The organism is Corynebacterium segmentosum (genome assembly GCF_900637825.1).
GTDB lineage: Bacteria > Actinomycetota > Actinomycetes > Mycobacteriales > Mycobacteriaceae > Corynebacterium > Corynebacterium accolens.
Genome location: NZ_LR134408.1, coordinates 1,728,475 through 1,843,817, shown reverse-complemented (window position 1 = coordinate 1,843,817; position 115,343 = coordinate 1,728,475). Strand labels below are relative to the sequence as shown.

Genomic DNA, 115,343 nt, shown 5'->3' with positions numbered 1-115,343 from the left:
TCATCTTCGGCATGGAGTGGCTGCTCGCGGCGTATTTGCGCAGTAACTTAATCGCCCGCATGAAGCGCGGTTACTTAACTACCCAGCACCTCAACCAAAAGTAGTGGCCATGCGCACCGTCTATCTCGTCCTCGCGGCCCTGGCTTGCATTGCCGCGGTCGCTGCCCGCGCAGCCACGGGCGCGCCGTGGCTGCCGCTAGTAGCGCTCATCATTGCCGCCGTATTTTTGGCCCTTGCCCTGCGCGCTAATTTTCAGCGGGCAGAAGAAGCCACCATTGATGATTTAGATAAAGAGCAGCGCGCAGAGATTAAGCGTTTGCTCGGCAACGGTCAGTTCGGCACGGCGGTCAACCAAGTGCGCCTGTGGTTTCGGGGTACCTCGCACGAGCGCGCGACGGAGATAGTCCAGCAGCTTACTTAATGCTGCCCCCGCTTATAGCCCTCGGTCGTGGACGAGTTGTGGGTATTCGGTACAGTATGGGGCATGACTGAACGTACATTGATCCTCATTAAGCCGGACGGCGTAAAGAACGGCCACGTGGGCGAGATCATCGCCCGCATCGAGCGCAAGGGCCTCAAGCTGGCCGAGCTGGACCTGCGCGTGGCTGACCGCGAGACCGCAGAAAAGCACTACGAAGAGCACAAGGACAAGCCATTCTTCGGCGAGCTGGTGGACTTCATCACCTCCGCACCGCTGATTGCCGGCGTTGTTGAAGGCGAGCGCGCCATCGAGGCATGGCGCCAGCTGGCCGGCGGCACCGACCCAGTCTCCAAGGCCGCACCGGGTTCCATCCGCGGTGACTTCGCACTCAGCGTGGGCGAGAACATCGTGCACGGCTCCGACTCCCCAGAGTCCGCAGAGCGCGAGATTGGAATTTGGTTCCCGAATCTCTAAGTACTGAAGCTAGCTAGATTTCAAGGAAGCCCGAGCGTTAAGCTCGGGCCTTTTCCTTTATAAAGGGATTTATTAAGGGTCTAAAAACGTTGATTGGCTCACAGAATTGCGGGCATATTAGCTCAAAGTTTTATAGTTAGTGGCTCTTTAATCGAAGGAGAGTAACTTGCACAGTGCGGTGAAAGCTTGTTTTTGCACTTCATGGGTGACGGTGCGGCCAGTTTGCCGTTTGGCTAAGAGGCCAGCATCCCGCAATTTTGCAAGATGGTGAGACACCGTCGGCTGGCTGAGACCGGATAATGTGGTCAGTTCGGAAACGCTCATCGGGCCGCAGCCTTCATCGCACAAGATGGATAAAAGACGAAGTCGGGCGGGATCTGCAAGTACCTTGAATTGCTGGGCAAGATGCACGGAATCGGCCTGGTCTAGGGGGCCGTTGCTGAGTGAACAACATTCGTTGATGTGGGGATTTTTGGTCGTGCCGTGCGAAGAAACCATGCCTTCAGTATATGGGCGTTTGCCTCATCTATTCATATTGACGAGCATCGATATGAACGGTTACAGTAGTGCAGAATACAGTGCTACTTGGGTCAATAGAGGAGACGGTTATGGCTACATCACAGCAGCCGCGTTTGGCTTTTCTCGATCGCTTTCTTCCCGTGTGGATCATCATAGCTATGATTCTTGGCCTGCTTATAGGCCATTTTCTTCCAGGCATTGGAAAGGCGCTCTCAGCTTGGGAAGTTGGAGGTATTTCCCTTCCAATCGCTTTAGGGCTGCTGGTGATGATGTATCCACCGCTTGCTAAAGTGCGCTATGAAAAGACCCGGGAGATTGCCACTGACAGACGGCTGATGACCGTGTCGATCGTCTTGAATTGGCTTGTGGGTCCAGCATTCATGTTCGCACTGGCCTGGCTATTCTTGGCGGATCAACCCGAGTTGCGCACGGGTCTTATTATTGTCGGCCTCGCCCGCTGCATCGCCATGGTCTTGGTGTGGTCAGACCTATCCTGCGGTGACCGAGAAGCCACGGCAGTATTAGTAGCAATCAACTCCGTTTTCCAAGTTGCGATGTTCGGTGTCCTGGGGTGGTTCTACCTGCAGATACTGCCGGGATGGCTGGGCCTTGATACCACCTCTGTCGAATTTTCTTTCTGGTCCATTGTTACTTCGGTGCTCGTATTCTTAGGAATTCCGCTTTTGCTCGGGGTTATCTCCCGAGTATGGGCCGAGAAAACTAAGGGCCGTGAGTGGTTTGAAAACCGTTACCTTCCCGCTGTGTCTCCTTTAGCAATGATCGGTTTGCTGTACACAATCGTCTTACTGTTCTCCCTGCAGGGAGAACAGCTCGTGGAGCAGCCGATAGCGGTGGTTAGGGTAGCGGTGCCTCTGATGCTGTACTTTGTCGGGATGTTCTTTCTGGCTTTGGGCGTAGCTAAAGCTGCCGGAATGAATTATGCACAGTCTGCCTCAGTGGCCTTTACCGCAGCGGGAAATAATTTTGAGTTAGCCATCGCGGTGTCCATCGGTACCTTTGGTGCCACCTCTGCTCAAGCGTTAGCCGGTACTATCGGACCCCTCGTGGAAATTCCGGTTTTGGTTGGCCTGGTATACGTCATGCTCTGGATTGGCCCAAAGTTGTTTCCTGGAGACCAAAGTTTGCCAAGTTAGCGTTTGCCAATTTGATAGAGGCAGCGCACGCCAGTAGGGGTGAGGCTGATGCGCCAGCTTTCTACTTTTGATCGCAGCCCAATATTTTCTACCTTTACTAGCCCATGCTTTTTTAGTTCCTGGAGCGCATCGGACAGGGGATCTAGCTCCACCTGCATCAGGCGGGACAAGGCATTGGTGGTGGTCGTATTGCCCTGGACGGCCCCGGCGGTGACGAGGGCGGTGAGGATATCGAGGTGGGCATCGGCAAGCTGCATGGCATGATCTGTGACCCCTTCTAAGGGATCTTCAGCCACGATGCGCTGCATGCGGCGGCGGCCAATGCGGAAGGACTGGGAATCCATGGCCCACAAACCCAGTGGAAATGCGAACGCCGACACCGCGCCGGTTAAGATACCTTCCACGGGTGGGGCCAGGGAAATGTCCGGCAACCAGCCAGCCGCGGATAGCGGGGCCATGGCCAGCGGTAGAGCAATTGGAATTACTGGCGCCCAATAAGCAATGGCGGGGTAATCGCCCTCGAGGTAGACATCCTGGCTAGCCCCAGTGGAGCGGGGATAGTGGCGGATGAGGGGCACTAGTCCGATGACCGCAAAGACCGCAAAAACGGCGGCGCCTATCAGCATGTAGCTGGCCCCCGTTTGAGCAAAACCGAGGGCAAAGCCGGCCGGAACGCCGCATAAGCACGCCTCTTTCGGCGTAATTTCATTGCGTTTCCGGTACTGCGATAATTTCCGGGCGGGAAGTGGTGCCAGTTCTGCCATAAGTTCAAACGTATCATCGCCCACAGCCTGCTCGCCCCGCCAAGATTCTGTGACACAATGGAACTCACGCGCAGCGTGCGCATAATTTCATAATCCTACAAGCTTTAACGCAGTGCGTTTATCGTGGCTATTCGTGCGGCAGCGGCGCGGTCCTTTTTGGGGCTGTGCCTGCGCCCGAGTGGCCGACGCACCATACAATCGAAGTACAGGAGTAAGCCCAACTAATGGCGGCACAGAACTCTCAAGAAACAACTGAAAACCTCCAGGCAGCCGCGGCTTTGGCCCAGCGCATAGACCCGAGCGAGCTCAAAGATAAAACCCGCGTGTATGCCTTGGCCAAAAAGCTCGGCTTATCGTCACGCCAGCTGGTGGCCCAGCTTAAGGACATGGGCCTGAACAAGACCGCGCAGAGCTCCATTACCCGCGCGGAAGCAGGCGACCTTTTTGCTGCTCTAGCCCGCCATGAAGGGGGCTCGGATGCGGAGCAGCCTGCAATCGCGGACGAGAACCCAGCAGAAGCAAAGCCCGAGGGCAAGGCCAAGACCACCAAGCGTGCTCGTCGCACCCGCAAGGCCACGAAGAAGGCCGCGCCCGCGGCAAAGGAAAAACCGGCGCGGGCCGATGCCGCGGAGGCAGATAGCGCCCCGGCTGAAACCACCGCAGCCGATGCGGAAGAGGAAAAGAATCTGCGCTACCGCGTGCGCAAGAACGTGGATAATGAAATCTCCCAGATTGAGGAAAAAGTCGATGCATCGCTGGTAAAAAGTGCATTGCCGGATGTAAAGCAGGCGCCGGACCGTCTGCCGGATCCTGAGCCGGCGAACGCGCCCGCGCGCGCTGAAGATGATGCCCCTGCCGACGCTGACGCTGCCGGTACCAGCGAGGCGACGGGGACCGTGGATCCCGCCAAGCTGCATGAGGTGTTGGCAGAGGCCGGCGAAGACTTCGACGATGATTACTATGCACCGCGCATAGTCCCGCGCGCGGAGACCGACGACGATTCCGCCGCGTATGACTTCGCGCCGCTGTTTATGCCGCCGCAGCAGCAGGAAACCGAGGAGCTTGGTGAGGACGAGGCTGCGGACATGGCAGCTATCGCTGAAGCCGCAGATGCGGCGGATCCTGCCGAAGATGCCGAGGCCGACGAGGCCGAGGCAGGCAATAAGGCGGCGCGCGGGGGTTCCGACAAGCGCCGACGCGGTCGCCGCGGTACCTCCCGCGGGCGCGGCGGGAACGAGAATTCCAAGAAGGATGCGGCGGACAAGGAGCCTGAGCTTATCGATGAGCCCAAGGCCATCCGCGGCTCCACCCGCATCGAGGCGCAGAAGCGACGCCGCGCAGAATTGCGCGAGAAGGGCCGCGAGCGCCAGCACATCGTCTCCCAGGCGGAATTTTTGGCGCGGCGCGAGGCCGTGGAGCGCACCATGGTGGTCCGCGATAAGCAGCGCGAGGACGGCGCGGGCGTCGTCACGCAGGTTGGCGTGCTTGAAGATGACCTCTTGGTCGAGCACTTCGTTACCACCGAGTCCCAGGCCTCCCTCATTGGCAATATTTACTTAGGCCGCGTGCAAAACGTCTTGCCGTCCATGGAGGCGGCGTTCGTGGACATCGGACAGGGCCGCAATGGCGTGCTCTATGCCGGCGAGATTGACTGGCGCAAGACCAAATTGCATGGGCGTTCCCGGAAGGTAGAAAACACCCTGAAATCCGGCGACCAGATCTTGGTGCAGGTGGCAAAAGACCCGATCGGCCACAAGGGTGCGCGCCTGACCACCCGGATTTCCTTGGCCGGGCGCTACCTCGTCTACGTTCCAGGCGGGCGCAGCGCCGGAATTTCGCGCAAGCTGCCGGCACCAGAGCGCAAGCGCCTGAAAGACATCCTGGGCCGCGTGGTGCCAGGCGATGGCGGCGCCATCATCCGCACCGCTGCCGAAAACGTTCCCGAAGAGGCCATCGCAACAGATGTGCAGCGCCTGCATAACCGGTGGGAAGATATTTCTGCCCAGGCCAAGAAGGAAAAATCCTCCAAGGGCGCTAAACCGGTCACGCTCTATGAAGAGCCGAATATGCTCATCAAGGTTGTCCGTGACCTCTTCAACGAAGATTTCCACCGCCTGATCGTGGATGGGAAGCGTTCCTTTAATACGGTCAATGCCTACGTGGAATCCATGGCCCCGGACCTTGCGGACCGCGTGGTGCGCTATAAGCCGAAGGACCGCGGCGGCCAGGACGCCTTTGCCGCCTACCGCATTGATGAGCAGCTGCATAAGGCGCTCTCGCGCAAGGTGTGGCTGCCATCTGGCGGCACCTTGGTCATCGACCGCACCGAGGCCATGACTGTCATCGACGTCAACACCGGCAAGTTCACCGGCTCCGGCGGCAACCTGGAAGAGACCGTGACCCGCAATAACCTGGAGGCGGCCGAGGAAATCGTGCGCCAGATGCGCCTGCGTGATCTGGGCGGCATGATTGTGGTGGACTTTATTGACATGGTCCTGCCGGAAAACCAGGACCTGGTTTTGCGCCGCCTGAAGGAGGCCCTGGGGCGCGACCGCACGCGCCACCAGGTATCCGAGGTCACCTCCCTGGGCTTAGTGCAAATGACGCGCAAGCGCTTGGGCACCGGCCTGGTAGAGACCTTTTCCACCGACTGCGAGCACTGCCATGGCCGCGGCATCATCATCCACGAGTACCCGGTTGATGAAGCAGAAGACAACCACTCCGGCCACCACTCGCACGGTTCCTCTAAGAACCATAAGAAGCCTGAGCACGATCCCCAGCAGCACCCGGCTGCCGTGGCCATGCACGAGCACGACGACGAGGACGAGCGCGCGGAGAAGAAGAGCCAGAAGGGCCGCAAGGGCCGCAGGAATGCCACGTCCCAGCCGCAGAAGTATCAGAAGACGGACGCACCGCTCTACGGCAACGAGGACGAGCAGTCACCGTCCCTGGAGGAACTGGTGGCCAATGTCGTCGTAGACGATGAGGCCGGCGACTCCGAGCAGAAGGATTCCCAGAAGCGTGCCGACGACCGCAGCCGCGGACACCGCGACGACAGAGGCCGCGGCGAGGGCAAACAGAAGAAGCGCCGCCGGGCGCAGAAGAAGTCTGAGGTCTCTGAAATCGAGGCCATCGCCTATGCCGCGGCGGACAACGCCGCCGAAAGCGATGAGGTACAGGAATTTAATTCCTATGTGCCCGATGGACAAGAAGCACCGGCGAAGGAGAACAAGCGCACCCAGCGTGGCAAGAAGCCGCGCCGGGCAACGCGGACCTCGCCCGCGTCCCGTCGCGCGCAGGAGCAGCCGAACAAGCGTCAGCAGGCCGCTGAAGGAAAGGCTGAAGAGAAGAAGGCGGTAGCTGCCGGTTCATCGGAGAAGACCTACGAGGAGGCAGTAGCCGAGTTTGAGGCTTCTCCGCGTCGCAAGCGCCGCACGCGCGGGAATTCGCGTTCCGATAATCGCCCGCGCCCAGAGGATTTTGCCCAGCCGCAACAGGCGGAATCCGCGGAGTCCTCGGATGAGGCACGGCGTGACGATGCGGCCCAGCAGGGAGGCGAGCAGCAGCAGTCCCGTGGCAAGGCGCGCGGGCGCGGTCGGCGCCGCAGCGTGCGCACCCAGCCGAACTCCCGCCGGGCAAATGTGCAGGCCTCGCACCGGGCCAACGCCCAGGAGGCACAGCACGGCGATAAGCGTAAAAACTCCTCGCGGACAGCGGAGCAGCGCCACGAGAATATCAGTGGTGGGAAGAAGAACTCCCCGGCGCAGGGAGGCCGTCGCGGCAAGCGCCGCGTGGTGCGCACCAACCCGAGGGACAAGGCCACCTCACACAACGCGGGTGACCCAGCGGCTACACCTGTTCAAGGGGAGAAGGATTCCCAGAAGGCTCGCGCCCCGCAGACCGAGACCAAGGTTATTCGCCGCGGAAAGAAGCGCGCGGTGAAAAAGACCGGGGCGCCAGCAGCGGCTGCGCGACAGGAACGTGCTGGGGAAAAGGCGTCTACCAACGCGCCGGAGACCCCGCAGACTGGCGCTAAGGATGCGGGCCGGCGGCGGCGCCGCGTAGCACGGCGGGCTACGTCCTAGCGCACCGCCACGCGGGTACGACGTGCGTGGTTTGTATTTTGTACCCGCGGCGGGGTAGTCTTTGACAGTCGCTGTTTAGAACTCTCGGCGCTGGATCAGCCCACAATTGCCGCCCGGTGATTGCGGAAATGTTCGCGCGAGGTCTGAACGCAATATGTAAGTGTCCATTCGGATAACGGCCTGGATGCCGTGTCCGAGCGAGTTTAGATAAGGGGTAACCCTCTATGTACGCGATCGTCAAGACCGGCGGCAAGCAGTACAAGGTTGCTGAAGGTGACCTCGTCAAGGTCGAGAAGATCGAGGGTGAGCCAGGCTCTGCCGTGGCTCTCACCCCGGTTCTGCTCGTCGATGGCGCCGCTGTGAAGTCCAAGGCCTCCGACTTGGAGAAGGTTTCTGTTTCCGCGGAAATCGTTGAACAGGGTAAAGGTCCAAAGATTGATATCCTGAAGTACAAGAACAAGACTGGTTACAAGAGGCGTCTGGGTCACCGCCAGCCTCTGACCACCTTGAAGATCACCGGTATCAAGTAAGCCTTAACCGGGCTGCAATTCATCCCCGAAGGAGGGAAACGACATGGCACACAAGAAGGGTGCTTCCAGCTCCAGCAACGGTCGCGATTCCGAGTCCAAGCGCCTCGGCGTCAAGCGCTTCGGTGGTCAGCAGGTTAACGCCGGCGAGATCATCGTGCGTCAGCGCGGCACCAAGTTCCACCCAGGTGAGAACGTTGGTCGCGGCGGCGACGACACCTTGTTCGCACTTGCTGCTGGCTCCGTGAAGTTCGGCATCAAGCGCGGCCGCCGGATGGTCAACATCATCCCGGCTGAAGAGGTTGCAGCAGAAGCTACTGCTTAACCTTTAGAACTTAAATCCCGAGTCCTAGGGCAATCGAGCCCTATAGGACTCGGGATTTTTGCGTCCGAAATTGCCTAGCTCTCTAACAGGCGATGACGCAGGTATAGCGCCGGCGATACCTAACGCGATATCACGATGGGCGAGGGGCTAGGCTATGATGTATGTGATGGTGGCTGCCTTGAGCTATGGCCCACCCGCGGCATGTTTAATGGATAGAAGCGACACGTTATTCCGCGTAACATGCCTAAAGAATTGCGCCGAACCGTAGTGGATTGTGCACTGTGGTGGGCGGAACCGTAATCGGAAGGACACGTCGATGGCTCATTCTGCCTCGTCTCTGCTTCGGTCCCTATCTTCAGTACTCGTACGCATTGTGGCATTCGTACTTAGTATTGTCATTGGGGCTTCTTTTTTGGTAATACCCCAACTGACAACACCGCACGCAGCGGCAGCCGAAGGCTCTAATAGGAATAGCTCGGATGGCACCAACTTTGGTGATTGTTCCTTCCGTACAGGCACAGGCAATGTTGAACAATGGGCGAATCAGATTTGCTGGCTTGATGTCAGTGATATGACGAGGCCGGGGCGCGTCACCCAACATGTTGGGGACTACACCATTACGTTTGACTTGGCGATTTCGTCGAAAGATCCAAGTACATCAATCTCGGCACAGACTAATCCGACCTGGGGTGAAGCTATTTTTGGTAAACCCGGCTTTTTCCAGAAAGCAACTGGGAACATCACCCAAGATGTGCTGCAGATGGAGGGGGGAAAGGACCCATTTACCCGTTTTACATTGAGCAATATTAAGGTCGAGCGCGCTGGTGTCGAAGGATCCTTGTCTAACTACCGCTTTGCCGTCGCGGATGCTGAATCTACAGGTGGACCTGGCATTGGTGAGATGATCAGTGTGGACGGTGGCGCCGGCAGTAAAGTCACTGCACCCACGGAGTTACGCCAAGATAGAGAACGAAAAGCCTGTGAGAGACAATTCGGCGAAGGCAACGAGCCAACGGCGTGGCGGGAATGGGGACCCATTGCTGATGGTCGTTACAGAGGATTCGTGTGTCACTCGAGAGTCGGTGGTGCGCACTCGTCTTGGGTCGTCGGGGTAGATAATCCAAAGACTATGCAAATCAGCATGGGTTCTCGCACGCCGGGTAAGCAGGCTGTCGCTATCGGCGTGTCCCTCAATCGGCTGAGTTTTAATGGGGAACAAGATCTAGCAAAGGTCGATTCTTCTTACGAGGAAGCGGCGACACAGGTATCTCGGAACGCCGATTACCATGCTTTCCTCAGCGATAGCAATGTTGAAACTGATATCCCGGTCAACGCAGGTGGATCCGGCACGGTGATGCGTCGGCTTGACGAGAATGGGAACATCACGGGCCGGATAGGATTCCGTTCTCAACTTAATCCGACGGACAAGGCGTTTGACCGTTATGAGCCCGTTTGGCGTTGTACGTTGACCAATTCCGATGGCGGCGCCCAAACCTTTCAAATCAAGGCCGGAAATGTGCCGCCTGATTATGATTTAAATAAAGACACCGCAAACGGGCAATCGACATTACTACTGCCGGAAAAAGACAATCGTGTACCCAATTGTTCGGTTTCCTGGCAGCCCAAGTATTCGCCAGCTGCGTTAACCCTAAGTAAAAAGGTAAATGGTTCCGCGGCAAACTTTAGCGATATTCAGTCCCGTAAGTTTACCTTGCACTACTCGTGTAAAGCTCCGTCCGGATTTGAAAACGCCTATCCAGAAGTGAAGCTGGAAGATGACGTTGAATTAGAGAGCGGAACCTCTGAAGTAGTTAGGTCTTTGCCGGAGGGCGCGTCTTGTACCGTGAGCGAAAAATTTGCCGAGGGCCAAGAGGTGCCTCCGGGGACCGATTTTAGCCTCTCATGGAATGGTCAAAAAGCTACGGGTAATCCGAATTCTGCGGTCAAGGTGGAACTTAAGCCGGATAGGAAGAATCCCAGCAGCCCTGCCTCCGGACAGGCTGATGCAGTAAACACCTACGATTATCAAAAAGCTTCACTAAAGCTTAGTAAGCGCATCACCGGTGAGCCAGTAAATGATGGCAAGGTTGGCGGTGCCTTTAAATATAGCGTGCGTTGTGAAGGCACGAATATGGGTCAGCGGAATGGAACGCTGGATCTCAGCAAGGCTAAGCCGGAAAATTCCGCGGTCATCCCGGACCTGCCCGTCGGAAGGGAGTGCATTCTAGAATTCTCGCCTGAGGTTTCTAAGGAGCAGAACCAGACGATCTCCGTTGATAAACAGAGTGCCACTTTGAACGGGCAACCCATTGAGACGGATGAAAACAACTACTATCACTTCTGGTTAGAGGAGAAGGGTAAAACGAAGGAGCTCCGTGAAGAGACGGAGTTCGGGTACAAAACCTTCCCTTTGGTCATCCAAAAGCAGGTTTCTGGACTAGCTGCCGGCAATAAAGACGTACAAGACCTCGATTTCCAGGTGAATTACCGCTGCGAGGTAGGCGGAAAGACGGTTAAAGAAGGAAAGGTTAGCCTTTCCCACAATGGTGACGAAGTATCCATTGATGGAATCAGAGCCAACGCCGATTGCTACGTCTGGGAAGACGAGCCAACTGGAACTACAACGGCCGACTTCAAAGGCGCAACGATCAGCTCTACAGATGCCAGCGGTAATGTAAAAAAGCTGAGCAACGCAGACGCACAAAATGCCGGCATTCTTACCATGCGCCAAGTATCAGGCGATAGCCGGAACTTGGTCACCGTGACGAATAAATTCGACTCAAAGCTCGGGGCGGTGACCCTGCGTAAAAACGTTGAATCCACGGTAAACAACGCGACCCTTCCAGGTTCCTATACCTTTACATATCGCTGCGGACCGCGGAACGTCTACGAAGGTAGCGGCGATGATGCGCAAATCCGGACCGTCAACCTCGAAGGTAAAGTCACTGTACCTGCTAACGGGGAGGCAACGTTGGTCTCGGACAATCCGCGGCTGAATGATAAGAATGGCAAGCTGGGTGTGCCCTATGGCAACGAGTGTAGCTTTGTGGAAGAGACACCCCAGGTCAGCGGTGGAATCAACTTCGAGACCGATACTGAACCAGTAAAGGTTTCCGTTGATGCTGAAGACAATACTGCGACTGCAACTAACAAATTCACACCTGCCGGCCAAGGCCTAAATATTTCCCTCCGTTCTACCGGGCGCGAGTCATTGGCCCCAACATCGTGGAATTACGATCTGCGTTGCGATAACGGCTACTCCGCTAAACTTGATTTAGCTCTAGGAAAGAGCGCAAACATTGCGGCGAATGACGTTCCTTTGGGAACGGAATGCGAATTAGTTGAAGAAAAAGACTCTGCAGAGCGTACGTCCGATACTGGGGAAACCTATCCCATCGGTATCGATTCAGACTATCGTTACGCCGCCGATGAAGGCGAGCCTAAAGAAATAGGCAATGGGGAAAAGTTCACCATCGGTGAACAGTCCACCATTCAAATTCACCACGATTATCATTTCTTGCAAGCTACGGTTTCGAATGCCAAAGAAGTTAATTTTGATGATCCCAATAATCTGATCTCGCAAGCTAGTCGTGACGCTAAGGTGGCGCAGGATTTCCCTGCCGAGCTAAGATGCACCAACCCGGATGGTACGACTGGCGTGCACGTGACCTCGACGATCAAGGTAGGCAAGAGCGAATCAGCAAAGATTAACGTGGGTTCGCACTGCACAATCTCCGAGCCGAAAATCGATCCGGAGGTCGGTGTCTCCCTAGAGCAGAGCATTAATCTCAATGGAGATACCAGTGTGGGCGGTTCTAGGGACTACACGTTTAGCAACCCAGATAATGTAAATGTCACGTTCATCAACACCTATAAGCGTCAAATCTCGGACCTTAAGTTGAATACCAAGGCGTGGTTGCCAAACCAGAGCATCCGCGATCAGTATTCGGCTGCCGGTAAGAATGTTGCAGATATCTTTAATGAGCACAACTACAATTTGGTGTGCCAAGAAGCTGGTGCTGCCGGCGGTGGTGACCCCCTGTTTAGCCAAACGGTAACAGTCAAGGGTGAGGGAGATGCCACGTTCACCGGGGTTCCTGTAGGCGCCGATTGCCATATAACCGGTGATCGATTCGGTCAACTGGACTTGGATATCAACGACGGGGAACACGATAATAAAGCGTTCGTCCGGCCATCCCATGTGGAATGGACTACCCAGCAACAAGCCGGAAATGCGGTGGAAGACAAGGAACTGAAAGATGAAAAGTCGACCTCGCCCTCTTTCAACATCTCGGGTGAAGACGACGAAAACCAAGTCCGCCTTGTAAATCACTACGAGTACGAGACCGCCAAGGTGAAGCTCAGCAAGGATCTTGTAGGCCGCGAGGGCAATCTGAAGGAAATTCCAAACAACTATGAAATGAACTTCACTATGCAATGCGAGGCTGTGGGCTATAGGACCAGTATAATCGGTGATCTTTCATTCCTTTCGCAACACCTGCGGCCTAAATCTGCATCTGTAATCCCGTCTTCTATCACCAAGAAGCAATTCCACGATGCTGGTACGCAAGGGGAAAATAGCGTCCTTTCCTTCAACTCTGACGAGGCCCTAGTTCCCGCAGGAGCAACGTGCCGAGTAACGGAGCAAGATGCCTCCAATACCCCGGCGGCACTGGAGATCAGCCCGGAAGAAAAGGACATCGAAAAGAATGCCCCTAATCCTGGTGCGGATAAAGCAACGGATCTTCACTTCATCAATAAGGTAGAGCGACGTACGGCACCTGTGAATCTGATTGTCCGGAACTCTGGATATCTTGAGGGAGCTAATCCTTCGGGATATACCGCAACTGTGGTTTGCAAGGATCCGGCGGCAACGACAATCACTGAGAATTTCCCATTAGCCGATACCAGTGCGACGGAGTTGCCGCGAACATATGAGGCTCCTACGGGCGGTCGTCCCCTGCAACTTCCTGTTGGCGTGGACTGCACGCTGCAACTAGGCGGCGATGCATTTGCGGAACGCGGCCAGCTGGAAGCCACGGCGGGCAGCCGCACGCCATTGACCCAATACGCTCGATGGGCCGCTGACCAACGAGAAATTCCAAACAGCTCGTTGTCGACTATTGCTGCTAAGGACGTCAAAAAAGACGATAAGAAACGTGAGTACACGTTTAAAACCGCGGCAGAGCGTTCATCCACTAGTGAACCCATGGTGATCGGTGCAGATATTTACCATCCGCGTGCGCATTATGACGTCAAATTCACTAAGAACGCCTTTGGTGGTCCTGCACAGGACGCAGAGTTTACATTCCGCCATTCTTGTAGCGATCCCAATGACCCAGATGCGTCCAATGGGGAATTTACGTTGAAGTCTGGTGGCGAGCACACCATTAAGAACGTTCCTGTGGACTCCGATTGCCAGGTCAGCGAGATCAACGATGGAGTAGAAGGCAACGATTCCATTTTCAGCCTTGGTGACACAGGCGATCGAATCACTGCGTTGCCAAACCCCTCGGGCGGTTCTCTCCCAGGCGGAGCGCCTGCCGATGCCGCCGAGCAAAACAACGGCGAAGCAACGAGGTCGATCGCATTTAATGTCCAGCCGGTCGAAGATGGCACTGACACGAGCCGTTCCGGTGAGCGGTGGTCAGTAGTGGCAAAGAATGAATTTGCCGGATTGAATGTGGAAAAGTCCATTGAGGGTACGCCCTTGGGCAAGCTCACGGGTGATGTATTCGATACCACGCTGCTTCCGGCAGATGCGAAGACCATGCCCATGACTTATAAGGTCACCAATGATGGTGTATTCGATCTGGAAGGCCTGCAGGTCAAAGACCAATCCTTGGCGGGATTGCACCTTTTAAAGGACGGCAAGTCCGTGGAGGTTCCGCAAGACGGCGTTATCCCGCAGGAGATTTGCTCCCCGCCGGAAGCACTCAAGGTGGGTGACGAATTTAGTTGCAGTTTCGAGGTACAGATACCGGTGGATGATGATGAAACTTATCGGTACCCAGATACGGGAGACTCCACCGTGACTGTGACTGCGCAGGTACAAGGACAAGACGGCGTTCATTCTGCTTCTGGTTCCGATACACAAGGTGCACTGCGCCCATCTGGGCTTATCGCGGGCCTACTGCCCGAAACGGGTATGCAGACCCTCGTATGGATCCTCATCCTGGGGCTTGCGCTTCTTGGATTTGGACTGTGGCGTTACCTGCGTCAATCTGACGATGAGGACGATTCCCCAGAAGAGTCCTAGCAGGACTAATCCTTGGCACCCAGCAGGGTGGTGGGTCCTTGCTAATTAAGGCATAGCGGTCAAGGTGAAGCTTTCATCTTGACCGCTAACTTTTGTATTTATTCTTTATTCAATAACTATCTTTTAGCAGGTGAAAAGTTCGCTTCTCCAATTGTGTAGTGGGCTATCACCGGCATATACTTTTACACTGGTTTCATTTTCGCGCTGACCGGCTCCCTTGAACTTCGGCTCAGTAATTCTCTATGAGAGGACCCCCTTACTAATGTCTCGTATTGCCTCTAAGACCTTAGCGGTCGCTCTTGCGGCAGGATTGGCCGCAGCCACCCCAGTTGCATTTGCTGCTCCCGGTGACGGTGTATCGGTACTGGCGCAGGGAGAAAATACCCGCGCCTCTATTAATGCAAACGCAAAGGGCTCCATCACCATCGATAAACACTCGGGTGATCCAGTTGGAGACGACAATCTGAGTACGGACACCGCTCTTAAGGGGATGAAGTTCAAGGTCGAAAAGGTCAAGATGACCGATAATCTGGATACCGCCGCCGGCTGGTCTGAGGCGAAAAAATTGGTTGAAGCCGGAGCAGAGAACGCACCGCTTGACCAGGGATTTACGGCGCAGGAAAAGGTTACGAATGATTCGGGCCAGGCTGAATTTACGGATTTGGCCGTCGGTATGTACAAAGTGACTGAGCTTCCTAGCGAAACCAACACTAACTACACGATCGGCGCCCCGTTCTTGGTCACCGTTCCTTTAATCGGGGATGACGGTGCGGTGAACTATAACCCTAAAGTTTCCCCGAAGAACCAGCTGATTCAGCCAAAGAAGAGCGCCGAAAATGGAAACGCCAACGTTGGCGATAACATTTCTTATACCATTGAAGCTCCGGTACCTGCGGGTGACGTTGACCGCCAAGGAAACCGCAATATCCCGCATTTCGAGATTACGGATAATCTCAATGAGCACCTTGCTTTCGCGGACGGTGCAGAGGGCGTAACCGTGAGCGCTAAGGGAGTAAACAACCTCGTTCGAGGTGAAGACTATACCGTCACAATTACCGGAGAGAACAACAAAAACCTCTCGGTGAAATTCACTGACGCTGGGCGGGAAAAGCTTGCCAAGGCTCGAGCCACGAACGCTGGTCTCTCTGTGCAGGTAAAGTTCAACGCCACGGTCCTGAGTATCCCCGCCAACGGTAAAATTGAAAACCTTGCTCACTTGGACTTGAACGGCAACGATCAAGATCCCGGCATCCCCACCACGCCTGGCGGGGACAACTCAGGGAACAATGAAGGCGCGACGACGACGCACTACAACGACGTGTCGATTATGAAGACGTTGAACGGTCAGTCTACTGAGGATGAAGCCACCGGTGCTGGCGCAGAATTCCAGGTTTTTGAGTGCACCGAGGACGGTGACAAGTGGCAGGTATCTGACCAAGCTGATCCTATTAAGGGCGCCAATGCAGGAGGTACGGCTGTAGCCTCTGCAACGCTGACAGCGGCTGAGCCAGTACAGGGCGAAGCAGCAAAGGCCGATGGCTACTTCCTGCAATTCGATGCGAATAAGGAATATTGTGCCGTTGAGACTAAGGCTCCTCAGGGCTACCTCATCAACCCAGATCCGCACCACCTTGCCCCGTCTGATCAAACGCGCGGTGAGGGTGAAAATACTCGCGTGATTTATACCGCGACTATTGATGACGTGAAGGACAATATCTGGGGCAAGCTGCCGGCTACCGGTATGCGGACGATGCTGATCATCCTCGGCCTCGGCGCGCTCTTGTTCATCGGCGGTGCCTACTACCAGCTGAAGCGCCGCAACGCCTAAGACAGGCAAGTGGCTCATACCCGCGTGCCTCGCCCGTAAGGGCAGGGGCGCGCGGTTTGGGCGAGTGGCGGGAGGCGAAACGTAGAATGTCGTTCTCCCTGCCTAGCAGTGGATTCTGCGTAGTGGAAGGTTGTTGAATTGCGCGTGCGGCGAGTGCGGCAGATTGGTGCCGCGGTGATAACGATGGGGCTTATTAGTGGCCTCTCGTTTCAGCCGCAGCCGGTACCGGAAATGCCGGGAGGATCCGGCATTTCGGCGGTCGCACATGCGGCATCGCGGAGCAGTGACCTTCATATCGATCTCAAGGAATCCGTGGGTGAAGAATGGTTCCAGGATATTGGGGACCGTGAACTTGAGCTGCTATTGATTAAAGATGTACACATTAATGACTTGCCGCAGCTCAACGTGCCGCAGTTATTGCGCGATAATCCGGATCGTTTTATCTCGATGGCGAAGAAAACCACCTCTGATGGGGAAGCGACTTTCAAGGGCGTAGAACCTGGTGTGTATCTCCTCAACGTGGCGGATAACAAGGGCACTAAAGACTCCCGGGTATCGTATGCGCCATTCGTCATCGCCGTATCAGGTGACGGTAAGGCGCATAATATTGAACTCAAGGCGCAAGTTCTTAACACAGAAATACAACCGCGGACATCGTGTAGCGTCGCCGGAGGTCGTTTTGCGGTCGCAGCTGGCGGCCGGATTGTCTACGAGATTTCTGGGTCCGCGCCGAATGTCAGCGCTGATGGAGAGATTAAGCGCTATGAAGTGACTACCACAGTGTCGGTAGGCCATAAAGCAGAAAGCCTTGCGGTGGACTCGGTGCGAATCGTGGGCGCCGGCAAGCAGCTCGAGTTATCTGCGGATCAGTACCGCGTAGAAAACACCGGGACTACGGTGAAACTAGCTTTTAAGGATTCCGCGCTGCAACAATTGGCAGATCTTCGTAGACTAGATCCTTCAACTGTGGTGAAAGCCAGCATCGCAGTTCGTGCAGAGGCTGATGCAGTGGGCGAGCTTAGCGCCACTACAACGATTCTTACGGATGGCATGGACGCGGAACGGCGCCCAGTTGAAGTATCCGATGCCGCGAGTCTGCCCGTGGTGGCATATTCGGAGTGCATGAAAGGCACGGATTCGACGACACCTGCCGTCCCATCTGGTGGGCAGTCGCTTCCTTCTTCGGCCCCAGGTTCCTCGTCGGATGCTGGATCCGGTGAACCTGAAGCGAATGGTTTCCCGCCTCTTCCAACAGAAGATGGGCACCAGGGGCCCTTATCTGCCGCGGAAGGAGATCCAGATTCTTCCCAAAAAGATGGCAAGCATGGCAAAATTCTAGGCAGTTTGGCATCTACCGGTGCATCAGTGATCGGCATCGTCGCACTAGGAGTAGTACTCATCCTTGGAGGCCTCATTGTGCTTGCGCGGCGGCGAAAAGATGACGAAGATTCCAATCAGCACGTTGGACCAGAGGGAGGCAACTCGTGACCACGACCGTTGAAAAGCCGTTGCCCGCTGAGAATAAGAAGAAAAAGAAGAACAACGCGGTGTCCATCATTGCGCTCATTCTCGGCGCACTGTTGCTGCTGTATCCGGTGGTGTCTACCTTGGCCAACCACAATAAGCTGATGCGGCAGACCGAAGCCTATAGCGGCAAGGTCGAAGATCTAAGCCAAGAGGAAAAAGACCGCCAACTTGCCCGCGCACGCGAATATAACGAGCGTCTGCTGGCTGAAGGCCCACACGCTCGTCCACCGGTGGATAGCGATCCAGGCATGGAAGACTATATGTCCCAATTGAATGTGGACGGTCCAACCAACATGATTGCCCGCATTCGCATTCCGCGCATCAATGTGGATTTGCCCGTCTTCCACACCACTGCGCCGAAGGTGCTTTACGATGGCGCCGGGCACATGTATGGCTCCACGCTTCCGGTTGGCGGTGATGGAACGAATGCGGTGATCTCTGCCCACACGGGCATGGTCAATGCAGCGATGTTTGATGAGCTTCCGCGTTTGCAAGAAGGTGATGAGATTTTCATCGAGGTCATGGGGGAGCGCCTCCGGTACAAAATGACCGGCAGGGAAGTAGTCAAGCCTGAAGCTTATGATGCGGTGACGTATGAGCCCGGCCACGATAAGCTCACCTTGATTACGTGCACTCCCTATGGTCTTAATACCGATAGGCTGCTTGTCCATGCCGAGCGCGTACCGCTAGAGCCAGGGAACCCAGAACCTGATACTGCTGGATTCGGCTGGTCGTGGTGGATGATCTTGGTCATCGCGATCATCTTGCTCACCGTGCTTATTATCCTGTGGAAGAACTACCGGCGGCGCAAGAAGAAAAAGCAGCAGGAAGCTCAACAAGCATCTGCCGAAGGCGAGCTCTAAAATTCCGCGCATCGTGGATAGTGGGGTGGAGCTGATAGACTTTAGTATCTAATTGATAGCGAAGAGAGGCTGTTCATGGCACGTTTTATTGACCGCGTCGTCTTGCACTTGCAGGCTGGCGACGGTGGGCATGGCTGCGTGTCTGTCCACCGTGAGAAATTCAAGCCTCTGGGTGGACCGGATGGCGGCAATGGCGGCCATGGTGGCGACATCATCTTGGAGGTCTCAGAGCAGATCCATACCTTGATGGATTTTCACTACCGGCCGCATATTAAGGCCGAGCGTGGCGGCAACGGCGCCGGCGATATGCGCAATGGCGCGCGCGGTGAGGACCTGATTTTGGAGGTTCCCGCGGGTACGGTCGTGCGCACGGAAAAGGGCGAGACCCTAGCGGATCTCACCGTGCCGGGCACGCGTTTTGTCGCGGCTGAGGGCGGTTTCGGTGGCCTGGGCAACGCGGCGCTGGCGTCCAAGAACCGCAAGGCGCCGGGCTTTGCACTGCAGGGCGAGCCGGGGCAGGCCCATGATTTGGTACTCGAGCTGAAATCCATGGCGGATGTGGGGCTCGTCGGATTCCCTTCGGCGGGCAAGTCCTCATTGATTTCGGTGCTCTCTGCTGCCAAGCCGAAGATCGGTGATTACCCGTTTACCACCCTGCAGCCTAACTTGGGCGTAGTGGATATGGGCGATAGCTCCTTTACCATTGCCGATGTCCCCGGCCTTATCCCTGGCGCTGCCGATGGCAAGGGCTTGGGGCTGGACTTCCTGCGTCACATCGAGCGCACGGCGGTGCTAGCCCACGTGGTTGATACCGCGTCCATCGAGCCGAGCCGCGATCCGGAATCCGATATTGAGGCGCTGGAAAATGAGCTGGCTAAATACCAGGAGGCGCTAGAAAGCGATACCGGCTTGGGGGACCTGCGCGAGCGCCCGCGCGTCATCATCCTGAATAAGGCGGATGTCCCGGAGGCGGAAGAACTGGCGGAGTTCGTCAAGGATGACCTCAAGGAAAAGTTTGGCTGGCCGGTATTTATCATCTCTGCGGCGGCGCGCAAGGGCTTGGATCCGCTGAAATTCAAGCTCATGGAAATGGTCACCGAGCACCACAAGGCACAGCCCAAGCCTAAGCGGGATGCTTCGCATACCGTGATTCACCCCAAGGCCCAGGCGCATAAGAAAAACACCGGTAGCTTCGCGGACTTTAATGTGCGCCCGGATCCAGAGGTGCAGGGCGGATTCATCGTGGAAGGCGAAAAGATCGAGCGCTGGATTACCCAGACCGACTTTGAAAACGATGAGGCCGTGGGCTACTTGGCAGACCGCCTGGCCAAGGCCGGCGTGGAAGACGAGCTGCACAAGCAAGGCGCGGTGGAAGGCTGCCCCGTGACCATTGGCGGGATTACCTTCGAGTGGGAGCCGATGACCGGCGGCGATCCCACCATGGCCAGCCGCGGCGAGGATGCCCGCCTGAAGGGCACCAACCGCGTCTCCGCGGCGGAGCGCAAGCGCGCCTCCCAGGCCCGGCGTGGCTTGGTCGATGAATTCGACTACGGAGACGAGGAAGAGGTCACCCGCGAGGGCGCCAACCGCGACCGCTGGCAGGGTTAGCCACCGCGCGAGTGGGGAAGTGGGGCCTCGTCCGCTGGGGCGAGTGCCCCCACCCCGGGCATAATGTGCTGCGCACATGGGGGAAATACGCCCCAATGAAGGGGACTCGTGCCGGAAGCTTTGTACACTATTGAGTTATGTCTTCTGATCAACAGAAAGAGCCCATTCTTCCGCTCCCCGTAGAGCCTTTTGATGGCCCTACCGCTGATACCCCGTTCCCTGAAGCCCTCGATGAAAACCCGATAGCCTCTGGGTTTGAATCCGAATTGCGTAACTCTATCGCTGAGGCCAAGCGCGTCGTTGTCAAGATTGGTTCCTCGTCGCTCACGGATGAGAATTTCCGCGTTTCGCAGGAAAAGATCGATCACATCGTGGATGCCGTCCACGCGCGCATGGGGCGCTCCGATGTCATCATCGTTTCCTCCGGTGCGGTTGCTGCTGGCATGGGCCCGCTCGGCCTGCACCAGCGCCCCACCGACCTGGCTACGAAGCAGGCCTCTGCGTCTGTGGGCCAGGTGCACCTGGCCTATGAGTGGGGCCGTTCCTTCGCGCGCTACCAGCGCACCATCGGTCAGGTGCTGCTTACGGCGTCCGATGCCGGGCACCGCGACCGTGCCCGCAACGCGCAGCGCACCATTGATCGCCTGCGCCAGCTGCGCACCATCCCCATCGTGAACGAAAACGACGCCGTGGCTACCTCTGAGATGCACTTTGGCGATAACGACCGCCTGTCGGCCTTGGTCGCCAACTTGGTGGGCGCGGACGCGCTCTTCCTGTTCTCTGACGTCGATGGCCTCTATGACAAGAACCCGGCCGAGCCGGATGCGAAGTTTATCGATGAGGTGCGTACCGGTAAGGATCTCAAGGGCGTTGTTGCCGGCGATGGCGGCAAGGTCGGCACCGGCGGCATGGCCACGAAGGTCTCCGCCGCCCGCCTGGCCACCCGCGGCGGCATTCCAGTGCTGCTCACCTCTACCGATAATATTGGGCCCGCGCTTTCCGATGCCTCCGTCGGCACCGTCTTCCACACCCGCGAGGAACGCCAGCTTTCGGCCTGGAAGTTCTGGGCACTCTACTGCGCCGATACCGGCGGAGCCGTGCGCCTGGATGAGGGTGCGAAGGAAGCCGTGACCAAGGGCGGTACCTCCTTGCTTGCCGTGGGTATTACCGATGTCCGCGGTGAATTCAACAAGGGCGAGATCATCGATATCTTGGGCCCGAAGGGCGAGGTTATCGGCCGCGGTGAGGTCCGCTTCGATTCCGAGGAATTGAACGCGATCAAGGGCATGCAGATGAGCGAGCTGCCAGAAGATAAGCGCCGCTCGGTCGTGCACGCGGATTACCTTTCCAACTTCGCCTCGCGCATCTAGCCGCGTGCCGTACGCTGGTTCCCATGAAGTATTTTATGGGACCAGAAACCTGGCAGCCTATGGTCGATGACTTAAGCGCTGCCGGCCACGAACGCGTAGAAAACCTCGAAGACGCAGAGGTCTATGTCAATACCACACCCAGCCCGCGCCGCATCCCAGAGATGCCGGACAATATCGGCTGGGTGCAGCATTGTTTTACCGGCGTCAACCAACTCATCGATGCCGGGTTGATTACCCCTGAGGGATTGCCGTGGTGCAATTCCGCCGGCGCCTTTGCCAAGCCGGTGGCCGAATGCGCCTTGGGTCTCCTGCTCTCCCAGGCCCACCAGCACAAGGCCTTTACACAGGCCGGCACCTGGTCGGTGGCCAAGGAGCTGGATGAAGCGCAGGAGTGGATCTACGACCAGCAGGGGCCGAAGAAGGTGGCGATTTTGGGCGCTGGGGGCATCGGCAAGCAGCTCATTGCCTTGCTCAAGCCCTTTGGGGTCCACATCACCGCCGTGAATCGCTCCGGCCGCCCAGTGGAGTGCGCCGACGAGGTGGTGGCCATGGATGACGCCGCGCACGTGTGGGGCGAGGCCGATGTCATTTTCTGCATCCTGCCCGCCACGGCGGAAACGGAGGGGCTTATTGATGCCGCGAAGTTCCGCGCCATGAAGCCGTCTGCGCTGTTTATTAACGTCGGGCGTGGCAGCACCGTGGTCACGGATGATTTGGTGGATGCCTTGCGCGAGGGCGAGATTGCCGGCGCCGGTTTGGAGGTTGTGGACCCAGAGCCGCTTCCCGATGACCACCCGCTGCTCTCCCTGCCCAATTGCACCATGACCCCGCATATCGGGGCGACGAAGCACGTGGCGCAGTATCACATGGGCGATATTTTCAATGCCAATGCCGCCGCGTGGGACAAGGGTGAGCCCATGCCCACCCAGGTGGACCCAGAGGCGGGATACTAGAAAAATCAAAAGCCACGGACAGCGATGGCTGGGTGCGTCGTGTGTGTACCGAAGAAAGGACGTACCGCCCACTGTCCGTGGCAAGTGAAAATAAAAGTTCAACTCGTTGAACTACTGCTAAACTAACACTTATCCAAGGACGACGCAAGCACGATTATGAAGATGGTGGATATGCACCTAGAAGAACTGCCTACCCGCAGCCAGGATTATCTTAAGGTTCTGTGGGATTTATCGGAGCACTCCGGTGGCGCCCCGGTAGCGCTGAAGGATGTGGCGGCGCGCCTGGAACAAAAGGTGCCCACCGCCTCCGAGGCGATTAAGAGGCTCGCCGCCCAAGGACTGGTGGAGCACGAGCGCTATCAGGGCGTCTCATTGAGCCCTGCAGGCCGTGAACTGGCGATGCAGATGGTGCGCCGCCACCGCCTATTAGAAACCTTTTTGGTAGAGACCCTGGACTATTCCTGGGACGAGGTGCACGAGGACGCTGACCGCCTCGAGCACGCCTGCTCCGATCGCTTTATCGGCCGCATCGATGCGCTGCTGGGATCCCCCGACCGCGATCCGCACGGCGATCCCATTCCCGATATTGGCGGCGGGATCGAGGATCTTGGCACGCTCACGCTCGCCAGCGCCCCGCTTGATGCGCCCGTGACCGTAGAGCGCGTCTGCGATGAGGATCCAGGCTTGCTGCGCTACCTTGACCGCTTTGGGGTGGAGCTGGGCAACGAGCTGCGCGTAAGCGATAGCGTGGCCGGGTTATTGACGGTGCAGACCGAAGGCGGCGAGATGTCGCTGGCGGAGGTGGCCGCCCGCGAGATCACAGTCCGCCTGGCCTCGACTAAATAACGCGCGGCGCCATCCCGCGCCGCGCGCTAGGAAATCGCCTTATAGGCCGTCATGCTGGCGAGGTAGAACACGCCGGCCACAATGGCGATGGTGCCGCCGGCCGAAAGGCTCAAGTGCGCAGCGATAAAAAGCCCGGCCACCGCGATGGTGATGCCGATGATGCCCGCCCCGATAAGCAGCGCCTCCGGGCGCGATACCCACGGGCGCAGGCCCGCGGCTGGAGCCACGAGCAAGGCGATGGACAAGATGGTGCCGACGGCGGGGATGACGGCGGCCATCGTCAAGCAGATAAGGCCGAGCGTCAGGGCATCGTAAAGCCCGCTATGCGGGGACGTGGTGGGGTCGAAATACGCCTGGAAGAGGCGGCGCCGGCAGGCTAGTACCGCCAGCAGGCAGATAATGACCAGGCCGGCTGCGACGGCGACATCGCGGTGGTTGACCGTGGTAAGCGAGCCCACCAGGAAGCTATCGACGTGCAGCGGCAGCGGCTGGAACCAGCGCAGCAACAAGATACCCATCGCAAACCCCAGAGTGAGCGTGGTGCCCGCCGCAGCGGTGGAGGAGACGCCGTGCACCTTGCCCAGGTAATGCATGAAAATCGCCAGCGGAATGCAGACCGCCACGGAGCCGAGCATGAGCCCATCGCTCAAGTTGGCACCCAGCGCATTGGCCACGACGACGCCGAGGACCGCGCCGGGAAAGGTGCCGTGGGAGAGGCTCTCAGCAAAAAAGACGCGATTGCCCAACACCATGAGCGTACCTACCAGCCCGGAGAGGCAGCCTACCGCGATGGCTTCGAAGAATGGCAAAGTTAAGACACCCATATGCGCCTGCCTAAAAGTGCGAGCGGAACGGTCAGGGACAGCGACAGCGCGACGATGGCTTGCGGGGAAATCTGGTGGGAGGTCACCGAAAGCATGAGCCACAGGCCCACGCATACGGCGACTACCGCGCCCACCAGCGCCCACAGGAGCATCTGCAGTGGGGTGCTAGCCAGGACGCGCCCGACCAGGCCCGGGACCACCACGAAACCCAAAACGAGCAATACGCCGATGGCGGAGCTCGCGGCGACGACGATAAGGCCCACCGCTACGTTGGCAGTGACATCGATTAGCCCCACGCGGATGCCGGTGGCGCGCGCGGATTCGCGGTCAAAGGCGACGGCTACTTGCGAGCGCCAGGTGGCCAGAATGAGCAGGGCGGCAACCACGCACAAGATGATCGAGGGGATCATGCGGTCAGTGGTGATATCGAGCAAGCGGCCAAACATAAGGGCCTCCAGCTGGCCGGAGCGATCCCCCACGGCGAGGCTGATGACCACGCCGATGCCATACATCAAGGTCAGTACCACCGCGGTACCGGATTCATGATCGTGGCCATCGCTGCCGGAATTCAGGCGCGCCAAAATGAGCACGGCGACACCCGCGGCGACGGCGGCACCGGGCAAGATGCCGGGAAAGCCCGCCACGGCCAGGCCGATGACGATGCCCGGGAATACCGAGTGGACCAGCGCCTCGACGCTAAATTCCATGCGGCGCAGGTTAACCATCACGCTGACCACTGCGCCGGTCAAGGCCACGCACAACAAGAACAGGGCGGCGCGCTGCATATAGGGAGCAGTAAGCAGAAGCGTCACATGTCCCCCTGCAATACCGACGTGGCCTCCAGGTAGCGCTCGACTGCATCCTCGGTATCAAGGACTTCGCTGTGGCCGTCCACGATGAGCATTCCGGCATCGCAGGCGCGCTGCGCCAAAATGGGATCGTGGGTGGAAATGAGCAGGGCAACCCCGCTTTCCTTGAGCTTGGCGATGATCCCTAAAAGCACCTGCCTGCTATCTTGGTCCAGGCCATTGAAGGGCTCGTCCATGAGCACCAGGTCCGGGTGGGCGGCCAGCGCGCGGGCGATAAAAATGCGTTGGCGCTGCCCGCCCGAGAGCTTATCCCAGCGGGTCTTCGCCTTATCCGCCATGCCGACGAGCTCGAGCGCCTGTGTAATCTGCGGGCGCAGGCGGCGCATGCTGCCCATGCGCTCCCACCACGAGGCCTTATTGAGCAGGCCCATTTCCACGACCCGGCCGGCGGTGACGGGAAAGGTGGGATCGCAGGTGTGGTGCTGGGGAACATAGCCCAGCGTCGCCGTGCGCTGATGCTCGCCGCGCAGCGTAGCAAGGCCGGCGATGGCCTTTAAGAGAGTGGATTTACCAGCACCATTAGCCCCCAGCAGCGCGATGGCCTCACCTTCGTGGATGGTCAAGGAGACATCGTCCACGATGGTGGTGGTGCCATAGCCGCAGGAGGCATGGGAAAGCTCTAAAAGCGGTGTACTCATCGTGCGTTATCCAGGCTTTCTGGCAGATCGGCCGCTTCACCGTCCCAGGCATCTACCAAGGTGGTGACGTTGTGGATGATGGAGCCGATGTAGGTGGCGCCGTCGCTATTCGGCACGCCCAAGGAGTCGCCGTACAGGGCGTCATCATCCATAATGGCCTTGACGCCTGCGGCGCGGGCGATGGCCTCGATGGACTTAGAGTTATTGGAGTTTTCCGCGAAGATGGCCTTGGCGCCGGAATCGCGAACCTCCTTAGCGGCATCCTCGATGTGCGAGGAGGTGGCGTCCTGCTGGTTATTGAAGTCCGTGAGCGCGGAGCCGATGAACTTCACGTCATAGTCGTTGGAGAAGTAGCCAAAGGCATCGTGCGAAGTAAACAGCACGCGGTCCTGCTCGGGGACGGTCTCTAGGGACTCGGTGACCCACTTATCCAGCTCGTCGAGCTGCTTGGTGTACTTTTCGCCGACTTCCTTCACGGATGGCTCCTTATCGGCCAAGGCATCCACGATGTTTTCTACCTGGATCTTGGCGTTCTTGGGGGAGGTCCATACGTGCGGGTCGTGGGTGAATTCTAGTTCCTCGCCGTCCTCACCGGGGAAAGGCCACTCGCGCAGGTCTACCTTGTGCTTGGAGTTGTCATCGCCGGCGGTGACGATGGTCTCGCCGTCAAAGCCGGAAGACTCCACGGCGTTATCGAGGAAGTGCTCGAGATCGACGCCGTTTTTAAAGAGGAAGTCCGCATCCGCCATGGCACTCATCTGCTGCGGGGTCATCTCGTGCTCGTGCGCGCTGGCATTCGGCGCCAACAGGCAGGTGAGATCGAGGGTGGTATCGCCATCGCCCTCGGTGGTTTCCTTGCCGCTGGAATCCACCTTGTGGAGCGTCATGCCACCCTGGGCAATCTGGGTGAGGTAATCGCAGATCTGCGTGGTGGTGGCAACGGCCTTGATGGTCTGATCGTCGCCCGAACCGGAGCCCGCGTCGGAACCGTTGCCGCCGTCGTTCGTGCTGCAGGCGGCGAGGGCGACCCCGCTCAGGGTCAGCATCAGGCCCAGCTTGGCCACGTTCTTTTTCATGAGTGCTCCTTTTGTGCAGTGAAACCTATCAAGCAAAGAATAAACATACCCAAGTAACTATTTCAAGGAATTGAACAATTGGATTTGTAGTTGTGAGCTTTACCGCACTCTCGGGTGCGGGTAGAGGGGGTGGTTTTCTCTGCGTGGCCTGCCTAATTTAGGCAAAGCGTGAGGTACACGGCGGGCGGCTGAAAAACTCGGGCGGGTACGTTACTCTGGTATGACATGAGCAACACTGAACGCGAAGAAGTTCTGTCCAAAGCCCGTGCTGCAAAGGACGTTGCGCCCGTCGTGGCGCAGCTGTCCACGCCGCGCAAGAATGAAATCTTGCAGCGCGCAGCCGAAAATCTCATTACCCACACCGATGACATCCTTGCTGCCAACCAGCAGGATATTGAGGCCGGCCGCGAACGCGGCATGTCCGATTCCCTGATTGACCGCCTGACCTTGGACGCCGCCCGCGTCGAGGGCATTGCCGATGGCCTGCGCCAGGTCGCTGGCCTGCAGGACCCGGTAGGCGAGATCCTGCAGGGCCGCACCATGGATAACGGCATCCAGATGAAGCAGGTGCGCGTCCCGCTCGGCGTGATGGGCATGGTATACGAGGCCCGCCCGAACGTCACGGTCGATGCCTTCGGCCTGGCGCTGAAGTCCGGCAATGTGCCGCTGTTGCGCGGTTCCAAGTCCGCGCGCAACTCCAATACCAAGCTGGTGGAACTCCTGCAGGACACCCTCGCGGAGTTCGATCTGCCGCGCGAGGTGGTCCAGCTCCTGCCGTGCGAGACCCACGATTCCGTCCAGGACTTGATTACCGCGCGTGGCCTGGTGGATCTGGTTATCCCCCGCGGCGGCGCCAAGCTCATTGAGGCCGTGGTTACCGGCGCTACCGTTCCGGCCATTGAGACCGGTACCGGCAACTGCCACTTCTACATCGACGCTTCGGCCGATATGGACAAGGCCATCGACATGGTCATCAACGGCAAGACCCGCCGCACCTCGGTCTGCAACTCTACGGAGTGCGTGCTTATCGATGCCGCGCTTGATGATGCCACCAAGCTGCGCATCGTCCGCGCCCTTCAGGATGCAGACGTCACCGTCCACGGCGACGTGGACGAGCTCGAGGGCTTCGGCGCCACGGACGTCGTCCAAGCCACCGAGGAGGACTGGCGCGAAGAGTCGCTGTCCATGGATATCTGCGCCAAGGTAGTGGACGGCGTCGACGGTGCCATCGCGCACATCGCGGAATTTACCACCGGCCACACCGAGGGCATTGCGGCCCAGGATGCGGACGTTTTGGTCAAGTTCGGCAACGAGGTCGATGCCGCAGCCGTCATGCTGAATGCCTCCACCGCCTTTACCGATGGCGAGGTCTACGGCATGGGTGCAGAAATCGGCATTTCCACCCAGAAGCTGCACGCCCGCGGCCCAATGGCCCTGCCGGAGCTGACCTCTTCCAAGTGGGTCCTCCAGGGCACCGGCCACGTGCGCCCATAAGAACGTGCGCCTTTTAACTCGCTTTCGCGCCGCCGCTGGTGTCCTCACCATTGCCGCCACGGCGGCGCTTGGCGCGTCTATGATCACCCCTGTTGCGGCAGCGGGGGAGAACCACCCGCAGGCCGAGACCTGCCCCGATTACGTCTTCCTTGCCGCGCGCGGCTCGGACCAAAACGAGGAGCACGGCGAGTACTTCGGCCCGCAGCACTACTCGGAACAGGGCGCGGAATCCAATGGCTATGAAGGCCCCAACCTTGCCGCGCTCTTCCACTTGGTAGAACAACGCCACCCCGGTGCGATGGATAATGCCTACGTGCTGGCGCTGGATGCGGATGCGTATCCCGCCTCGATGAACCTGCCACCGCTGGCCCAAGAGGGCGAAAACCTGCGCCCGCTGCAGCTGATGCGCCGCCTCGGTGGGGTGTTGCTGGAACACCCCTTACACGAGCTGGTCTATCAGGTCACTGTCGGGTTTGTGCAGAGCCTGCGCAGCGGCATGAACAACGCGCCGCGCGTGGTGGAGAAGTACGAAGAGGAAACGGGATGCAGCCCGCGCTATATCACCGCTGGGTATTCGCAAGGGGCCATCATCGCCACCAGCGCGGAGCGCTACCTCGCGTCGCAGGACAAGCTCGCCGGGGCGATCTACCTGGGCAATCCCTTGCGGCGTCCCGGCGGCATGGCCGGGCCGATTCCGCGATATCTCATTCCTCACAGTGCCGCACTGCCGGCCGATCGTCGCATCGATTACTGCCTTGCCGGCGACTTCGTCTGCGATCTCAGCCTGCGCAACGCCAAAGATGCCTTGGCCACCAAGGCCGCCCACCACGCTTCGTATTTCCGCGATAGCAAGGGCGATGCGGCAGTGGAACAGGACAATGCCCGCGTGGCCGATACCGTGGCTGGCTGGCTTAACTCCCCAGCAGGGTAGCGGCTATACTCTCCAGCCATGACCAATTCCCAGCGTATTGGGATCATGGGCGGCACCTTTGATCCAATCCACAATGGCCACCTGGTCGCCGCTAGCGAGGCGGCGCACCGCTTTGCCCTCGATACCGTAGTCTTCGTTCCCACCGGCCAGCCGTGGCAGAAATCCTCCCGCGAGGTCACCGCCGCGGAGCACCGGTATTTGATGACGATGGTTGCCACGGCTTCCAACCCGCGCTTTACCGTCTCCCGCGTGGACATCGACCGCAAAGGCCCTACCTATACCATCGATACCCTGCGCGATCTGCGCGAGCTTTTCCCGGGCGCCGAGTTCTACTTCATTACCGGTGCGGATTCCCTACAATCCATCATGAGCTGGCATAACTGGGAAGAGATGCTGGATATGGCGCACTTCGTGGGCGTCACGCGCCCGGGCTACGAGCTGAGTACGGACATGCTGCCGGCCGGCTCGCGGGAGGATATCAACCTTATCGATATCCCCGCCATGGCCATTTCTTCCACGGATTGCCGCGAGCGCGCCGCCCAAAACCGCCCGGTGTGGTACCTGGTTCCAGATGGGGTGGTGCAATACATCACCAAAAATAATCTCTACTCGGCGCAGCCGGATAAACCTTTATAGTTCAAGTTTGGGCACAATCGCGGCGAACGTGCAAGAATAGACAGCTAAAAGACACTTCCTCACCAGACGCGAAAAGGGAATTTTTATACATTGTCTATTTCTGATCTCGCCCGCCGCATGGCGGCAACCGCGGCGCACGCCGCACAGGACAAGCTAGCAAGCAATATCGCGGCAATCGATGTCTCCGATGTCCTCGCCATCACCGAGGTTTTCGTGCTGGCTTCTGCCGATAATGAGCGCCAGGTCGGCTCCATCGTGGATGAGGTGGAGGACCAGATGACGGCCCAGGGCTTCGAGCCGCAGCGCCGCGAGGGCAACCGTGAAAACCGTTGGGTGCTTCTGGATTATGGCAATATCGTCATCCACGTGCAGCGCACGGACCAGCGCGAGCACTACGGCCTCGACCGCCTCTACCACGATTGCCCCTTGGTGGAGATCGAGGGCATTGAGCCTCCCGAGCGCCCCGGCGATTGGACCAATGGCGTTAATCCGCGCACCGTGGATTCCATTGATGAGCTGCCATTGGCGCAAAAGGCCCCTGGCGAGGACGAGGAGCTTTAACCCCACCATGAGCCGCCGCCTGATTCTGATCCGCCACGGACAAACCACCTACAATGCCTCCGGCCGCATGCAGGGCCACTTGGACACTGAGCTTTCCGATGTCGGCTATGAACAGGCCCGCGCCGCCGCGCGCCTGCTCCGGGATCAGGGCGTGGTAAAAATCGTCGCCTCCGATTTGCAGCGCGCGCGAGAAACCGCGCGGGTGGTGGCAGAATCTCTCGGCTTGGACTTTTCTACGGATCCCCGCCTGCGCGAGACCAATTTGGGGCAGTGGCAGGGCAAAAGCTCTGCCGAAGTGGATGCGGAATTTCCCGGCGCCCGCGCCATCTGGCGCCATGACCCTACCTGGGCCCCGCCAGAAGGCGAGTCCCGCGTGGACGTGGCGCGGCGGGCTCGTCCGGTCATCGACGAGCTCATGCAGGAATTTTCCGGTTGGGATGATGGAGCCGTGCTCATCGTCGCCCACGGTGGCGCAATTTCCGCTCTCACCTGCCACCTGTTGGGCTTGGATCACGGCCAGTACGGCATTTTGTCCGGTCTGAAAAATACCCACTGGTCGCAGCTGACCGCCCGCCCGGATTTCAACCCGGAAACCCCCGTGACCTCCCTGGAATTCACGCCGGAGACGGTGGCGAGCGCGCAATGGTACTTCGACGGCTGGAATATGGGTGGCGAGGTCACCGGTGATGGAGGGGCAGATATCTAGTGACCGTTCGCGTCATTACTGACTCCGCGGCCAGCCTGCCCCCAGAGATTGCTGCAGAACTCGATATCACCGTCATTGACCTGCACGTGATGGATAGCGAGGACAAGGGCGGAAAACTGCGCACCACCTCGGGCCTGTCCTCCCTCGAATTGGCCGCGGCCTACGGCCGGGAAATGGAAAAGGCACAGGATGATGGCGTGATCGCCATCCACCTGTCCAAGGAGCTTTCATCTACGTGGTCGGCGGCGGTGGCTGCGGCAGGGGTTTTTCCTGATACGGTGCGCGTTATCGATTCCGGCTCGGCCGGCATGGTCATGGGCGCGGCGGCGATGGCGGCTGCTACCAAGGCGGCACAGGGCGCGGCGCTGGAAGAATGCCACGCGGCGGCGCTCGACAGCATCGAACGCGCGGCTACCTGGGTGTACCTACATTCCATGGAGGATATGCGCCGCTCAGGCCGCATGTCTGCCGCCACCGCCATGTTGTCCACCGCGCTTTTAGCCACCAAGCCGATCATGTCCATCGTGGACGGCAAGCTGGAGCTGGTGGGAAAAACCCGCACGCAAACCAAGGCCTTTACCAAGGTGGTAGAGATCATCGCCGCTCGCGCCGCCGGGGAGCCCGCATTCATCGCCATTCAGCACAACCAGGCCAGCGAAGCGGCAGACAAGCTGCAGGGCCTCTTGCGCGATGCCCTTCCAGAGGGCACGTCCTTTATCACCACGCCCTTAACCGAGGTACTCGCCGTGCACGCTGGTCCCTCCGCCATCGGGGTTTCTGCGGTATTTAGCTCCTAGTCCCTCGCACGCACGCGCGAAGCTGGCCGGCCTGTGGGCCCCTGATTGTGGATAACCGCCCCGCCTCAGCCCGTTTGGTTGCGTCCCGCAACGACTTATCCACAGCGCCTCCGCCCACATCCCCGCACCGCACGCGGGGGCTTCCTAGCCTGTGAGCTATGGCGTCTCCCAAAATCAGCGAACGACTCCGCGAATTTACCCAACCCACCGGCGAGGAAGAACTCCTCCGCGTCGATTACCCGCGCCCGCGCGTGCGCATCAGCCGCTGGCAGGCGTGCGCGGTAGCCATCATGGTGGTGGTGGGCGTCATTATTTGGCTGGGACTGAGCTCCCGCAATTCGGATGAGTCCGGCATGCCCGAACCCGCGGCGATGGAAAGCACTACCGCCGAGCCCAGCGAGATCGTCGTATCCGTCGTCGGCGAGGTTGCAGCGCCCGGCCTGAAGACCCTCGAACCCGGCGCCCGCGTCGCCGATGCCCTCGCGGCCGCCACGCCCTTGCCGGAGGCGGAGACCATGACGCTCAACCAAGCGCAGCGGCTTGCCGATGGCCAGCAGCTCCACATCCTGCCCCAAGGTGTTCCGCCAGACCCCGCGCTTGCCGATGCCCCCACCGCCGCACCCGCCGGCGGCGATAAAGTCAGCCTCAATTCCGCGACCGCCGCCGAACTCATGAATCTTAACGGGGTAGGGGAGGTGACCGCTGAAGCCATCGTCTCCTTCCGCGAAGAGCGCGGGGGATTTAAGGACGTCGAGGAACTCCTCGAGGTCAGCGGGATTGGTCCCGCCAAATTTGCCAAGCTCAAAGATGACGTGCAGCTGTAGGCAGAAGAGGCCACGCCGCGATGAAAGAACTCCGTCTGCTGCCCGGCGCCCTGACCGCATGGGTGGCGGTCATCGCGGTGCTGGTTTTCGGGCAGGGGTGGGCCGTGGCGTGCATCGGCAGTGTCGTAGGAATATGCCTGCTCGCTCGGCACTGGGGCCAAGCTATTTTTTGTGGCGTGATCGCCAGCGCCGCCGCCTTCGTAGCCGCCGTGCGGCAGGCGCGAGCGGCCGCCTTCGATTTCGGCCGCGAGATTACCGGCCGCGTGGTCACCGCGCCGACCCAAACGAGCACCGGCGGTTGGTTCATCCGGCTCGATGTCCCAGGCTACCCCGCGCAGCTTCCGGTATTTAGCCCCGAACCACTGAGCGCACCCGCCGGAACGCAGGTCACGGCCGCGGTACAGCTTTCCGAGTCCGACCAACCCGGAGTGGGAACCGTGATAGCCAACGCCTCCCACCTGCGTATCGACGCGCCCCCTTCGGGCTTGGCCGGCTGGGCCGCACGGGTGGCCGATAACTTCCGCGCGGTCGTACTAGAGGCGGTAGGCCCGAGCAGCCAGGGGCTTATCCCAGGCATGGTGCTTGGCGATACCTCCCTGCAAAGCCCCGCCGAGCGCGAACTCTACATCGATACCGGGCTATCGCACCTCAGCGCCGTATCTGGTGCCAATGTGGCCATCGTCTGTTCCTTCGCCGCCATCGTTTGCGCCGCGTGTGCCGCCGGACCGCGCACTAGGGTGGCGGTGTCCTTGGCCGCGCTAGCCACCTATGTCATCTTGGTGGGACTTGAACCGTCGGTGCAGCGCGCAGCCGTCGCCGGGGTAGTAGGCCTGCTCGCGGTGCTGCACTCTTCCACCATGGAACCCATCCACGCGCTCAGCCTCGGCATCCTCACCCTCCTTTTCGTGGATTCGGACCTCGCGGTGCATTTTGGCTTCGCGCTATCGTGCGCGGCGACCTTCGGCATCGTCATGCTAAGCCCGCTTATTTATTCCCATCTAGCGGTCACCGGCTGGCCCGCCATCTTTCTGCGCGCTATCGCGGTGGCGATTGCCGCCGATATCCTCACTCTGCCGCTTATCGCCCTCATGTCCGGCGAGGTATCCGTCGTCTCGGTCCTCGCCAATGTCCTAGTAGCGCCCGGCACCGCACCCATTACCGTGGTAGGGCTGCTCGCGGCCATCGCCGCGCAGCTAGGACCCTTGAGCATTATCGCCGCGGGATTATTAAAACTCATCGAACCCGCAGCGTGGTGGATCAATACCATCGCCCACGGCGTGGCCAGCCTGCCCGTGGTCACCATCACCGCCCACCCGCTATTTACGCTTCTCGCATATGGATGGGTCATCGCCGGGCTGCTCTATCACCGGCCATGGCTGACCTTGGCGGGGGTTATCGCTTGTCTGGGTCTGCTTGCCGCCTAGCGCTAAAATGATGGACATGCCTCCCGTACACCTCATTCTCGGCGACGATGAATTCCTCACCGAACGCGCCCGCCACACCATCCACAAGGCTGCGGCCGAAGGCGAGGCCTCCCGCCCCGAATTGATGACGCTCAAGGCCTCCGAGGTATCCGAGGGCGAAATCTTAGAGGCCACCAGCCCATCGCTGTTTGGCGATAACCGCGTCATCGTCATCACGGACTGCGAACGCGCCGGGAAAGAGGTAGTCGATATCATCCTGCGCGCCTGCGTCAATCCCGCGCCGGGCATGACCATGGTGGTGGTCTATTCCGTGGCCGCGAAGACGCTGAAGAAAAAGAAGAAGGCGCCCGAGCTGGTGGCGAAGCTGCGCAAGATTGCGGAGGTGCACGAGGTCTTTTCGCTCTACCCCAATGAGCTAGGCCAGTGGGCCACCCGCGAGTTCGCCTCCCACGGCGTTCGCCCCACCCCGGATGTCGTGCACGCGGTTCTCGACGGCGTCGGCTCCGACCTCCGCGAGCTTGCCTCCGCCATCTCTCAGCTCGTGGCCGATACGGGCGGCAACGTCACGCAGGAAGCGGTGCGCAATTATTACGTCGGCGTGGCCGAGGTCGCCAACTGGGACATTGCCGATGCCGCCGTCGCCGGCCGCGTCGAGGCCGCCGTTTCCACCTGCCGACGCGCCCTCCAGCTCGGCGCCAGCCCCGTGGCCATCGCCGCGGCCTTGGCCAATAAGGTAGGCGCCATCGCGCGCCTATATTCTGCCCGCGGGGACCAGTACACACTTTCCAGCCAAACAGGGCTTGCCCCGTATGTGGTGAAAATGACCCAGCCGGTGGCCAGGCGCTGGACTGCCGATGACATCACCGCCGCCGTCATCCTCGTCTCCGAACTGGACGCCGCCGTTAAAGGCCAAGGTGGTGAGCCCGAATTCGCCGTTGAGGCGGCCGTAAAACGAATCGCGGAATTGGCACGTTAAGCTAGAGTCCATGTCTGAGGAACAAGTGCAAGAATTCGCCGGTCGGCTCTTTGACATGGCGCGGGAGGGAAACCCGGATCTCCTGAATTACATTGACCAGGGCGTCAATATCAATCTGGTCAACCAAGACGGCCAGTCTTTTCTCATGCTTGCCGCCTACCACGGCCACGCGGAACTCGTCACCGCGCTAGCAAGTGCCGGCGCCGACGTGAACTTGCTCAATGATCGCGGCCAATCGCCCCTGGCAGGTGCGATCTTCAAAAAAGAAGACGCGGTTATCGATGCCCTCCTAAACGCCGGCGCCTCCGCTACCGCCGGCCAGCCAACTGCCATCGATTCGGCCCGCATGTTTGGCCGCGAGGACCTGCTCAGCCGCCTGGAAGGCGAGTCCGCGCAGTGAGCTGGACTTCCTTTTTCACCATTCTCCTGATGAACCTGGTGGGCGTGGCCTCGCCAGGCCCAGATATCATCCTGGTCACCCGCTATGCCACCAAGTCGCGCCGCCACGCCATCGCTGCGGCCGCGGGCATTCAAATCGGCGTGTTCTTCTGGTGCGGTGCCACCGTCTTTGGCGCGGCCGCCCTCCTGACCGCCTTCCCCGGGATCTTAGGCGCGGTCCAGGCCATCGGCGGCAGCTTCCTCGTCTTCATGGGATGGCGGGCGCTGCGCAGCGGCCTCGAACAGCGCACCAACCCGCCCGTAGATTTGGAGGACGCCGAGGCCAAGCTGGGGCGGCTGCGCCACTCCTTCAAGATGGGGCTGGCAACGAACCTGTCGAACCCGAAGATTGTGCTCTTCCTCGCCGCCATGATCGCCCCGCAGCTACCGGCATCCCCGCCGCTGTGGCTGGCCATCGCGCTGACCCTGGCGCTGGCACTCTCGGCCTTCGCCTTCTTCCTCGTGGTGGCCATGGTGATTTCTACGAATGCGGTGCGCCGCAAGCTCATCGCCGCGGGCCCGTGGATCGATATCGGATCGGGCCTGTTCTTCATCATTGCCGGACTCGCGCTCGTGGTCGCCGGAGTGCAGCAGCTCGTGACTTAAAGCCCGGGCAGGGTTTCAGTTTCGCCTTCTGCCACCACATCCAGCGCCCACTGGATCCACTGCGCCACCGTCGAGGCCCGCCGCCTCGCCGTGCCAGCGCCCAGGCCGAGTCCTTCTATCGCCGCCGCGATCTCGTGCGCCTCGGCCACCTTCCCACGCCGCAGGCTGACCTCTAGCGCCTGCCGGAATACCTGCCGCGCCGCCAACGCGCGCAGGAGGGCAGCGTTGCGCCCATCGCGCCGGGGCTGTGCGATGGCCTTTTCGCCGCGAGGGGTGAGCTGATAGTGGCCATCGGCAAGCGCCAGCAGCCCGAGGTAGCAGGCCGCATTGGCGTAATAGTCTGCCTGGCGCAGATGGAAATCGTACTGCTCGGCGATGTCCTCCTTGCTCATCGGCTGCTGCGCGATGAGCTCCACCAGGTTGACCACGCGCTCAAAACTATTGGCCTGCGGGAAGGGAATCCCCGCCGGCTCCGGCTCGGCATCGACGGAGCCAATGATGCCCAGCGCATCCTCCACGTTGAGGTGCGAAGCGCTCAAGGCGTAGCGGGCGTGGTCGACCAGCGCGATGCTGCGAAAATCCGCGGGATCGCTGAAATCGTACCGGTACAGGTGGAAAATCCCATTCGAGTAGACCAAAAAGACCGGCACCACGGCCTTGGATAGCCATTGCTGGAAGCGCCGGTACGGAAAATACAATTGCCGGATATTGAAGTCCTCGGAGATGTGGTTTTTCGCCTCCACCAGCACCAAATGCTCGAGCGATTCGAAGCCGCCGTCGATTTCCATCTGCGCGCGGTCGACCTTGACTTCCAGCCCCACATCCGGCACCGGAATCGTCATCTCCAGCGACGACATGCGCCCCGCGACGGTGGCCTGCAATGGTTCGCATCCCAGGAAGTGCTCGAGCATGCCGCTTGCCGATGCCACATTCAACGCCATCGATTCCGAGTTCACGCTTTCGATATCGAGGGTGTCAAGGCCCGCGGGCATGTCCAGCGTGCGCACGGAACCCGCCCCGGCGTGGGTCGGGTCCGGGAACCGTTCGTACAGGTCCAATGGCCCGATGAAGTATTCGCTGCGGCTCACCGGGAGAATACCCAAACCCAGTTCTTTGAAAATCCACGGGCGCGAGGTAGAAAAATCGTGCTTGGCCATCAGCCGCGGCTCCCGGCCAGAAAGCTCTTTTAGTTCTTTGGCCGTGAGGTAGAAGTATCCATTTTCTTCCAGCTCCTCGCCACACCCCGAGGCCAGAATGCGCAGCCATCCCCAATCATCGAGGCCAAGCTTTTCGCCCTCGGGGACACCGAACAGCGCGCGAAGCTCCCGTTGTTCCTGGGTGCTCGGTGCTTTACTCATGGCCCACCTCGTAGTTGCGCACGAGCACTTCATCTACCTTGCCGCGGCGCGATCCCACGGAATTGATGGCGCGGGTGGCCGCAACGGTATCGATGGAAAAATCCGCGTAGAGCTCGCGGATAAACTCCGTGGCGGAATTGGACAGGAGGAACTTCACCCCGCGGGCATCGAGATCATCGCACACCGCCTTCAAGCGCTCTTGCTCCGCGCGGTCAAAACCGCCTTTTTGATAACCGGTAAAGGAACTGGTGACGTTGACCGGGTCATAGGGCGGATCGAAATAGACAAAGTCTCCTTCACCAGCACCTGCCACCGCCGCGGCGAAATCGCCCTGCGTGAAGGTAATGTCATTGTCCCGAAAATACTGGTGGACCCCGCGCAGCGTATCCGCATCACAAATTGTGGGGTTCTTATAACGACCAAAAGGCGCATTGAATTGCCCCGCGGAATTTACCCGGTATAGGCCGTTATAGCAGGTTTTATTTAGATACAGCGTCCGCGCGGCGCGCTCGGTGGCAGAAAGCGCCGCGAACCGGTCCGCATCCCGGTCCACCGCGCGCAGCTGGTAGAAAAAATCCGCGTCGTTCGGATAGGTCGAAACCAGGCTGATGAGCTCGTCGACGCCTTCGCGCACTACCTCATATAAATTAATCAGCTCCGAGTTGAGGTCATTGACCCGCGCAGAGGCCGGGGTGAGCGAAAATAAAACCGCGCCGCCGCCGATGAAGGGTTCATAATAACGCCGCGGCGTCCCAGCGGGCAGCGCGGCGTGAATATGCGGTAAGAGCTGGCGTTTCCCGCCGGCCCATTTCACCAGAGGCTTGACGTTGTTCATTGGTGACTTATCTTAGCCGCCCCCGCAGACACGAACACCATCGCCCTTTCGAACATATTAGCCCATAAAGGTGTACTTCGGCGTGCTGAAGAGTATCGGCCTGCATGGGGAGAGCTGCCTGGGCCCTGCTTCCGGCGCTAGCACCCGCTCGCGGGAGAAGCCCAGCGCCCCTGCCTTCCTGTGCCGCGCGTCCTGCGTGCTCACATGTGCCGGCGCTTCGGCGCAAAATATCCCTGCGATTGACTGTCTACGGGCCGAGAATTCCGCGTTGACATGCGGGAACCTCAGCGCTTTGTGGTGGTTAGGGAAGCCTAGCAAGGGTCGGTTTTTCTTGGCAGGGAGAAAGACTATAAGGTGAAGAAAAATCCCATGTTTAAGGGGATTGAATAATTGGGTTTCCCACGGGTTCGTGGGAAAGAGGGGAGAGAGTATGCCGCGCATTTCAGAAATCCGCGTCGCAGCACTGCGGCTCGTCATTGACCACGGGTATGACGGGTTCACCATGGAAACGCTTGCACAAGACGTAGGGATATCGCGGCGCACCCTTTTTAACTACGTCAAGGATAAGGAATCGGCGGTTCTGGGCCCGGAGGTTTCGGAAAAGTTCGACCAGCAATTGCAGAACTTTGCCGCTGGCCTGCCCACGGGTAGCCTGCGGGAGGATTCTGCCATCATGGCGAATGCGGAATTTGATCACGCCGTGGGTAACGATCATTTCCCGGAGATTTCCCAATTGACCGCCCAGGCGCTTTCCCAAGACGGGAAGTTATTGTCTATGTATTGGCGCCGAAACGAACGCGTCATGATGCACATCCGCCGGGCATTGCAAGCGCGCGAAGGGTGGAAGGCCTCGGATCCTAGGCTCATTCCGACGGTCAATATCATCCACACGCAGTTTCAAACCGCCATCCAGACTTTCGTGGAAACCCATGGCCGGACATCTTTGTCGGTGGCCTACGCGGATGCAGGCAAGATCTTCGAGGCTTACTTCGACGATGACCTAGCCTAGGTCTATCCGACGCAACAAAACCGGCGCAATAAAAATCCCCCGAACAAGCCGCTGCACACAGGCAGCGCTTTGCTCGGGGGAGACAAGAAGGCTAGTTACTAGTCCATCTTGTTGAAGGCGGTGGCCAAACCGGACTTCTTGTTGGCAGCAGCGTTGCGGTGGAAGACGCCCTTGGAAACGGACTTATCCAGCGCACGGGAAGCAACGCGCAGCTGCTTTTCTGCTGCAGCCTTGTCGCCAGCCTCTACGGCCGCACGGAACTTGCGGATCTCGGTGCGAACCGCGGAACGCACGCTCTTATTGCGCTGACGAGACTTTTCGTTGGTCAGAACGCGCTTCTGCTTGGACTTGATATTAGCCATGAAAATACCTCTTGATAATCGAAGATGATTGATTCAGAAACAAACCCGCCGGACGTGTCCCGCGAATCCCCTCGCTAAGAACGAGGAGAGCGCTCGGCGCTGGTATTCGAAGAGCGAACCCAAGGTCCTGCCCGCCCCGACCAACGCGCCCGGAAAGTAAGTAACTTGCACATAGTAGCAGCGCAACCGCGCATCGGCCAAGTTTGCGGGCGCCGCGCCGCAGAACTACGCCCAGTGATAGCGCGAGCGCAAGCGGTTCGCAATCCTTTCAAACCTGCGTTCTGGAAAAAGGATGCCCTGTCGGCGCACCTGCTCCTCGGAAACCTCTAGTAAACGGTCCAAGCGCACCCAGCAATTGCGCCCAGAGGCGTCCCATTCGCCGCAGCCGATTTCGAGCCAGGCATCGTCAAGCGCATGCTCTGGGTTGGCGGAAATGAGCAGGCCCGTCACCGTGGTGCGGGTGCGCCCGACCACCAAAATGGCGCGCTCGCGGGGAGGGGACTGCTTGCCTTCCGAAGGTGTCCACACCCACACCACCTCGCCGGAATCGGCCTGGCCATCCATATCGGGGGAGAAGAAGATGGAGCGGGGGTGCGCCGCGGTGGCCTCGACGTGGATGGAGGCGGCCTTGCGCGGCTCGTGGCTCTGGGTGGACCTGTCCAGCCCTAACTGGGAGTTGATGCGGTTGAGGCCGGAGTCCACGGGCTCGCGCTCGCTGATTCCGAGCGCCTCGCGCAGACGGGTGAGCATGCCGGAATTCATGTCGACTATTGTAGACGTATGTCTGAAAACTTTGCGGCCACGACGTTTACGGATCCCTCCCGGATCCGTAACTTCTGCATTATTGCTCACATCGACCACGGAAAGTCGACGCTGGCAGACCGCATCCTGCAGCTATCCAAGGTGGTTGCGGAGCGCGATATGCGTGACCAGTTCCTCGATAACATGGATATCGAGCGCGAACGCGGCATTACTATTAAGGCGCAGAACGTGCGCCTGCCGTGGGTGCCGCAATCCGGGGCATCGGCAGGCGAGCAGATCGTCATGCAGATGATCGACACGCCCGGCCACGTGGACTTTACCTACGAGGTCTCCCGCGCGCTCGAGGCGTGTGAGGGCGCCATCCTGCTTGTCGATGCCGCCCAAGGCATCGAAGCCCAAACCCTCGCCAACCTGTACTTGGCGATGGAAAATGACCTGGAAATCATCCCGGTGCTCAATAAGATCGACCTTCCCGCGGCGGACCCGGATAAGTACGCGCTGGAAATCGCCAACATCATCGGCTGCGAGCCCGAGGAAGTGCTGAAGGTATCGGGCAAGACCGGCGAAGGCGTGGTTGAGCTGCTCGATAAGGTCTGCGAGCTGGTTCCGCCGCCTTCCTCGGAGTACGCGCCCGATGCGCCCGCGCGCGCGATGATTTTTGACTCCGTCTATGACACTTACCGCGGAGTGGTGACCTATATCCGCATGGTGGACGGCAAACTCACTCCGCGCCAGAAGGTGACGATGATGTCCACCAACGTCAACCACGAGCTGCTGGAAATCGGCATCGTCTCTCCCACCATGCAAAAGTGCGAGGGCCTGGGCCCCGGCGAGGTGGGCTACCTCATTACCGGCGTGAAGGACGTGCGCGAGACCAAGGTGGGCGATACCGTCACCTGGTCCCACGGCGGCGCCGAGACCCCGCTCAAGGGCTACAAGGACCCTGAACCGATGGTCTATTCCGGGCTTTTCCCCATCTCCCAGGCCGATTTCCCCGACTTGCGCGATGCGCTGGAAAAGCTGCAGCTTAACGATGCCTCCTTGACCTTCGAACCCGAGACCTCCGTCGCCCTCGGCTTCGGCTTCCGCTGCGGTTTCTTGGGCCTGCTGCACATGGAGATCACCCGCGACCGTCTGGAACGCGAGTTCGGCCTCGACCTGATTTCTACCGCCCCGTCCGTGACCTACCGCGTGGTGGCAGAAGACGGCGAGGAAAGCTGGGTTCACAACCCTTCAGATTGGCCGGAAGGCAAGCTCAATGAGGTCTACGAGCCTATTGTCTCCATGACCGTCATCGTGCCCGAGCAGTTTGTCGGCCCGACCATGGAGCTCTGCCAATCCAAGCGCGGTCAGATGGGCGGGATGGATTACCTGTCCGAAGACCGCGTGGAGCTGCGCTACACCATGCCCTTGGGTGAAATCATCTTCGACTTCTTCGACATGTTGAAATCCCGCACCAAGGGTTACGCCTCGCTCAACTACGAGGAGGCGGGCGAGCAGCAATCCGACCTCGTCAAGGTGGATATCCTCCTCAACGGCGACCCGGTCGATGCCTTCTCCGCCATTATCCACCGCGATTCCGCCCAGTGGTACGGCAATAAGATGACCAAGAAGCTAAAGGAATTGATTCCACGCCAGCAATTCGAGGTCCCCGTCCAGGCGGCCATTGGTACCAAAGTCATCGCCCGCGAAAACATCCGCGCCATGCGCAAGGACGTGCTGGCCAAGTGCTACGGCGGCGATATCTCGCGTAAGCGCAAGCTGCTGGAAAAGCAGAAGGCGGGTAAAAAGCGCATGAAGACCTTGGGCTCCGTGTCGGTGCCGCAGGAGGCCTTCGTGGCAGCGCTGTCGACCGACGGGGACGACTAGGTACTGGAAAGTGCAGCGTAATAGTACCTTAACTTTCAGTTAACAATCTCCGCGGTGGCCGCCGCCTAAAAGCGAGGCTGAGCTGCACCTATAGGGTATTCCTGAGACTAGGAATGCCCTTTTTGAGTATTTGCGGTTTATGGGTGGGCGGCGTTTAATTTCGAGTCGAAAGCGACCGATGACTCTTCGGCGAGCCACAGCCACTTTCTCCCTCTTTGTTTCACTCGACTTAAGGCGGAAAATAAGATGAAGCTTCGCTCTCGCGCTGTGGCAGTGTGCGCCGCAGCCGCTGCCACAACTTCCTTGGTCCCCGGTATCGCACAGGCCGAAACCAAGACCCCCATCGATCACGTCGTGGTCATTTACTCCGAAAACATTTCCTTCGACCACTACTTCGGCACCTACCCACACGCCGCAAATAACGACGACGAGAAACTCCAGGGCAGCGAGAAGCCGGCCCCCAAATTCACCGCCAAGGACGACACCCCGCGGGCAGAAAACCTCGAAAATACTGACCTGCTGGGGGAGAAGAACCCCAACTCCATCAAGCCCTTCCGCATCGCTCCCGAACACGCCGTAACCACGGACCAGAACCACCATTACGCCGATGAGCAGGAAGCCTACAACGGCGGCAAGATGGACAAGTTCCCGGAGACGGTGTCCACGGACATCGATAAGTATGGCGAAGGCTCGTACGCCACCCCCGGCATGACCATGGGATATTACGACGGCAATACCGTGACCGGTATGTGGAATTACGCGCAGAACTTTGCGCTGAATGACAACAGCTTCTCCACCATCTTCGGTCCCTCCACCCCGGGCGCGCTGAACCTGATTTCCGGCACCGTCGCCGATGCGACCATGCACGATCCAGCCACGGGCGACCAGCAGAAAATCGAGGATGGCAAGAACCACGCCCTGGCCGGCGTATCCGAGGACGGCAGCACCGCCACCGTGGTGGGCGACCCGGACCCGCTTTTCGATGACTGCTCCAATAAGTCCTCCGCCGGTACCAACCAAGTCACCGCGATGCACTCCAAGAACATTGGTGACCAGCTCAACGATAAGGACGTCACCTGGGGCTGGTTCCAAGGCGGATTCCGCCCCACCGATGAGGCGACGAAGGACTCCCGCGCCCGCTGCGGTTCTTCGCACACCACGCTGACCGGTCAGAACCAGACGGATTACAACCCTCACCACGAACCGTTCCAGTACTACGCGTCTACCGCCAACCCGCACCACCTGGCCCCGTCCAGCGATGACATGATTGGCAAGACCGACCAGGCAAACCACCAGTACGACCTCGCGGACTTCGATACCGCCATCGAGCAGGGCAACCTGCCCTCCGTGTCCTTCCTCAAGGCCGCCAACTACCAGGATGGCCACGCCGGCTACTCCAACCCGCTGGATGAGCAGGCGTTTATCACCCACTACATCAACGAGCTGCAGAACTCCCCGGAGTGGGATTCCACCGCAGTCGTCATCGCCTACGACGATTCCGATGGCTGGTACGACCACAAGGCGCCGGAAATCCTTAATGGTTCCGCCGACCCGCACCAGGATAAGGAAATCTGCACCGCCGCTGCCGCAAAGGTAGGCATCAAGGGCGATAAGAACGGCCAGTGCGGACCCGGCACCCGCCAACCGCTGCTGGTTGTATCTCCCTACGCCAAGACCAACCACATCGATTCCACCTATACCGAGCAGACCTCGGTGACCAAGTTCATCCAGGACAACTGGGGCCTGGGCCGCTTGGGCGGCGATTCCTTCGATGATCGCGCGGGTGAGCTCACCGGCATGTTCGACTTCGCCGCCGCGGAGAAGGCCCCGAAGCTCTTCCTCAACGAAACCGATGGCACGGTGGCGGAGGATTACAGCTCCGTCGAGCGCGTCGACGACACCTCGCGCGCTGGCACCAACCTGAAGCCGGTTGTCGATGGTATGAATGACACCAAGGTTACCGAGCAGGGCGTTCCTGCCGTGACCACGCTGGATAAGGCCCAGCAGCCGGACACCAACCACGCCGCATCCGGTTCCTCCAAGGCAGGCATCATCGGCATCCTCGCCGCACTGGGCATCGCCGCCGGCATCATCGGCTGGTTCATGAGCGGCCACCCCGGCCTTGATTTGAAGAACCTGCCATTCTAATTTATGAAGATTTCCCGTTTCGCCACCGCATTCGCGCTCGTCGTTGGGCTTTCCATCCCGCAAACGGCTGCCCAGGCGAGGCTCGCCGGGCACAGCGACGAGCAACCCACGCGCGAGCTCGCCGTGCGCGATGTGTATTCCTGCCCGGCGCCTGAGGACGTGCAGGGCGAGGCGAAATGGAAGATCAATAACACCACCGGGCTTGCCCTTACGGTCTATGTTTCAGATGACAAGGGCAATGCCTACCAGGTCCTCGAGCGCGTCGGCACTCCCGCTGTCCGCGAGTGGAACCCGCAGCTGGAGGACGGAACCTACCACCTGACCTGCGTATTTCACAACGATTCCGCAGTGGAGTCGGACGCCTTCACGGTAACGGGGTCCACGGTGAGCAACGCGCCCAAGATGGTTCCCATTACGGATCACGAGGTCGCCGCGGTGTCCATCAAGCAGGCAGAAAACCAGAAAGAGCGCGTGCCGGAGCTGCAAAAGCGCGCGCATGCGCTTGCCGATGCCACCTCCTCCTCCCGCTCCGCCGCCCAAGCCGCCTACCTGGACTACCTGGAGTATTACCGCTCCTTCGACGATTCCAGCGCGGAGTGGCCGGGCCCGGATTTGGAGGGCTACGAAGACATCGAGCGCATCCTGTGGTCCAACCGCCCGCCTAGCGATGCCACCCTGCCCGCCACCGCGCTTGCCGATGCCACCGACAAAACCGCCCACGCCCTCGATACCGCCCATTTCGCCATCCCCGCCCCGGATTATGGGCTGCGCGCGCATGAGGTGATGGAGGAGTTCGAGCGCTTTGACCTGCGCGGCGAGCGCGATTTCGGCGCCCATGCCCTGCCTGCCGCCCTGCGCGGGGTTATTACATCGACGCGGGTGACGCTGGATCCCGTGCGCTCTTTGGTTGAGGATCGCGGTTTAGACACCGCACCCATCTACGATCAGCTCGCGGATTTGGACGCCCTTGCTGAGGAATTCGACGATAAATACGGTGGTGCGTCTAGCGTGGCTTTTGCGGACTGGCCGCAGGAGGACCGCTTGCGCTTGCAGGCGGGCGTCGCCAAGGCGAATGAGCTGCTCGCCCCGGTTGCCACCATGACCGTTATCCGGAGGATGAACTAGTGCCGTGCCCGTTTAACTTTTCCCGCCGCTCCTTTTTGTCTGGCCTCGCCGCCTCCGCGGCCGTCGGCGCAGCCCCGGGAGCAGGAGCCGAGCCCACCTCGCTTCCGCTGGAATCCACCGATTCACTGGATCGCCCGGGCGCGCTGGATTTCCACGGCGAACACCAGCAAGGCATCATCAATCTCCCACAGAAATACTCGGAAATAGTGGCGCTGGACGTGCAGGTGAAGACAAAAGCCCGTTTGGACAAGCTCCTGCGCACGCTAAGTGAAAGGGCGCGCATCTTAACCGCAGGTGGCACGCCCGCCCCCGACGGAATTGCCTATCCGGCGATGGATTCGGGCGAGTTGGGCCCAGAGCTGCCGGCCGATCACTTATCCATCACCCTCGCGGTGGGCGATTCGCTTTTCGATGGCCGCTTCGGCCTTGCCGCCCACAAGCCCGCGCACTTGAGCGCGATGGAATCGTTTGCCGATGACACCCTGCAAGAAGAAATGTGCCACGGTGATTTAGCCTTGCAGATTTGCGCCGATGAACGCGATACCGTTCTCCACGCGCTGCGCGATATATTGCGACATACGCGCGGCGATGTGGCGGTGCGCTGGCGGCAAAATGGTTATATGAATTCTCCGCGGCCATCGGGCACGCAGCGCAATCATTTGGGGTTTAAGGATGGCATCGTCAATCCTGGCCCCGATGACTACGATTCGCTCGTATGGGCCGGTTCGGATGAGCCTGCCTGGGCCGCGGGCGGTAGCTATATGGCGGTTCGGCTTATTGCCATGTACACCGAGTTTTGGGATCGCATTTCCATCGCCGAGCAGGAGCAAATCTTCGGCCGCGACCGCGCAACGGGCGGCCCGCTATCGGGCGGCGACGAGCACGCCGAGCCGGATTACCTCGATGATGCCACCGGCGATGTCATTCCCACCGATGCCCACATCCGCCTGGCCAACCCCCGCACCCCAGAAACCGCTGACCAACTTATGCTGCGTCGCGCTTATAATTACGACAACGGCGTGCGGGATAATGGCACCCTCGACGTGGGGCTGGTCTTCATCTCCTTCCAGCAGGACCTGGAACGACAATTCATCACGGTGCAAAAACGCCTCGAAGGCGAACCGCTGGCTGATTATATCCGCCCCTACGGCGGCGGCTACTTCTATGCGCTTCCCGGCATCACCAATGAATCCGATTATTTCGGCCGCAGCCTCCTCGAAGCCTAAAACCTCCTACCCAGCTAGCCACTGGTCGCTCGCGAACATCTATCACCGCGCCAAGGCCCTGACTTAGCACCCAGCGATGGAGGCACACCACAACGCACCGTCGGCACAGGGTCTCCGGGTGCACCGTTCTCCCGGCACAAAGATCCCAGGGCCCCTAGATCCCATGGTGGCCGAGTCTCTTGGCATTCGGTTCCCACGGTGCACAAGCCTTACGGCGCACGGGTCTCACAGCATACGGGCCACAGGGTAGAAGGCTTATGGCATGCCAAACCGGCAACCGCTAAACCAGCGGTTGCTATCGGCGGCAATGAGAAGAGCAACGGTAGGAAAAGGCGCCACTTACTTAGGAACCCCAGAACTGCTCGGGGCCGGCTCATTCGAATCAAGTAAAGGCGGCACCTAGCCGGGCGGCGAGGCCCAGGGCGGAAGCCATTCGATGCGGCCGCGGTGTCGATGCAGGCGGCCGCGCACCGGCGGGGCGTGCGGGTCATCGTCGTTGACGCCGTTGTGATAGGGGCAAGCAATGGTCAGGTTGTCCATATTCGTCTCGCCGCCGTGCTTCCACGCCTGGAGATGGTGGACTTGGCATTTATCGGCCGGATAATTGCACTCCGCCCACGGGCAGGAGGGGTGTTCGGCAGCGGCCATCAGCCGCTGCTTTTCGGAGGCGAATCGCGAGGTCCTGTAGAGGTTGACCGGGCCCTCGAAGGGGTGGATGAGGGTGATGAGGCCGACCTCGGCAAGCTTTTTCTCCACCAGCTTGGCCCCGGAAATTTCGGCACCATTGGTCATCTGCAGCGTGACCTCTTCGCCGCCACCATTTAATATCTCATCCAGCTCATCGAGGTGGATGACGATATTGGTGCTAGCCACCGGGCGCGTGGCACCACCGCGGAAGAAGATGCGGTCGACGGCCTCGAGCGGGGAATCCTCCCCAATGGTGGAGTGCAGGTCGGCGATGAAATCGGAATCTCCAGTAATAGACAGCGTGGAGGGCCCGCCCTTGCGCCGGGTCATGCGCACCCCGCGCTGCGGCTGACGGGGAGGATACATTTCCTTGAGCCGAGTGCGCGCCAGCTTGTCGATGTCCCCCGAAGTTCCACACAACTCTGCCCGCAGCGCCCACGCATCCCGCTTCGTCTTGGTGCGGGAGACGTATTTTTCAATCAACTTGAGCGTGGTTAAGCAGTGCTTCGTCGCCCGGCACGTGCGCTGGCGGCGGGTAAAGGAGGTGGGGCCGAAGTAGGCATCGGCAAGCAGCAGCAATTCGCGCGATTCCTGCCGGGAAATGCCAAGCCGCCGCAGGTCCGCCTCGGCAAGGCCGAAGACCTCGCCGAGAAGCTCCATCGGCGAGGTTAATTGGCGGGCGTAGTCCTGCAAGCGGGTCATGCCTGCGAGGTTAAGCCACCGTTCACCCGCGCGAAAGCCCGCGACGCCCCGCCTGTGGATAACTCGCCCCACGCGTCACACCTGACGCCTCGCCGCCCATTCACCCTGTGGATAACCTGCGGTATTGTCGAATACGACAGCGAGTAAAGGAGCCCACATGACCGATCCCACGAAAATTGCCCGCCCCAACCACCCCGGACGTAAGTCCGTCCCGCGCCAGGCGCAGGAGTTGCCGCCGCTGCCGGTGACAAGGGCGCGCATCGGCAAGCAGCCGGCGACGGAGATTTTCCAGGACATGGGCGAAAACATGGTGGAGGACCTGCAAGAAATTCGCCGCGATCTGCACCGCCACCCGGAAATCGGGCTGGACCTGCCGCGTACACAGCAAAAGGTCCTCGAGGCGCTCGAGGGACTGCCGCTCGAGATTCATGTGGGGCAGGACCTTAGCTCCGTGGTGGCGGTGCTGCGCGGCGGCAAGCGCGGCGAGCGGCCGGTTTCGGTGCTGTTGCGCGCGGACATGGACGCGTTGGAGGTGCATGAGCAGACCGGCAGCCCCTTTGCGTCGATCAATGAATACATGCACGCCTGCGGCCACGACCTGCATACGGCGGGGCTGATTGGGGCCGCGCGCATGCTCTGTGAGCACCGCGAGGAGCTGCATGGCGATGTCACCTTTATGTTCCAGCCCGGCGAGGAAGGCCCGGGCGGTGCGCAGCCGATGATCGAAGAGGGCGTGCTCGATGCCGCTGGCCGACGCCCAATCGCCGCCTACGGCCTGCACGTGGGCCCGCAGGACCGGGGCACGTTCCACTATGTTCCCGGGCCGATGATGGCAAGCTCGTCCAACCTGACCATTACGGTGCTGGGCAAGGGCGGGCACGGGTCCCGCCCGCACGATGCCATCGACCCCGTCGCGGCGCTGGCGGAAATCCAGATGGCACTGCAGACCGCGCTGACGCGCCGCTTCGACGCGCTGGAGCCCATCGTGATCACCGTGACCAACCTATGGGCGGGCAATGGTGCGTATAACGCCATTCCGGATCGCGCGGCGCTGGGGGCGACGGTGCGCGTGCTTCGCGACGAAAAGATCGACGCCGTCCGCCAAATGATCACCGAGGTCTCCAGCTCGGTGGCTGCCTCGCACCGGTGCACCGCGCAGGTGGATTTCGAAGTGTTGTATCCAACGACCAAGACGAACCCGCGGGAGAACCAATTCGCTGCCACGCTGTGGGGGCAGATGTTTGGCGCGGAAAACATGCAGCCTTTCGAGGCCCCTATGATGGCGTCCGAGGACTTCGGCTATGTCCTCTCCCAGGTTCCGGGCACGTTTATGTGGATGGGCACGGCTAACCCTTCGACGCCCGAAAACCAGCGCGAGTGGAACCACTCGCCGATGATGCGTTTTGATGACTCCGTGCTCGGCATGCAAGCGGCGGCGCTTGCCGCCGTGGCTTTCGAGCGACTGGCCACCGAAAACGAGCACCCTTCCGCGCAGACCAAGGCCATGCGCGAGGCCGCCGGCGTGCAGAAATAATGTTAATGTCGGCGGATAACGGCAGAGCCGAGGCCGATGAGCGCGATGGCGCCGACAATGATGGAGGCTACCGGCCAGTACTGCGGGAAGTACTTGAGCGTATAGCCGAAGACCTGGCCGTCATCGAAGCGCCGCGCCAAGGCGAAGGGCATCCACCACAGCTTGCTTACTGCGAGCACCGCGCCCAGCACACCGGCGATGACCCGCCCGCGCCCGCGGAGAAATAAGCTGGCGGCCACGAGTACTATGCCGACGATGGTGAGCGCGAAGAGCAGGGGAGTGTTCGTGCTAAGTGGCGAGCCGCGCAATAAGAATTCGTGGTCAATCTCGTGCTGCTCGATGAGGGTGTAGCCATCGAGGACGACATCGCTGGGAAGGCCCATTACTTCTCCTCATCCTCTGGGTCGTAGCCATCGGACCATTTACCGGTTTCGAAGTCATAGTCGACGTTTCGGCCTTCTTCGTCCGTGCGTTGGTACCACTCGGTATAGCGATCTGCGGCGGAATCAAAGTCATGCCCGGCCCCGCGTCCGTCCTCGGCGTGCTGGACGGTGAACTCGAATTCATCGCCATGCTCTGCGATGCCGCGCATGACCGCATTGTCCATCGCCGAACGGGCATAGGTGCGGCGGATGAACATCGGATCAGAGCGCAGATCCTTGATGAACGCCACCATCATGGTTAACAGCACGAGGCAGAAGGGCAGCGCTGCCAGGATGGTGAGGTTCTGCAGGCCGGTGAGGACGTCCTCGCCGCCGGTCAGCAGCATGACGATGGCGATGCCCATCATGCACAGGCCCCAAAAGATGACGATGAGCTTATTCGGGGTTGGGTCGCCCTTGGAGGACATGGTGCCCATGACCACGGAGGCGGAGTCAGCCGAGGTGACAAAGAAGACCGCGAGGATGACCAACAGGATAAAGGGGGTGATGGTGCCAAGGGGAAGATCCTGGAACATCGAAAAGAGCACCTGTTCATTGGAGGATTCACCGTCGATGCCCTCTACACCTTCTTGGTTGAAGGAAATGGCGGTGCCGCCAAAGATGGTAAAGGCCAGCGCCAAGATGGCGGTGGGGGCGAAGATGGTCACGGCGGCGAATTCGCGAATGGTGCGGCCGCGGGAGATGCGGGCGACGAACATGCCCACAAACGGCGTCCACGCAATCCACCAGGCCCAGTAGAACGCCGTCCAGTAAGACTGGAATTCAATGGTCTCATCGCCCCAGGACAGCCCCTTGGCCATCATGGGCAGGAATTGATCGATATAGGTCACGATGCCCGAAGGAATCAGGTTCAGCAGCAATAGGGTGGGCCCGACCAAGAAGACGAAGGCTACAAGCCCCAAGGTCAAGGTGATATTGATATTGGACAGGTAGCGCACGCCACGCGCGACGCCGGAGACCGCGGAGATAATAAACGCGCAGCCTAACACGGCGATGACGATGATGAGCGCGGAATTGGTCATGGGGCCCGCGCCGCGAATGATACTGACACCCTGGCCGATTTGAATAGCAGAAAGCCCCAAGGTAGCGGCGGTGCCGAAGAGGGTGGCGATAAGCGCCATGACATCGATAAGCTTGCCCAGCGGGCCATCCGTGGCGCGGGAGCCGAAGAGCGGCTGGAAGATGGAAGAGATGAGGGGAACGCGCCCGCGCCGGTAGGAGGAGTAGGCAATCGCGGCGCCAACCAAAGCATAGGCTGCCCACGGGGAAATGCCCCAGTGGAAGTGCGATTGGGCCATCGCTTGGTGCAATGCCTCGACGGAGCTGCCGTTATCCACGGTGTGCGGGGGAGGGCTGAGGTAGTGCGATAGCGGCTCGGAGGGCCCGTAGAAGAAGATGCCGACGCCGATGCCGGCGCCAAGCATCATCGCTACCCAGCTGAAGTAGCTGAATTCGGGCGTTTCCGTATCCGTGCCAAGCTTGATGCAGCCGAGGCGGGAGAACCCGATATAGGCCATGGTCACGGTGGCCAGCAGCATGGTGATATTCAGCAGCCATCCGGTATTGGTGATGGCCCAGTTAAGGCGGTGGAGGAGGCGGCGGCCAGGTTATCGGGCATGGTAATGCCCCAAATGATGAAGGCTACGATGAGGACGGTGGTGATGGAAAATAGCGATTTATCCAGGCCGAAGCGGTTGCGTTGGTCCTCAACGCTGATGCCCGGCACCAGCCCGGGGTGCATATTGTGCGGGTAGAGCCCGACGGCGCTGCCCTTATCGTGCGGTTCGAGGGAGCGCTTATAGGCGCGGGAGGAAGAAGTCACGGTGTCCTTAGCTCGGCGAGGGTAGTGGCTTCAATTGTTCAGCACCGCAACGCATTCCACAAGCTAGCGCGGCTGGGCATGCGCGGCGTGAATCTGCTTGACGATGCCATCTAGTTCCTCCCTGCTTGCCATCCTAAACGGGTGCGTGGAGCAATAGTCGAGTAAGAAATACCCCGCGTGCTGGATGGCGATGTGTCGCTGCCACAATTCTCGCGCGGTGGCGGGGTTATCGGCGGCGAGGGATTGGATGGCGCGGCGCTCGGATAGCAGCTCGTATTGCAGGTCGCGGCGGCTGGCAAGGACCTCTTCGGGGGTATTGATAAACAGCAGACCGAGCAGGGTGGACATGGATTCCATGGCGCGGGTTTGCAGGCGGTGCTGGTTGCGGATGGGCGCGGAGCGCTGCCAGAACCACAGCACGATGGTGGCCACGATGATGGAGATGAGGACCTCGCTGATGCGCGCCTGGATGGTGGGCCAGAGGGGGCGCTGCGCGGAATTGCCCATCAGGAGCGCGAGCGGGGTGGAGAAGATGACACAGATGGCATAGTTTTTGGCCACGAAAATTTCCGCGCAGAATTGGCAGGCGGCGAGGGCTAGCAGCAGGCTCCACCCGGACACGCCGAAGTAGTGGAAGATAGAAAACAGCATGACGCCGACGATGGAACCGAGCATGCGGTGGATGCCGCGGACGGTGCCGGCGACGTGGTCTGGCCCCCACTGCAACATGAGGAAGGCGGAGACCACGCCCCAGTCCGGGCGGTCAAAACCTAATGACAGGCTGACCACCGTGGTGATGGCGGCGGAGACCACGATCTTTTGCGTGGTCACCATGGCATGCGAATCCCGCACCGCGGCGCGGTAGATGCGGTAGCGCCCGGTGGGGCGGGTGTGCGGGATGGCGGTGCGGTGCGGATCCACATCGGTGGCGTAATCAGTCAGCAGATCGGAGGAAGAACCCAAGTCCAGCGCGCGGTTATGCGCGACGATGCGCCTTTGGGCCTGCAAGGTGCGATCCACCAGGCCTGCGGCGGCGGAGTTGATGATGCGGCCGCCGCGGATAATGCCGGCATCGGCAAGCGCTTGCCAGGCCGTTGAGAGCGCCGTTTGGGCTTGGTGGTGGCGGGCGAGGGAATCATCCTCGCCGGAGACAAACGCGGCGGTGGCCTTCTCCAAGGCTGCGACGGCGCGGCGCTCGGGGCCGTGCACATCAATGAGCGCGGGCGCCATGCCCAGAATCAGGCTGGCCAGTACGCCGGTCAGGGACCAGAAGAATAGCTGGCCGACGCTCGTATCCGTCCGCGCCAGCATCACCGAGCCGCCGCCGACCAAGACGAGAAAGAAAGCGCCCGGCGGTGGCAGGCGCAGCGCGTTCTGGGTAAAGCCGCACAGCGCGGCGAGCAGGAGGGAATAAAGCCCTGCGAGCAGCAGCCACCAGTGCCCGTGCCCGGGGACGAAAATGAGGTGGCCGACCAGCACGCCTACGGTCGCCACGGTGGTTAGTGCCAGGCCGGCGGTGAGGATGACGCGTGGCCGGGTGCGAAAGGGGTGGCCCTCGCCGAAAATTACGGCGAAGGCGCCGGTGGCCAGCAGCAGGATGGCGTAGTCGTGGCCGGTGAGTAGGGCGAAGGCGCCGGGGAGCAGCAGTGCCAAGGCCGCGCGCAGGGCACCGGGCCAGCGCACGGAGGCGGTATTAAAAGCGGTCAGCAACTGGGTGGTGCTGGGGCGTTGCGGGATAGGGTGGTCGATGCTCACGAGCCTGCTGGACTCCTTTCGTTTAAAACGTCTACCGCAACCACCCTACGCCGCAGAGATCTTACTGCCCTGCAGCGGCAATGAGCCGGCGGGTGTAGTCGCTTTCTGGCGCAGACCACACGCGCTCGGTGGGGCCGTGTTCGACCAGCTCGCCGCGGTTGAGCACGGCGACCCTATCGCAGAGCCCGCGCACCACGGAGAGATCGTGGGTGACAAACAGCAGGGTCAGCCCGCGGTCCTCGATGAGGCGGGCGAGCAATTCCAGCACCTGGGCTTGCACGGACATGTCGAGGGCGGAGACGGCTTCATCGGCAAGCAGGATATCCGGCTCGCCGCACAAGGCGCGGGCGATGGAGATGCGTTGGCGCTGCCCGCCGGAGAATTCGTGGGGGTAGCGGTCGAGCGCCTTGCCGGACATGCCCACCTCTTCGAGCGCGGCGGCGGCGCGCTCGCGCTGCTCGGACTTGGGCAAGCGCCCGGGCATGGCCTCGGCGATGGATTTCCATATCTTCAGCCGCGGGTTTAGCGAGCCTTGCGGGTCTTGGAAGACCATCTGCACGCGCCCGTCCACGGTGCTGGTTCCAGAGGTCGGGGCATCCAGCCCTGCCACGATTTTTAGCAAGCTGGTCTTGCCGGAACCGGAGCCGCCGACGATGCCCAGCCGCTCGCCGCGACGCACGCAGAGATCGATCCCCGCCAACGCGGCCTGGGAGCCATGCTGCTTGCCGATGCCCTCCAGTACCACCATTTCCTTCTCCCCACCCGCCGGGGTGAGGGCGAAGTCTGGCGGCTGCGAGGCCGAAACCAGTTCTTGGGTATAGGCGTGGCGCGGCTGAGTGAGCACGCGCTCGGTGCGGCCTTCCTCCACGATGTAGCCATCGCGCATGACCAGCACCCGCGGGCACATGCGCTGGATGACGTTGAGATCGTGGGTGATAAAAAGCAGGGCGGTGCCGCGTTGTTCGGTCACGCGCTCGATGACGCGGAGGACCCCGTCTTGCGTGGTGGCATCGAGGGCGGTGGTGGGTTCGTCGCAGATGAGCACGTCGGGGCTGCCCGCCATGGCCATGGCTAAGAGCACGCGCTGGCGCTGCCCGCCGGAGAGCTGGTGGGGAAAACGCGAGGCGAGATCGGCGTCGAGGTCGACTTCTTCTAGGGCCGCGGCGATATCGCGCGCACCGGCGTGGGTTAGCTGGGCGCTAATGCGCATCAAGGGATCCAGCGCGCTCATAGGCTCTTGAAAGACCATGGCCATGGTCTTGCCGCGCAGCGGGCGGATGGCGGAATCCCGCGCGCCGATGATCTGGTGATCGGCTACGGTGACCTCGCCGGTGGCGGAAATCCCCGTGGGCAGCAGGCCCATGATGGACAGCGCGGTCAGTGATTTACCGGAGCCGGATTCGCCGATGATGCCGAGCTTTTCGCCCGCCTCGAGATCGAAGCTAAGCGGGCCGACGAGGGAGGATTCGGAGGCGCTGAGGTTGAGATCGCGCACGCTTAAAAGGCTCATCGCGTGGCTCCTTTCATACGGGGGTCGAGGGCGTCACGGAGGGCATCGCCAAGCAGGTTAAAGCCCAAGACCGTGGCGGCGATGGCGAGGCCCGGCCACAGGGCTTGGAGGGGATCGGTGCTCAGCAGCGACTGGGCATCCTGCAGCATGCGGCCCCACGAGGCAGCAGGGGGAGGGGTGCCCAAACCGAGGTAGGACAGGCCCGCCTCCGCGAGGATGGCGAGGGCAAAATACACCGAGGCCTGGACGATGATAAGGCCTGCGATATTCGGCAGCACGTGGCGCACCGCAACCTTCCAGCCCGGCACGGCGGAGATGCGGGCGGAGGCGATATAGTCCTGCGTGACCACCTGCAGCGTGCCAGAGCGTGCTACGCGGGCAAAGGACGGGATGCCGGAAATACCGATGGCAATCATGGCCGTCAGCGTCGATGGGCCCCAGACCGCGCCGGCGATGATGGCGAGCAAGAGCGCCGGGAAGGCGAGTACCACGTCGGCGCCGCGCATGACCAGCGCTTCTACCCAGGTATCGCGGCGCATGCCCGCCAGAATCCCCAGCGGGATGCCGATAAGACCTGCGATGCCGACGGCGATGAGCCCCACGAAGACGGTGATTTTCGCGCCCGCCATGATGCGCGAGGCGGTATCGCGCCCGAAGCGGTCCGTGCCCAGGATATGATCCGCGGTGGGGCCGGATAGCCGGCTACCCGGCTGGGCGAGGGTGGGATCGTACGGCGTCCACACCAGCGATACGAGGGCGATTACGACGACCGCGCCGACGAGCACGGCACCTAGCCAACCAGAAAAACGCATTTTCATCGCGCGTCACCTGCCTTGATTCGGGGGTCGATGAGGCGGTAGGTGACATCGGTAAGCATGTTTACTGCCAGCGCGAAGGTGACCAGCAGCATGACGAGGGTCTGCACCGTGGTCAGATCGCGCACGGAGACCGCATCGAGCAGCATGGAACCCACGCCGGGGATGACGAAGACGGATTCAATGACCACGGCGCCTACCACCATCGAGGTCAATTGCAGGCCAGACACCGTCAGCACCGGCAGCGCGGCATTGCGCAGCCCGTGGCGGTGCAGGGCCTCCCGCGGGGAATCGCCCAGGGCGCGCGCGGTGCGGATATAGTCCTGGTCCATAACGTCGAGCACCGAGGAGCGCATATAGCGCGTGAGCATGGCGCCCTGGACCAGGGCCAGCGCGATGACCGGCAGGATCAGGTGGCGCAGGAAATCGCCCACGCCGCGGTTGGGCGGCACCCAACCATTGGCCGGCAGCCAGCCCAGGTGGACCGCAAAGATGGCCACCAAGATGATACCGACCAAGAAGCTTGGCACGGCGATGCCCAACTGCGTTCCCGCGGAGACCAGGCCGGCAACCCGCGAATTGCGGTTATGCGCCAGCCACATGCCGATGGGAATCGCGCAGGCCAGCGCCAAGGCCATGGCCAGGCCGATGAGGATGAGCGTGACCTGCAGGCGGTCCACAACCAGCGGGGTGATGTCCTGCTGCGAGGACAGCGACTTGCCAAAATCACCGGTAGCGAGGCCCTTCATCCACTCGCCGTATTGCGCGATGAGCGGCCGGTCGAGGCCGAGATCTGCGCTGAGCTCGGCGATGGCGTCCTCAGTGGCATTAACCCCCAACGCGACGCGCGCCGGGTTGCCGGGCACGGCGCGCATAAGCGCGAAGATGATGAGGGAGGCGATAAAAAGCGTGAGAACGAAGCGTAGCAGCGGCCGGATTATGGCCTGTGCCCGAGAGGTACTCATTGGTCCTCCTTATCGTCGGTGAGATCGCGCAACACAATCGCGTCGGTGACCTGATCTGTGTGCAAGCCGCTGATGCCGTGGCGGGTGAGAACTACATTCGGCATATTCATCACGGTTAGCGCGCCGGCATCGGCCATAATTTGGTCCACCGCTTGCGACATGAGGCGGGGATAGTCCTCAGGCGCGGCGGTATCGGCCTTTTCGAGCAGCTCGCGCGTGCGGGCGGAATCGTAATTCAGGTAGTAATCCGGGTTACCAAAAAGCGCCGGAATATCGCGGGCCTCCACGTGGGAGATAATCGACATCTGGTAGTCCTTGGCGCCGTGAACCTGGCCCAGCCACACGGCGGGGAACTCGGCGCTTTCGAGGGTGACGTCGAAGCCGACATCGGAAAGCTGCGAGTACAGCAACTCAGAGATGGCCTGCGCGTAATAAAGCGTGGGCACGGTGATGGTGAGTGGGGTACCCTCAGCGCCGGCATCGGCAAGCAGCGAGCGGGCCTTATCCGGGTTGAAGTCGTAATAGTTCTTGCCCTCGAACCAAGGATCGGTGGGCGCCATGGGCGCGCCGCCGGTATCGGTGGCCATGCCAGACCACACGATGTCATTGGCCGCTTGACGGTCGACGGCGTAAGAAACGGCCTGGCGCACCCGCGGATCGTCGAAGGGGGCGCGGTCATTATTCATCGATAGCAAGACCTCACCATTGGTGGTGCCAACGTTGGTATCGATGGAATCATCTAGGGAATCGAGGATTTCGGGGTTGCCCACGCCCCAGACGACGTCCACGCCGCCCGAGCGCAGCGCGGTGACCGAGGAAATGGCATCGGGGAAGTAGCGCACCGTGACATCGTGTTCAGACGGTGTGCCCCAGTAATCATCGCGCTTGTGCAAGGAGACGAATTCCGAGGGGGAAAATCCCGCCACCTCATAGGGGCCGGTGCCGATAGGTTGGGCTGCGAGGTCGTCCATACCCTTAGGTGACATCATCGCACCGATGGTGGTGCCCATGGACCACAGCCAGCGGTTCGACGGCTTGTCCAGCCGCACCTTGAGGGTGTGGTCATCTACCGCGGTGGCGCTATCGACGGGATCCATGGCGGAGGAAATGCCGTTGGCCCAGTCATTTTTGACGTAATTAATGGAAAAGGCGGCGGTCTGTGCGGTGAAGGGATCGCCGTTGGAAAAAGTTACGTCATTGCGCAGGTGGAAAGTATAGGTCTTCGAATCTTCACTGATGTCCCAGTCCTTGGCCAAGCCTGGGGTGATGGACCCGTCTTCATCGATGCGCACCAGGGTCTCATAGACGTTATCCATCAGCACCGAGGGCGCGGCGGCCCCACTGGTAGTGGTGAAGTCGAGCGAGGTGGCCCCCGAACTAGACGCCACCGTTAGGGCGGCTTCGTTGCCGGAGGTATCTACCACCGCCGTATGGCCCGCTGAACAAGCTGTTACTGTACCCAGCGCTGTCGCCATCGCGAGACAGCCAAGCGCTGAGCGCGCACGTAATACTTTCATGGATGAAGAATAACGTGTGCGTTATGCAACACATAAACTCCCTAAAACCATTCGGGGGTGGGCTTATTTTACCATTAATTAGGGCAATCTCAGCGGCTGTTGTGCGGCGAATCCGGTGGTGCTGAGCAGCCAGAATGGTGCGGCTGAGGGCTGCCCCGCTCGGTGCAGCCCGGCGCCGTTTAGCGCAATGGATTTTAGCGCGGGGTGCCCGCCACGTTGGCTGGATCGAGCTGCCAGCCCTCGGCCAGCACGTGCATGTTTTTGATGACATTCTCGTGTGAGCTGGACTGCAGGGAAATCATGAGCTCATCGGCCTTGGCATGCTCTTGGAACTTCTCCAAGTATTCGGTGACTTCCTTGGTGGTACCGACCGCGGAGTAGCGCAGCATATCCAAAATTTGCTGGCCTTGATAAGACTCGATGATCTGCTCTACCTGCTGGTCGGTCAGGTACTTGCCGCGGCCGGCGAAGGATTTCACGCGGTTGAAGCACACGCGCTCGTATTCGGCTTCTGCCTCTTGCATAGTATCGGCGGCGGTGACGTTCACACCGGCGATGACGTAGGGCTTGCTAAAGCGCTCGGAAGGCTGGAAGTTCTCCCGGTAGTAGGTGGTTGCTTCCTCGAGGTGCTGCGGGGCGAAGTGGGAGGCAAAGGCGTAGGGCAGGCCGAGCTTTGCCGCGAGCGAAGCGCCGAACATGGACGAGCCCAGAATATAGATAGGAACGTTCGTATTCGCGCCGGGAACCGCGCTGACCCCAGGGATATAGGCCTTGCCCTCTAGGTAAGCATTGAGCTCTTTGACATCTTCCGGGAAGCGCTCGGCTGACTGACCATCGCGGCGCAACGCACGGCCCAAGGTATTCATGTCCGTGCCGGGGGCACGGCCGACACCTAGGTCGATGCGCTCTGGGTACATCTCCTCCAATGTGCCGAATTGCTCGGCGATGACATACGGCGAGTGGTTAGGTAGCATCACGCCGCCGGAGCCCAACCGGATGCGCTCCGTCTTAGCGCCGATGTGCGCGATGAGGACGGCGGGCGCGGAGGACATAATGGACTTCATATTGTGGTGCTCGGTGTACCACATGCGGGAATACCCCAGCTTTTCGGCTTCCTGGGCCAATTCCACCGACCGGTTAATGGATTGGGCAGGGGTTTCACCGTCATAGATGGTGCAAAAGTCCAATACGGAAAGTGGCGCGTGATCAGTCATGGGAAAATAATCCTTTTTCTCGCGGGGATAGTACCTATAGTGCAACGGTGCGCGGGGCGGCGCTATTCCGTGCTTCTTGCGCGTGGAGTGCGCCCGCAGACAGAAACCCCGCCGTGGAACCCGGGGAATGCGGGCCAACGGCGGGGCAGAGAAGGAGGGAGGGAGCTTAGCTCTTTGGCGATGCCGCTGCATCGAGCGGCGAGTCAACGACGGCATCGCCATCGGCATCGGCAGCCGCGGTCACGGAGTTGGAGTGCTTCTCGCCGGCCTTGATGGAGATATCCACAATCAGGCCAATAACGGCCGCGATGACGGTAGGTGCAATCCAGCCGAGATCCACCGCTTGGCCCGGCACCAGCGACAAGATGGGATCCAGGACGTCAGTTGCCCAACCCTGCGCGGAAATGACGGTCAGGGCGGACCAGATGACCGATACCCACAGGGCAAGGCGGTAGGTCCAGTAGAACACGACGGATTTCTTTACTGCCGGTTGAATAAGCGTGAGCAGGATTAGGGAGATAGCCGGTGGGTACAGGAAGGTGATAAACGGCACCGCGATGGACAGTACGGTGTCGAGGCCCTGGAAGGCGAAGAGGATGGACATTGCGGTGAAGATGCAGGCCCACAAGTGGTAACTCGTCTTCGGCACCAGCATCTCAAAGAACGCGGAGGTGGCGGTGATAAGGCCGACCGCGGTGGTCAGGCAGGCGAGGACGACGATGGCGGAAAAGAGGGCCTGGCCGAAGGTGCCCATGGTGAGATTGGCGGCCTCGGCAAGCAGCGGCGCGCCGGATTCATAGGACTGGCCGTCGGGCAAGGTCTGGCCCACCCAGGCCAGCCCCAAGTAGATGGCAGCAAGCAGGGTGCCGGCAACCAGCGCTGCGGTGATGGTGCCCTTAACCAGGGATTTTTGGGTCTTAAAGCCCTTAGAGCGCAGGGAGCCTACGATGACGATGGAAAAGGCCAAGCCGGCGATGGCGTCCATGGTGTTATAGCCCTCGAAAAGGCCGGTGACCATGGGGGAAGAGGTGTAATCCTCGGTGGGCATCTGGGGATCGCGCGGGTTATTCAGTGCCGCCAAGGTAATGAGGACCACTAGCAGCGCAACCAGGGCCGGGGTGAGGAATTTGCCCAGCGTATCGATGATGGAATTGGGCTTCCACGCCAGGCCTAACGTGATGAGGAAGAAGACGGTATTGAATAAACCGCTGGCCAGGGTGCCTTCCCAACCCAAAAGGGGAGTGATCGCCGTTTCCATGGAGACCGCGCCGGTGCGTGGGAGCGCGTAGAAAGCGCCGATGGACAGGTAGGCCATGGCGGAAAAGACCACGCCGAAGATAGCGCCGCCGTTCGCGCCCAGGTCGCGCACGGAGCGGCCGGAAATGGCGACCGCGATGATGGCCAGGACGGGCAAGAGTACGCCGGCGGCGAGGAAGCCCAGCACGGCGGGCCAGAAGTTGGTGCCGGCGGAAACGCCCACCATCGGTGGGAAAATGAGGTTGCCGGCGCCGAAGAACATCGAAAAGAGCATGAGCGAGGCAATGACAACGGTGGCCTTGCTCTTGGGGGTGCCTGAGGCAGTGGTGGTAGCCATCCTGGCTCCTTAACATTGCGTACTAAAACCATCAGCCGCGCCGAGAGCCATGGTGACAGGCGACGCGAACGAGAATGCGAATTCTGTAGCCCTATAGGGGCTATTCGTGTAATGAGATATTACTGCCCACCTGTTGAGAAATCAAAGCATGGTGAAAATGCAATAAAAGCCCCATCGCGGGTGCGATGGGGCGAGGAGAAAGGGTGGCGGGGAGAGCTAGTTGAGCTCGGCGAAGGCCCTTTCCATGCGGTCGAGTGCCTCGCCGAGGATCTCGCGGGAGGTAGCGAAGTTCAATCGCGCGTGGCCGGGGCCGCCGGTGCCGAAGGTATCGCCTTCGTTGAGGGCGACGCGGGCGTTTTCGCGCAGCCACTTGGCGGGCTGGGGATTGCCGGCGATGGCGGTATCGGAAAAGTCCAGCCACAACAGGTAGGTGGCCTGCGGCTGCGAGGTCTTTAGCCCAGGGATGCGCTGCGGGAGTTCTTCTACCAACCAGTCGCGGGTCTCGCGCAGGTACTCGATTTCCTCGTCCAAGAAGCCCCCGCCGTGGCGGTAGGCGGCCTCGGCGGCCAGCACGCCCAAGGTGCCGGTGCCGTCTTTGGCCACGCCGGTCAGCCCGTTCCACTTTTGGGCATCGGCGGCATTGGAAAAGATGATCTGCGCGCACTTAAGTCCCGCGGTATTAAAGGCCTTGGAGGTGGCGGTGACGGTGATGGTGCGCTGCGCTGCTTCCTCGCTTAGCGATGCCACCGGGATATGCTTTCCTTCATAGACCAGCGGGGCATGGATTTCATCGGCCAAGATGCGGGCATCGTATTTCTCCGCCAACTCCACCAGCCCGCGGAGGTAGTCCTCCGACAAGACGTGGCCGTGCGGGTTATAGGGGTTGGCCAAGAGAATAGAACCGGCACCGTCCTTGAAGGCCTGCTCGATTTCCTCTAGCTCGAGGCTGGTTTCGATCTTTTCGCGCCCAGCCGTGCGGGGAAGTTCCAGCAGCGGTGGGTAGGAGGGCACGGGCACGATGACGGGGGAATCATCGCGGGTAAAGTACTGCACGCCGAGCAAGAGGCCGCGGACGACATCGCCTATCCAGAAGATGTGATCGGCATTGGGGCGCCAGTCGTAGCGCTCCGCATAGAAATCCGCGACGGCCTCGCGCAGCCCCGAGGCCTTGGGGGAGGGGGTATAGCCGAAGGTTTCATTATCCACCATCTCCTGCAGCGCCTTCTTGACGGCGGGGGCGGTGGGGAAATCGGACTCCGCGATCCACAGCGGGAGGACGTCTTCATCGAAGACGGTCCACTTGCGGGTTCCGCGGGCTTGCAACTCTTCTAGGCTAGGAAACTGCATGCACACAAGCTTAACGCTTTAAGCGCAGCAGTCCCAGTGGATTTATTCACTTTCTTCGCCGTGCTCGCTGCGGGAATTGGCCCCGGTAACAAAGCCGTACTTTTTCAGCCGGCGGCGGTCCGCCGCGGAGCTGGATTGGGTGAGTTTGAGCAGCTCGGCATAAATGCCGCCGGATTGCGCGAGTTCGGCAGGCGAGCCCATTTCATCGATCCGCCCTGCCTCGAGGGTGATGATGGTATCCACATCCGCGATGGTGGATAGGCGGTGCGCGATAATCAGCGTGGTCCGGTCCTTCATCAGCTCGTCCAGGCCGGCTTGGACGGCGCGCTCGGCCTTGGTATCCAGCGCGGAGGTGGCTTCATCGAGCACCAAGATGGGTGCGTCCTTCAGCATGGCGCGCGCGACGGACACGCGCTGCTTCTGCCCGCCGGAAAGCTTGAGCCCGCGCTCGCCGATGACCGTGTCATAGCCATCCGGGAAGGCCTCAATGAAGTCATGGGCATTGGCGCGCTTGGCCACATCCACGATTTCTTCCTCCGTGGCCCCGGGCTTGCCATAGGCAATATTGTCGCGGATTGTGCCCGAAAAGAGGTAGGACTCCTGGAAGACCACGCCGACAGAGGCGCGCAGCCGGGACGCGCTGAGATCATCGATGCGGTGACCCAAGACCTCTAGATCGCCATCCGATGGATGATAGAGGCCGAGCAATAGGTTGACCAAGGTAGATTTACCGCCGCCGGATTCGCCGACTAGGGCAACCTTGTGGCCCTCATGCGCAGTGAAAGAGATGTCTTCTACTACGGGTTTTCCTTCTTCGTAGGAAAACGACACGTCATTAAAGGCAAAGACCGGCGCGCCGGGGGTGGTCTCTAGTGGGGCTATCGGGGTGAGATCCAGCTCTGGGGTGCCAGAACCGGTGGTGGCAGCAACGAGCTCGCGTGGGGCAGTGGGCTCGATTTCTTCCTCCATGACATGGAAATAGTCGCGGGAGCCCGCGATGGCGCGCTGGGCGGTATCGACGATCCAACTCATCATGAATACCGGCTGCTTGGTTCCGGCCACCATCTGCAGCAGCATCACCATGTCACCGATGGAAAAATATCCCTCGAGCGTGCGCCAGAAGATGACGGCGTAGATGCCCAAAAAGATGACCGCCATGGCCAACCCGCGGAAGGTATCCATGGTGTGCCACCAGCGCGATTGTGGCTTAGTGGTCTCGACCACGCCGCCGTAGTGCTGGGCAAAATGGTTAAGCTCCCGCGATTCACTGACGAAAGATTTGGTGACCTTGACCTGGCCGATGACCTCTGCAAAGCGGCCGTTGGCGAGGTCAATGTGTTCGTTTTTAATAGCCTCGAATTCCTGCCACCGCTTAGATGTCAGGGCGGTAAGCCACATATACACGGGAAATAGCAGCGCAAGCAGGATAGTCAGCGGCCAATAAAACCACGCGGTAATGGCCAATACGGCGATGGTCTGGATGATCATCGTGAAGAAGTTATTGGCAAAGGACTGAATAAACTGCGTGATATTGGCGATAGAACGGTCGAGCCGGGCAATGATGGTGCCGGTGATCTGGTCATCGTAATAGCCCTGCGGCAGCGCCAAGAGCTTGGCAAAGTACCGGTTGGATAAAATTTGGCGTAGCCGGGAGACCATGACATCGCCGATATAGCCGCCGATATTATTGAACAGGGCCTTCGTGGCATCGGCAATAAACAAGGCTAAGGCTAAAAGCAGCACTGTGCGCAGGGCGCCTGTGGTATCGCCGCCAGACTGTACGGTCTCAACGATGACATCGGTGGCCTCCCTCGTTAAAAACGGTGCCACCAGCGAGACGAGGGCGGTGATAGTCGCGGTAAGCAGGACGCCGAGATAAAAAGGCCACAGGGCAGAAGCGCTGCGGACGATGCGCACTAGGGAAGACATAGGAAAATACTCGATTCAAATACGCGAAAGAAAGCAGCTAGGGAAGAGTGAAGCAACGGACAAGTATGCCACACGCCACGGCGCGCAGCCCAGATGCATACCTTGGGCGGGCTTTCGGCTAAGGTATCTGTGCAGAAATAAAGTTATCTTCGCGTGCAAAGGATCCATCCACGGTGAAAATTTCTCACACTTTAGGCGCAGGCGTGGTCAGCCTTCTCGCCGTGACCCTGGCCGGATGCAGCATTCTCCAGCCGGAAGAGACCGGGTTGGGGGACAATATCACCGTCTCTAGCTCGGAAGAAAAGCCTTATCAGGCCGAAGACACCGACGATAAGGAAGTTACTTCCAACCTGGCGAGCCCTGTCAAGGATGCCGGCCTCGGTGTTAGCTGGGAGCTGCAGGGAGTGTATACGGATAGTAATTCCGGCGGCTCCGTGGTGACCATCTTGCTCAAGAATGAAAACGAAATGGCCCTGCCTACCGATGCCTTCGACGACCCCGTCCTCGAGCGCGCCGACGGCAATGGCGGCTGGTCTAAGGTGCAAGCCCTGCCCTATGACGAAAACTCCGCGCCCGGCGTAGAACCACCGGGGCTGGATCACCCGCTGGGTGCGGGCGCCTCGGTTAACCTGCAATACCGCTACGATGTCGCGCCGGGCAACCTCTGGAACGCCCGCCTGCACATTGGAAACGTCACCTGGGTGGGGGATCTGAACCTATGACGGAACGGGTAGTCCTGGCGGGTGTCGATGGAAAGGCCATTGGTACTGCCCTCAAATCCGAGGTGCATACCACCGACACCGCCTTGCACTTCGCCTTTTCCGCGTGGGTCACCTGCCACGGAAAGGTGCTCATCACCCGCCGGGCGCTGGGCAAGCAAACCTGGCCTGGCGTGTGGACCAATTCCTTCTGCGGGCATCCTGGCCCGGGGGAGGCGACTGCCGATGCCGTTACTCGCCGCGCCGAATTCGAGCTAGGCATTCCCGCGGATGCGCTATCCAACCTGCGCGAGGTGCTGCCCACCTTTTCCTACCGCGCGGTGGATTCTTCCGGCCTAGTGGAAAATGAAATCTGCCCCGTCTACTGCGTAGAGCTCGATTCCCAAGCGCAGTGGCAGCCGAACCCGGACGAGGTCGACTCCTGGGAATGGGTCGATCCCGCCCAACTTATCGCCGCGGCCGATGCCGTCCCGGCGGTATTTAGCCCGTGGATGTGCGAGGAATTGGCGGAAGCCGAATTACGCGCGGCGCTTCAGTCTTTAGCGCAGTAGCGGTTAGTCCTCCTCATAAAACGCCGCCGCCACGTAATCCAAGGTGGCATAGGCGATGCGCCGATCCCCGGTATCCAAATCAAACTCGAGCACGCGGTGGTCGCTGCCATAGTTGGGGAAACCCGGCTCGCCGGTGGTGGCGAAGTGGCAGAGCCACTCGTTCAGCTCGCAGTCGGTGCCGAAGAGCGGGTAGAGCTCATCGCAGTGCAGCGCCGGCTTAAGCTTCCTCGTAAATTCCATCATCCAGGTAGGCCCCGGTGCGCCGGAAGCTACCTGTGCCGTCCAGCGGCGCACGAGGGAATCGCCGATCATCCGGCCCATGAGGCGGTCCGGGTCCACGTACTGCGCGAGCTGGCGCCATTGCGTGTAGTGGCCGTGCGGGAAGCCGAAGCGCTGGGACAGGTAGTTACAAATGAACTTGCCCAGGGCCATGTTATCGATGCGCTTGCCGGCCGGGAGATCGTAAAATTCATCCCGGGTGGAGCTCACCACGATGGGGATATCCGCCAATTCGGATGCCTGCATCGGCGCCGGGCCTAGGGCCAAGTCATAGCGGTGCTTCTTGCGGAACTTTTTGTAGCCCTTTTCCAATGCCTCGGGCGACAGCGATTCCAAAGCGCTTTGTTCGATGGGCACTGAGAGGTACCTGTGCAATCCCGCCACGCGGTGCTCAAAGGTATCGCGGGGGTAGGCGGGCGAGAGGGCGAGGACGCGCCGGAAAGCGCCGCGGTAGTGATCGCGCCGGGCAAGCCACAGGCTTATCGCCGCGCCGGCGGATTGCCCTACCAGGGTGATATTCGTTTTATCCCCGCCAAAGGATTCGATATTGTCCTGCAGCCACTCCAGCGCCATCACGCAATCATCGATGCCGCGGTAGCGGTCCGCTTCATCGTCGGCAAAGCGGGCGAACCCAGCCAGGCCCACGCGGTAGCCCACCCGGACGTGGATGATGCCCTTGCGGGCCGTTACCGTGCCTGGCACCCGCTCGTCCTCATGCGAGCCGCCTTCAAAGCTTCCACCGTGGATATAGACCACCACGGGGCAATCCGCCGCGTTTTCCGGGGCAGTAATGCTGAGCGCTACCTCATCCGGCTGCGGTGTGCGCGCATCTTGGTCGAGGGGCTCATCCAGCGGCCGCGACGGGGCGAAGCGGCTAGGGATCTCGCAAAAGCGCAGCGAATGAAAGTAGGAGAGGCCATCGCGGCTAAAGCCGGTGATGCGTCCAGATGGGGTGGCAATGGTAACGGGTATCTGTGCGCTCGACATACCTGCCAGATTACCGTGGGGCAGTAATATAAGGACTCATGGAGTGGTTGACTGACGTGAGCAGCGCATTTTCGCAGTTCCTGGTGCAGGCGCCCGTGTGGGTACAGATGATCATCGTGGTCATCATCGTGGTTCCCATCATGATTGGCCTGGCCTGGTGCCTGATGTGGGCCGTGGACCGCAGCGCCGTCCTAATTTCCCAGTTTCGCAATCGCGGCACTACAGTAAAAGACCATGGCTGAACAACATTCGGAGGGCGCGGGCGATAACGCAGCGAGCGGCGACGTGCCTGGCGCCAGCTCGGATAGGATCCAGCCGGTCGATCCCCGTGAAGGCCTGTGGGATCCAGAGCGCAAAAAGGATGAGCGCGCTGCAAACCCGTCGGTTGTCGGCACCTCTCAGCCCGTTCGCCGCAAGCGCGCCCTGCCCAAATCCCGGGTCTCGCTCACGCTGTGGTCCATGATTGCGCTAGTTCTCATCGTTGCGCTCATCGGCAGCCTGTGGCCCTAGTGCGGATTGGTGGTTTGCTCCAATAAATGGGGCACTGTGGTGTTATAAACCCTGAACAATTACAGCTTCGATCGTGGGTAAAACGCGTTGATACGCCAACCGGTTGGTACAGTAGGCAGAGATTATTATTAGCTGTGCGAAAGGATATCGCGTGACCCTGCAACAAGTGCACACCCCGGCGGAATTTACCATTGAGCCGGGGGAGACCTGCCTCACCGCCCTGATGGATACCGCGAAAAAGCGCCCGCACGGCGTCATGTTTACCCGCCCAGCTAATTACGAGTGGGTCAATGTCACCGGTAAAGAGTTTATCGATGAGGTCTTTGAAGTAGCCCAAGGCTTAATCGCGCTAGGCGTCGAGCAGGGCGATCGCATCGCCCTGATTTCTGCTACCCGCTACGAATGGTCCTTGCTGGACTACGCCATCTGGGCCGCCGGTGCGGCATCGGTTCCGGTTTATCCTTCCTCGTCCGCCTCCCAGGTGCGCTGGATTATCGAGGACTCCGGCGCGGTGCTGGCGATTACCGAAACCCGCGAGCACTCCGAATTAGTTGAAAACCTGGTCCTACAAGACGATGGGGAACCGAATTTGAAGGGCTCGCCATCGCAGCTGCGGCGCGTATTAGAGATCAATTCCTCCGCCATCGATACCTTGAAATTCGAAGGCCGCAGCGTTGGCACCGACGAGGTGTCTGCCCGCATCGCCGCCACCAATACCGATGATCTGGCCTCTTTGGTTTATACCTCCGGCACCACCGGCCGCCCGAAGGGCTGCATCCTGACGCACCGGAATTGGCTCTCGGAGGCTAGGGCGCTGACCACCAACCCCATCGGTGTCTTCGCCGTGCCGGGCAGCCATACGCTGACATTTTTGCCTTTGGCCCACGTCTTTTCCCGCGCCGTATCGATTGCCGTGGCCATTCGCGGTGCTTCGCAGAACCACTGGTCTGATTTTTCCACCATCTCCATCGAGTTCGCCCGCTCTCGCCCCAACGTGATTTTGGGCGTGCCGCGCGTATTTGAAAAGGTCCGCAACTCCGCGGCCTCGAAGGCAGCGGATTCCGGTATCAAGAGCTTCCTTTTTGAACAGTCCGAAAAGATCGCCATCGACTACTCCAAGGCACTCGATACGCCGGACGGCCCAGACCGGCTGCTGAAAATTAAGCACAAGCTCTTTGACAAGCTGGTCTATTCCACCATTCGCCAGGGCGTAGGCGGCAATGTTCGGTACTGCATTACCGGCGGCTCCGCGATGGGCCACGATCTGTTGCACTGGTTCCGCGGCATCGGCGTGCCCATCTACGAAGGCTACGGCCTGACCGAGACCGCCGCGGCCGCTGCCGTGGACTACGTGGACCAATCCATTGGTACCGTCGGCCCGCCTCTCGGCGGGGTTACCCTGCGCATCAACGATGACGGCGAAGTCTGCATCAAGGGCGGCATGGTATTCGAAGGGTACTGGAATGACCCCGAGGCCACGGAGGAAGCCTTCGAGGACGGCTGGTACAACACCGGTGACTTGGGCGAAATCGACGATGACGGCAAGCTCACCATCACCGGCCGCAAGAAGGACCTGATTGTTACCGCGGGTGGCAAGAATGTCTCGCCTGGCCCGATGGAGGACATCCTGCGCGGCCACCCGCTGATTTCGCAGGCCATGGTCGTAGGCGATGGCAAGCCATTCGTGGGGGCGCTTATCACCCTGGATCCGGATATCCTCAAGCGGTGGAAGCTGGACCACAATATCCCAGAAAACCGCTCCATGGACGATATCGCTACCGATGCCACCCTGCGCGCCGAGGTGCAAGACGCCGTCAACAAGGTCAACTCCACGGTGTCCCACGCGGAAGGTATTAAGAAGTTCTACATCCTAGAAAGCGACCTTACTGAGGATGAAAATGAGCTCACGCCAACGATGAAGGTCAAGCGCAACGTGGTGGCGCAGCGCTATGCCAGCGCCATCGAGCACATCTACAAGCGCTAGAAAGCGGCGAAACGGGTACACCCGGGGAATTTATTCCTCGGGTGTTTAGTTTCTTGCAGGTCACAATGGCGCAAGCGCGAACCTGCCATAAACCTGTGAAACGCTTCGGAGTGTCGCACTCTCGCGGTAGACGATCTGGCATAGAGTCATGAGTCGTCGCCGAAAACCTCAACCTCTACTAGAGGTTAGAAAATGAAAACCGCGGAAGGAGTGGCTCGAAGCCTATGCAGAAGATCGCCGCCGAGCTGCGTCACCGCGAGCTCACCCAGGAGATTTACAATATCGGCGACGAAGTCGCGGAATACCTCGAGCACCTCATTGAAGCAATCGAGGATTGGGATGAGGAACTGTCCATGGATTGCTTGGCAGAACTCGGCGATATCGTCGATGATGCCCGCGTGGACTCGGGGCGCTGCGTGGGTGAGCTGATTGGGCTTCGCCAAGCGCTAGTGTCTGGCGTGCGTTCGGGAACCATTTCTGCCGCTCCTTCCGGCGCGAATGATGCGGAGGAGCCGGAGCAGCTCACCCCGCGCTTGTTGGATGAGCGGTATCCCATTGCCAAGCCCATCGTCGTGCATGAATTGGCAGAAGCGCTGCGCCAGCGCACGCAGGCGGTAGCAGATTACCTGCGTGAGGTCGTGGAATACGTGCTGGCGCAAACCGATGCCGTCGCCCGCAACCTCGACATGGTCTCCCTGCCGCACCTGTATAAGTGCACCGGGGAATCCGCGCTCATCGCCGTGCAGGCGTGGAAGCACACCGTGCTCGATACGCACCCGGCGTACGTGCGCTCCATGCGCGGGCATAACCCGCCGCAATTCCTAGAAGAACGCGCCCGCATTGCCGCGGTCGTAGAAAAAGTCCGCGCCAAGCGCGAGGCAGCCCGCCGGGCCACAACTGCATAGCTCCTTTAGACTTCCTTGCTTAAGGCAAGGGGAATTTAGCGGCCACCGAGATTCCCTCTCTCGGTGGCCGTCGCATTTTTAGATGGCCACCCTGCGTGGACTAGAACCTTGCGTGGCTTCATCTTTAGCGTTGAATGGCTCAGTTGTGGGACTGCTGGGAGCGTATAGCGTTCTGGCGCGCGGAGATAGTGGCCGTGATCTCAGAGATAAAGCGCTCCGGGTGCTGAACTAATTGCTGCGGGGAGCACCGTATGACGATAAAGCCAGCATCGCGCAGGCGCTTGTCGCGGGAACGCTCAGCGTGGTCTCGCGGCTTCGTTGGTGCCGCGGTGGATGGGGCATCGGCAAGCGGCTGTATGGAGGCGGTAGTGTCATCGCCCGGTTCGGTGATGTCGATGACGTAGGTCTTATTGATGCACAGCTGCGCGGTGATGCCGGGAAGGGCGGTGTAGTGGACCTCGAAAAACATCGGCCAGGGAAAGTCCGCCTGGATGAGCAGGGCACGGGCAAAGGAAGCATAGGGGGACGGCGAGGCGGCGCAGCTGTGATGGATAACTTCTCGCACGACGGCACTATTGCGTACCCTGCCCATTCGGGCGAATTCCTGCCTAAGAGCTTTCTTCGAAATTCCTGCGCGCAGGGCGGAGTCAGCAGCGATGAGGCCTTCGCGAAAACCGTGGAACCGGGCAATATCGATCACCGCCCGGGCCGGAGAAACGGTGCGGGCGCCGTGTACCAGCAAGGGACCGGGTAATTTCGTTTTGCGGTAAATGCGTTCTGGATGGCGCCGGTCCTTATTAGGCAAAGAGTTATGGGGAAGGGCCATTTCTACTTTTTCTTCGGCGGAGGCAAGCACCCATAGCCCGTGGAGGCGGGCGGCGGATTTGGAAATGAGCACCGCGGTATAGGCGCTGCGGGCGGCGGCAATGGCGCGCAGGCGCAGCTGAGAGGAGAGGTTCAGGCTGTGGTAATGATTGCGGTGCACCGCGATGCGGGGTGCGAGTTTGAGATAGGTGCCGTTATCGAGGTCGTGCCAGAAGGTGGGATGGTTGTGCCGGATGGATGGAATATTAGTTAGTGCTTGGTTCATGCCCTCGAGCACATACGAGGAGCACGATGCCTGCTACCCGAATGCGCGCGAGGCTGTGGAGTTCTCGTTGAATCTTCACTTAGTGTGAATCATGATGCCCCAGTGGCGCCACGAGCTCAAGTTATCCACACCCGCGCTAAGGATGGGTTGCGTGACTGAACTCGATTAGTACGAATCGATGACCAAGCTAGCGGCATGCTCGCGCAAGTAGTCCCGAAGGTAGGGCAGGGCAAAGTCTACTTGGCCACTGGCTGGTATTTCGATTAGTTCCGAGTCAAGCAAGCGGCGCCGGTAATTGGATGCATATTGCGAACTTTTTCCTAGGCGGGCCGTGATATCACTCATGGATGAGGGGCCATTGTCTTGAGCCATGTGGAGCAGGAATGTCCGATCGATGGGGGAAAGCTCCGCTAGGGCGGGCTCATGGACTAGCTGCCCTAGCTTTCGGCGCGCTTTGGAAATGCCTTCCTGCGCAGCTTCCACCGAAATCGTATTGTCTGTTCGGTGGCGGAAAGCCCATAGGCCGACGAGCTGAATCATAAAGGGATATCCCTGGCAAGCAGACACGGCAGAATTCAGCGCGTCCGGGTCCCAATTAACCTCTGTTTCTTCTACGGGAGCATTGAGTGCCTTTCGGACGTCCGTATCCGGCACTCGGTCCAATTCAATGCGGTTCGCACGGCGAAGAAAAGTGACAGGATTAGAGCCATCTTGGCTAGCCAAAAGCGGTTTAATTGAGGATGGGATTCCTGCCATGACTACAGCAATATTTTCCCCTTCTCGCACGAGGTGCTGGATGGTAGCTCCAAAATCGATGACCTCATCACTGCGCTGGTGGTGCATTTCATCCAAAGTAATGAGCACCCCAGTGGGCTCGCTGTGGGAAATTCGGTCTAGTTCCCGCTGCGCATGGAGGAGGTCTTTCAAGGCCCTTCTTAAGGGGTAGGTTTCCGCGGATAATGTCCTTGGAACCCATTCCATGCCGATGCCCAATTGGAAAAGGTGCAGGTTGAAACCTTTTAGCGCTGTCCGGTTGAGATGAAGGGTATTTATAATTTCAGCACGGAGCCGTTCCGCAAAACCGGCAGCTGCCGTGTCATTAAGGATGCGCCACCCGCGATCTGACGCGGTGTCTTTGAAGGCATTGAGCAATACCGTCTTACCTATACCGCTCGGACCCACGACGAGGGAAATGCGTTCATGGGATCCGGGTCCATCGTCCAAGGCATAAGCAAACTCCTCGATGGAGTCTTTACGGCCAGCCAGGTAGGGAGGCGTGGCCCCAAGCGTGGCGGTAAACGGGTTCTTCCGGTTGGTCATAGTCCAAGTGTAAACACCGTGCTTGTGTACGCTTGTTTATCTTTTGAATTTTGTTTATAAAACTACTAGGCGCCGAACCAAGGGGTTGGTTGGTTCGGCGAGACAGTTAAACCGCTGGGGGAGGGGTGACCTTGTCCAGCTGCTCGGTAATCTGCGGCCACAGCTGGCCCATGATGTCATCCCAGGTAAGGATCCACACGGCCTTGTCCTTATCCGCCTTGCCCACGACGACGAGCTGCTCATTGCGGGCGCGCATGTGATCGAGCGTCTTTTGCACGGTGGTGGCAGAAGAGACGGAGATCGGGGCGCGGGAGAATTCGAGGACTGGGGTATCGGGATCCGCCATGAGGGTATCGCGTACGTGCACCACGCGGGGGACGCGGGAATCCTTGGGGAAGACGAGCACGCGCATAATGTTTTTGCGCAGGACAAGCTCTTGGAGCTGTTCCACCGTGGCATCGGAAGGCAGGGGCACTACCTCGGAGCCGTGGGCGCGCGCCATGGAGCCCACCGTGGAGTTCTCCAGCTCGATGACATCGGAAATCTGATTGGCGGAATTATCGTCAAGCGCGCCCGTCTCACGGGAGTGCTCGACCAAGGTGCGCAGCGTTTCGGCGTCGTAGCCGGCGGCACCGGCGCGATCCACCGGTTCCTCGCCCGTCATGGCCACCAATTTATTGGCCATTGTGTTAATCCACTTCAGCAGTGGGCGGAAAACCCACACGAACCCGCGGGCGGGAATGGCAATGACCTGCAGGGCGGATTCTGGGTGGGCGATGGCCCACGATTTGGGCGCCATTTCACCCAGCACCAAGTGCAGGAAGGTGACGATGAACAGGGCGAGGATGAAGCTGGCGACATCGGCAATGCCCAGCGGCAGGCCAAGGGCCTCTAGCGGGGTCATCAGAAGATGATGGACCCACGGTTTGGTCACGGCGCCGAGCACGAAGGTGGCGGCGGTAATGCCCAATTGCGCGCCCGCCAGCATGATGGTCAGCTCATTGAGCGAGCGCAGACCGGCGCGGGCGGTGCGCGAAGACTCCGCGTTTTCTTCAAGCCGGTTGCGGCGCGAGCCCATGAGGGAAAACTCGATGACCACGAAGAAGCCGGAAGCCGCAATAATGAGCAGCGTGACGATGAGGTTGAACCACCACGTATCGGTCATTATGCCTCCTCCTCTTCGTCGTCGCTATCATGAACGTAGTCCTCAATAAGTTCGATGGCGAGGGAGGAAGGCACGTGGCGGTCCACGTCGTCCACACGCATGCGAATGGAGCGGGTGGGCGCTTCGTCCTGATCCACCCAGTCGTCCGGCTCTGCCTCCAAGGCGATGGTGTGGACCTCGCCTACCTCCGGCAGGGCGCCGGCGTGCGCAATGAGCAGGCCGGCGATGGTTTCAAAATCGCCCTCTGGAAGATCGTGGCCAATGGCGCGCTCGATTTCATCCAGCGGCGTATCGCCATCGACTAGCCAGTGAGACTCGTCCTGCTCGGTGATTTCTTCGGTTTCCTCGATATCGTGTTCATCGGTGACATCGCCCAAGATCTCTTCGGCCAAGTCTTCCATGGTGACGATGCCAACGAATCCACCGTACTCATCGATGACGCAAGCCAGCTTTTGTTCCTCGCCGCGCAGCTCATCGACGACATCGGGAAGCGGCATGAGTTCCGGAACCACCAGGGGCTCGCGCATGATGGCGGTGGCGCTGGTGGCAGCAGGGAGATCGGAGCCCAGGACATCGAAAAGATGCACCACGCCGATGGGATTGTGTTCATCATCGATGACGGGGTAGCGCGTGTGATTTTCGGACATCAATTCGCGCACCTCGCCCAGGGTGGTGCCGGGGTCAATGACGTCCACGCGGGAGCGAGGAATCATGGCGTGCTCGACATCGTGCTCGGGAAAGTCGAGCAAACGGTCCAAGACCATGTACGTGTCCTCATCCAAGACGCCTGTTTCGTGCGAGGAATCGACGATGGATTCGAGGTCATCGGCAGTTGCGGAAGAATCGACGTCTTCTACCGGCTCGATGCGAAATAGCTTCAAAATCGCATTGGAGGAATACTCGAAAAAGCGGATCAGCCAGCCGAAAATGCGCAGGTACCACTGCGTGGACGCGGCCAGGCGCAACGCCGTTTTCATGGGCGCGGTGATGGTGTAGTTCTTGGGGAAAAGCTCCGCAAAGAGCATCGTGGCGATGGTGGAAATAAATAGCGCCGCGATGGTGCCGATAGCCACGGATACGCCGGTGGGAATGCCGACGCCGCCGAGCAGCACGCCAAGGCCCTGACCTACCAGGGGCTCTGCAACATAACCAATGAGCAGGCCGGTAATGGTGATGCCGAGCTGCGCACCGGAGAGCATGAAAGAGGTGCGCTTGGTGATGTCGAGCGCGCGCTGGGCGGATTTATCCCCTTCAGCAGCCATGGACCGCAATTGGGTGCGGTCCACGGACATGAATGAAAACTCTTGCGCCACGAAGTAAGCATTCGCGACGATGATGAGCCCGATGACGACAAAGCCTGCCAGGATCATCGCAATAGCCGATAACATGATTTACTCCCCACCGCCTATAAGGTGGCGGGGACATCGACTGGGAGGCTCCACTGAAGGTACCTTTCTATACGCGGGAAGTTGGCAATATACTACATGTTTAACACCCATTTCGGCCATTTTGTTCCCCGCCTATTAGGGTTTGATTCATGACTGAACCATTCGGGCTGTATATCCACGTTCCCTTTTGCGCCACCCGCTGCGGTTATTGCGATTTCAATACCTATACCCCCGGCGAGTTGGGCAGCCCGCGCGATCTTACCGGCCCGTACCTCGATGCCTTGGACAAGGAGCTGGAGATGGCGGCGGGCCGCGTGGGGCGCACCGCGGATACGGTCTTCATCGGCGGCGGCACGCCTTCGCTCCTGGGCGGGCAGGGCCTGAGCCGCATCCTGGATACGGTGCGTTCTACCTTTGGTCTTAGCCCAGGCGCCGAGGTCACCACCGAGTCCAACCCGGAGTCCACCTCGCCGGAGTACTTTGCCGCGCTTGCCGATGCCGGCTTTAACCGCATCAGCCTCGGCATGCAGTCCGCCTCGCACAGCGTGCTCCAGGTGCTCGAGCGGGCCCATACCCCCGGACGCGCCTTCGCCGCCGCGCGCGAGGCCCGGGAGGCAGGCTTTCAGCACGTTAACCTCGACATGATCTATGGCACGCCGACTGAAACCGACGATAACGTCCGCGAGACCTTGGACCGCGTGCTAGAGACCGGCGTCGACCACGTCAGCGCGTACTCGCTCATCGTGGAAGACGGCACCCGCATGGCCCGCAAGGTGAATAAGGGATTGCTGCCCGCCCCGGATGAAGACGTGCTGGCCCGGCGCTACGAAATGATTTCTACGACCCTCGAGGACGCCGGCTTTGAGTGGTACGAGGTCTCCAATTGGTCGCTGCCCGGCGGCGAATGCGAGCACAACCGCATCTATTGGGTGGACGGCAACTGGTGGGGTGCAGGTCCTGGTGCGCATTCCCACTTAGGCGACGAGCGCTTTTATAACGTCAAGCACCCCAATCGCTATATACAAACGTTAGGAAACGGCGAGCTGCCCATCAAAGACAGCGAAACCCTAACGGGTGCCGATCGCCACATGGAAAAGATCATGTTGGGCTTGCGCCTGCGCGAGGGCATCCCAGAATCCTGGCTCGATGCCCACGCGGCCCCGGCACTGGAGGACTTCATCGACCGCGGCCTGCTCGAACGCGCCGGCCAGCACGTGCGAGTGACCAAGCCCGGGCGCCTGCTTGCCGATGGCATCGTCTCCGACCTCCTCATCGCCGAAGAGTCCTAGCCGCCGTCAGAAATTCCTTATATTTCCCTCTGGACCACCAAAACCCCTTATTCGGTCTTATTCTTGTTAGACTTTCAAGATTGGCGCTGGATTTACGCTGTATTTATAGAAAGACGCCGGCACATCGACGGAAACTAACCCGCAGAGAATAGGAGCGCTGAGAAGTGTCCACCTCAACTGATGCCCGCCGCAAGGAGGTCCTGCGGGCCATCGTTGCGGATTACATTGCCTCCCAGGAACCCGTGGGCTCTAAAACGCTGGTAGAGCGCTACCGGCTGGGCGTTTCTTCCGCAACCATCCGCAATGACATGGCCGTGCTGGAATCGCAGGGGCTGATTTCGCAGCAGCATGCAAGTTCCGGGCGCGTTCCCACGCAGCAGGGCTACCGGCAGTTCGTCGATTCTCTGCACGAGGTCAAGCCGCTTTCTACCCCAGAGCGCAAAGCGATGCTGAACTTCTTGGAAGGTGGGGTAGACCTCGAAGATGTGTTGCGCCGCTCCGTGCAGCTTTTGGCCCAGGTCACCGAGCAGGCGGCCGTGGTGCAGCTGCCCAATTTGAAGGTCTCGCGCGTCAAGCACTGCGAGGTGGTCACGCTATCTCCGGTGCGGGTGCTGCTGGTGCTGATTACGGATAACGGCCGCGTGGATCAGCGCAACGTGGAACTAGATGAGGTCATTGACCAGGATCAGACGTATCGGCTGAGGGACATCGTCAATAATGCGCTGGTGGGCAAGACGCTTACTGATGCCTCCGTGGAGCTCGCCCACCTCGTCGACGACGCCCCGCTGGATATTCGCCACCACGTGCTCAAGGTGGCGACCACGCTCATTGAAACCTTGGTGGAGCAGCCTTCCGATCGCTTGATTTTGGCGGGAACTTCGAATCTCACCCGCGTCGCCCGCGAATTTCCGGAAGGCCTGCCCAAAATTATCGAGGCTTTAGAAGAACAGGTCGTCGTGTTGAAATTGCTGGCACGCGTACCGGACCTGGGCAATGTTTCCGTGGTGATCGGCGACGAAAATGAAGAGGATCAACTCCGCGATGCCTCCGTCGTTGCTGCCGGTTATGGCTTTGGAACCGGGGGACAGGCGGCGACGCTTGGCGGCCTTGGCGTGGTGGGGCCGACCTTTATGGACTATTCGGGAACAATCTCTAAGGTCTCTGCTGTTGCACAATACGTGAGTGAAATTTTGGCCGGCGAGTAGTGCGAGTAGACTAGCCGGTCGCTACATAAATTTTTGCAAGGTAATACCAACAAAACGATCGAGAAGGAATATCTCTAACAGTGGCTCGTGACTATTACGGCATCCTTGGTGTTGATAAGGACGCAACGGACCAGGAAATTAAGAAGGCGTACCGCAAGCTGGCCCGCAAGTATCACCCGGATGTGAACCCGGATGATGAGGCAGCGGCGGAGAAATTTCGCGAGGCCTCGGTTGCCCAGGAAGTTTTGCTGGATCCACAAAAGCGCCAGATCGTCGATATGGGTGGCGATCCCATGGAGCAAGGCGGCGGTGGCGGCGCCGGTGCCGGCGGATTTAGCGGCTTCGGCGGCGGAGGCTTAGGCGATATCTTCGCCGAGTTCTTCGGCGGTGGCGCCGGCGGCGGATCCCGCGGACCTAAGTCGCGCGTGCAGCCTGGCAACGACGCCCTCCTGCGCACCCGCATTACCCTGGAAGAGGCTTATACCGGCCTGAAGAAGAAGGTCACCGTCGATACCGCGGTGCTGTGTGATTCCTGCGGCGGCACCGGCTCGAACTCCAAGTCCAAGCCCGTTACCTGCGATAACTGCAATGGCATGGGTGAGATCCAGGAGATGCAGCGCAGCTTCTTGGGCAATGTGATGACCACCCGCCCGTGCCCGAAGTGCCAGGGCTTCGGCGAAATCATTGAGGATCCCTGCAACCAGTGCGCCGGCGACGGACGCGTGAAAAAGCGCCGCGATCTCACAGTTTCCATCCCGGCCGGCATCAACGATGGCATGCGCATCCGCATGGCCTCCCAGGGTGAGGTCGGCCACGGCGGTGGCCCTGCAGGTGACCTCTACGTGGAGGTGCACACCCAGGAACACGAGGTCTTCCAGCGCAATGCGGATGACCTGAACGTTACCGTGCACGTGCCGATGATCGATGCTGCCCTGGGCACCAATTTCACCATCGACCAGCTCAACGGCGAAGAGCTCACCATCGATATCGAGCCGGGCACCCAGCCGGGCGAGTCCATCAAGATCGAAGGCGCGGGTATGCCACGCCTGCGCACCGATGGTTACGGTAGCCTCTTTGCCCACGTAGACGTGGTGGTTCCTAAGGATTTGGACCGCAAGAGCCGCGAGGCTCTGGAAAAAATCCGCAATACCCGCGATGAGGGCGCCCGCGTGCGTACCGCCAGCGACGGCCAAGAAGATTCCTTTTTTACCCGCCTGCGCGATAAGTTCCGCCGCTAATGTCGCTGCCCGTCTTCATTCACCCAGATCTCGGCGCCGTTGCGGCCGGAGACAGCATTTCGTTGTCGGGGCCTGAGGCGCGCCACGCCGTGACGGTCAAGCGGATGCAGCAGGGGGAGAAGCTGGCGCTAATCGATGGCACCGGTATCCGCCTCACCCTCACCGTCACCGAGACCTCGGGCAAGGACCACTTGACCGGCACCGTCGAGTCCGTTACCCAGCTTCCGGAACCGAATCCGCGGGTAACCGTGGTGCAGGCGATCCCCAAATCCGAGCGCGCCGAGCTAGCCGTTGACCTGGCTACACAGGCCGGGGCGGATGAGATCATCGCCTGGCAGGCGGATCGCTGCGTGGCCAAGTGGGACGGGAAGAAGGCGCCGAAGGCCATAACCAAATGGCAGGCCGCGGCCGAAGCGGCCGCAAAGCAATCCCGGCGAGACCGCATCCCGCAGGTTCGCGGCCCGCTGACTACCCGCCAGTTGGTTGCGGAGCTGGCAGAGCGCGCAGAATCGGCGAGCGTATTAGTCCTGCACGAGGAAGCCACCGAATCCATCCGGGAGGTGGGCTTGCACTGCGAGGTCTTCCTCTTGGTCGGCCCCGAAGGCGGAATCGGGGAAGAAGAGCTGGCAACGCTGCGCGAGGCTGGGGCCGTTCCCATCAAATTGGGCCCGGAGGTTTTGCGCACCGCCAGCGCGGCGATGGTGGCCTTGGCGGCTATCGGCATGCGGACTGAGCGCTGGTAGCCTATTAGACGTGCCTATCATCACCAAGAAATGTGAGATCGATTCCGCGTATGTCAGCAGCGTATTGGGCAGCGCGGACGATAACCTCCGCGTGCTCAATGACCGCCTCGATGCGGACCTTTTTGCCCGCGGCAATATTGTCACCGTCACCGGCCCCGATTACGAGGTAGCCCGCGCGGCGAAGATCCTCGATGAGCTCGAGGCCATCGCTAGGCGCGGCCATGCCGTATCTACCGATACGGTCAAGCACACCATGGACATGGTCGCCGTAGAGGCGCCGCAGTCGGTGGCAGCGGCGATGGCGGCGGACATCGTCAAGCGCCGCGGCAAGTCCATCCGCCCCAAAACCGTGGGGCAATCCGAATATGTGCAGGCCATCGATAATAATACGGTGGTCTTTGGCATTGGCCCGGCTGGTTCCGGCAAGACCTATCTGGCGGTGGCGAAGGCCGTGCAGGCCCTGCAAAATAAGCAGGTCTCCCGCATCATCCTTACCCGTCCGGCGGTCGAGGCGGGCGAAAACCTGGGCTTTTTGCCGGGCACGCTCAATGACAAGATCGACCCGTACCTGCGCCCACTGTATGACGCGCTGCGGGACATGCTCGATCCGGAGATGATTCCCAAGCTGATGGATGCCGGCATCATCGAGGTCGCCCCGCTGGCGTATATGCGCGGGCGCACGCTCAATGATGCTTTCGTCATCCTCGATGAGGCGCAAAACACCACGCCGGCGCAGATGAAGATGTTTTTGACCCGCCTGGGCTTTGGCTCCACCATCGTGGTCACCGGTGATATCTCCCAGGTGGATCTGCCGCGCGGGCAGGTATCCGGTCTGCGCATCGTGCGGCGGATTCTCAATAACGTGGACGATATTCACTTTGCGGATCTCAGCGCCCAAGACGTGGTGCGCCACCAGCTGGTCGGCCGCATCGTGGATGCCTATGATTCTTTTGACAATAAACAGGCTGCGGAAAACGAGGGGAAATAAGTGAGTATCGAGTTTCTCAATGAGTCGGGTTTTGATGGCGTCAACGAGGAGATGCTTATCGATGTCGCCTCTTATACCTTCGGCGCCATGGACATCAACCCCGATGCGGAATGCACCATTACCTGCGTGGATCTGAAGTCCATTGAGGATCTGCACATCCGCTGGATGGACTTGGAAGGCCCTACCGATGTGATGAGCTTTCCCATGGATGAACTTACTCCCGGCGCCACTTCTGGTGGCGGGCGCCCCGATGCCGCTGATCCGGGGCCTTCCATGCTTGGCGATATCGTCTTATGCCCCGAGTTCGCCCTGCGCCAGGCCGATGCCGCCGGGCATTCGCTCGGCCACGAGCTCGCGCTGTTGACGGTGCACGGTTGCCTGCACTTGCTGGGCTACGATCACGCCACCGCGGCGGAGGAAAAGGAAATGTTTGCCCGGCAGAATGAACTGCTGGCGGATTGGTACGACGACCTCGCCGCACGCGGGAAGAGCTACCAACCAAAGCCCTCGGGCCCGAAGGCCTTTCCCGATGCTGCCGAACGAGCACGCCTTGATGAGCAGGTGCCTGGCGGCGGCATCCCCGCGATTGGGGAACCACGCGACGAGGAACCCCAAGAATAATTTCGCCCATTCCTTTGTCTCTGTGTATAAGCAGTAGCACAATGGATAGCTATGACTATCCTTTCCATCCAGTCTCATGTCACCTACGGCCACGTGGGAAATTCCGCGGCCGTCTTTCCTCTCCAGCGCGCCGGCCACGAGGTGTGGCCCGTGCACACGGTGAATTTTTCCAACCACACCGGATACGGTGACTGGGGCGGGCCGATGATTCCGGCCAGTGATGTCACGTCGATCATCGATGGCATCGAAAAGCGCGGTGCTTTTGAAGGCATCGACGCCATCCTTTCCGGATACCAGGGTGGTGCCGACATTGCCGATGTCATCGTGGACACCGTTCGCCGCATAAAGGCCGTCAACCCCAAGGCGCTCTATGCTTGCGACCCCGTGATGGGTAATGCGAAGTCGGGTTGCTTCGTTTCCGATGACATTCCGCCGCTGCTGCGCGACCGCGTGGTGCCGGTTGCCGATATCATCACTCCTAACCAATTTGAGCTGGGCTATCTGACCGATACCGAGGTCAGCACCTTGGACCAGACCTTGGCGGCGGTGAAGAAGGCGCAGGAAATGGGGCCGAAGACGGTACTGGTTACCTCCGTAAAGCGCCCGGAAACCCCTGCGGATCAGATTGAGATGCTCGCCGTCGACGGTGAGCGCGCTTTCTTGCTCTCGACCCCGCTGTTGCCGTTTAAGCGCAACGGCTCCGGCGACGTGACCGCCGCGCTGTTTACCGGCCATTACGTTGAAACCCATGACGTTAAAGAAGCGCTGCGCCGCACCGCATCTTCCGTCTACGAGCTTCTGCGCACCACGTATGAAGCCGAATCCACCGAGCTGCAGCTCATTCAGGCCCAAGACGCTTTCGCCCACCCGAGCATGCAATTCCAGGCCGAGGAGCTCTAAAGCTGTCTCCCAGAGGGGATGCGTCTGCAATCTGAGACAAGAGCGTCGTTTTTCTAGTGGATACGTGATGTTCGCCATATAAAGTGATAGGTGTAACTTAATCGACGACGTGATTGGAGTCCCGTCTTGTCCAGCACCGGAAGCATCAGCGCATCCCCCGACGGCCTGTTGATGGCCCTTATCCAATACCCAGTTCCCGTAGTCAATACCCCAGAAGACGTTCAGGCAAACGTCGATGAAATCTGCCGCATGGTTGCCTCGACCAAGGCTGGCTACCCAGACCTGGATCTCATCGTCTTTCCGGAATACTCCTCTTCGGGGTTGAATACCAAGATCTGGTCCTACGATGAATTCCTCATCGGGCTCGATGACCCCAAGGTGGATCAGTACAAGCAGGCTTGTAAGGATAACGACGTCTGGGGCGTCTTCTCCATCATGGAACCCAACCATGAAGAGGGGAAGCCCCCGTTCAACACGGCGATTATCATCAACTCCGATGGCGAGATTGCGCTGCACTACCGCAAGCTGCAGCCATGGACCCCCATCGAGCCGTGGTACCCGGGCGACTTGGGGATGCCGGTATGCGATGGCCCGAAGGGGTCCAAGCTCGCGGTCAATATCTGCCACGATGGCATGTTCCCCGAGCTCGCCCGCGAAGCAGCGTATAAGGGAGCCAATGTTTATATCCGTATCTCGGGCTATTCCACCCAGACCCAAGACCAGTGGATCATGACCAACAAGACCAACGCCTTCCAGAATCTCATGTACACGGCATCGGTGAACTTGGCGGGCTATGACCAAGTCTTCTACTACTTCGGTGAAGGCAATGTTTGCAACTACGACGGCCACATGATTTCTGAGGGTCACCGCAACCCGGGCGAAATCGTCACTGCAGAGGTATTCCCAGCGCTGGCTGATAAGGCGCGCATCAACTGGGGACTCGAAAACAACATCTTCAACTTGGGCAATCGCGGCTACGTTGGCTACCCAGGCGGAAAGACCGAAAACTACCTCACCTGGGTAGAAGATCTGGCCAAGGGCGAGTACAAACTGCCATGGTCCGATGATGTCCGCATCAAGGACGGCTGGAAGTACTACCCGGACGGACCGCAGCTAGGCCCGCTTCCGGATGAATTCAAGAAATAGGCGCCTGGCTAAATCTCTTAGCTATTGAAGGCCCCGCCCCTCGTACATTTTGAGGGAGCGGGGCCTTCGGGCTGTTGTTGAACCGATCGAAAGCGCAAAAGGTCAACGTCTTCGGGTATATCTGAACGCGATTTGCAATATCTCAGGCGCGAATTTGCTCAGTTGTTGCAGTGGACCTATAGCATCTGCGAAAAGGTAGGCGGGATACAGCTTCGAGGCACCGCTCTAGAGTCCTTCTCCTTGTGCCTGCGAGGGTGTCTCTGCAAAAGAACCTTCGTCATAGAATTCTGGTGAGGCTCCACCCTGCGGTGGTCCCGAATATGGAGCGCCGCCATTGCAGAGTTCGGGCCACTCGTCTGGATAAAGCAAGTGCCCATTAATACCACCGCATACCGCTTCCGCGCGCACGGAACGCTGGAGTGCAGGGGTATTGCACAGTTCGGTTTGGTGCGAAGAGCCATCAGAAAATCTCCCGACTGCGCCAAGGCCCATTTCGCAGTACAGCAGCTCTGGCTCAGGGGTGGCTGCCTGCGGTTGTGTGCCTAACTCTTCAGTTGTTACTTGAGTTTCTGGTTCTGCTGGGGTTTCGGAGGTGGGCTCTTGCGTGGTGGCTTGTGCAACGCTGCTCGAAGAGGAGGCACTGGGTGAGCTGGAGGATGAACTAGTAGAAGTACTGGTGGATTCCTCTTCGGAAGGCGAAGGGTCAGCATCAGGGGATGAACAGGCACTAATGGAAAAGGTGAGAAGAGCGCCCAGGAGTAGTAGGGGAGACTTGGTTGGCATGGCGGAGTGCCTTTCAGAAAGCGGTGAGAGATACACCTTGGAGGAGAGAACTGTCTTAGCTTAGCCTGCAGATTTGTTGTGGCGTGAAACAATCGGAGATTTTGGTGCGGTGGGCTATCATTGCAGGTAATGAGTTCTGATATTGATGCACAGTTTGATGCGGCATTCGAGGGCCTGCCAGATGACCCCGATGATGCCGCTCCGGAAGCCGCCGGGGAAAAGGCCGCTCCGTTAGATTATTCGCAGTACACGGATACCCCAGAAGGATTCCGCTCTGGATTCGTATCCTTTGTGGGCCGCCCGAATACGGGTAAATCCACGCTGACCAATGCGTTGGTGGGCCAAAAGATTGCCATTACCGCGGACCAGCCGGAAACGACTCGCCACACCATCCGGGGCTTGGTCCACCGCGAGGATGCACAGGTCGTCGTGGTGGATACGCCGGGCCTGCACCGACCCCGCACCTTGTTGGGTGAGCGGCTGAATGAAGTGGTCAAAGAAACGTATGCGGATGTGGATGTTATCGGATTGACCATTCCGGCAGATGAAAAGATCGGCCCGGGTGACCGGTGGATCTTGGATAATGTGCGCTCGATTGCGCCGAAGACCCCCATCATCGGCATCGTGACCAAGCTGGATAAAGCCTCCAAGGACCAAGTGGGCGCGCAGCTTTTGGCCTTGCACGAGCTCTTGGCGCAAGAAGATCCAGAGGCAGTGGTGATTCCGGTTTCTAGTAAAAAGGGCGTGCAGCTGGATGACTTGGTGCAGGTCATCGTGGATCACTTGCCGGAGGGCCCGAAGTTCTATCCGGATGATCACATCACTGATGAGGGGCAAGAAAAGCGCATTGAAGAACTCATCCGTGAGGCCGCGCTATCTGGCTTGAAGGCGGAGCTGCCGCACTCAGTTGCGGTGCAAATCGATGAAATGCTGCCCTCGCGCACGCGTGAGGGAGTGCTGGATATTCACGCCATCATGTACCTCGAGCGCCAAGGTCAAAAGCGCATCATTGAAGGTAAAGATGGCCTGCGTTTCCGCCGCATCGTGGGCAATGCCCGCAAGGAAATCATGGAGCTACTGGGCCAGAACGTGTATTTGGACCTGCGCATCAAGGTACTGAAGAATTGGCAATCGGATGCCAAGTCGCTGGGCAGGCTCGGGTTCTAAAAGGCCATGCGCGAAAATTATCGCGACCGCGCCGTGGTCATTCGCTCCTATGATTTTGGGGAAGCCGACCGCGTAATCGTACTTCTTACCCAAAACCATGGGTTGGTGCGTGCGGTGGCCAAGGGCGTGCGCCGAGCAAAATCCCGCTTTGGTTCGCGGCTGCAGCTCTTCGTCAATTTGGACGTCCAGCTGTATGTGGGGAAGAACCTGGCCACGATTTCCCAAGCGGATACGGTGAATTATTTTGGTGCGCGTCTCATCGAAGACTACGAGCGCTATACGGCCGCCTGTGCGGTCTTGGAATCGGCCGAGCGGCTCATCTACGCGGATGGAGACGGCGACCCGTATCTCTACAACGCGGTGGTGGCGACGCTAGAGCATCTGCAAACCGAGGAGCCTACGCAAACGCTCGATGCGTTCTTATTGCAGGCCATGGCGCATGCCGGGTGGGCGCCGAGCCTTTTTGATTGCGCCCAGTGCCAGCGCCCCGGCCCGCACCACGCCTTTCACCCGGCCGTCGGCGGCGCCGCCTGCCACGAATGCCGGCCACCAGGTGCTGCAGAGGTGGATCCGGAAACCCTGCACCACTTGTGGCTTTTGGCACATGGCTACCCGACGGACCCGACGAATGCGCAGCGGCAGGAGGGGCATCGGCTAGCGCGGGCGCACCTGCAGTGGCACATGGAGCGAAATGTGTCCGCATTACAGGTGATGGAACAGTAAACTGTAGTCCGTGATTACCCCAGATCCTTCTCGTCGCCTGACCCCGCCGAATATCCCGGATGAGCTGCTGCCGCGCCATATTGCGTTGGTGATGGATGGCAATGGCCGCTGGGCTCAGGAAAAGGGCATGAAACGCACGGAAGGCCACCGCAGGGGAGAGGCGGTGCTTCTCGATGTCGTCGATGCCTGCCTCGCCGCCGGTGTCCCGTACCTTTCGGCCTATGCGTTTTCTACTGAAAATTGGCGGCGCAGCCCAGAAGAGGTGCGCTTTTTGATGGGCTTTAACCGCGACGTGCTGCGCCGGCAGCGAGAGTGGCTCAATGAGCGCGGCGTGCGCGTGGTGTGGGTGGGAAGGCGCCCGCGCCTGTGGCGTTCGGTGATTAAAGAGCTCGAGGCCGCCGAAGAATTGACCAAAAATAATACGAAAATGACGCTGGCCATGTGCGTCAATTACGGCGGCCGGGCGGAAATGGTCGATGGCGTGCGCCAGATTGCAGAAAAGGTCGCTGCTGGTGAAATCCGCCCGCGCGATATTAAAGAAAGCACCATCGCAGAGAATCTCTATGATCCCGGTATGCCGGACGTGGATCTATTCTTGCGGCCTTCCGGTGAGAAGCGCACCTCGAACTTCCTGCTGTGGCAATCCGCCTACGCCGAGATGATTTATCAGGACAAGCTTTTTCCGGATTTCACCCCGGAGGATCTCTTCGCTGCCATTGAGGAGTATGCCCGCCGCGATCGCCGCTTCGGTGCTGTGAAGTAGGGAAATAGGGAGGTTAAAACAGCGCGCATGATTACTGCGCGGCGGCGCACTGCGAGCACACGCCGAAGATCTCCGCGTCGTGGCCGGTGAGTTCGAAGTTGTACTCGGCGGCTACGGCCGAAGCCCACTTTTCAATGGGGCCGCCATCGATTTCTTCGGTGCGGCCGCATTTGGTGCATACCAAGTGGTGGTGGTGCGCATCGGTTTCGCAATGGCGGTACAGGGTCTCGCCATTGGGCATGTGTAGTGCATCTACGGCATCAATATCGGAAAGAGATTGTAGGGTGCGGTAGACAGTGGTGAGACCGACCTTTTCTTGCCGCTCTTGGAGCTGGTGATAAATTTCCTTGGCGGAGGCGAACTTGTCGATATCCCGCAGGACCTCGACCACCGCGGTGCGCTGTTTAGTATTGCGCGAGCCGAGCTTGGGGATACTCTCATGAATGGACATGCCATCCATATTATCAACTCTTTTTCAACAAGCGCTATAATAAATCGTCTTTATATGCAGACCGGTTATTAAGAGGCGATTTTCGCGGCGTCTTCCAAAAGGGTTAAAACCTCCGGCGCAACTAGGGAATAGGTCACCTCGCGGCCATTGCGCTCAGAGCTGACAATCCCTGCCTGCTTAAGTACCCGCAGGTGCTGGCTAATCAGCGGCTGGGACTTGCCGGTGGCTTTTACTAGCTCGTGCACGTAGTGGTCGCGTTCCGCCAGCCGGGTAATAATGGAAATGCGCAGCGGGGAATCGAGGGCCGCGATAACGCTTGCGGCCGCAGAGTTATTAAATGCTAATTGAACGGTCGTCATAGGGAGTGGGCACCTTCAATACGGTATCTATTATCTGTCGACCACTACTATATTACCTCAAGTTGGTCATTACCTGTACATTAACCGAATTAAATCCACCCCCTGATCCCACTACTGATGGGGGATAAGGGTTAAACTGAATGAGATTGTCACGACTGTCCCCTACCAGAGGAGTCCTTTACAACCATGGCATCCCTTATCGATACCGTTGTTAATCTGTGTAAACGCCGCGGCTTGGTCTACCAGGCGGGTGAGATTTACGGCGGTTCCCGCTCCGCATGGGACTATGGTCCTCTTGGTGTGGAGTTGAAGGAAAACATCAAGCGCCAGTGGTGGCGCCACATGGTCCAATCCCGCCCCGATGTCGTGGGTGTGGATACCTCCGTCATCCAGCCGCGCCAGGTGTGGGTCTCCTCCGGCCACGTGGAGGTCTTTACTGATCCCCTGGTGGAATCGCGCCACACCGGTAAGCGCTACCGCGCCGATCACCTGATCGAGGCCTACGAGGAAAAGCACGGCCACGAGCCAGAAAACGGCCTGGCGGATATCAACGACCCGGAAACCGGCCAGCCAGGTGACTGGACCGAGCCGAAGGCCTTTTCTGGCCTGCTGAAGACCTTCCTGGGGCCAGTCGATGACGAGCAGGGCCTGCACTACCTGCGCCCGGAGACCGCACAGGGCATCTTCATCAACTTCAAGAACGTGATGACCTCCTCGCGCATGAAGCCGCCATTTGGCATTGCCAATATTGGTAAGTCCTTCCGCAACGAGATCACCCCGGGTAACTTCATCTTCCGCACCCGCGAGTTCGAGCAGATGGAGATGGAGTTCTTCGTCAAGCCAGGCGAGGACGAAGAGTGGCACCAGTACTGGATCGATGACCGCTACAAGTGGTACACCGACCTGGGCATCAAGGAAGAAAACCTGCGCCTGTACGAGCACCCAAAGGAAAAGCTCTCGCACTACTCCAAGCGCACCGTGGATGTGGAATACGCCTTCGGCTTCAAGGGCTCCAAGTGGGGCGAGCTGGAAGGTGTGGCCAACCGCACCGACTATGACCTCTCCGTTCACGACAAGGGCTCTGGCGAGGACCTGTCCTACTATGACCAGGCTAATGACGAGCGCTGGATTCCGTACGTCATCGAGCCGGCCGCCGGCTTGGGCCGTTCCATGATGGCCTTCTTGGTAGATGCCTACGACGAGGAAGAGGCCCCGAACGCTAAGGGCGGCACCGACAAGCGCGTGGTTCTGCGCCTGGACCGCCGCTTGGCGCCCATCAAGGTCGCCGTCCTGCCATTGTCCAAGAAGGAAGAGCTTTCCACCCCGGCCCGCGAGCTCGCGGATAAGCTGCGCGCTTACTGGAACGTGGACTTTGACGTCTCCGGCGCCATCGGCCGCCGTTACCGCCGCCAAGACGAGGTTGGTACGCCATTCTGCGTCACCTTCGACTTCGATTCGCTCGAGGATAACGCCGTGACCGTGCGCGAGCGCGACACCATGGAGCAAGAGCGCGTAAAGATTGAGGATCTTGAGTCTTACCTCGCCGCGCGCCTGATTGGATGCTAAGCAGATGCACTACACCAGCTGGGATCGCTCCGAGCGCGAAAAGCCCGTCCTCCTCGTTGAGGAGGGGCCGGAGCGCCTAGGCGTCTTTGCGGAGCATTCCGCCGAGGTAGACGGCAATTTTTGGCGCGTCGAGGTCAGCGATCTGGGCGCTTCGGCCACGCTTGACGATGGCTCCGTCTACCGCCTCGCCGGCCGCCTCGGACGCGATAAGCGGCTGGAGGCCTCGCTCAATGGCCGCACCTTTCATTACGTCAATGAAAATAGCGGCGATTGGATCATCGATGACGTCGATGACAACAAGGTGGCACAGTTTTCCGCCAAGAATTCTGGCGTGCGCAAGGCCATCTTGGAATTCGAAGACGATGCGAAAGGCTTAAGCACCGCCGAGATCGCCGGTCTCAGCTGGTTTACCCGCGCCATTTTGGAAAAGAACACCAAAAACTCCGCGTGGGTATGGATCATCACGCTGGTATTGGCTTCCATCGTCGCCCTGCTGGCGGTGTTCATCTTCTAATGGCAGGAACGATGCCGTGGCAGTGGACAGGTACTACTCTGCGCGACGTACGCGGCACCGACATCGCCTGGGTGCGAGACGGGATACTGACCATTGCCGGCGCGCTCTCTGGGGATCCCACACAGCCGGATGTGCTTTTTGACGTAGAGACCTCGCTAGACGGTGCAACCGCCTCCCCGCGCTTTTTCCTGCGGGCCCGACCGCGTGCCAGCCGCAGCGCGAGCTCCGGCGCCGCGAAGCATTATGAAGTCTCGCAGACGGGATTGACCGTCACGCGCCTGCGCGCGACCTGCGGAGACACCCACTACCTTTTGGAGCGCTCCGCCATCTTTGGCAAGCAGCGCCGCATCCTGGCCCTTGCCGAAGATGGTGGCGCGGAGGGCACCGAAGTTGCGCGCCTTAACCCGCGGGGCAATGGCCTAGAAGTAGCGGCCTCTGAAAACAATGGCCTTCCAGACCTAGATGCGGTGGTGCTGAGTTATAGCTGCCTGCTTGTCGATGCCACACCGCGCATCGTGCGCGGCTAAGCGCCAACAAAGCAGGCCTTCTGAGCCGGGCTTAGAAGGAGCCGCCGCGGAAACCGCCTCCGCCACCGCCGCCGGAGAATCCTCCTCCACCGCCACCGAAGCTACCGCCGCCTCCGCTGAAACCGCCGCCGAAGCCGCGGCCACCGCCGCCAAGGATTTGGCCTAAGACCATTCCGGTGATGATATTTCCGGCAGCGGAACTCGTCTGCTGGCGTTGTTGCTGGCGGCGGTACTCATCGGAATCATCCTTGGCCCGCTGCAGGGCGGTCTGTGCTGCGGCAACGGCTTCGCGGGAGGATTGCAGCGCGCCGCGGATATCGCTGCGCTGGGTATGCAGGGCTTGGGCGTGGAGACGCTTGGCATCGGCAAGCGCGGTGCGGGCGCCGGAACCGACGATGCGCCCGCGCGAAGAAATGAGATCCTCGGCGGCTTGAATATTGGATTCCGCCACCGACATTTGCTGGTGGAAAAGCTCGAGCTGGCGCGCGTGGGTGGAGGTCTTTTCCCGCACGCGGTCGAGGCGCTCATCAAGCTCGGTATCGATGCTCATAAGGGCGGTGTGCTGGCCCAAGGGATCCGTATCGCCCTGCTGCTTGGCGTCAGTGACCGCAGCAGAAGCGCGCTCAAGCAGCTCCTCGAGGGCCTCCCAATCCGCCTGGGTTCCCTGGGACTTGCCTTGGCGCTCCAGCTCTCGGGCTTCCTCGATTTCGCCCTCGACCTCGGCAATGAGTGCGCCCAGATTGCGGCGCGCGGAGGAAATATTCTCCTCGGCGCGCTCCACACCGGTCAGGAGTCTATCGGTAACCTCCGTGGCGTGCTCGATATCGCGGATAAGCCCCACGAGCGAACCCTGTTGGCCGGCGGGTTGGCCCTGCACCTCGCGGGCTTGGTCCAAGAGCTTTTCCGCCTCATCGAGGGAGGCGCTTGCCAATTCTGGGTTATCCGCAATCGAGGATAGGACCTCTGCGGAGTAGTCCTCTTGAAGCTTTTTCAGGGTACCTTCGGCGCCCGGCAGGCGGGTCCGCAGCCCGACGATGCGCTGGGTGAGCTCGTCCAACTTGGAGTCGCTTTGCAGCAGCAGGTCGCGCATCCGGGCAAACTCTTCTGCCTGGCTATCCAGTGCGTCATCGGCTTGGCCGCAGGTAGAGACGATTTCTACCAGCATCTGCCGGCGCTCGGCCTGGGACTCCGGAACTGCATCATCGAGGCGCTGGCGAATCTTGAAGGCCTTTTGCAGGGTAGAGGTGGAATGATTCATCGCCTTGGTAAACGGGCGGGTGCGCTCCGGTCCGAACTCAGATAGAGCGATATTGAGCTCTTCCTTGCCGCGGCGGATGGATTCATCCGTGGAGACCAATTCTTCCTGGGCCAACTTATCCAGGGTATTTAGCGGCAGCCGGTTTAATTGATCGGTATCTTCTGGCGCAATCTCGCGGGCGGACTCTAAGGTCTTTGCCTGATTCTTCTTTGTATTGCGGCGCGAGTAGTACCAGATGCCACCGCCTGCAGCGACGATGGCGGCGGCGCCACCGCCCAACCAGGCTATGCCGGAGGAATCGGAGGAGCTGGAGGAGCCAAGGGCGGCATCGGCAAGCGCGATCGCAGAAGCGCCGTATTCCTCAGCGGAGAGCTTGCTGTAGGCGGCATCGTACATCTGATCCAGGCGGCCTTCCGGCCATTGATCGCCGGTCTGCACGCCCACCTGGCGCTCGTTCACACCAACGACATAGGCCGCGGAATTCGGGCCTTTCTCGTTGACGATGTTGCGCGCATAGCTTTCTGGATCAGTGCCAAGATCGTTTGCGAAGACAACGAAGATGATGAGCGACTGGTCTTTTTGTAGCTGGGTGATCTTCTCATTGATCTCCCTAATTTCCTCGGTGCTTAAGACCCCTGCCTCATCGTTTACCCTATCCGTCACCGCCGCCGTATCCGCGGCTTGGGCGATGGTAGTGGTCTCCGCGGCTAAGGCCTGGCCTGCGCCAATGGAGGTGCAGCCGAGCAAAAATGCCGCGATGGTAGCGCGGCCGATTCGTGCACTAAGATTCATGCCCACAACTCTACCTGCCCGAACGCTCAATCCGGAGAACCTCCTCTGCAGGCAGTAGGGTGGGAAGCATTGTGAAATACGTCGTTGTTTTAGGCACCGCGCAATACGATGGCCGCCCCTCCCGCATCCTAGCCGGACGCCTGCGCCATGCCGGGGAGCTGGCCACCTCCCGCGGCCTGCCCGTCATTACCGTGGGCGGCCAGCTGCCCGGGGATCGGTTTACCGAGGCCGGGGTCGCGCGCGATTACCTGCGCGAGTACTTCCCTGGGCTGCAGGTATCCGCCGTGGAGGAAGGCCTCGATACGCGCGAGTCCTTAGCTGCGGTTATCGATGCCCACGGCCTTGCCGATGCCATCATCGTCACCGATCCCTTGCACAGGTTGCGCACGTGGGTCATCGCCAAGCAGGAAGGGCTCAATGCCTCGGTCTCGGGCACGCCTTTTTATCCCGCCCGGCGCTTTTCCAAGCCTTGGTGGCGCTACCTCGCACACGAATGCGGCGGGCTGTTTTATATTGGGCTCGCCAGCATCGTCTCTCCCCGGTGCGCGCGTGCCTGGAAAAGGCGCCTGTACCGCATTGAGCTGATGCTGCGGCCGAATCAGAAGCTGCGGCACGAAACGATGCAAAATAAAGACGCAGACCGCACGCAGGGGGAATAGACTAAAACGCCGTGCCTTACTCTTATGCTGCAGCTGATTTTGCCCGGCTGGCCGAAGAACGGCCCAAAGGATCCACGATTAGCGATATCGAAGAACACCGCGGGGTATTCTCCCGCGACCGCGCCCGCGTCTTGCACTCGGCTGCGCTGCGGCGATTGGCGGATAAAACCCAGGTCGTAGGCCCACGTGATGGCGATACCCCGCGCACCCGGCTTACCCACTCGCTCGAAGTTGGCCAGATTGCCCGCGGCATCGGCGCCGGCCTCGGACTCGATCCGGATCTCTGTGACATGGCCGGGCTTACCCACGATATCGGCCACCCACCCTATGGCCACAACGGCGAAAATGCGCTCAATGAGGTCGCGCAAGGCGGTTTCGAGGGAAATGCGCAAACTCTGCGCATCTTGACCCGCTTAGAGCCCAAAGTCTTAGCCGAGGACGCCGATGGCACCGCCCACAGCTTTGGTCTCAACCTCACCCGTGCCGCGCTCGATGGCGCGTGCAAATACCCTTGGACCAAGACCAATCCGGATGGCACCATCAACCGCAAATACGGTGCTTATGATGAGGACGCTGACCTTTTAGCGTGGCTGCGCAAAGGCCATAGCGATAACCGAAAGTGCATCGAAGCCCAGGTCATGGACTGGTCCGATGATATTGCCTATTCCGTGCACGACGTGGAAGACGGCATCATCTCCCAGCGCATTTCCTTGAACGTGTTGTGGGATTTGGTGGAACTAGCCCACCTTGCAGAAAAGGGCGCCGAGGCCTTTGGCGGAACTGCCGATGAACTCTTGGAAGCCGCCGATAGCCTGCGCAACCTCGATGTCATCAACGCCCTTGGTAATTTCAACTACACCCTGCGCGATTATGCCAAGCTGAAAAAGATGACCTCTGAGCTGGTAGGGCGCTACGTGGGTGCCACTATTGGCGCGACCTCGGAGGCCAATTCCGAGCTCATCAGCGCCAATACCCTCGGCCGCATGCACGGTGACCTGCGCGTTCCGCCCTTGGCGCAGGCAGAGGTCAAGCTCTTAAAGACGATTGCCGTGCTTTACGTGATGGATGAACCAGCGCATCTAGCCCGCCAAGACCGCCAGCGCGAGCGCATCTACCGCGTCTACGACTACCTCGTTGCCGGCGCGCCCGGTTCGCTCGATGCCACCTTCCGCCTGTGGTGGGAGCAGGCCGATACCGACGCCGCCCGCGACCGCGCCATCATCGACCAGATCGCCTCCATGACCGAATCCCGCCTGGAGCGGCTGGCCCGGCGCAGCGCTGACCTTTCGGGGTTCTTGGACTAATAGCTTTGCAGGCTTGGTTGCCCTTTTGAGGGGCTTGGGCGCGGCCTTTCTCTAAAAGTGCAACCTCCGCTGCTATTTTTGAGGCGAAAAAGTGATAACTGAGGGCGCGCGATGCTCAGTTATTGCAGAGGACCTATAGCATCCCGGAATGTCAGCATGTGCGGGGCGCCAGTATTCGCGGAGCCACAGCATCCGCAGACTAGCTATTAGCGTGCGAGCCTAACGCCTTCGTCTTGGGCGATGGCCGCGATGGCCGCGAAATCATCCAATTCCATTTCCATGTTGGCAGCCACGATGGTGGATACTTCATTCTCCCGCAGGAAGCTGCCTAGCTCCTCTAGGCTGCGCGGGCCACAATCCACGCAGCCGTGGGTGCGGCCTAAGGCATTGAAGAAATCCGTACGGGTACGGATGGGTTCCGTAATTAAAATGCGGTGCACTATTAATCCTCTGCGTCCGGGATAGAACAGAATGTTTGGTAATGGTCGTCGGTGTAATACCACACATCGGGGTCGGTTTCGGTGCCGCCGCCGGTGACGATGCGCCTCGAACCGCGATGGTTACTGCCAGGGGTTTCTACCGTGTACTCGCGGTAGTAGTCCTGCGCCTGCTGGGGGAGGACGCCTTCATAATTGCCAAAATGGGAATTGTCATTGTCGGGGTAGTCATAGGGACCGCCGGCGAGAATATCGTCTGCGGTTTCTTCGGCTTCGCTAGGAAGGGAAGAAATAGCGCAGGTCTCATCCGTCGACGTTGCATCCTCATCACCGCCGAGGTCGAAGCCGAAGTAACTAGCGCCTGCGACGATGGCGAGTCCACCAAGGGCCACTGGAAGCGATTTCTTAGACGCTTTGGACTTGGACATGTTCCCTATTGTTGCAGGAACTATCTCGAAAACATAAACGTCCACCGCGTCAAGAGCAATATCCAAAATTGCCCCGTCCCGGGGGTGGGAATACCCGGGGAGAGGCCGCCCCACATGTGGGTAAAACACGGTGATTCTGTGTACTTGCTAACCGGCGCGGTCCAATGCGACCATCCTGGCTTTGGCAGTTAAGCATCCGATATATGGGCGGGGTAGTCTGTAGCCATGGCAAAGGGCAGAATTCCGGACAGTGATATCCAAGCTATCCGTGAACGCGCGCCTTTAGAAGAAATCGTGGGCGAATATGTGCAGCTCAAACCTGCCGGGCACGATTCTTTGAAGGGATTGAGCCCTTTCAAGGATGAAAAGACGCCGTCCTTCCACGTCCGCCCGCAGCGCGGTTATTATCACTGCTTTTCCACCGGTAAGGGTGGCGATGTATTCAGCTTCCTGATGGAGATGGAACAGGTCTCTTTTCCTGAGGCCGTGGAAGCCGTGGCGCAGAAGATTGGCTACCACATTAATTACCAGGGCGGCTCGACCGGTGCCCGCAATGAGAAGCCGGGTACGAGGCAGCGGCTCATCGCGGCGAATAAGGCGGTGCACGAGTTCTACCGGAAGCAGCTGGAAACCCCAGAGGCAGCAACGGCGCGTAATTTTTTGCTGGACCGCGGGTTTAGCCGCGAGGTTATTTATGATTTCGAGTGTGGCTACGCCCCAGAAGGCTGGGATACCGCCACCAAGCATCTTTTGCGCATGGGTTTTTCCTTTGAGGAGTTAGAGGCGGCCGGTATTTCCAAGATGGGCAAACGCGGTCCCATTGACCGTTTTCACCGCCGGTTGTTGTGGCCCATTAAGGATCTTTCCGGCAACGTCATTGGCTTTGGTGCGCGCAAGCTCTTTGATGATGACAAGCTGGGCAAGTACATGAATACGCCCGAGACCATGCTGTATCACAAGTCCAAGGTGCTCTTTGGTCTGGATTTGGCCAAGCGCAATATCGCAGAAGGCCACCAAGCCGTGGTGGTGGAAGGCTATACGGATGTGATGGCCATGTACGCGGCAGGCATTAAGACTGCCGTGGCCTCGTGCGGTACGGCCTTTGGCGGGGAGCACCTGCAGGTGCTGCGCCGACTCATGCTGGATGATTCCTATTTCTACGGCGAGCTCATCTACACCTTCGATGGTGATGAGGCTGGGCAGAAGGCCGCGATGCGTGCCTTTGACGGGGAGCAGAAATTTACCGGACAATCCTTCGTGTCCGTGGCGCCAGACGGCATGGACCCGTGCGATCTGCGCTTGGAAAAAGGCGATGCCGCGGTGCGCGACTTGGTGGCAGACCGCATCCCCATGTTTGAGTTCGTCATTCAGTCAGTCATTGCTGATTTCCGGATCGATACTGCCGAGGGCCGCTTGCAGGCCTTGCGCCGGGCGGTGCCCATCGTCGCCCAGATCAGGGACCAGCCCCTGCAGCGCGAATACGCCCGCCGGCTTGCCGGCTGGGTGGGCTGGAATGATCCAGAAGAGGTGCTCCGCCAAGTGCGCGCGGAGGCAAAGAAGCCGAAGAAGGCAGACACGCCGACGATTCGCCGCTTTGAAAATGCCCAGCCACAGCCGGCGCAGCAGGATGTACCCATGATCCATCCGCCCAGCCCGAAGGAGACCCATCTGTGGCCGCAGCGGGAGGCGCTAAAGTTGGCCTTGCAGATGCCGGAGGTCGTTGGCTCGTACTTTGATGGCATTACTGCCGATGCCTATACCAACGACGCCTATCGCATCGTGCGCCAAGCGATTTCCGCCGTGGGCGGGGCAGAAAAAGGTGCCACCATGTCCGGGGTGGACTGGATTGCCGCCGTTGCCGGGGAAATGCAGGACCTGACGGGAAGGAATTTCGTTTCCGAGCTGGCAGTCGAGGCCATTCTGCCCACGGACGTGGGCGCAGAAAAGTATGCGGATTCCGTGCTCTCGCGGCTGCAGGAAACCGTCGTGGGCGATCAGATAGCGCAGCTGAAAGCCCAATTGGGCCGGATGCGGCCTACCGATGATGAGGCCGGCTATAACTCCCTGTTCGCGGACCTGATTGCCTTGGAACAGGCCCGCCGCGAGCTCAATGACCGCGCCTTTCGCGGCACCCCGGGCATATAAAATCCCCGGGCAGGCACTCGGACGCTAGTTCAGGTGCTGCGCGGGGAGGGGGTTAGCGCGGAAGGGGTTTAATCCTCATCCGGCTCATAGATGCGATCGGCTTGCGGAGTTTGGTCGCCCCGAATTTTTCCTTTTCCACGGCGCTTTTCAGAAAGGTCGTGGATTTCGCGCATGCGTGGCTCTGGATCCAGGCGGTTGGCTACCATCTTGCGCGCGGAGCGCACCGCGGACTTGGTGGCGGGGGAGTTGACGGTCTTTTGGTAGGCGCTTTTCATCTGGTGGTAGCGCTTGCGGCCCGCCTTGGTGCCAAATACGTACCCTGCGGCGGCGCCAAAGACGAATTGGATCATTATTGACTAAGTCCCCTTAAAATCATGCGAGCAAAGTTCCACTCCAGCTTACAGCGAAGTGCGGTGTCGTTATCGGGTTATCCACCGCACCCCTCATCTACCCCTTATTCTCTTTTTCCTTTCCCCTAACCTTCATTCGCGCTACGTTAAGGAAATGAAGTATTCCATGCGGGCAGGTAGGGACTCGGCGATGGCCTCAGCTGCGGCTTCGGCCGTGGCCCTAGCCGCGCTGGTTACTGCCAGCATCGCGGCGGGCGAGCCCAACGCGGATGGCGCCTTGGTGCAGCGCCCGGTGGGGGATTACGGCAGCAGCGAATAGCGCTTGTGGAGGCTAGACCGCTTCAACGATGGCGGCAAGGCCCTGGCCGCCGCCGATGCACATGGTAACTAGCGCGCGCTTGCCGCCGGTGCGGCGCAGGTGGTGTGCGGCGGTAACCACGATGCGGGCACCGGTCGCGCCCACCGGGTGGCCCAGTGAGATGCCGGATCCGTTGGGGTTGAAGCGGGGGTCTTCGGGCGAGATCCCCCACTGATCTAGTACCGCGAGGGCTTGGGCGGCAAATGCCTCATTGAGCTCGATGAGGTCGAGGTCATCGAAGGTGAGATCGAGGCGGTCCATGACCTTGCGGGTTGCCTCAACCGGTGCGATGCCCATGCGCTCTGGTTCCACGCCGGCAAGCGCCCAGCCCTTCAATACCACCATCGGCTCGAGACCGAGCTCGTCGGCCTTTTCGCGGGTGGTAACGAGTACGGCGGCGGCGCCGTCGTTTTGGCCGGAGGCGTTACCCGCGGTCACCGTGGCTTCGTCGTCCTGCTTGCCCATCACTGGGCGCAGCTTGGACAGCTTTTCCACGCTAGAATCAGCGCGCACGTGTTCATCCTTGTCCACGATGATGGGATCCCCCTTGCGCTGGGGGACGGAGACGGGGACGATTTCGGCATCGAAAAGCGCCTGCTCCTGCGCGCGGGCGGCGTTGTGGTGGGAACGCACCGCAAGCTCATCTTGGTCCTCGCGCGACAGGGAACGCTCGCGGCGGAGGTTTTCGGCAGTTTCGATCATGCCGCTGGGGATGGGGTGGTTTTTGCCACCGGCGGTTTCGCGGGCCTCCTGGAGGCGATCGCGAAAGACCATGTTTCCGCCCTTAGCACCCCAGCGAATGTCACTGTCCACGGTGTATTCGGTGCGCGACATGGATTCGGCGCCGCCTGCGATGACCACCTCGGCTGCGCCGGTGGCGACGTGGGCGGCGGCGGTGACGATGGCTTGCAGGCCGGAGCCGCAGCGGCGGTCGAGCTGCATGCCGGTCACGGAGACGGGCAGGCCGGCATCGAGGGCGGCGACGCGACCCAAGGCAGGCGCAGCGCCGTTCGGGGAGGCCTGGCCGAGGATGATGTCATCGATGACGTTTGGATCGATGCCGGATTCTTCCACGATGGTGGACACCACCAGGCTGGCCAGATCCTGGACGGGGACGGATTTCAGCGCGCCGCCGTAGCGGCCGACTGGGGTGCGCTTGGGGTAGCACAGGACGACGTCTTGAGTATGCATGGATTCTCCTTAGGAAATTTCGGTGGTGGTGAGATCGTGGGAAATGGCCGCGCACGTGGTGAGGAGCTCCGGGAGGATCTGCGCGGTGAGATCTTGGGTGGAATACACGGAGGTCTGGGTGGAAATATTGATGGCCGCCACCGCGCGCCCGGTGCGATCCCGGATGGGAACGGCGATGGAGCGCAGGCCGATTTCTAGCTCTTGATCCACGATGACCCAGCCGCGCCGCCGGACCTCGCCGAGGCGGGCTCGCAGCGCGTCCTGGGATACCAAGGTGTGCGGGGTGACCTGCTCGAGCGGAGCGGTGGTGGCGAAATACGCATCCAGCTCTGCCGGCGTTAAATCAGCGAGCAGTACTTGGCCCATGGACGTGGCGTGCGCCGGGAAGCGCGTGCCGATGGTGATATTGGTGGACATGATGCGGTGTGCTGCGGCACGAGCGATATAGACCACGGTGTCGCGGTCGAGCACGCTCACGGAGCAGGACTCATCGAGTTTCGTAGATAACTCCCTCAAATGGGGCTGGGCAATATCCGGCAGTCCCAAGCTAGATAGGTATGAATAGCCCAGTTCCAAAACGCGCGGGGTGAGCCAGAAATCCGAGCCATCGGTGCGGGCGTAACCTTCCGCGACAAGCGTGTGTAGAAAACGGCGTGCGGTGGCGCGGGCTAGGCCTGTGACCTCGGCAACCTGGGCCAGTGTTTGCCGTGGGCGTTCGCCATTAAACGAGTGAATGACGTTGAGTCCGCGGGCTAATGATTGCACTACGGGGGTATCTGCCACGGTGTGTCCTCCAAGCTATTTTTAGGGTTAAGTGGCCCAGGTCTCTTCAGTGTACCCGATCGTGTTCGCATTCTGAACCCTTGTGCTGTCTGTGAACCGCACGTAGTCTAAGGCCCATGTTGAATAAAGTCATAGCCTCAGTAGAGGAGGCCGTCGCGGATATCCCGGACGGTTCCTCCATCGCGGTGGGCGGATTCGGCCTTGTGGGTATTCCAGCGCAACTCATTGCCGCGCTGCGCTCCCAGGGTGCGAGCGAGCTCACCATCATTTCCAATAACCTCGGTACGGATGATTTCGGCCTTGGCCTGCTGCTCAAGGATCACCGCATTGCCCGCTCCATTGGTTCCTACCTGGGAACCAATAAGGAATACGCGCGCCAGTACCTCGAGGGCGAGCTTACCGTCGAATTTACCCCGCAGGGCACCCTGGCAGAGCGCATGCGCGCCGGTGGCGCGGGCATTCCAGCCTTCTACACCAAGGCTGGCGTGGGCACGCCGCTTGCCGATGGCGATATCCCCACCCGCTACAACCCCGACGGCACCATCGCGGAGACCTCCGCACCGAAGGAAACCCGCGAGTTCAACGGCGAGCTCTACGTCATGGAAGAAGCTCTTACCCCGGACTTCGCCTTCGTCCATGCCGCCCGCGCGGATCGCTTTGGCAACCTTGCCTTTAATAAAACCGCCCAGAACTTCAACCCCGATGCAGCCAAATCCGCCGATATCACCATCGTGCAAGCAGAACAGTTGGTAGAAGCCGTTCCGCCGGCAGAGGTGGATGTGCCCGGAATCTACGTGGACCGCGTAGTGGAAGTGGGCAAACAAGAAACCGGAATCGAATTCAGGACGGTGAGCAAGTAATGACCTGGTCACGCGAAGAAATGGCGGCACGCGCCGCACAAGAACTGGACAATGGTGACTACGTCAACCTGGGCATCGGCATGCCGACGCTCATCCCGGGCTACCTGCCAGAGGGCCGTGAGGTGGTCCTGCACTCTGAGAATGGAATTCTAGGCGTTGGTGCCTACCCTGAAGAGGACAAGGTGGATCCGGAGCTCATCAATGCCGGTAAAGAAACCATTACCGAAGCCCCCGGTGCATCCTTCTTCTCCTCGTCCGAGTCCTTTGCCATGATCCGCTCCCGCGCCATCGACGTCGCGGTGCTCGGTGCCATGGAGGTATCCCAGTTCGGCGACCTAGCCAACTGGATGATCCCCGGCAAGATGGTCAAGGGCATGGGCGGTGCGATGGACCTAGTGCACGGCGCCAAGCGCATCGTGGTGATGATGCAGCACGTATCTAAGCACGGCGATTCCAAGATCCTGGCGGAGTGCCAGCTGCCGCTGACCGGCGCGCGGTGTGTGGATCTCATTATTACTGATCGCGCCGTATTCACCGTGGACGAGCTGGAGGGCCTGACGCTTATCGAGGTCGCCGAGGGCGAAACCGAGGAGTCCATCCGCGAGGTCACGGACGCCCCCTTTAAGGTAGCGCTCGACTAATTAGTTGTGGACGTGAAAAATCGCCGCTTCCTGGGAAAGCCTGGGAAGCGGCGATTTAGTGTTTCGCGGGTGGATTAGACATCGCGCAGGTCCACGCCCTTGGTTTCAGGCAGGATGTACATGCTGACAAGTGTCAGGATGCACAGTGCGACGACGTAGAAGCCAGAAGCCCAGGTAAGGCCGTGGGCTACGAACCACTGGTAGATATACGGTGCGGTACCGCCGAAGACGGCGACAGACAGCGAGTAGGCCAAGCCGATGCTGCGGGTGCGCTGGGCGGTGGGGAAGACCTCGGACATGATGGAGGACAGCAGCGCACCTCCGGCGGCGACGATGACTACGCCGACGGTGGAGGCCACCAGCAGGGTCCATGGGCGATCATCGATGAAGTTCATCAGCGGGATCTGCAGGATGGCTAGGCCGATGGCGCAGATATAAATGACGGGTTTGCGGCCGATCTTATCGGACAGGCTGCCCCACAGCGGGAGGGCGATGAGACCCGCAGTCTGTGCGGCCACGGTGACCCAATAAGCACCCTGAGTGGACATCCCCTCGTGGCTAATGGCGTAGGTGGAAACATAGGAGGTCCACGTGTAGTGCGAGGCCGTAACGCCGGAGACCATACCCACGACGAGCAAGATATTCTGCCATGCCGGGCGAACAACTGAGGCCGGCTTTTGAGAATTTACGGACTTCTTGGTGCGCTTCGGGGCCTCAACGGTGGGCTCGGCGCTATCGATCTCCTGGAAGTGATCGGATTCCTTCATGTGGCGGCGCAGGTACAGCGCGACCAACGCTGCGGCGGCACCCAAGAGGAACGGGATGCGCCAGCCCCACGCGCCAATCTGCTCGTCCGTCAGGACCAGCGAAATGCCGCCGCCTAAGACGTAGGCGATGACCGAGCCGCCGAAGATGGAAACATAGACCATGGAACCCCAGCGGCCGCGGTGGGCATTCGGGGCGATCTCAGGGATGTAGCTATTGGCGGCTGCGGATTCACCACCGTGTGCAAAGCCCTGCAGCACGCGGATGAAGAGCAGGCCGACAGAAGCCCAGATACCAATGGATTCGTAGGTGGGCAGCAAGCCGATGAGGACCGAGGCACTAGCCATCATGATGATGGTGGTCATCAAGACGGTCTTGCGGCCGCGCTGGTCGGCGATGCGGCCAAAGATGATGCCGCCCAGCGGGCGGACCAAGAAGCCGACGGCGAAGACACCGAAGGTGGCAAGCAGTGCGGAGGCGGTATCGCCCTTGTCAAACATCGCCGCGGCGATGAACGGGGCGAAGACTGCATAGGAGCTCCATTCGTACCATTCCAGGACCTGGCCGGTCAGGCTGGCTGCAAGGGATTTGCGGTCGGTTTTTGTCGCGCCCGATGACTTAGTGGGCGTGGGGCTCGGCGGGGCGGTAGAAGTCATTGTTCCTCCTAGGTGTGGGTCCGAAATATTGAGGAAGATATTACGCACATCACACTTCGCTTAGGCCGCGATGTAAGCCACGAAAAGCGCAGCGCGGCTGGGGAAGATTTAGTTACTGGCTAGAAACTGCATGTCGTCCACCACTTTTCGGGGGAAAGGTCCATAAAAATTCGCTGTTCGCTAGGTGAACTATAGTGCGCACTGTGACCCCGTATAGGGGTATTTGTATAAATTCTTTGCCGTAACGAGCTTGGAATTCGCAGGAAAAGGTCATTTTTGGCCGGAATTCCGGCGCTGAAAATTTAGGTGTGGTGTAGCGTGTGAGCCACGACACGGAAGGTTTTCGAAGAGTCTTGAACCACCAAAGTGAACCATCACTGTGAACCAACCGAGTCTTTCCGGAGCCACACCCTAAGGAGGGATTTATGACTGCTCTTAGTCCCGAGGAACTAAGCACAGAAGGCCTCGCCGAAATCATGGCCGCGGGCGGACGCCCGGCCGATAGCGAGCGCAAGATCAACATCATCGATACCACCCTGCGTGATGCGCACCAGAGCATTTGGGCCACCCGCATGACCACGAGCCACATCTTGTCGCTGTTGGATGACATCACCAACGCTGGCTTCGAGCACGTGGACTTGGTCGCGCCCATCCAGTTCGACGTATCCGTGCGCTACCTCAAGGAAGACCCGTGGGAGCGCGTTCGCCTCGTCCACGAGAACGCCGCGCCGGGCACCAAGTTCCGCGCGCTTATTCGTTCCAAGAACCTGGCTTCCTTCGACTTCCTGCCGGATGATGCCATCTTGAACTGGACCGAGCGACTCTACGCCAATGGCTTCCGTGTGATCGGCTCCTTCGATGGCTTGAATGACATCGACAACATCGACCAGGGCCTCAAGCTGGCCAAGGAACTTGGTGCGGAAACCTTCGGCGCATTGTCTTACTGCTTGAGCCCGGTGCACACCGATGACTTGTACAAGCGGAAGGCCACGGAGCTGCTCGAGCGCACCGATGTGGACCGCATCATGCTAAAGGACGCCGGTGGTCTGCTTACTCCGGACCGTTTGAAGACCCTCATCCCGGCGATCCGCAGCTCCATCGGTGACGTACCGCTCGAGGTACACACCCACTCGCTGACCGGACTGTCCCCGCTGACCTATCTCTACGCAGCGGAATTGGGCGTGGATTCTATCCACACCTCCATCGCTCCGCTGGCCAATGGCCCGGGACAGCCAGCCACCCAGGCCGTGGTGCGCGATCTTCGCGCACTGGGCTACACGGTGGACGTTGACGATGAGCGCATCGATTCCGCCAGCGAGCGCATTCAGGAAATCGCCGATACGGAAGATAAGCCAGTAGGCGTTCCGCGCGCATTCGATGGCCTGCACTACATGCACCAACTACCCGGCGGCATGCTTACCAACTTCGAATCCCAGCTGGAAACCGCTGGGTTGGGTGACCGCTTCGAAGAGCTGCTGTACGAGGTCGCACGCGTGCGCGAAGAGCTCGCATACCCCATCATGATTACGCCGTTCGCCCAGTTCGTGGGCACCCAGGCCGTCATGAACGTGATGACCGGTGACCGTTACTCCGTGGTCCCGAACGAGATTAAGAAGTACGCCTTGGGCTACTACGGCGAGCCACTCGCCCCGCTGGACCCAGACGTGCTGGAGAAGATCATGGCCAACGGTTCCTCTGAAATCACGGAGGAAATCCCAGAGCTCAAGCCGGTTCTGCCGGACCTGAAGAAGGCTCACCCGGACGAGGATATCGACACCCTGTTGCTGCGCGTGATGTTCGCTGGCAGCCAGGTCGATGAGATGAAGCGCTTTGTGGCCGAAGGCCGCGGCGGCGAGGGCGAAGGCGTCAAGGGTGGCGTCCTTACCTCCCTGGTACAGCAAATCTACGACTCTTCCGATACCACCGACTTCCACCTCAAGACTTCCGATTTGGAAATCAACCTCACCAAAGGAGAAAAGTAACCATGACTGATTCCACCAACTTGCACGACCTGAAGTCCCTGCTGAAGTGGGCCAACCTTTCTGATGACATTCAAGAGCTGCAGATTAAGTACGGTGACGTCGAGCTCGCGATGTCCCGCACCCCAGGTGGCCTGAACCGCCCGGCACCGGCTCCGGAAGCCGCTCCGGCCGCAGCTCCAGCTACCGCACCAGCACAGGAGGCCGCACCGGCTTCCGCTCCGGCCGCTGAGCCTGAGTCCAAGCCTGCTCCGGCGCAGGAGAAAGCACCGAAGGAAGAACCAAAGACCTCCGGTTCCGGTGAGCCGTCCGCAGAGGGCGAGACCGTGAAGGCTCCCATGGTCGGTACCTTCTACGCCGCTCCGAAGCCGGGCGCAGATCCCTTCGTCAAGGTTGGTGACGAGGTTGAGGTTGGCCAGGTACTGTGCATCGTTGAGGTTATGAAGCTGATGAACAACATCGAGTCCAAGGTTGCCGGCACCGTGAAGGAAATCCTCGTTGATAATGAGGACGCCGTGGAGCACGGCCAGCCCATCATGGTCATCCAGCCGAAGTAATCGATCTGGAGGAAAATATGTCAGATCTATTAGGTAGCGTGCTCATTGCTAACCGCGGTGAGATTGCGCTTCGCATCATTCGCGCCTGCAAGGAATTGGGCATCAAGTCCATCCTTACTTATTCCGAAGGCGATAAGGACTCCTTGCCGGTAAAACTCGCTGATCAAGCAGTGTGCATCGGCCCGGCGAATGTTTCCAAGAGCTACAACAGCCCCGAGCTGGTCATCTCCGCAGCCATGGCGTATAAGGCGGATGCCATTCACCCAGGCTACGGCTTCTTGTCCGAAAAGCCGGACTTCGTCCGCATGGTGGAAGAAGAAGAGATCGGCTTTGTTGGTCCTTCGGCTGAGCACATCGGCTTGATGGGTGACAAGATCGCGGCCAAGCGCATCGCCAAGTCCGCCGGCGTTCCCACCGTTCCGGGCTCCGACGGCGTGGTCACCGAGTTCGATGAGGCGCTTGAGGTTGCCCATAACACCGGTTTTCCGCTGCTGATTAAGGCGGCCGCCGGCGGTGGTGGACGCGGTATGCGTGTCGTGGAATCCGAGGACACGCTGGAAAAGGACCTCAACGAGATCATGAACGAGGCAGAGTCCGCGTTCAATGACCCGTCGGTCTACATCGAGCGCTTCTTGACGGATATCCGCCACATTGAGATCCAGGTGCTGGCCGATGGCGAAAATGCCGTCGCCCTGGGCGAGCGCGACTGCACCTCGCAGCGCCGCAACCAGAAGCTCATTGAGGAAGGCCCTTCGCCGGTGCTGACTGATGAGCTGCGCCAGGAAATGCAGGAAGCCGCGATTAACCTGTGTAAAGAGGTGAAGTACAAAAACGCCGGAACCATCGAGTTCGTCTTCGATAACACCGAAGATAAGTTCTACTTCATCGAGATGAATACCCGCATCCAGGTGGAGCACCCGGTTACGGAGATGATCACCGGTGTGGACCTCATCAAGGAGCAGCTGCGCATTGCCTCTGGGCAGAAGCTATCCATTACCCAGGATGATGTCGAGATTCGTGGCCACGCCATCGAGTGCCGCATCAACGCCGAGGATCCGAACCAGAACTTCGCGCCGCGGCCAGGCAAGATCGAGCACTACCGCGTGCCAGGTGGCTTCGGTGTGCGCATGGATACCCACATCGAAACGGGCTACACCATCCCGCCGTTCTATGACTCCATGGTGGGCAAGCTCATCGTGTGGGCAGAAGACCGTGACGAGGCCATTACCCGCATGCTGTGCGCCATCGACGAGCTGCAGGTAGAAGGCGTTGTCACCACGGCGCCATTCCAGGCCATGCTGCTTGATAGCGAAAAGTTCCGCAGCGGCGAGTTCAATACTGGTTATGTTGCCAAGCTGCTGGAAGGTACCGATTCCATCCCTACGGATGACTAAACTCGGCTCCTTCTAGCGAGAGAGTGCAGGTTCCGCTTTTGCCGGCCTGCACTCTTTTGCATTTTAACGCTCTACAATTACATCTCTATGTCACGCCTGGTTCCAGGCTTTGTTTAGTCCCATACGTGTGGGGAAGGAAAAACAATGTTGGTTATTGCCGCCATGCTGGTCGGCGCCATCGTGCCGGCGCAAACGGCCATTAATACTCGTCTGCGCGAGTCCGTGGGCTCACCCATCGCCGCCGGGTTCTTCTCCTTCATTATCGGCTTTGCTGTCTCCGCCATCCTCGCGCTGATAGTCACCGGTGACGCGATACCGGACCTGGCGCTGGCGGCCGCGCAACCGTGGTGGGTGTGGCTCGGCGGCTTTATGGGCGTGGCCTTCATCGTGGGAAATATCCTGCTCTTCCCGCGCATCGGCAGCGTAGAAACCGTCATCCTGCCCATCCTGGGACAGGTGACGATGGGCCTTATTTATGATCTGACCGGCCTCTTTGAATCCCCCTTGGTCCCCGTCGGCCCGCTGCGCATCCTCGGCGCCCTCATCGTGGTGGGTGGCATCGCCTTGGTGCTAGAAATCGGCCGGGGCGCTGCCACCACGCGCGCGCAAGCCACCGGGCTTTCGCTGTGGCTGTGGCGGGTTTTCGGCGTGCTCATTGGCATGGGCTCTGCCACCCAAACCGCCGTTAACGGCTACCTGGGAGGCGCGTTGCACAGCCCCATGCCCGCCAGCGTCATTTCCTTGGGCGTCGGCGTGATCCTGTTGGCCCTGCTCACCGTAGGCTGGAAGGCGCCCCGCCGCGCCCTTTTGAGCGGCATCGCCCCAGGTCCCTGGTGGATGTGGCTCGGCGGTGTGCTCGGCGCGCTCTTTGTGGTGGGCGGCGCGACGCTGTCGCCCATGATCGGCACCGGCACGACGGTCATCGGCTCGCTGGTGGGCTCAATCATTTGCGGCCAGGTCATTGAATCGCTGGGCTGGGGCAATGCCAAGCGCGGCCTGCCGCCGGTCCACCGCATCATCGGCTTGGTCTTGGTCATCATCGGCGTGATTATGGTGCGCGCCCTTTAGAGCTGTGCCGCGCTTGCCGATGCCCCCTTCATTCCCCCTTCGCTCCCACTCCCGGCCAGGGTGGGGGAGCGAAGGGTTATTGCCGCCAGCGCTTTAAGGTGAGCTTGGGGCTTAGTGCGCGGGAGACGCATGGCGCGAAGGCGCCCTCGGCATACATTTGCGCGTCATAGACGGAATCGCGGTGATCTGGTTCGCCCTCGACCACGCGCATCAGGCAGGTGCTGCACGTGCCTCCCAGGCAGCGCGATTTTACGGGTAGATCGAGATCCTCGAGGACCTCTAGGACCGTCTTATTCTCTGGGATTTGTACCGTCTCGCCGCAAAATTCCACCTCGAACGCTCCGTCGCCGGCCCCGGCGTTTTTCTCACCGGACAGTGCTTTGAGATCGGGGTGGAAGTTCTCCCAGTGGAAGGCGTGCTCGGGCAAGTAGTCGAGCGCGATTTCTTTCGCAGAATCCATAAAGCCTTGCGGGCCGCAGACATAAAAGGCCGTCTCCTTTGGCGCCTGCCCCAGCAGGTGCCGGTAGATATCTGCCTGTTTGTCGCGCGGGCGGCCAAAGACCTCGATGAGCTTATCGCCGCAGGTCTCGCGCAATTGCTCGAGCAGTACCGCGTGGTGGCTATCGCGCGCGAAAAAGAGCACGATATACGGCTTGTTCTCCCGCTCGAGGGATTGGGCCATAGAGAGCATGGGGGTAATGCCCACGCCGGCACCAACTAGGACGTAGTAGCCGGCGTTTGCCACGAGCTCGAAGTTATTGAATGCCTGCGAAATCTTAAAGGTATCCCCGCGGCGCAGTTTGAACATCGCAATCGAGCCGCCCGTGGAGTCTTCCTCCCGCTTTACCGCGACGCCATACGTTGGCCGTTCCTGTTGTCCGGCGGCAGGGGAGGAGGTGTTGATCAGCTCAAAAACCGAGTACTGGCGGGTAAGCATCTCACCGTTAGCTCCCGGGAGGGTGATATCGACGTGGCAGCCGGGGGAGTAATCCGTGAGCTGCGAATCACCGTCCAGTGAAAACTCGATGACCGCAAGGTCTTCCGCTACAGCGGTGATATTGTGCACCGTGGCGGTGGTGGAGGGGGCATCGGCAAGCTGGGGCGCGGGTTGAGAAGGAGAACTTGGCATAGGGGTGAATAGACCTCACTTTCGTGACTGTAGTTCAGTGCCAATCCACTGTATGTAATGCACGTCATGGTACAGCCTGTAGCGAGATACACGTTACATATGCGTTCGCATAGCGGACAGGTGTGCGCCTAGTACACCTATATGGGGTGAGTAGGTGGAAGGCTTGCAAAATCTGCCAAGATGGTCATTTTTGCTATTTGCGCAGGAGGGGATAGGTGCTGTGAAGGTGGGCGTAGTGGCGGCGTTGGGGACCAGAAATTTTCCAGAAAATTGGATTCAAAATTCATTGCAGTTGCGAGCAAGGTCTCTATAGGCTTACGGGCACAGCTAAATGGTGAACTACACCACATAAACAGAAAATGTGTGTGGTGCGGCACCAAGATTGGAAAGGTTGTTTACTCCCCATGACTGCTCCTACTGATACTCGGACGGAACCGAAGGTTCTGCCCATGTCCGATAATCCCTATGAGGATTTCCGCTATTTCTACCGCGATGGCATGGACCTGCGCCCGGCGCCGAAGCGCCGCGTGGACAAACCCGGCTGGTCCACCCTGCGCCACAATATTTTTGACCACTGGCACACCGTTCATGACGAGTGGGAAGGCTACGACACCCAGCAGACTCGTTTGCTCGATGATCACATGTGGCAAACCGATGAACTGGGTGCCGCGTTGGCAGAATCCTTCCGCCGCGATGGCGCGAAGGAATCGCGCGCAAAGTTCGAGCAGGCGCTGAATGAAGGAATCGAGACCGTCGAGGATCCATCGCCTGAATTGGTTGCCTTCTTCGAGCAGGTCGATAACATCCCAGACTGGATCGACCTTGAAGCCGCCGAGCGCGGGCGCGTTGCCTACTACAACGCCACCCCGAGCGCGGATCTTCTCACCTTCAACTTTGGCTACTGGGCCACCACCATGGAAGACCGCACCTCTGCGGCCACCGGTGAGACGGGCATGTTTGAGTTCAAGGCCATGCAGCGCGCGCTGGAGACATCCAAGTTCTTTGTGGACCTGGGCAAGCAAGACGTCTTCGACCGCTTCGGAGAAGGCCGCAAGGCCGCAGTCCACGTCCGCTTGCTGCACGCCCAGGCCAACCGCGGGCTGGAAAAGCTTTGGGGCAAGGAGCACTACAACGAATTCGGTCGGCCGATTGGCTCCAGCTTCTTGGTCTCCGGTGAGGGTTGGTTCGCGCTCATGCCACTGGCCATCGACGAGCTTTTCGGGCGCCCGCATTCTGGCCAGGACTGGGACGATGTCGCCCAATACTGGGCATATGTGCTGTACATGATGGGCGGCGAAGAACGCATCATCCCCAAGACCGGCGATGAAATGCGCAAGATGACCGATTTCATTTACGCAAACGGCGGGCGTTCTTCCTCGTACCACCAGCGGGTGGCCACGGCACTGATGTCCATCGTGGAGCAGATGAACCCGGACCTTCCGCTGGAAATGTTGGGTTCGCTGGCCACGCTGGTGGGAGAAGAAGACACCAAGTTCATGGTGGAAGGAACCCGCTGGGCCGATATGGACTTTTCCCAAGCGGCCAAAGACTTCGAAGCCAAGGCGCGCGCGGAGGCAAAGGAAGCCCGCGAAGCCGATGAAAAACCTGGCGCGGAGGAGTACAAGAAGCACAACGCAGCGCAAGGTCGCCCCCTTTGGATCAATGCCTTAGAGGAAGTGCAAGAGCACATCAACAACCATGAGCCAGACGTCAAGGCCGAGTGGACCCTGCACGATGACTCCAAGGAAGCCCGCCGGAACTAGCCGCTGCGCCCACAGCTAGTTATCAAGGCCTAATAATAAGGAAGGGAATGAAATAATGACTGCTCCCACAGATACGTCTGAGGCTGCCAACACGTCGCAGGTGGAACCAAAGGTTCTGCCCATGTCCGATAATCCCTATGAGGATTTCCGCTACTTCTACCGCGATGGCATGGACCTGCGCCCGGCGCCGAAGCGCCGCACTGCGGCCCCAGGCTGGTCGGAGTTGCGGCACAACATTTTCGATTCCTGGCACACCGTCGAAGATGAATGGGCAGGTTACGATAGCCTGCAGACCAAGCTTCTTGATGACCACATGTGGCAGACCGATGAGACCGGTGAAAAGCTGGCTGAGGCCTTCCGCCGCGACGGTGCCAAGGAATCGCGCGCCAAGTTTGAGCAGGCGCTCAACCACGGCATCGAAACGGTAGAGGACCCTGCGCCGGAGCTGGTGGACTTTTTTAAAGAGGTAGACCGCATTCCGGAGTGGCTGGATCTTGAGGCCGCAGAGCGCGGCCGCGTGGCCTACTACAACGTCACGCGCACCTCAGAGGTTCTGGCCATCGCCTTTGCATACTGGGCCACCACGATGGAGGACCGCACATCGGCGGCCACGGGCGAGACCGGCATGTTCGAGTTCAAGGCCATGCAGCGCTCCATTGAAACGGCGCAATTCTTCACGGATTTGGGCAAGAAGGACGTCTTCGACCGCTTCGGTGAAGGCCGCAAGGCCGCCGTGCGCGTGCGCCTGCTGCATTCCCAAGCTAATCGCGGCTTGGAGAAGATGTGGGGCAAGGAGCACTACAACGAATTCGGCCGGCCAATTGGCTCCAGCTTCCTGGTCTCCGGTGAGGGCTGGTTCGGGATGATGCCACTGGCCATCGACGAGCGCTTTGGCCGCCCCCACTCCGGCCAGGACTGGGACGATGTGGCCCAGTACTGGGGATACATCCTTTATATGATGGGGGCCGAAGAGCGCCTCATCCCCAAGACTGGCGATGAAATGCGCAAGATGACGGATTTCATCTACGCCAATGGCGGGTATTCCTCCACCTACCACGAGCGCGTGGCCACCGCCTTGATGAGCATTCTAGAAACCATCCACCCGTTGGTCCCCAAGATGGCGCTTGGTGCGCTGACCACCATTTGCGGCGTGGAAGATACGAAATTCATGGTTAAGGGCACGCGCTGGGAAAAGGTGAACTACAAGCCGTGGGCCGTCCTGTATCGGGGTGCCGCGCGCGCAGAAGCCAAGGTTGCCCGCCTGCGGGACAAGCTGCCGGGTGCGCAAAAGGCAAAGATTAAGCGCGCCAATAAGAATAAGCCGCCATGGTCCGATGTCACCGCGGTGATTAAGGCGCACATCGCGAAAAACGAGCCCGAGACCAAGTCCGATTACACGCTGCACGATGACTCTAAAGAAGCTCGCAGCTAACCCATCCCCATAACATTCCCTGAGGAGAACACCATGACTAACACTATGTCCCTAGGCACCGTCGGCGAGTGGCCTGCCGGCCGCGGCGATAAGGATGAATTTATCGCCACCTTTGGCCAAGAGCGCGCGGACCGCTATCACGAGGCTTTTTGGAAGATGGACCCGGTGGCCGATGCGCTTTTTACCAGCGGCCACACGGTCAAGGAAATCATGCCTAACCTGCGCGATGCCCTTGCCCGCGGCACCGCCAACGAGGACACCTTCCCCGAGGTTGCCGCCCTTATTGAGGACATGACCAAGGCACTTGACGGCATCGACGCCGAAAAGCTGGAGCGCGGCCGCCGCGTCTACCTGTCCATCCCGCCGCTCAGCCACGGCCTGGCGTTGGGCCCGGGCTCGCTGGTCCACACCTATTCCACCCCGGCGATTGCAGACTTGCTGGTCAATACCGGTGAGCTTACCGATGGCGCCGTCAAGCGCCTTGCCTACACCACCAACTGGACCTATTCGCTCTACCTGCCGGATGCGCTGCAGCCCGGCGGCGAGGGCTTCATTCACACCGGCATGGTGCGCGCCATCCACGCCCACGTGCGGCGCGTGCACACCCGCAAGGAGCTGGACTACTCCCACTACGGCGCGCCGATCAGCGAGTTCGACATGCTGCGCACCTGGTTCGATTTCACCTACATTCCGTACTCTGGCCTGCGCAATATGGGCTGGAAGCTCACCGCGGAAGAAGAAAAAGACGCGTTCTACCTGTGGAAGATTGCCGGGCGCATGCTGGGCATTTCCGCGGACCTTTTCGAAGGCGAAGATGGGGTAGAGGCCTCCCAGGAGACCATGGACGCCATCCACACCGTCGACGGTGAGATCAACGAATCGGCCCGCAAGCTTGTCGATGCCCTCATGGACGGCTTCGTCGTCAACGCCAAGGAGCTCACGGGCATGCCCGATGACACCCTAGCGGACTGGACCGCCGCGCACGTGCGCATCATTCACGGCGATGAGATCGCCGATGCCTGCGGCGTGGCCGACTCCGTCATGCGCCCCATCCTGCAAATGGAGGCACCGCTGGTGCAGGAGCGCTTTGACCTCCTCCGCCAAGATCCGGAGGCGCTCGAGGCGGAAATCCAGAAGAACGAGGAGGCGGTGCGCCAGATGCTCACCCGCGATGCCACCTATATGAAGCAGGATGAGGGCATCAAGATGAAGGATGGCTCGGTCGTCGCGGCCTCCTAAACCAAATTACCCACATTCATGGGTGACACGTCACTAGAACTTTAAGTACTCTTGTGGCAGGCGCACACAGATTGTGTTCGCCGCCACATTAGTTCCAAGAATCCACTTAGAAAGGGATCCAATAATGTCCAAGGATTTTGCGGTAACTAACCCCGCTACCAATGAAGTAGTAGAGAAATTCGACACCTTTAGCGATGAGCAGATTCAAGAGGTTCTGGCTAAGTCCAACGAGGCTTTCCAGACCTGGCGCGAGACCCCAATTGAGGAGCGCGCCAAGATTGTGTCCCGCGCAGCGGAGCTTTTTAAGGAGCGCAAGGGCGAGCTGGCCAAGATTGCCGCACAGGAGATGGGTAAGTCCACCCCAGAAGGCGAGTGGGAAATTAACTTCTCCGGCGACATCCTGCAGTTCTACGCAGACAACGCCCCAGAGCACAACAAGGACCAGCCGGTTGACGTGCCCGGCGGCAAGGCCACCCTCCGCCGTCTGCCCATTGGTACCCTGCTGGGCATCATGCCGTGGAACTACCCCTTCTACCAGGTCGCCCGCTTCGCCGGACCGAACCTGATGAACGGCAACTGCATCATCTTGAAGCACGCCGAAATTACCCCGAAGTCCGCTGCAATCATCGAGGAGATCTTCCGCGAGGCTGGCCTGCCAGAGGGCGTGTACATCAACGTATACGCCGACCACAAGCAGATTGAAGAGATCATCGGGGACAAGCGCGTCCAGGGCGTATCCCTGACCGGTTCCGAGCGCGCCGGTGCCGCTGTGGCTGAGATCGCCGGCCGCAACCTGAAGAAGGTTGTGCTGGAGCTTGGCAGCACCGACCCCTACATCATTCTGGACGCAGCCGATGTCACCAAGGCTGCCGAGGAAGCTTGGGTCAAGCGCATCGAGAACGTCGGCCAGGCTTGCACCTCCAACAAGCGCATTATCGTCATGGAAGACATCTACGATGAGTTCGTCGATGAAATGGTCCGCATTGCTGAGGGCATGAAGCAGGCTGACCCAACCCAGCCGGGTGAGAACCAGTACTACCCAATGTCCTCCCGCGAAGCAGCAGAGAACTTGGACAAGCAGGTCAAGAACGCTGTGGACAACGGCGCTAAGGTCCGCACCGGCGGCAATCTGCACGAGACCGCCGCATACTACGAGCCGACCGTGCTTACCGATGTCCCAGTCGGTTCCGACTCCTACTACGAAGAGTTCTTCGGCCCAGTAGCAGAGATCTACAAGGTCTCCTCTGAAAAGGAAGCCGTAGAGCTGGCCAACAACTCCAACTACGGCCTGGGCGGTGCCGTCTTCTCCGATGACACCGAGCGCGCCACCAAGGTTGCTGACCAGATCGAGACCGGCATGATTCACGTCAACCTGGGCCAGTACTTCTCCCCAGTACTGCCGTTCGGTGGCGTCAAGAACTCC

Annotated in this window: 102 protein-coding genes and 1 pseudogene (2 of these 103 only partly in view); 66 read left to right on the top strand and 37 right to left on the bottom strand. The window is 59.9% G+C overall.

The window, feature by feature from the left end; all coding sequences use genetic code 11:
• The 3 genes from EL217_RS08760 to ndk all read left to right on the top strand — a co-directional run.
• Window positions 1-104: the 3' end of a DUF4233 domain-containing protein gene (locus tag EL217_RS08760; protein WP_126319629.1), read on the top strand. It extends 382 nt beyond the left edge of the window; 104 of the gene's 486 nt are visible here — the last part of the coding sequence; its start codon lies off the left edge, out of view; its stop codon occupies window positions 102-104.
• A 5-nt stretch (window positions 105-109) separates the two neighbouring features.
• Window positions 110-421 carry a hypothetical protein gene (locus EL217_RS08755; RefSeq protein WP_039886017.1) on the top strand — a complete coding sequence of 104 codons (312 nt, stop codon included), beginning with the start codon at window positions 110-112 and terminating at the stop codon, window positions 419-421.
• A gap of 63 nt (window positions 422-484) precedes the next feature.
• Window positions 485-895: a nucleoside-diphosphate kinase gene (ndk, locus tag EL217_RS08750; RefSeq protein WP_005277934.1), complete on the top strand. Its 411-nt coding sequence runs from the start codon at window positions 485-487 to the stop codon at window positions 893-895.
• A 147-nt stretch (window positions 896-1,042) separates the two neighbouring features.
• Here ndk and EL217_RS08745 read toward each other — a convergent pair whose 3' ends face one another.
• Window positions 1,043-1,393, bottom strand: coding sequence for an ArsR/SmtB family transcription factor (locus EL217_RS08745; RefSeq protein WP_023029143.1), 351 nt, complete (start codon window positions 1,391-1,393; stop codon window positions 1,043-1,045).
• A gap of 110 nt (window positions 1,394-1,503) precedes the next feature.
• Here EL217_RS08745 and arsB point away from each other — a divergent pair, with 110 nt between their 5' ends.
• Window positions 1,504-2,568 (top strand): ACR3 family arsenite efflux transporter, encoded by a 1,065-nt coding sequence (gene arsB / locus EL217_RS08740; protein WP_126319627.1) that lies wholly within the window; start codon window positions 1,504-1,506, stop codon window positions 2,566-2,568.
• On the opposite strand, the gene EL217_RS08735 is transcribed toward arsB, so the two are convergent.
• A complete protein-coding gene (locus EL217_RS08735) occupies window positions 2,565-3,332 on the bottom strand; it encodes a hypothetical protein (protein WP_126319625.1) in 768 nt (255 codons plus the stop codon). The genes arsB and EL217_RS08735 overlap by 4 nt on opposite strands.
• Window positions 3,333-3,556: 224 nt before the next feature.
• Here EL217_RS08735 and EL217_RS08730 point away from each other — a divergent pair, with 224 nt between their 5' ends.
• From EL217_RS08730 to EL217_RS08680, 11 genes are all read left to right on the top strand, one after another.
• Window positions 3,557-7,417, top strand: coding sequence for a translation initiation factor IF-2 N-terminal domain-containing protein (locus tag EL217_RS08730; protein ID WP_126319623.1), 3,861 nt, complete (start codon window positions 3,557-3,559; stop codon window positions 7,415-7,417).
• A 224-nt stretch (window positions 7,418-7,641) separates the two neighbouring features.
• Window positions 7,642-7,947, top strand: a complete 306-nt coding sequence (rplU, locus tag EL217_RS08725; RefSeq protein WP_005277949.1) for a 50S ribosomal protein L21 — start codon at window positions 7,642-7,644, stop codon at window positions 7,945-7,947.
• Window positions 7,948-7,990: 43 nt separating this feature from the next.
• A complete protein-coding gene (gene rpmA / locus EL217_RS08720) occupies window positions 7,991-8,269 on the top strand; it encodes a 50S ribosomal protein L27 (RefSeq protein ID WP_005277951.1) in 279 nt (92 codons plus the stop codon).
• Between the two features lie 373 nt (window positions 8,270-8,642).
• Window positions 8,643-14,528 carry a DUF5979 domain-containing protein gene (locus tag EL217_RS08715; protein WP_172596725.1) on the top strand — a complete coding sequence of 1,962 codons (5,886 nt, stop codon included), beginning with the start codon at window positions 8,643-8,645 and terminating at the stop codon, window positions 14,526-14,528.
• Window positions 14,529-14,790: 262 nt separating this feature from the next.
• Complete coding sequence (locus EL217_RS08710) at window positions 14,791-16,356, top strand: SpaH/EbpB family LPXTG-anchored major pilin (protein WP_126320054.1); 1,566 nt, start codon at window positions 14,791-14,793, stop codon at window positions 16,354-16,356.
• Between the two features lie 144 nt (window positions 16,357-16,500).
• A complete protein-coding gene (locus tag EL217_RS08705; RefSeq protein ID WP_232018412.1) occupies window positions 16,501-17,844 on the top strand; it encodes an LPXTG cell wall anchor domain-containing protein in 1,344 nt (447 codons plus the stop codon).
• On the top strand, window positions 17,841-18,746 hold the full coding sequence (locus EL217_RS08700; RefSeq protein WP_232018252.1) for a class C sortase: 906 nt from the start codon (window positions 17,841-17,843) through the stop codon (window positions 18,744-18,746). Before EL217_RS08705 ends, EL217_RS08700 begins: the two co-directional genes overlap by 4 nt.
• A 75-nt stretch (window positions 18,747-18,821) precedes the next feature.
• Window positions 18,822-20,354, top strand: a complete 1,533-nt coding sequence (obgE, locus tag EL217_RS08695; protein ID WP_126319617.1) for a GTPase ObgE — start codon at window positions 18,822-18,824, stop codon at window positions 20,352-20,354.
• A 137-nt stretch (window positions 20,355-20,491) separates the two neighbouring features.
• A complete protein-coding gene (gene proB / locus EL217_RS08690; protein ID WP_005284367.1) occupies window positions 20,492-21,724 on the top strand; it encodes a glutamate 5-kinase in 1,233 nt (410 codons plus the stop codon).
• 23 nt (window positions 21,725-21,747) lie between these two features.
• Entirely contained in the window at window positions 21,748-22,677 is a 930-nt protein-coding gene (locus tag EL217_RS08685) for a D-isomer specific 2-hydroxyacid dehydrogenase family protein (RefSeq protein WP_126319615.1), read from the top strand.
• A 156-nt stretch (window positions 22,678-22,833) separates the two neighbouring features.
• A complete protein-coding gene (locus EL217_RS08680; RefSeq protein ID WP_023030362.1) occupies window positions 22,834-23,523 on the top strand; it encodes a metal-dependent transcriptional regulator in 690 nt (229 codons plus the stop codon).
• Window positions 23,524-23,549: 26 nt separating this feature from the next.
• Here the strand turns inward: EL217_RS08680 and EL217_RS08675 are convergent, their stop codons facing one another.
• The 4 genes from EL217_RS08675 to EL217_RS08660 are packed head-to-tail and all read right to left on the bottom strand — an operon-like array spanning window position 23,550 to window position 26,930.
• Window positions 23,550-24,347, bottom strand: a complete 798-nt coding sequence (locus EL217_RS08675) for a metal ABC transporter permease (RefSeq protein ID WP_023030363.1) — start codon at window positions 24,345-24,347, stop codon at window positions 23,550-23,552.
• Window positions 24,335-25,159, bottom strand: a complete 825-nt coding sequence (locus EL217_RS08670) for a metal ABC transporter permease (protein WP_023030364.1) — start codon at window positions 25,157-25,159, stop codon at window positions 24,335-24,337. The genes EL217_RS08675 and EL217_RS08670 overlap by 13 nt, the downstream gene beginning before the upstream one ends.
• Window positions 25,156-25,854: a metal ABC transporter ATP-binding protein gene (locus EL217_RS08665; protein ID WP_023029118.1), complete on the bottom strand. Its 699-nt coding sequence runs from the start codon at window positions 25,852-25,854 to the stop codon at window positions 25,156-25,158. The genes EL217_RS08670 and EL217_RS08665 overlap by 4 nt, the downstream gene beginning before the upstream one ends.
• Window positions 25,851-26,930 (bottom strand): metal ABC transporter substrate-binding protein, encoded by a 1,080-nt coding sequence (locus EL217_RS08660; RefSeq protein WP_126319613.1) that lies wholly within the window; start codon window positions 26,928-26,930, stop codon window positions 25,851-25,853. Before EL217_RS08660 ends, EL217_RS08665 begins: the two co-directional genes overlap by 4 nt.
• Before the next feature lie 225 nt (window positions 26,931-27,155).
• Here EL217_RS08660 and EL217_RS08655 point away from each other — a divergent pair, with 225 nt between their 5' ends.
• The 11 genes from EL217_RS08655 to EL217_RS08605 all read left to right on the top strand — a co-directional run bounded on the left by EL217_RS08655 (window position 27,156) and on the right by EL217_RS08605 (window position 36,323).
• A complete protein-coding gene (locus tag EL217_RS08655) occupies window positions 27,156-28,424 on the top strand; it encodes a glutamate-5-semialdehyde dehydrogenase (RefSeq protein WP_126319611.1) in 1,269 nt (422 codons plus the stop codon).
• Window positions 28,425-28,428: 4 nt separating this feature from the next.
• Window positions 28,429-29,355, top strand: a complete 927-nt coding sequence (locus EL217_RS08650; RefSeq protein ID WP_126319609.1) for a cutinase family protein — start codon at window positions 28,429-28,431, stop codon at window positions 29,353-29,355.
• Between the two features lie 18 nt (window positions 29,356-29,373).
• Window positions 29,374-29,991 carry a nicotinate-nucleotide adenylyltransferase gene (gene nadD, locus EL217_RS08645; RefSeq protein ID WP_005284339.1) on the top strand — a complete coding sequence of 206 codons (618 nt, stop codon included), beginning with the start codon at window positions 29,374-29,376 and terminating at the stop codon, window positions 29,989-29,991.
• Between the two features lie 117 nt (window positions 29,992-30,108).
• Window positions 30,109-30,552 (top strand): ribosome silencing factor, encoded by a 444-nt coding sequence (gene rsfS / locus EL217_RS08640; RefSeq protein ID WP_005277990.1) that lies wholly within the window; start codon window positions 30,109-30,111, stop codon window positions 30,550-30,552.
• A 7-nt stretch (window positions 30,553-30,559) separates the two neighbouring features.
• Window positions 30,560-31,258: a histidine phosphatase family protein gene (locus tag EL217_RS08635; RefSeq protein ID WP_126319607.1), complete on the top strand. Its 699-nt coding sequence runs from the start codon at window positions 30,560-30,562 to the stop codon at window positions 31,256-31,258.
• The gene (locus EL217_RS08630; RefSeq protein ID WP_126319605.1) at window positions 31,258-32,055 is read left to right on the top strand and encodes a DegV family protein; all 798 of its coding nucleotides are present in this window, start codon (window positions 31,258-31,260) and stop codon (window positions 32,053-32,055) included. The genes EL217_RS08635 and EL217_RS08630 overlap by 1 nt, the downstream gene beginning before the upstream one ends.
• A 158-nt stretch (window positions 32,056-32,213) precedes the next feature.
• Window positions 32,214-32,879, top strand: coding sequence for a ComEA family DNA-binding protein (locus EL217_RS08625; RefSeq protein ID WP_126319603.1), 666 nt, complete (start codon window positions 32,214-32,216; stop codon window positions 32,877-32,879).
• A gap of 20 nt (window positions 32,880-32,899) precedes the next feature.
• Entirely contained in the window at window positions 32,900-34,303 is a 1,404-nt protein-coding gene (locus EL217_RS08620; protein WP_126319601.1) for a ComEC/Rec2 family competence protein, read from the top strand.
• Window positions 34,304-34,310: 7 nt separating this feature from the next.
• Complete coding sequence (gene holA, locus EL217_RS08615; protein WP_023017097.1) at window positions 34,311-35,279, top strand: DNA polymerase III subunit delta; 969 nt, start codon at window positions 34,311-34,313, stop codon at window positions 35,277-35,279.
• A gap of 10 nt (window positions 35,280-35,289) precedes the next feature.
• Window positions 35,290-35,679 carry an ankyrin repeat domain-containing protein gene (locus EL217_RS08610; protein WP_126319599.1) on the top strand — a complete coding sequence of 130 codons (390 nt, stop codon included), beginning with the start codon at window positions 35,290-35,292 and terminating at the stop codon, window positions 35,677-35,679.
• Window positions 35,676-36,323: a LysE family translocator gene (locus EL217_RS08605; RefSeq protein WP_126319597.1), complete on the top strand. Its 648-nt coding sequence runs from the start codon at window positions 35,676-35,678 to the stop codon at window positions 36,321-36,323. The genes EL217_RS08610 and EL217_RS08605 overlap by 4 nt, the downstream gene beginning before the upstream one ends.
• On the opposite strand, the gene EL217_RS08600 is transcribed toward EL217_RS08605, so the two are convergent.
• Both EL217_RS08600 and EL217_RS08595 read right to left on the bottom strand, forming a co-directional pair.
• On the bottom strand, window positions 36,320-37,681 hold the full coding sequence (locus EL217_RS08600; protein WP_126319595.1) for a type II restriction enzyme: 1,362 nt from the start codon (window positions 37,679-37,681) through the stop codon (window positions 36,320-36,322). The two genes, EL217_RS08605 and EL217_RS08600, sit on opposite strands and share 4 nt — an antisense overlap.
• Window positions 37,674-38,516: a DNA adenine methylase gene (locus EL217_RS08595; RefSeq protein ID WP_126319593.1), complete on the bottom strand. Its 843-nt coding sequence runs from the start codon at window positions 38,514-38,516 to the stop codon at window positions 37,674-37,676. Before EL217_RS08595 ends, EL217_RS08600 begins: the two co-directional genes overlap by 8 nt.
• A 430-nt stretch (window positions 38,517-38,946) precedes the next feature.
• On the opposite strand from EL217_RS08595, the gene EL217_RS08590 reads away from it, so the two are divergent.
• Window positions 38,947-39,525, top strand: a complete 579-nt coding sequence (locus tag EL217_RS08590; RefSeq protein WP_005278014.1) for a TetR/AcrR family transcriptional regulator — start codon at window positions 38,947-38,949, stop codon at window positions 39,523-39,525.
• A gap of 98 nt (window positions 39,526-39,623) precedes the next feature.
• On the opposite strand, the gene rpsT is transcribed toward EL217_RS08590, so the two are convergent.
• A complete protein-coding gene (gene rpsT, locus EL217_RS08585; RefSeq protein WP_005278016.1) occupies window positions 39,624-39,887 on the bottom strand; it encodes a 30S ribosomal protein S20 in 264 nt (87 codons plus the stop codon).
• 225 nt (window positions 39,888-40,112) lie between these two features.
• On the bottom strand, window positions 40,113-40,649 hold the full coding sequence (locus EL217_RS08580; protein ID WP_126319591.1) for a type II toxin-antitoxin system PemK/MazF family toxin: 537 nt from the start codon (window positions 40,647-40,649) through the stop codon (window positions 40,113-40,115).
• An 18-nt stretch (window positions 40,650-40,667) separates the two neighbouring features.
• On the opposite strand from EL217_RS08580, the gene lepA reads away from it, so the two are divergent.
• The 4 genes from lepA (at window position 40,668) to efeB (ending at window position 47,017) form a co-directional block, all read left to right on the top strand.
• Window positions 40,668-42,518, top strand: a complete 1,851-nt coding sequence (gene lepA, locus EL217_RS08575) for a translation elongation factor 4 (protein WP_126319589.1) — start codon at window positions 40,668-40,670, stop codon at window positions 42,516-42,518.
• Between the two features lie 246 nt (window positions 42,519-42,764).
• On the top strand, window positions 42,765-44,666 hold the full coding sequence (locus tag EL217_RS08570; protein WP_126319587.1) for a phospholipase C: 1,902 nt from the start codon (window positions 42,765-42,767) through the stop codon (window positions 44,664-44,666).
• Window positions 44,667-44,669: 3 nt separating this feature from the next.
• Entirely contained in the window at window positions 44,670-45,791 is a 1,122-nt protein-coding gene (locus EL217_RS08565) for an EfeM/EfeO family lipoprotein (protein WP_126319585.1), read from the top strand.
• Window positions 45,791-47,017, top strand: coding sequence for an iron uptake transporter deferrochelatase/peroxidase subunit (efeB, locus tag EL217_RS08560; RefSeq protein ID WP_126319583.1), 1,227 nt, complete (start codon window positions 45,791-45,793; stop codon window positions 47,015-47,017). Before EL217_RS08565 ends, efeB begins: the two co-directional genes overlap by 1 nt.
• Before the next feature lie 399 nt (window positions 47,018-47,416).
• Here efeB and EL217_RS08555 read toward each other — a convergent pair whose 3' ends face one another.
• Window positions 47,417-48,406 carry an HNH endonuclease signature motif containing protein gene (locus EL217_RS08555; protein WP_126319581.1) on the bottom strand — a complete coding sequence of 330 codons (990 nt, stop codon included), beginning with the start codon at window positions 48,404-48,406 and terminating at the stop codon, window positions 47,417-47,419.
• A 157-nt stretch (window positions 48,407-48,563) separates the two neighbouring features.
• Between EL217_RS08555 and EL217_RS08550 the strand changes: the two genes are divergently transcribed.
• Entirely contained in the window at window positions 48,564-49,940 is a 1,377-nt protein-coding gene (locus EL217_RS08550; RefSeq protein WP_126319579.1) for a M20 metallopeptidase family protein, read from the top strand.
• 2 nt (window positions 49,941-49,942) lie between these two features.
• Here EL217_RS08550 and EL217_RS08545 read toward each other — a convergent pair whose 3' ends face one another.
• The 11 genes and pseudogenes from EL217_RS08545 to EL217_RS08495 form a co-directional block, all read right to left on the bottom strand.
• Complete coding sequence (locus EL217_RS08545; RefSeq protein WP_126319577.1) at window positions 49,943-50,323, bottom strand: hypothetical protein; 381 nt, start codon at window positions 50,321-50,323, stop codon at window positions 49,943-49,945.
• Window positions 50,323-52,124 (bottom strand): annotated as a pseudogene (locus EL217_RS08540) (BCCT family transporter). The gene EL217_RS08545 and the pseudogene EL217_RS08540 overlap by 1 nt, the downstream one beginning before the upstream one ends.
• 144 nt (window positions 52,125-52,268) lie before the next feature.
• Entirely contained in the window at window positions 52,269-53,960 is a 1,692-nt protein-coding gene (locus tag EL217_RS08535; RefSeq protein ID WP_172596724.1) for an FUSC family protein, read from the bottom strand.
• 61 nt (window positions 53,961-54,021) lie between these two features.
• Window positions 54,022-55,470: an ATP-binding cassette domain-containing protein gene (locus EL217_RS08530; protein WP_126319575.1), complete on the bottom strand. Its 1,449-nt coding sequence runs from the start codon at window positions 55,468-55,470 to the stop codon at window positions 54,022-54,024.
• On the bottom strand, window positions 55,467-56,288 hold the full coding sequence (locus EL217_RS08525; protein ID WP_126319573.1) for an ABC transporter permease: 822 nt from the start codon (window positions 56,286-56,288) through the stop codon (window positions 55,467-55,469). Before EL217_RS08525 ends, EL217_RS08530 begins: the two co-directional genes overlap by 4 nt.
• The gene (locus EL217_RS08520; RefSeq protein WP_126319571.1) at window positions 56,285-57,250 is read right to left on the bottom strand and encodes an ABC transporter permease; all 966 of its coding nucleotides are present in this window, start codon (window positions 57,248-57,250) and stop codon (window positions 56,285-56,287) included. The genes EL217_RS08525 and EL217_RS08520 overlap by 4 nt, the downstream gene beginning before the upstream one ends.
• Window positions 57,247-58,767 (bottom strand): ABC transporter substrate-binding protein, encoded by a 1,521-nt coding sequence (locus EL217_RS08515; RefSeq protein ID WP_126319569.1) that lies wholly within the window; start codon window positions 58,765-58,767, stop codon window positions 57,247-57,249. Before EL217_RS08515 ends, EL217_RS08520 begins: the two co-directional genes overlap by 4 nt.
• A gap of 194 nt (window positions 58,768-58,961) precedes the next feature.
• The gene (locus EL217_RS08510) at window positions 58,962-59,981 is read right to left on the bottom strand and encodes an LLM class flavin-dependent oxidoreductase (protein ID WP_005278049.1); all 1,020 of its coding nucleotides are present in this window, start codon (window positions 59,979-59,981) and stop codon (window positions 58,962-58,964) included.
• Window positions 59,982-60,147: 166 nt separating this feature from the next.
• Window positions 60,148-61,575, bottom strand: coding sequence for a branched-chain amino acid transport system II carrier protein (gene brnQ, locus EL217_RS08505; RefSeq protein WP_126319567.1), 1,428 nt, complete (start codon window positions 61,573-61,575; stop codon window positions 60,148-60,150).
• Between the two features lie 216 nt (window positions 61,576-61,791).
• Window positions 61,792-62,922, bottom strand: a complete 1,131-nt coding sequence (locus tag EL217_RS08500) for a MalY/PatB family protein (RefSeq protein ID WP_126319565.1) — start codon at window positions 62,920-62,922, stop codon at window positions 61,792-61,794.
• 42 nt (window positions 62,923-62,964) lie between these two features.
• The gene (locus tag EL217_RS08495) at window positions 62,965-64,851 is read right to left on the bottom strand and encodes an ABC transporter ATP-binding protein (RefSeq protein WP_023029101.1); all 1,887 of its coding nucleotides are present in this window, start codon (window positions 64,849-64,851) and stop codon (window positions 62,965-62,967) included.
• A gap of 173 nt (window positions 64,852-65,024) precedes the next feature.
• Here EL217_RS08495 and EL217_RS08490 point away from each other — a divergent pair, with 173 nt between their 5' ends.
• Window positions 65,025-65,573 (top strand): hypothetical protein, encoded by a 549-nt coding sequence (locus EL217_RS08490; protein WP_050755821.1) that lies wholly within the window; start codon window positions 65,025-65,027, stop codon window positions 65,571-65,573.
• Complete coding sequence (gene idi, locus EL217_RS08485) at window positions 65,570-66,121, top strand: isopentenyl-diphosphate Delta-isomerase (protein WP_126319563.1); 552 nt, start codon at window positions 65,570-65,572, stop codon at window positions 66,119-66,121. Before EL217_RS08490 ends, idi begins: the two co-directional genes overlap by 4 nt.
• Window positions 66,122-66,124: 3 nt before the next feature.
• Here the strand turns inward: idi and EL217_RS08480 are convergent, their stop codons facing one another.
• On the bottom strand, window positions 66,125-67,387 hold the full coding sequence (locus tag EL217_RS08480) for a carboxylesterase family protein (protein WP_126319561.1): 1,263 nt from the start codon (window positions 67,385-67,387) through the stop codon (window positions 66,125-66,127).
• 38 nt (window positions 67,388-67,425) lie between these two features.
• Between EL217_RS08480 and EL217_RS08475 the strand changes: the two genes are divergently transcribed.
• The 4 genes from EL217_RS08475 to EL217_RS08460 all read left to right on the top strand — a co-directional run bounded on the left by EL217_RS08475 (window position 67,426) and on the right by EL217_RS08460 (window position 70,786).
• The gene (locus EL217_RS08475; protein ID WP_005278067.1) at window positions 67,426-67,629 is read left to right on the top strand and encodes a hypothetical protein; all 204 of its coding nucleotides are present in this window, start codon (window positions 67,426-67,428) and stop codon (window positions 67,627-67,629) included.
• On the top strand, window positions 67,622-67,897 hold the full coding sequence (locus tag EL217_RS08470) for a hypothetical protein (RefSeq protein ID WP_126319559.1): 276 nt from the start codon (window positions 67,622-67,624) through the stop codon (window positions 67,895-67,897). The genes EL217_RS08475 and EL217_RS08470 overlap by 8 nt, the downstream gene beginning before the upstream one ends.
• Before the next feature lie 151 nt (window positions 67,898-68,048).
• On the top strand, window positions 68,049-69,881 hold the full coding sequence (locus EL217_RS08465) for an AMP-dependent synthetase/ligase (protein ID WP_126319557.1): 1,833 nt from the start codon (window positions 68,049-68,051) through the stop codon (window positions 69,879-69,881).
• Between the two features lie 224 nt (window positions 69,882-70,105).
• On the top strand, window positions 70,106-70,786 hold the full coding sequence (locus EL217_RS08460) for a hypothetical protein (RefSeq protein ID WP_005284226.1): 681 nt from the start codon (window positions 70,106-70,108) through the stop codon (window positions 70,784-70,786).
• Between the two features lie 139 nt (window positions 70,787-70,925).
• Here the strand turns inward: EL217_RS08460 and EL217_RS08455 are convergent, their stop codons facing one another.
• From EL217_RS08455 to EL217_RS08440, 4 genes are all read right to left on the bottom strand, one after another.
• Complete coding sequence (locus tag EL217_RS08455) at window positions 70,926-71,876, bottom strand: hypothetical protein (RefSeq protein ID WP_126319555.1); 951 nt, start codon at window positions 71,874-71,876, stop codon at window positions 70,926-70,928.
• Window positions 71,877-72,041: 165 nt separating this feature from the next.
• Window positions 72,042-73,196 (bottom strand): ATP-binding protein, encoded by a 1,155-nt coding sequence (locus tag EL217_RS08450; RefSeq protein WP_126319553.1) that lies wholly within the window; start codon window positions 73,194-73,196, stop codon window positions 72,042-72,044.
• A 106-nt stretch (window positions 73,197-73,302) separates the two neighbouring features.
• A complete protein-coding gene (locus tag EL217_RS08445; protein ID WP_126319551.1) occupies window positions 73,303-74,361 on the bottom strand; it encodes a CNNM domain-containing protein in 1,059 nt (352 codons plus the stop codon).
• Entirely contained in the window at window positions 74,361-75,749 is a 1,389-nt protein-coding gene (locus EL217_RS08440) for a hemolysin family protein (protein ID WP_126319549.1), read from the bottom strand. Before EL217_RS08440 ends, EL217_RS08445 begins: the two co-directional genes overlap by 1 nt.
• 149 nt (window positions 75,750-75,898) lie before the next feature.
• Here EL217_RS08440 and hemW point away from each other — a divergent pair, with 149 nt between their 5' ends.
• From hemW to EL217_RS08385, 11 genes are all read left to right on the top strand, one after another.
• On the top strand, window positions 75,899-77,038 hold the full coding sequence (hemW, locus tag EL217_RS08435) for a radical SAM family heme chaperone HemW (protein WP_126319548.1): 1,140 nt from the start codon (window positions 75,899-75,901) through the stop codon (window positions 77,036-77,038).
• A 164-nt stretch (window positions 77,039-77,202) separates the two neighbouring features.
• Window positions 77,203-78,243, top strand: a complete 1,041-nt coding sequence (gene hrcA, locus EL217_RS08430) for a heat-inducible transcriptional repressor HrcA (protein WP_005284208.1) — start codon at window positions 77,203-77,205, stop codon at window positions 78,241-78,243.
• An 80-nt stretch (window positions 78,244-78,323) separates the two neighbouring features.
• Entirely contained in the window at window positions 78,324-79,481 is a 1,158-nt protein-coding gene (gene dnaJ, locus EL217_RS08425; protein ID WP_126319546.1) for a molecular chaperone DnaJ, read from the top strand.
• Window positions 79,481-80,224, top strand: a complete 744-nt coding sequence (locus tag EL217_RS08420) for a 16S rRNA (uracil(1498)-N(3))-methyltransferase (RefSeq protein ID WP_126319544.1) — start codon at window positions 79,481-79,483, stop codon at window positions 80,222-80,224. Before dnaJ ends, EL217_RS08420 begins: the two co-directional genes overlap by 1 nt.
• Before the next feature lie 10 nt (window positions 80,225-80,234).
• Window positions 80,235-81,212: a PhoH family protein gene (locus tag EL217_RS08415; RefSeq protein ID WP_005284200.1), complete on the top strand. Its 978-nt coding sequence runs from the start codon at window positions 80,235-80,237 to the stop codon at window positions 81,210-81,212.
• Complete coding sequence (gene ybeY, locus EL217_RS08410; RefSeq protein WP_005284197.1) at window positions 81,213-81,833, top strand: rRNA maturation RNase YbeY; 621 nt, start codon at window positions 81,213-81,215, stop codon at window positions 81,831-81,833.
• A gap of 51 nt (window positions 81,834-81,884) precedes the next feature.
• Window positions 81,885-82,733 (top strand): pyridoxal kinase PdxY, encoded by an 849-nt coding sequence (gene pdxY / locus EL217_RS08405; protein ID WP_126319542.1) that lies wholly within the window; start codon window positions 81,885-81,887, stop codon window positions 82,731-82,733.
• A gap of 126 nt (window positions 82,734-82,859) precedes the next feature.
• On the top strand, window positions 82,860-83,879 hold the full coding sequence (locus EL217_RS08400; RefSeq protein ID WP_005284191.1) for a formamidase: 1,020 nt from the start codon (window positions 82,860-82,862) through the stop codon (window positions 83,877-83,879).
• 912 nt (window positions 83,880-84,791) lie between these two features.
• The gene (gene era / locus EL217_RS08395; RefSeq protein ID WP_023029089.1) at window positions 84,792-85,829 is read left to right on the top strand and encodes a GTPase Era; all 1,038 of its coding nucleotides are present in this window, start codon (window positions 84,792-84,794) and stop codon (window positions 85,827-85,829) included.
• 6 nt (window positions 85,830-85,835) lie between these two features.
• Window positions 85,836-86,552: a DNA repair protein RecO gene (gene recO / locus EL217_RS08390; protein WP_005278101.1), complete on the top strand. Its 717-nt coding sequence runs from the start codon at window positions 85,836-85,838 to the stop codon at window positions 86,550-86,552.
• Between the two features lie 10 nt (window positions 86,553-86,562).
• Window positions 86,563-87,315, top strand: a complete 753-nt coding sequence (locus EL217_RS08385; protein ID WP_126319540.1) for an isoprenyl transferase — start codon at window positions 86,563-86,565, stop codon at window positions 87,313-87,315.
• A gap of 31 nt (window positions 87,316-87,346) precedes the next feature.
• Here EL217_RS08385 and EL217_RS08380 read toward each other — a convergent pair whose 3' ends face one another.
• Together EL217_RS08380 and EL217_RS08375 are read right to left on the bottom strand one after the other, a co-directional pair.
• Complete coding sequence (locus EL217_RS08380) at window positions 87,347-87,766, bottom strand: Fur family transcriptional regulator (protein WP_034658244.1); 420 nt, start codon at window positions 87,764-87,766, stop codon at window positions 87,347-87,349.
• 68 nt (window positions 87,767-87,834) lie between these two features.
• Entirely contained in the window at window positions 87,835-88,125 is a 291-nt protein-coding gene (locus EL217_RS08375; protein ID WP_005278104.1) for an ArsR/SmtB family transcription factor, read from the bottom strand.
• Between the two features lie 186 nt (window positions 88,126-88,311).
• On the opposite strand from EL217_RS08375, the gene EL217_RS08370 reads away from it, so the two are divergent.
• From EL217_RS08370 to EL217_RS08360, 3 genes are read left to right on the top strand one after another with little or no spacing between them, the layout of a single operon-like run.
• Window positions 88,312-89,691, top strand: coding sequence for a glycine--tRNA ligase (locus EL217_RS08370; protein ID WP_005278106.1), 1,380 nt, complete (start codon window positions 88,312-88,314; stop codon window positions 89,689-89,691).
• Between the two features lie 4 nt (window positions 89,692-89,695).
• On the top strand, window positions 89,696-90,205 hold the full coding sequence (locus tag EL217_RS08365; RefSeq protein WP_005284179.1) for a hypothetical protein: 510 nt from the start codon (window positions 89,696-89,698) through the stop codon (window positions 90,203-90,205).
• On the top strand, window positions 90,205-90,732 hold the full coding sequence (locus EL217_RS08360; RefSeq protein ID WP_232018249.1) for a hypothetical protein: 528 nt from the start codon (window positions 90,205-90,207) through the stop codon (window positions 90,730-90,732). Before EL217_RS08365 ends, EL217_RS08360 begins: the two co-directional genes overlap by 1 nt.
• A 31-nt stretch (window positions 90,733-90,763) precedes the next feature.
• On the opposite strand, the gene EL217_RS08355 is transcribed toward EL217_RS08360, so the two are convergent.
• Window positions 90,764-92,782 carry a TPM domain-containing protein gene (locus EL217_RS08355; RefSeq protein ID WP_126319538.1) on the bottom strand — a complete coding sequence of 673 codons (2,019 nt, stop codon included), beginning with the start codon at window positions 92,780-92,782 and terminating at the stop codon, window positions 90,764-90,766.
• A gap of 71 nt (window positions 92,783-92,853) precedes the next feature.
• Between EL217_RS08355 and EL217_RS08350 the strand changes: the two genes are divergently transcribed.
• Window positions 92,854-93,441 carry a YdcF family protein gene (locus EL217_RS08350; RefSeq protein ID WP_232018248.1) on the top strand — a complete coding sequence of 196 codons (588 nt, stop codon included), beginning with the start codon at window positions 92,854-92,856 and terminating at the stop codon, window positions 93,439-93,441.
• Between the two features lie 11 nt (window positions 93,442-93,452).
• Window positions 93,453-94,745 carry a deoxyguanosinetriphosphate triphosphohydrolase gene (locus tag EL217_RS08345; RefSeq protein WP_126319534.1) on the top strand — a complete coding sequence of 431 codons (1,293 nt, stop codon included), beginning with the start codon at window positions 93,453-93,455 and terminating at the stop codon, window positions 94,743-94,745.
• A gap of 206 nt (window positions 94,746-94,951) precedes the next feature.
• On the opposite strand, the gene EL217_RS08340 is transcribed toward EL217_RS08345, so the two are convergent.
• Together EL217_RS08340 and EL217_RS08335 are read right to left on the bottom strand one after the other, a co-directional pair.
• Window positions 94,952-95,185 carry a hypothetical protein gene (locus EL217_RS08340; RefSeq protein WP_126319532.1) on the bottom strand — a complete coding sequence of 78 codons (234 nt, stop codon included), beginning with the start codon at window positions 95,183-95,185 and terminating at the stop codon, window positions 94,952-94,954.
• Between the two features lie 2 nt (window positions 95,186-95,187).
• The gene (locus EL217_RS08335) at window positions 95,188-95,610 is read right to left on the bottom strand and encodes a ribonuclease domain-containing protein (protein WP_023029080.1); all 423 of its coding nucleotides are present in this window, start codon (window positions 95,608-95,610) and stop codon (window positions 95,188-95,190) included.
• 225 nt (window positions 95,611-95,835) lie between these two features.
• On the opposite strand from EL217_RS08335, the gene dnaG reads away from it, so the two are divergent.
• Window positions 95,836-97,755, top strand: coding sequence for a DNA primase (gene dnaG / locus EL217_RS08330; RefSeq protein ID WP_126319530.1), 1,920 nt, complete (start codon window positions 95,836-95,838; stop codon window positions 97,753-97,755).
• 68 nt (window positions 97,756-97,823) lie between these two features.
• Here dnaG and EL217_RS08325 read toward each other — a convergent pair whose 3' ends face one another.
• Window positions 97,824-98,105: a hypothetical protein gene (locus EL217_RS08325; protein WP_023017147.1), complete on the bottom strand. Its 282-nt coding sequence runs from the start codon at window positions 98,103-98,105 to the stop codon at window positions 97,824-97,826.
• 154 nt (window positions 98,106-98,259) lie between these two features.
• Between EL217_RS08325 and EL217_RS11250 the strand changes: the two genes are divergently transcribed.
• Window positions 98,260-98,424 (top strand): hypothetical protein, encoded by a 165-nt coding sequence (locus EL217_RS11250; RefSeq protein ID WP_005278122.1) that lies wholly within the window; start codon window positions 98,260-98,262, stop codon window positions 98,422-98,424.
• A gap of 12 nt (window positions 98,425-98,436) precedes the next feature.
• On the opposite strand, the gene EL217_RS08320 is transcribed toward EL217_RS11250, so the two are convergent.
• Together EL217_RS08320 and EL217_RS08315 are read right to left on the bottom strand one after the other, a co-directional pair.
• Complete coding sequence (locus EL217_RS08320) at window positions 98,437-99,654, bottom strand: acetyl-CoA C-acetyltransferase (protein ID WP_126319528.1); 1,218 nt, start codon at window positions 99,652-99,654, stop codon at window positions 98,437-98,439.
• Between the two features lie 9 nt (window positions 99,655-99,663).
• Window positions 99,664-100,437 carry an IclR family transcriptional regulator domain-containing protein gene (locus EL217_RS08315; protein WP_126319526.1) on the bottom strand — a complete coding sequence of 258 codons (774 nt, stop codon included), beginning with the start codon at window positions 100,435-100,437 and terminating at the stop codon, window positions 99,664-99,666.
• Between the two features lie 116 nt (window positions 100,438-100,553).
• On the opposite strand from EL217_RS08315, the gene EL217_RS08310 reads away from it, so the two are divergent.
• Both EL217_RS08310 and EL217_RS08305 read left to right on the top strand, forming a co-directional pair.
• Window positions 100,554-101,297 (top strand): CoA transferase subunit A, encoded by a 744-nt coding sequence (locus EL217_RS08310; protein WP_005278125.1) that lies wholly within the window; start codon window positions 100,554-100,556, stop codon window positions 101,295-101,297.
• The gene (locus EL217_RS08305) at window positions 101,297-101,938 is read left to right on the top strand and encodes a 3-oxoacid CoA-transferase subunit B (RefSeq protein WP_005278126.1); all 642 of its coding nucleotides are present in this window, start codon (window positions 101,297-101,299) and stop codon (window positions 101,936-101,938) included. The genes EL217_RS08310 and EL217_RS08305 overlap by 1 nt, the downstream gene beginning before the upstream one ends.
• 74 nt (window positions 101,939-102,012) lie before the next feature.
• Here EL217_RS08305 and EL217_RS08300 read toward each other — a convergent pair whose 3' ends face one another.
• Window positions 102,013-103,359 carry an MFS transporter gene (locus tag EL217_RS08300; RefSeq protein WP_126319524.1) on the bottom strand — a complete coding sequence of 449 codons (1,347 nt, stop codon included), beginning with the start codon at window positions 103,357-103,359 and terminating at the stop codon, window positions 102,013-102,015.
• A 425-nt stretch (window positions 103,360-103,784) separates the two neighbouring features.
• Between EL217_RS08300 and EL217_RS08295 the strand changes: the two genes are divergently transcribed.
• From EL217_RS08295 to EL217_RS08280, 4 genes are all read left to right on the top strand, one after another.
• On the top strand, window positions 103,785-105,341 hold the full coding sequence (locus EL217_RS08295; RefSeq protein ID WP_005278129.1) for a pyruvate carboxylase: 1,557 nt from the start codon (window positions 103,785-103,787) through the stop codon (window positions 105,339-105,341).
• 2 nt (window positions 105,342-105,343) lie between these two features.
• Window positions 105,344-105,895 carry an acetyl-CoA carboxylase biotin carboxyl carrier protein gene (accB, locus tag EL217_RS08290; RefSeq protein ID WP_023030417.1) on the top strand — a complete coding sequence of 184 codons (552 nt, stop codon included), beginning with the start codon at window positions 105,344-105,346 and terminating at the stop codon, window positions 105,893-105,895.
• 17 nt (window positions 105,896-105,912) lie between these two features.
• On the top strand, window positions 105,913-107,289 hold the full coding sequence (accC, locus tag EL217_RS08285) for an acetyl-CoA carboxylase biotin carboxylase subunit (protein WP_126319522.1): 1,377 nt from the start codon (window positions 105,913-105,915) through the stop codon (window positions 107,287-107,289).
• Window positions 107,290-107,433: 144 nt separating this feature from the next.
• Complete coding sequence (locus tag EL217_RS08280) at window positions 107,434-108,357, top strand: DMT family transporter (protein ID WP_023017154.1); 924 nt, start codon at window positions 107,434-107,436, stop codon at window positions 108,355-108,357.
• A gap of 76 nt (window positions 108,358-108,433) precedes the next feature.
• On the opposite strand, the gene EL217_RS08275 is transcribed toward EL217_RS08280, so the two are convergent.
• A complete protein-coding gene (locus EL217_RS08275; RefSeq protein ID WP_126319520.1) occupies window positions 108,434-109,486 on the bottom strand; it encodes a PDR/VanB family oxidoreductase in 1,053 nt (350 codons plus the stop codon).
• Between the two features lie 404 nt (window positions 109,487-109,890).
• Here EL217_RS08275 and EL217_RS08270 point away from each other — a divergent pair, with 404 nt between their 5' ends.
• From EL217_RS08270 to EL217_RS08255, 4 genes are all read left to right on the top strand, one after another.
• Window positions 109,891-111,249: an oxygenase MpaB family protein gene (locus EL217_RS08270; protein WP_232018247.1), complete on the top strand. Its 1,359-nt coding sequence runs from the start codon at window positions 109,891-109,893 to the stop codon at window positions 111,247-111,249.
• 55 nt (window positions 111,250-111,304) lie between these two features.
• The gene (locus EL217_RS08265; protein ID WP_023030420.1) at window positions 111,305-112,681 is read left to right on the top strand and encodes an oxygenase MpaB family protein; all 1,377 of its coding nucleotides are present in this window, start codon (window positions 111,305-111,307) and stop codon (window positions 112,679-112,681) included.
• A 33-nt stretch (window positions 112,682-112,714) separates the two neighbouring features.
• Window positions 112,715-113,920, top strand: a complete 1,206-nt coding sequence (locus EL217_RS08260) for an oxygenase MpaB family protein (RefSeq protein WP_126319518.1) — start codon at window positions 112,715-112,717, stop codon at window positions 113,918-113,920.
• Window positions 113,921-114,044: 124 nt separating this feature from the next.
• Window positions 114,045-115,343, top strand: partial view of an NAD-dependent succinate-semialdehyde dehydrogenase gene (locus EL217_RS08255; protein ID WP_126319516.1) — the 5' portion only. It continues 75 nt past the right edge of the window; the window shows 1,299 of its 1,374 coding nt (coding positions 1-1,299); the start codon lies at window positions 114,045-114,047; its stop codon lies off the right edge, out of view.

Coding starts and splice junctions, on each gene's coding strand:
- EL217_RS08580 (WP_126319591.1), bottom strand. CDS start 40,649: ATGAATTCCGGCATGCTCACCCGTCTGCGCGAGGCGCTCGGAATCAGC.
- EL217_RS08320 (WP_126319528.1), bottom strand. CDS start 99,654: ATGCATACTCAAGACGTCGTCCTGTGCTACCCCAAGCGCACCCCAGTC.
- EL217_RS08600 (WP_126319595.1), bottom strand. CDS start 37,681: ATGAGTAAAGCACCGAGCACCCAGGAACAACGGGAGCTTCGCGCGCTG.
- EL217_RS08310 (WP_005278125.1), top strand. CDS start 100,554: ATGTTGAATAAAGTCATAGCCTCAGTAGAGGAGGCCGTCGCGGATATC.
- EL217_RS08470 (WP_126319559.1), top strand. CDS start 67,622: ATGGCTGAACAACATTCGGAGGGCGCGGGCGATAACGCAGCGAGCGGC.
- EL217_RS08660 (WP_126319613.1), bottom strand. CDS start 26,930: ATGAAAAAGAACGTGGCCAAGCTGGGCCTGATGCTGACCCTGAGCGGG.
- EL217_RS08595 (WP_126319593.1), bottom strand. CDS start 38,516: ATGAACAACGTCAAGCCTCTGGTGAAATGGGCCGGCGGGAAACGCCAG.
- proB (WP_005284367.1), top strand. CDS start 20,492: ATGTCTTCTGATCAACAGAAAGAGCCCATTCTTCCGCTCCCCGTAGAG.
- EL217_RS08450 (WP_126319553.1), bottom strand. CDS start 73,196: ATGACCAACCGGAAGAACCCGTTTACCGCCACGCTTGGGGCCACGCCT.
- EL217_RS08590 (WP_005278014.1), top strand. CDS start 38,947: ATGCCGCGCATTTCAGAAATCCGCGTCGCAGCACTGCGGCTCGTCATT.
- EL217_RS08370 (WP_005278106.1), top strand. CDS start 88,312: ATGGCATCCCTTATCGATACCGTTGTTAATCTGTGTAAACGCCGCGGC.
- EL217_RS08305 (WP_005278126.1), top strand. CDS start 101,297: ATGACCTGGTCACGCGAAGAAATGGCGGCACGCGCCGCACAAGAACTG.
- EL217_RS08530 (WP_126319575.1), bottom strand. CDS start 55,470: ATGAGCCTTTTAAGCGTGCGCGATCTCAACCTCAGCGCCTCCGAATCC.
- EL217_RS08380 (WP_034658244.1), bottom strand. CDS start 87,766: ATGTCCATTCATGAGAGTATCCCCAAGCTCGGCTCGCGCAATACTAAA.
- EL217_RS08710 (WP_126320054.1), top strand. CDS start 14,791: ATGTCTCGTATTGCCTCTAAGACCTTAGCGGTCGCTCTTGCGGCAGGA.
- EL217_RS08275 (WP_126319520.1), bottom strand. CDS start 109,486: ATGCCAAGTTCTCCTTCTCAACCCGCGCCCCAGCTTGCCGATGCCCCC.
- rpmA (WP_005277951.1), top strand. CDS start 7,991: ATGGCACACAAGAAGGGTGCTTCCAGCTCCAGCAACGGTCGCGATTCC.
- EL217_RS08665 (WP_023029118.1), bottom strand. CDS start 25,854: ATGAGTACACCGCTTTTAGAGCTTTCCCATGCCTCCTGCGGCTATGGC.
- EL217_RS08685 (WP_126319615.1), top strand. CDS start 21,748: ATGAAGTATTTTATGGGACCAGAAACCTGGCAGCCTATGGTCGATGAC.
- EL217_RS08755 (WP_039886017.1), top strand. CDS start 110: ATGCGCACCGTCTATCTCGTCCTCGCGGCCCTGGCTTGCATTGCCGCG.
- EL217_RS08730 (WP_126319623.1), top strand. CDS start 3,557: ATGGCGGCACAGAACTCTCAAGAAACAACTGAAAACCTCCAGGCAGCC.
- rpsT (WP_005278016.1), bottom strand. CDS start 39,887: ATGGCTAATATCAAGTCCAAGCAGAAGCGCGTTCTGACCAACGAAAAG.
- brnQ (WP_126319567.1), bottom strand. CDS start 61,575: ATGGCTACCACCACTGCCTCAGGCACCCCCAAGAGCAAGGCCACCGTT.
- EL217_RS08325 (WP_023017147.1), bottom strand. CDS start 98,105: ATGATCCAATTCGTCTTTGGCGCCGCCGCAGGGTACGTATTTGGCACC.
- EL217_RS08460 (WP_005284226.1), top strand. CDS start 70,106: ATGCAGAAGATCGCCGCCGAGCTGCGTCACCGCGAGCTCACCCAGGAG.
- dnaG (WP_126319530.1), top strand. CDS start 95,836: ATGGCAAAGGGCAGAATTCCGGACAGTGATATCCAAGCTATCCGTGAA.
- EL217_RS08675 (WP_023030363.1), bottom strand. CDS start 24,347: ATGGGTGTCTTAACTTTGCCATTCTTCGAAGCCATCGCGGTAGGCTGC.
- EL217_RS08570 (WP_126319587.1), top strand. CDS start 42,765: ATGAAGCTTCGCTCTCGCGCTGTGGCAGTGTGCGCCGCAGCCGCTGCC.
- EL217_RS08420 (WP_126319544.1), top strand. CDS start 79,481: ATGTCGCTGCCCGTCTTCATTCACCCAGATCTCGGCGCCGTTGCGGCC.
- EL217_RS08265 (WP_023030420.1), top strand. CDS start 111,305: ATGACTGCTCCCACAGATACGTCTGAGGCTGCCAACACGTCGCAGGTG.
- EL217_RS08520 (WP_126319571.1), bottom strand. CDS start 57,250: ATGAGTACCTCTCGGGCACAGGCCATAATCCGGCCGCTGCTACGCTTC.
- EL217_RS08745 (WP_023029143.1), bottom strand. CDS start 1,393: ATGGTTTCTTCGCACGGCACGACCAAAAATCCCCACATCAACGAATGT.
- rsfS (WP_005277990.1), top strand. CDS start 30,109: ATGGCGGCAACCGCGGCGCACGCCGCACAGGACAAGCTAGCAAGCAAT.
- EL217_RS08635 (WP_126319607.1), top strand. CDS start 30,560: ATGAGCCGCCGCCTGATTCTGATCCGCCACGGACAAACCACCTACAAT.
- EL217_RS08495 (WP_023029101.1), bottom strand. CDS start 64,851: ATGTCTTCCCTAGTGCGCATCGTCCGCAGCGCTTCTGCCCTGTGGCCT.
- EL217_RS08625 (WP_126319603.1), top strand. CDS start 32,214: ATGGCGTCTCCCAAAATCAGCGAACGACTCCGCGAATTTACCCAACCC.
- EL217_RS08355 (WP_126319538.1), bottom strand. CDS start 92,782: ATGAATCTTAGTGCACGAATCGGCCGCGCTACCATCGCGGCATTTTTG.
- rplU (WP_005277949.1), top strand. CDS start 7,642: ATGTACGCGATCGTCAAGACCGGCGGCAAGCAGTACAAGGTTGCTGAA.
- EL217_RS08550 (WP_126319579.1), top strand. CDS start 48,564: ATGACCGATCCCACGAAAATTGCCCGCCCCAACCACCCCGGACGTAAG.
- EL217_RS08360 (WP_232018249.1), top strand. CDS start 90,205: ATGGCAGGAACGATGCCGTGGCAGTGGACAGGTACTACTCTGCGCGAC.
- EL217_RS08445 (WP_126319551.1), bottom strand. CDS start 74,361: ATGACCGATACGTGGTGGTTCAACCTCATCGTCACGCTGCTCATTATT.
- EL217_RS08525 (WP_126319573.1), bottom strand. CDS start 56,288: ATGAAAATGCGTTTTTCTGGTTGGCTAGGTGCCGTGCTCGTCGGCGCG.
- EL217_RS08500 (WP_126319565.1), bottom strand. CDS start 62,922: ATGCAGTTTCCTAGCCTAGAAGAGTTGCAAGCCCGCGGAACCCGCAAG.
- EL217_RS08515 (WP_126319569.1), bottom strand. CDS start 58,767: ATGAAAGTATTACGTGCGCGCTCAGCGCTTGGCTGTCTCGCGATGGCG.
- EL217_RS08335 (WP_023029080.1), bottom strand. CDS start 95,610: ATGTCCAAGTCCAAAGCGTCTAAGAAATCGCTTCCAGTGGCCCTTGGT.
- era (WP_023029089.1), top strand. CDS start 84,792: ATGAGTTCTGATATTGATGCACAGTTTGATGCGGCATTCGAGGGCCTG.
- EL217_RS08475 (WP_005278067.1), top strand. CDS start 67,426: ATGGAGTGGTTGACTGACGTGAGCAGCGCATTTTCGCAGTTCCTGGTG.
- pdxY (WP_126319542.1), top strand. CDS start 81,885: ATGACTATCCTTTCCATCCAGTCTCATGTCACCTACGGCCACGTGGGA.
- recO (WP_005278101.1), top strand. CDS start 85,836: ATGCGCGAAAATTATCGCGACCGCGCCGTGGTCATTCGCTCCTATGAT.
- accC (WP_126319522.1), top strand. CDS start 105,913: ATGTCAGATCTATTAGGTAGCGTGCTCATTGCTAACCGCGGTGAGATT.
- EL217_RS08680 (WP_023030362.1), top strand. CDS start 22,834: ATGAAGATGGTGGATATGCACCTAGAAGAACTGCCTACCCGCAGCCAG.
- EL217_RS08480 (WP_126319561.1), bottom strand. CDS start 67,387: ATGTCGAGCGCACAGATACCCGTTACCATTGCCACCCCATCTGGACGC.
- EL217_RS08260 (WP_126319518.1), top strand. CDS start 112,715: ATGACTAACACTATGTCCCTAGGCACCGTCGGCGAGTGGCCTGCCGGC.
- EL217_RS08375 (WP_005278104.1), bottom strand. CDS start 88,125: ATGACGACCGTTCAATTAGCATTTAATAACTCTGCGGCCGCAAGCGTT.
- hemW (WP_126319548.1), top strand. CDS start 75,899: ATGACTGAACCATTCGGGCTGTATATCCACGTTCCCTTTTGCGCCACC.
- obgE (WP_126319617.1), top strand. CDS start 18,822: ATGGCACGTTTTATTGACCGCGTCGTCTTGCACTTGCAGGCTGGCGAC.
- EL217_RS08455 (WP_126319555.1), bottom strand. CDS start 71,876: ATGAACCAAGCACTAACTAATATTCCATCCATCCGGCACAACCATCCC.
- idi (WP_126319563.1), top strand. CDS start 65,570: ATGACGGAACGGGTAGTCCTGGCGGGTGTCGATGGAAAGGCCATTGGT.
- holA (WP_023017097.1), top strand. CDS start 34,311: ATGATGGACATGCCTCCCGTACACCTCATTCTCGGCGACGATGAATTC.
- EL217_RS08620 (WP_126319601.1), top strand. CDS start 32,900: ATGAAAGAACTCCGTCTGCTGCCCGGCGCCCTGACCGCATGGGTGGCG.
- EL217_RS08365 (WP_005284179.1), top strand. CDS start 89,696: ATGCACTACACCAGCTGGGATCGCTCCGAGCGCGAAAAGCCCGTCCTC.
- EL217_RS08295 (WP_005278129.1), top strand. CDS start 103,785: ATGACTGCTCTTAGTCCCGAGGAACTAAGCACAGAAGGCCTCGCCGAA.
- EL217_RS08565 (WP_126319585.1), top strand. CDS start 44,670: ATGAAGATTTCCCGTTTCGCCACCGCATTCGCGCTCGTCGTTGGGCTT.
- EL217_RS08655 (WP_126319611.1), top strand. CDS start 27,156: ATGAGCAACACTGAACGCGAAGAAGTTCTGTCCAAAGCCCGTGCTGCA.
- ndk (WP_005277934.1), top strand. CDS start 485: ATGACTGAACGTACATTGATCCTCATTAAGCCGGACGGCGTAAAGAAC.
- EL217_RS08510 (WP_005278049.1), bottom strand. CDS start 59,981: ATGACTGATCACGCGCCACTTTCCGTATTGGACTTTTGCACCATCTAT.
- EL217_RS08300 (WP_126319524.1), bottom strand. CDS start 103,359: ATGACTTCTACCGCCCCGCCGAGCCCCACGCCCACTAAGTCATCGGGC.
- EL217_RS08555 (WP_126319581.1), bottom strand. CDS start 48,406: ATGACCCGCTTGCAGGACTACGCCCGCCAATTAACCTCGCCGATGGAG.
- accB (WP_023030417.1), top strand. CDS start 105,344: ATGACTGATTCCACCAACTTGCACGACCTGAAGTCCCTGCTGAAGTGG.
- arsB (WP_126319627.1), top strand. CDS start 1,504: ATGGCTACATCACAGCAGCCGCGTTTGGCTTTTCTCGATCGCTTTCTT.
- lepA (WP_126319589.1), top strand. CDS start 40,668: ATGTCTGAAAACTTTGCGGCCACGACGTTTACGGATCCCTCCCGGATC.
- EL217_RS08735 (WP_126319625.1), bottom strand. CDS start 3,332: ATGGCAGAACTGGCACCACTTCCCGCCCGGAAATTATCGCAGTACCGG.
- EL217_RS08545 (WP_126319577.1), bottom strand. CDS start 50,323: ATGGGCCTTCCCAGCGATGTCGTCCTCGATGGCTACACCCTCATCGAG.
- EL217_RS11250 (WP_005278122.1), top strand. CDS start 98,260: ATGAAGTATTCCATGCGGGCAGGTAGGGACTCGGCGATGGCCTCAGCT.
- EL217_RS08280 (WP_023017154.1), top strand. CDS start 107,434: ATGTTGGTTATTGCCGCCATGCTGGTCGGCGCCATCGTGCCGGCGCAA.
- EL217_RS08440 (WP_126319549.1), bottom strand. CDS start 75,749: ATGTTATCGGCTATTGCGATGATCCTGGCAGGCTTTGTCGTCATCGGG.
- EL217_RS08270 (WP_232018247.1), top strand. CDS start 109,891: ATGACTGCTCCTACTGATACTCGGACGGAACCGAAGGTTCTGCCCATG.
- EL217_RS08610 (WP_126319599.1), top strand. CDS start 35,290: ATGTCTGAGGAACAAGTGCAAGAATTCGCCGGTCGGCTCTTTGACATG.
- nadD (WP_005284339.1), top strand. CDS start 29,374: ATGACCAATTCCCAGCGTATTGGGATCATGGGCGGCACCTTTGATCCA.